Source organism: Micromonospora sp. NPDC048898, from assembly GCF_043198035.1.
GTDB lineage: Bacteria > Actinomycetota > Actinomycetes > Mycobacteriales > Micromonosporaceae > Micromonospora.
The window spans coordinates 1-94,818 of record NZ_JBICUF010000021.1; the positions used below are offsets into that span (position 1 = coordinate 1).

Genomic DNA, 94,818 nt, shown 5'->3' on the forward strand with positions numbered 1-94,818 from the left:
CGACTCCTACCAGGCCACACTCGACCTCGCCGAAACCCTCGACTGGCTCCGCGCCGTACCCGACCAAACCCCATGATCCGCCAAGTACGCCCTAGAGCCAGCCGTTGTCCCGGGCGGCGCGGATCGCCGCGGCCCGGTCGGCCGCGCCGAGCTTCTGCACGGCGGCGGACAGGTGGTTGCGGACGGTGCCGGTGGACAGGTGCACCCGGCGGGCGATCACCGCGACCGGGGCGCCGAACTCGGCCAGCCGCAACGTCTCCAGCTCACGGGGCGTCAACGGGCACGCGGGCAGGGTCAACGCGTCGGCGGCCAGCGACGGGTCGACGTACCGGCCGCCGGCGTGCACCCGGCGGATCACGTCGGCGAGCGCACCACCGGGCGAGCCCTTGGGCAGGAACCCGCGGGCACCGGCGGTCAGCGCCTGCCGCAGGTGCCCCGGGCGGCCGTGCCCGGTCAGCACGACCACCGCGCACTCGGGGCGAACCCGGGTCAGCTCGGCGGCCACCGCGATGCCGTCCAGACCGGGCATCTCCAGGTCCACCACCGCCACATCCGGGCGGTGCGCGAGCGTCGCGGTCACCGCCGTGGGTCCGTCGGCGGCCTGGGCCACCACGTCGATGTCCGGTTCGAGGCCGAGCAGCGCGGCGACCGCGACCCGCATCAGGTCCTCGTCGTCGGCGAGCAGGACGCGGATCACGACGCCACCGGCACTGTGGCCTCAAGGGTGAACACGCTGTCCTCCCGGCGGACCCGCAGCTCTCCCCCGGCTGCGGCCAGCCGGTCGGCCAGGCCGCGCAGACCGTGGCTGTGCTCGTCCGGGCCGCTGTCGTCGGCACCGTCGTTGGCGATGGTCATCCTGGCCCCGTTCTCGTCCCGGTCGATGTGGATCCGGCACCAGTCGGCCCGGCTGTGCCGCAGCACGTTCGTGCTCGCCTCGCGCAGCACCGCCGCCAGTTCGGTGGCGGCCGACTGGGGCAGGTCGGCAGGCGGCGGCGACACCGTGCAGCGCACCCCGCAGGACCGCAGAACCTCCGCCACGGCGGCCAACTGCTCACCGAGGTCGACCGCCCGGTAGCCGTGCACGGTCTCGCGGACCTCGGTCAGCGCGGACGCGGCGAGCCGTTGCACCTCGGCGGCTTCCCGACCGGCCCGTTCCGGGTCGACCGGCGCGAGCCGGGCGGCGAGTTCGGCCTTCAGCGCGATCACCGTGAGGTGGTGCCCCAGCACGTCGTGCACGTCGCGGGCGAAGCGCAGCCGCTCCTCGGCGGCGGCCAGCCGCACCTGCGCGGCCTGGCCCTGCCGGGCGTCCACGAGCAGGCCCCAGAACCAGATCTGCAACCCGTTGACGGCCGCCACGGCGGCCCCGATCCCGCCGGTCACGGCCAGGTGACGCGCGATGGACCCTCCGGTCCACACGGCGACCGCCACCGCCACCAGCAGGACGCCGGTGGCCATCGCGAGCGCGGCGCGCAGTCGCAGCAGCAACGGCGCCATGCCGATCAGTGCCGCACCCAGCCAGGCCCAGGTCGGCCACCTGCCGGCCGCCACCGGGCCCACCAGCGGAACCGTCAGCACCGCCGTCCCCGCCAGGCTCACCTGAGCGCGGCGTCGCCAGCGCGAGTCGAGCCACGGCGTCACGGCCGCGTACAGCACGACGGTCTGGGCGGTCACGAAGGCGAGAATGCCGACCGCGCCGAGCACCACCCGCCCCGGGGCTGGCTCGTGGGTCAGACCGACCGCCGGGAGCAGGACGCTCACCCAGACGCCGGTGACCAACGACAACAGCGTCGCCTGCCGGGCCCGGTGCAGCCGGCGGTCCGACCGGGAAGTCACCGCCTCGCTCGCCACCCGTCGATCCTAGGACCGCCCGACACCCGGCCCACCCCCGCGACCGTCACGGTTGAACCGTGCGTCCCGCACGGTTTTCCGATGACGAACGGTTCTGCCCACCGCGCCGCGACGCCGGCAGGGTCAGGGCATGGAAAAGACAGAGTTGTACGCGGACACCGCCGGCGCCGTACCCCCGGCCGCGACGGCGCCCACCGCCCAGCCGGCGGCCTCGGACGCGGCGCTCCCGGACGCGGCGCCGGCCGCCGGTGCGCGGCGGCTGCTGTGGCATCTCGGCGAGATGGCGCTGGCGATGCTGGCCGGGATGCTGCTGCTCGACGCACTGTGGGACGCGGCCGGCGCCGTGTCGGGTCTCGCCGGAGGGCTGCGCCGGCCGGACGTCGCCGCGCTGGTGATGGCGACGAACATGACAGTCGGGATGACGGTGTGGATGCGCTACCGGGCGCACCACTGGCGCTCGGTCGGCGAGATGGCCGCCGCGATGTACGTCCCGTTCCTGCTGCTGATCGTGCCGTTTCGGGCCGGCCTGGTCGACGGCGACGCGCTGCTGCTCGGCGGTCACCTGCTGATGATTCCCGCGATGGTGCTGGTGGCGGTCCGACACCGACACGAGGCACCGGCACCGGTACGCCGAAACCGGGTCGTGGTGGCGCTCGCCCACCGCTGGCCGGCCGGGTTGGCGCTGCTGCTGACCGTGGACATGTGGGTCGACCCGGGCGTGCTCAGCCCGTGGACGATGCTGGTGCTGCCCGGCGGCTACCTGGTGATCGGCATGGCCCGCCGCACACTGGGCGGGCGGGGCGTGCTCACCACCCAACTCGCCGGTCTGGCCGTCTGGGTCGCCCTGATCCTGATCGCGGTGACGGTCGGCGGGCGGACCGCCGACTGGCTGGTGGCGATCGGCTGGTTGGTGCACGCCGGCTGGGACGTGGCGCACCACCGCAACCGACGGGTGGTGCCGCGCGGCTACGCGGAGTTCTGCGCGGTGCTCGACGTGGCCGTCGCCGCGGTGGTGGTGCTGGCCATCCTGACCACCGACGCCTGACCGCCCCGCCCCGCCCCGCCCCGCCCCGCCCCGCCCGCTCATGATCCACACACGCGCTCGCGGGGTTGTGCCGGTCGGCGCAGCGGCCCGGACGGCGTAATGAAAGGCTTGGCACATGAGTTCCGCACCTGCACAGCACGACGCACCGACCGACGCACCGATTGACGCCAGCCCCGGCGGCACCGACGAGGTGAGCGCCTTCACCGATCTCGGGCTGCGCGCCGAGTTGCTGGGCGCGCTCGCCGCCCTCGGGTACGAGGAGCCGACCCCCATCCAGCGGGAGGCGATCCCGCCGCTGCTGGAAGGGCGCGACCTGCTGGGTCAGGCGGCCACCGGCACCGGCAAGACGGCGGCGTTCGCGCTGCCGCTGCTGAACCTCATGACGCCCCACCGCCGCGACGGCGACCCGGTGGCGCTGGTGCTGGTGCCGACCCGGGAGTTGGCGGTGCAGGTCTCCGAGGCGTTCCACCGCTACGGCAAGGACCTCGGCGCGCGGGTGCTGCCCATCTACGGTGGGCAGCCGATCGGGCGGCAGTTGCGGGCACTGGACAGCGGCGTCGACGTCGTGGTGGCCACCCCGGGGCGGGCGCTCGACCACATCGCCCGGGGCACCCTGCGTCTGGGCGGGCTGGCCACGGTGGTGCTCGACGAGGCCGACGAGATGCTCGACATGGGCTTCGCCGAGGACATCGAGGCGATCCTGGAGCACGCTCCGGCGCAGCGTCAGACTGTGCTGTTCTCGGCCACCATGCCGTCGCGCATCGACGGGATGGCCCGCCAGCACCTGCGGGAACCGGTCCGCATCGAGATCGGCCGGGAGCAGACCGTCGCGGGTGAGGCGCCCCGGGTGCGGCAGAGCGCGTACATCGTGACGCGGGCCCACAAACCGGCCGCATTGGGCCGGGTGCTGGACGTGGAGTCGCCCACCGCCGCGATCGTGTTCTGCCGCAGCCGCGAGGAGGTGGACCGGCTGACCGAGACGATGAACGGCCGGGGCTACCGCTCCGAGGCCCTGCACGGCGGGATGAGCCAGGAGCAGCGCGACCGGGTGATGGGCCGGCTGCGGGCGGGCACCGCCGACCTGCTGGTGGCCACCGACGTGGCGGCCCGTGGGCTGGACGTCGAGCAGCTCACCCACGTGGTCAACTACGACGTGCCGTCCGCGCCGGAGTCGTACGTGCACCGGATCGGCCGGGTCGGGCGGGCCGGCCGCGAGGGGGTGGCGATCACCCTCGCCGAGCCGCGTGAGCACCGGATGCTCAAGACCATCGAGCGGGTGACCGGCCAACGGATCACCATCGACAAGATCCCCACCGTGGCCGACATGCGCACCCGCCGGTTGGAGCTGACCCAGGCGGCGCTGCGGGAGAGCCTGCTGGAGGACGACCTCGACCCGTTCCGGGTGATCGTGGAGACGCTGACCGACGAGTTCGACCTGATGGAGGTCGCCCTCGCCGCCGTGAAGCTCGCGCACGAGGTGACCTCGCCGGGCGCCGACGACGAGGAGGAGATCCCGCAGGTGCCGGTGCGGGCTCCCCGCGAGGGTCGACCGGAGACCGGCGGCCGGGGCGGCGACCGGCGAGGCGGGGGCCGGCCGCGCTCGGGCGGCGGCAACACCGTGCAGGTCTTCGTCGGCCTGGGTCGACGGGCCGGGGTGCGTCCGCAGGATCTGGTGGGTGCGATCACCGGGGAGACCGGGATCCGTGGCCGCGACATCGGCTCGATCGAGATCGCCGACCGGTTCTCGCTGGTGGAGGTGCCGCAGGGGGTGGCCGACGAGGTGATCTCCGGGTTGCGGCAGAGCACGATCAAGGGCCGCAAGGCCACCGTGCGCCGCGACCGGGGAGGCGACGAGCGCTGAGCACGCCGCCGGCGACCGCCGGCCCGATCCACGCCGCCGGCGACCGCCGGCCTGAGCACGCCGCCGGCGACCGCCGGCCTGAGCACGCCGCCGGCGACCGCCGGCCTGAGCACGCCGCCGGCGACCGCCGGGGTACGACGGTCGCCGGCGCGGGTGGATCAGAAGGAGTACGGGCCGAAGCGGCCCCAGGCCACCACGGCGGCGAGCACGAGCAGCACCGCGCAGGTGATCGCGCCCTGGATCTCCGTGCGACGCTCGGCCGCCGTGTCGCGCTGCTTCCGGTCGCGCAGGTGCACGGAGATGCCGCCGATCATGACGACGACCAGCCCGACGGCGGCGAGCGGGGTGAGCACGGTGGCGATGCCGGTGAGCGCGGGCAGCACCAGCCCGACGGCGGCCAGCAGCTCGACCGTCCCGAGTGCCTTGACCTGGGTCGGTGGGACCGGGTCCACCCACCGCATCAGCTCACGCAGTTTGTCCTTGGGTTGGGTCAGTTTGGCGAAGCCGGCGCCGGCGAAGACGGCGGCGAGCAGGATCTGGATGATCCAGAGCACCAGGTTCACGGGGTTCCTCCGGGGGACCGCCTCGCGGCGGAGAGGCAGTTGGGGGTTCACGCGGGACAGTAGCCCCCTTTCCGCGTACCGAAGGACCCCCGCCGTCTCCGATGACGGCGGGGGTCCTTTGGGGTTGCGGCGTCAGACCGTGAAGAGCGCCGGACCGTCCAGCGTCTCGACCTCGGCCGGACGCAGCGCCAGGGCGAGCACGTCGGCCACGTCGGCCAGGGTGTGCACGGTCAGCGCCTCGCGCACCTCGGTCGGCAGGTCGTCCAGGTCGGGCTCGTTGCGAGCCGGGATGATCACCTCGGTGAGGCCGGCCCGGTGTGCGGCGAGCAGCTTCTGCTTCACCCCACCGATCGGCAGCACCCGACCGGAGAGCGTCACCTCGCCGGTCATCCCGAACTCGGGGCGGACCGGGCGGCCGGTGACCAGCGACGCCAGGGCCGTGACCATGGTGATGCCGGCGCTCGGGCCGTCCTTGGGCACCGCGCCCGCCGGGACGTGCAGGTGGATCCGCCGTCCCGCCAGGGCGTTCGGGTCGATGCCGAGCCGGCGCCCGTTGGAGCGCAGGTACGACAGCGCGATGTGCGCCGACTCCTTCATCACGTCGCCGAGCTGGCCGGTCAGGGTCAGCCCCGGCTCGCCCTCCATGCTCGTCGCCTCGATGAAGAGCACGTCCCCACCGGCACCGGTGACGGCGAGGCCGGTCGCCACACCGGGCACCGCCGTGCGCTCGGCCGACTCCGGGGTGAACTTCGGTCGGCCCAGGTAGCCGGTGAGGTTGTCGGTGTCGACGCGTACCGGGGTCGGGTCGGTCGCCAGCGTCACCGCCACCTTGCGCAGGATCTTGGCCAGGGCACGCTCGAGCTGCCGGACACCGGCCTCCCGGGTGTACTCCCCCGCGATCAGCGCGAGCGCCTCGTCGGCGACGCCGACCTCGTCGGCGGTCAGCCCGGCCCGGTCCCGCTGCCGGGGCAGCAGGTGGTCGCGGGCGATGGCGACCTTCTCGTCCTCGGTGTACCCGTCCAGGGTGACCAGCTCCATCCGGTCCAGCAGCGGGCCGGGGATGGACTCCACCACGTTGGCGGTGGCCAGGAACAGCACGTCGGACAGGTCCAGGTCGACCTCCAGGTAGTGGTCCCGGAAGGTGTGGTTCTGCGCCGGGTCGAGCACCTCCAGCAGGGCGGCGGCCGGGTCGCCGGCGTAGCCGGCGGAGACCTTGTCCACCTCGTCGAGGAGCACGACCGGGTTCATCGAGCCGGCCTCGCGCAGCGCGCGGACGATCCGGCCGGGCAGCGCACCCACGTAGGTGCGCCGGTGACCGCGGATCTCCGCCTCGTCGCGGACGCCGCCGAGCGAGACCCGGACGAAGTTGCGTCCGAGTGCCCGCGCCACGGACTCGCCGAGGCTGGTCTTGCCCACTCCGGGCGGACCGGCGAGGGCGAGCACCGCGCCCGAGCCGCGACCGCCGACGACGCCGAGGTTGCGCTCGGCCCGCCGGTTGCGCACGGCCAGGTACTCCAGGATGCGGTCCTTCACGTCGGCCAGGCCGGCGTGGTCGGCGTCGAGCACCGCCCGGGCCGCGGCCAGGTCGGTGTTGTCCTCGGTACGCGTGCCCCACGGCATCTCCAGCACCGTGTCGAGCCAGGTGCGGATCCAGCCCGCCTCCGGTGAGGCGTCACTGGCCCGCTCCAGCTTGCCGACCTCGCGCATGGCCGCCTCGCGGACCTTCTCCGGCAGCTCGGCGGACTCGACGCGGGAGCGGTAGTCGGCGGAGCCGTCCGGCTCGTCCTCGCCCAGCTCCTTGCGGATCGCGGCGAGCTGCTGACGGAGCAGGAACTCCCGCTGGGACTTCTCCAGCCCCTCCCGGACGTCACTGTTGATCTGCTCGGTGACCTCCTGCTCGGCCAGGTAGTCCTTCACCCAGCCGACAAGCAACTCCAACCGGGCGGTGACGTCCGCCGCGGCGAGCAGTTCGTTCTTCTGCTCCAGGGTCAACCAGGGTGCGTAACCGGCCGAGTCGGCCAGCTCGGACAGGTCGGTCATCCGCTCCACCGCGTCGATGACCTGCCAGGCGCCCCGCTGCTGGAGCACGGAGGTCACCAGGGCGCGGTACTCGCGGGCGAGTTCCCGGGCGCGGCCGGCGGGAGCGGGTTCGTCGAGTTCGGTCGCCTCGACCCAGAGTGCGGCGCCGGGGCCGGGCACGCCGGAGCCGATCCGGGCCCGGGACAGGCCGCGGATGACGGCGGCGGGCTCACCCTCGGGCAGCCGGCCGACCTTCTCGATGGTGGCGACGACGCCGACCGGGCCGTACTCGCCGTCGATGCGCGGCACGGCCAGCAGCTTGCGGTCGCCGGTCGCCCGCGCCGCGTCGATCGCGGCCTGGGTGGTGGGGTCGAGGGTCACCGGGATGACCATGCCGGGCAGCAGCACGGCGTCGGTCAGGGGAAGTACCGGAAGAGTTGCCATCGAACACCTGCTATCGCGTTGAGTTGAGCGTGTCTCACTCAAGTAACAAAGCGTTCCCCTTGTTCCGGCTTGTGACCCAGGCCACTCCGACGAAGGGATCTCCCCCACTCCCTTGCTGCGGGCCGACGCCGAGGGGTTCCTGCCGAAGACCAGCGAACCGAAACAACTGCTGCGGGCGATCGCCGCCGGCCGCAAGACCGTCGACAGCGCCGAAGAAACTGCACGTCTCGGAACGGACGGTGAAACGGTTGACGGCCGCGTTGCCGCGCCGGCTGCGGGTGTCCAACCGGGCCGAGGCGGCCGCCCTGGCCGGGCACACCGGCCTCCTCGACGATTGCGACCCCCACCGATTCGCGGTTTTTCTCGGTAACGAACGCAATCACGACGCGCCGAATGGGACGCATATTGTTGCGGATTACCGGGCTGATAGGTCAGACTTTGAACACATCCCGCCGCACACAGGGAGTAATCGGCAATGGCGAGAAAAGTAATCACGGTCCTGACCGACGACCTGGACGGCGGCAAGGCCGACCGGACGGTCGAGTTCAGTCTCGACGGCGTGGCCTACACGATCGACGTCTCGGACGAAAATGCCGGCGTCTTGCGCAAGACGCTTGATCCGTACATCAATGCGGGTCGGCGGATCGGGCGCGGCCCGGTGGAGAGCGCCCGATCGATCCGGAGGCCGGGGCGACCCACCGGTGCCGGAATGGATCGGGAGCAGAACCGGGCCATCCGGGAATGGGCCGTCAAGAACGGCTACAAAATTTCCGAGCGGGGCCGGATCCCGGTTGAGGTCGTCGAGGCGTACAAGGCGCGCTGACGCGCGGGTTGCCGACAGGGTTGCGCCGGACACGGCGAGGCCCCGCCGGATTGTCTCGGCACGACATGACGGTGGCCGGTCACCCAGGGTTTGTCGCCCCGGGTGACCGGCCGCCGTCGGTCGTGCTGGGTCAGTTGACGTCGATGCGTACCGAGTCGAACGCGGGGGTCTGGTTGGCCCGCTCCATCATCGGCAGCCGGTGTGAACCGTCACCGGCCCAGACGGAGCACTGCGCGGTGCCCGACTCCGGCAGGCCCGGAATCTGGATCGTCACCTCGTCGGGCTGGGCACCACCGCGGCCGTCCTCGGTCGCGACGAAGAAGGCGGGCACCTCCTGCGGCTCCGGCGGGGCGGTCAGACTGTCCAGCATCCGACACGCGGTATGGAAGTGGCCCCGGACCAGGCCCTGGGCGTTGAGCAGCGAACTCTCCACGTAGTAGCCACCCTGACCGGCGGCCAGGAAGCGGTCGCGGACCAGGTTGCGCGTGCTCACCCGCAGGGTGAACGCCTGGTTGCGGCCGATCTGCTCGGGGAACTGGGTGATCAACAAAGACGGGTTGTTCGCGGCGGCGCCGACCTCACCGAACTCGGTGCTGACGCAGCGGTTGCCAATCTGGAAACCGTCGTGCGGCTGGAGTCGGCTCTCGTCGCAGTCGTTGGCCAGCACGCCGAGCCCGGCGCCGGGGGCATTGCCACCGCCGTTGTTGTTGCCGCCGCCGTTGTTACCACCGTTGTTGCCGCCACCGTTGTTGTTGCCGCCGCCGCTATTCCCGCCGCCGTTGTTGCCGCCCGTGTTGCCGGTCGGCTGCACCTGGCAGTCGGCGAGCTGCGCCAGGCCCTGCGGCCGAGGCCCGACCCGGTCGATAGCGGTCGTGATCCGGTCCAGCACCGCGCGCCGTTTGCCGGCCAGCGGCTGCAGGATCGCGTTGCGGATGAAGGCCTCACCCTTGTTCCCCTCGGCGGCCAACCGGCGGTCCGCCTCGGCGATCTGGGCCTGCAACTGGGCGAGACTGCGATCCACCTCGGCCCGTGCCTGGGCCGGCACCTGCGGCAGCTTCGCCGCCACGTCCGGACAGGCGATGGCCGTGCCGGTGCCCACCGTGCCGTCCTTGCCGTCCTCACACTCGGGGACCGACTGCTGCCCGTCACCCCAGTGGTTACGCACCCAGCGGCCGTTCTGCCAGGTCCGGCTGGTCGAGGCGCCGCCAGCCGGCGCGGTCGAACCGGGACTCGGCTCCACGCACTGCCCAGCAACCGGACGGGGCTTATTTGTCCGCCGGTCCTGGGCCGACGAAATCTGGGTCACGGCGACGACTCCGCCGAAGACCACGAGCGTGCCGACAACGGCCAGCAGACGCTTGCTCCGCGCGTTGCCGGATGACCGGCGCGCCCGTGTGGACCTGCGCATCGAATTGCTCTCCTTCTCGATCCGGTAGTGGATTCCTGCCCTCGGCGGACCGACGGATGTGAGATCGCACGCCACGGTGGTGAGCACCGCGACCTACCCGGTAATGCGTCGATGGCCGACGATGCCCTTTCCGCACCGTCTCCCGCGCCCGTGGACGCGGTTGGGGAGATCCTGTTCATTCGCGCAGGAGTACGGGCCGGTGACCGGGAAGGTTCAACCGTCGCGAAGGAAATTGCCGGGACCGGAGGCGGAGCCGATCCGGGGCAGGAATCAGCAGGTGGAACGGGCGCCGGTCAGTCGGCGCAGAGGTGGTCGAAGGCGAATCCGCCGACGAGTTCGTGGCGGCGCCGACTCAGCGCGGCGATCCGCGCCGTCAGTTCGGCACGCGGCAGCAGGTCCGTGCCGGCGTCCGCCCGCAGCCGCTCCCCCACCGCGACGGTGGCGAGATCCTCGGCCAGTCGGGCCGCGTCGATGCCGCACGAGAAACGCTGCTCGGTCACCGAGACCTCCTCGACGAGGCAGGCGTCGGGGCGGACCTGCACCCAACTCCACCCCTGCGCCGGCCCGTCGGCCCAGCGCACGTGCAGCCCGCGCACGATCGGGTCGGCCACCCGGCCCGCCACGTACGCCTCGACCGCCGCCGCCCTGGTCAGCGCGCCGAGGTCGTTGACCGGCCCGGTACGGCCGTCCGGCAGCCGACCGAGGATGTCCCGGAAACCCACCGGGGCCGGGTCGTCGCCACCGGCGGTCACCCCGGCGGCGCCGGCCGCCCAGGCGCGCGCGTCGATCACGTACTCCACGAGGCGCCGGCCGTGCTCGGCGGCGCGCAACGTCGAGGATCCGATCCGCAGCACGGGCAGCCCGACGGCCGCGCTCACCGCGTCCGTGAGCCGTTCGAGCCGCTGCTGCGCGGAGCCGGCGGACGCCACCGGGCCGATCTCCACGGCGACGACCGCTCGGCCGGTGTCGGCGGCGCAGACAACGAAGTCGAAGCTGGCACGGCTGGCCGAACTCCACTGACTGCCGGTGACCCCGGGCGGGCGACCCTGGACCAGGTCGCTGAGCCGGCGGGCCGGATGGACCCGGAGGCCGGCGCGGCTGAGCGTCGTCTCGCGCCCACCGTCGGCGGGCAGCGCCCGCAGCCAGCCGCGGTCGTCGCTGCCGATGCTCGTCATCTGCCTGATCCATCCGCCGGTCGGTCGAGCCGGGCCGAGTCTAGGTGGTCGATCATCGGACACCGACTTCAGATGTGACCGGGATCACAGGCGAGTGACGTTCCAGGGGCGGCCGGCGGGTGTATCCAGCGACCGCCGGTACCGGACCGGCCGGAGGTGACCATGTCGCGTCAGCAGTTCGGCTTCCTCGCCGGGTTTCTCGCCGTGGCGCTCTGGGCACTCGCCGGCGTCGGCGTGACAGCCGTCGCCGTGCTCGCCGGCCTGCTCGGCTGGCTGGTGGTCCGGGTGCTCGACGGAGACCTCTCCGTGACCGGCCTCGGCGACCGCCGCACCGAGCCACGGCGACGCCGATGACCGGCCGCCCGTCCGACGCCGCGGACGTCGCGCGGATCGCGGTCCAGGCCGCCGGCCTGGTGCCGGGCGTCTCCGTCGTCCGTCCGGCGGCGGTCCGCCTCGACGACCGGTCCGTCGGACTCGACCTGCACCTGATCACCTGGTACGGACACAGCGTGCCCGCCATCGCCGAGGCGGTCCGGGCGGTGGTCGCCGACCGGGTGGGCGTCACCACCGGCCTCAGCGTGGCGGCGGTGACGGTCACCGTGGACGACCTGCTCGTCCCGGGCGTGGACGTCTCCGCGACCCCCGCGACCGTCGCACCCGGGGGCCGCTGAGATGCGCACCGCCAACCGGGTCGCCTCGCTGCTGCTGGCCACCGCCCTGCTCGTCGGCGGGGCCCTGGCAGCCGTCCAGGCACTCCTGCTCGCCCTGGACCGACCGGTGCCGCTGGACACCACCGGCTGGTTCGACGCCCTGCGCGGCACCCGGTGGCGTGACCCGACGGTCCGGGCGGTGGCCGGCGGCACCGTCCTGCTGGGCCTGGTCATCCTGGTCGCCCAACTGCGCCCCTGGACACCGGTGCGGTTGCGCACCGACGACCACGACGGCTGGCACCTGCACCGTCGCAGTGTGGAGCGGCGGCTGGCCGACGCGGCCAGCGCGGTGCCGGGCGTACGCCGCGCCCGGGTCCGCGTTCGACGCCGTGGCGGCCAGTGGCGCCCCCGGGTGCGCGCGACAGGTGACCCGGCGGCCCGGGCGGAGATCGAGTACGCCGTGCACCAGGAACTGCACCGCCTCACCGCGCCCCGCCCCGGACGCATCGACATCCGGCTACAGCCCCGTCGGCGCCCGGCATGACCAACGCCGGCCACCGCCTCCTGTGGACGATCGTCGCGCTGCTGCTGGTGGCGGGCGGCGCGGCGGCGCTGGCGGCCGGCAACGGCACCCTGCCCGGCGCTGATCCACAGGCGGTGTTGCTCAGCGCCGGGCTGCTGGACCGGTGGCGGACGGCCACACCGTGGAGCACCCTGGCCGCGGCGGTCGGCGGGGCACTACTCGCCCTGGCCGGGCAGCGTCTCCTGGCCCGGGAGGTGCGGCGCCCCGCCGGTACGCTGCGCGGCACCCTGAGCCACCCCGGGCGACGACCGGGTCGCACCCGGCTGGCCACCGACGTCCTCACCGACGCGCTGGTCCGCGACCTGACCACCAACCCCGAGGTACGCCGAGCCCGCGTGGTGCTCACCGGCGAACCGCCGCACCCCGACGTGTGGATCCGGGTGGACCTGACGGCCGACGCGGCGACCGCCGGTGTACGCGAACACGTCCGCGCCGCGGTCCGCCGGTTCGCGGCGACGACCGACTGCCAGCCGGCACACCTCGACGTGACCGCCCACATCGAGCCAGGCCGACCCTGACCCGCGCCGGGCCGACGGCGGCGTACCGTGCGCCCTGCTCTCCGGCCGGCACCTCACCTGGTACGGCCCGTCCCTGGCCGAGGCGCCCGCGCTCCTGGCCGAGCAGCTGTCCCGGCCGGTGCGGGGCGACTGACGCGGGCGGCACCGGCGGGTCAGTTGCCGACGTCGGATCGGCGCGCGGCCACGACGCTGGCCCCGATGGAGAGCACCAGGGTCAGCACCACCACCGCCAGGGTCGACCAGACCGGCAGCTTGCCCACCGGCGTCTCGGCCAGGATGAGCTTCAGCCCGGCGAAGGCGAGCAGCAGCGCCAGCCCGTAGCGCAGGTAGCCGAACTGTCGCAGCAGGCCGGCGAGGCAGAAGTAGAGGCTGCGCAACCCCAGTACGGCGAACGCGGTCGCCGTCCAGACCAGGAAGGTGTTGGTGGTGATGGCGAGGATCGCCGCCACCGAGTCGATGGCGAAGACCACGTCGGTGGCCTCGATGGCGACGAGTGCCACCAACAGCAGGGTGGCCACCCGCCGGCCGGAGACCCGGGCGGTGAACCGGTCGCCGTGGTAGCGGGCGTCGGTGGGCACCAGCTTTCGGAACAGCCGGACCACGACGTTGCGTTCCGGGTCGACGTCCGGCTTTCCGCGTACGGCCAGCCGCCAGCCGGTCCAGACCAGGAACGCGCCCAGCACGAACCCGGCCCAGGTGAGCCGGTCCAGCAGCTCGGCGCCGGCGAAGATGAACAGCAGGCGGAAGACGAGCGCCCCGACGACACCCCAGAACAGCACCTTGTGTTGATAGCCCGACGGCACCTGGAAGTAGCCGAAGAGCAGGGCGAAGACGAACACGTTGTCCACCGAGAGCGCCTTCTCCAACAGGTAGCCGGAGAAGTACGCGATGGCCGGATCGCCGCCGAGGCCCCACCACAGGACCAACCCGAACAGCAGGCCCGCGCCGACCCAGACGGCGCTCCACAGCAGCGCCTCGCGCAGCCCGATGACGTGGTTGTCCCGGTGCAGGAGCACGTCCACGGCGAGCAGTACGGCGATCACCGCGCCCACAGCCGCCCAGGCCCACAGCGGCACCGCGACCGTCGCCTCAGCCACCGACGCCCTCCGCATCGACCGCCCGCCACCTACCCCACGGGCCGCTTCCGAGCCTAAGCGAGCGCCCCCGCCCGCACCCGGGCTCCGCGGAAGTCGGTCCCCGCCCGCCGATCTTGCACTTTCCGCCGCCACAAAAGGCGTCGATCAGGTGGATATCGGCGACCGGAAAGTGCAAGATCGACGCAGGGTTGGGGGTGGGGTGGTGGGTCTGCCGGACATTGGTGGGGGGTGATCCGGCAGGATCGAGGGTGACCGGACACATCAATCGACACGGCAGGAGATCCCCGCATGAACCAGGCAGCAGGCGCCCGATCCGGCAAGCCCGAGGTGGGTCCGATCGAGGGTGCGCCGCCGGCCGACCTCGTGATCGAGGACATCACCGTGGGCGAGGGGCCGCAGGCCGAGCCGGGCCAGTTGGCCAGCGTGCACTACGTCGGCGTGTCGCACTCCACCGGTGCCGAGTTCGACTCGTCCTGGAACCGGGGCGAGGCGTTCGAGTTTCCGCTCGGCGGCGGTCAGGTCATCGCCGGCTGGGACCGGGGCGTCGTCGGCATGCGCGTCGGCGGCCGTCGCCGTCTCACCATCCCGCCACACCTGGGGTACGGCGACCGCGGTGCGGGTGGCGTCATCAAGCCGGGCGAGACGCTCGTCTTCGTCGTCGACCTGATCGACGTGCGCTGACCGACCCTCGGGGGGTCGTCGACGCGCGCCGGCGGCCCCCGGAGCGGCCCTCGAACAGCGACGGCGGTTCAGTCAGGGTCGTCGGCACGCGCTGGCAGCAGCCCGTGAACAGCGACAGGGCTCAGAGATCGCCAGCGCGCGCCGGCAACGGCCCTCGAACAGCGACAGGGGCTCGTGGTCAGGCGGCCAGTTGCAGGTTGGCCGGCTCGACCGCCGGGCGACCGGCGGCGTCGACGACCCGGGCCGGCTCCAGGATCGGCATCACCCGGTGCAGGCCGGTGGCGCGCAGCACCCGGGCCACGACCGGGCTCGGGTCGACCAGGACCAGCTCACCACCACACGCCCGGACCCGCAGGTGCGCGGCGAGCAGCGTGCGGACACCGGCGGCGGAGAGCAGCCGCAACTCGGACAGCTCCACCTGGATCACCGGACGGGCCGGCACGGACCACAGCGCGGACCGGAACGCGGCCACCGTGGCGATGTCGACCTCACCGGCCACCCGCACGAGGACCACCTGGTCACCCACGCTGACCTGCACGTCGATCCGTTCTCCCATGCCGAGAAATCTAGCCTCCCCCACCGACAGTTTCGGCCTGCGCGGGAGTGATTCCGGGTACGCCCAGGGTCTTACCCCGAGGTGCCCCTCGTCCCCCTCGGGGTAGAGGCCGGGGCCCGGCTCCGCACCGTGCCCCCGACCGCCGGGCCGTGCGTTGATCGACTCCAGCTTCAGGAAACCGGGGCATCCGCAGCGGCGGAACACCGCGACACCACGGATACCCTGTCGATCATGGGTGGCGGTCGGCGCCGGCGGTGGAGAATGGGCCGATGCTGCTCCCTCGGCCCCGGCCGCCACGGTTGATCCGGCCCGTCCGCGAGCCGGCCACGGTGCCTCCGCCGCTGTCCGGGGCCTGGGCTCCGACGGACCGCCGACTCGACCGAGTCGAGGTACTGCCCCTCCCCGACGGCGCCGTCGGCCCGGAGGACGTGCTCGTCGACGAGGCTGGCCGGGTGGTCAGTGGCGACGAGGACGGCCGGCTCTGGTGCTGGCCTGTCGACGCGCCGGTCGGCACCCGCCCCCGACTGCTGGCCGAGACCGGTGGCCGACCGCTCGGCATCGAGGTGGACGCGTCGGGTGAGGCTCTCATCGTCTGCGACGCGTACCGCGGGTTGCTGCGGGTGACACCCGACGGCGCGGTACGCGACCTGACCGGGACCGCGCCCCTGGTGCACCTGGCCAACAACGCGACGGTGGCGCGCGACGGCACCATCTACTTCACCGACTCCTCCGACCGGTTCCCGGTCTCGCACTGGAAGCGGGACCTGCTGGAGCACCGACCCAACGGTCGGGTGCTGGCCCATCATCCGGGCAGTGGCCGCACCGACGTGGTGGCCGACGGGCTGTACTTCCCCAACGGGATCGCGCTGACCCCGGACGAGTCGGCGCTGATGCTCGTGGAGACCAGCACCCACCGCCTGCTCCGCGTCGAACTGGGCGGTGGCGTCCGGGTGCTCGCCGACCTGCCCGCGTACCCGGACAATCTCTGCGCCGTCGGCGACGGGACGTACTGGATCGCGTTGCCCAGCCCGCGGGTGCCGATCGCCGAGCGGCTGCTGCCGCACCCGCGACTGCGTCAGATCGCCGCGTTGCTGCCCGACGCGTTGCAACCGCAGCCGCGCCGCTACGGGCTGGTCGCGCTCGTCGACGGCGCGGGCGCGGTCCGCCGGACGCTGCACGGTCCGACCGGGCACTACCGAATGATCACCGGGGTACGCCAGCACGGCGAGCACCTCTGGTTGGGCAGCCTGGTCGGGCCTGGGGTGGCCCGCGTACCCCTGGGTTGACCGCCGGGGCCGACCCGACGTGGTGGCGGGCCGACCCCGGGGTGTCGGTGCCGGTGTCTCAGCGGCCGCTGACCGAGGGCGCCGGGGCGGGCGAACCGCCGGCCACCGCGCCCGGGTGCGCCGGGGCGACCGGCGCGGGCTTGAGCCCGGGCGGCACCGGCAGGGCGCTGCCCCGGACGAACTCGTCCCAGCTCACGTTCCACGCCGTCCAGCCGTTGCCCGGCTGCAGGTCCACCTCGGTGCCCTTGACGGTGATCAGGTCGCCGACCTGCGTCACCCCCATCAACCAGTCGGCCGCGGTGGCGGAGACGTTGGCGCAGCCGTGCGAGACGTTGGTGTTGCCCTGGTCCCCCTCCGACCATGGCGCGGAGTGGATGAACTCGCCACCCCAGGTGTAGCGCTGGGCGTCGTCGACGTCGACCACGTAGCCGCCGTTCGGCTCACCCCGGGTGTCGAAGGTGGTCCGCTCGTGCTTTTCCATGATCACCATCTTGCCGCTGGAACTCGGTGTGCTCGGTTTGCCCAGGCTGACCGGGATCCGGCGGATCTGCTTGCCGTCGCGCAGCACCGTCATCTGCTTGGTGGCGTTGTCGATCTCCAGCGCCACCTGTCGTCCGATCTTGGAGGTCGCGGTCCGCTCGGCGTCGCCGACCCGGTCCTTGCCGATCGGCAGGCCCTCCAGGCCGGCCCGCACACTGATCGAGGTCCCCGGTTTCCAGAAGTCGGGCGCCCGGTAATAGACCTGACTTCCGTCCTGGAGCCACGACCAGGTGCCCGGCTGCGGAGGATTCGTCTTCACGAACAACCGTCGCTGGACATCCGCTCTGGCCTCTTTCGGAATTGCCGGGTCGAACGCGACGGTTACCGGCATCGCCGTGCCGTACGTCCGATTACCCACAAAATAGAGGGTGCTGGTGATCTGCGGTTTGGTTGATTTGGCCATGGTGGTGAACGTGGTGGTGCGGGTGGTGGTGGCACCGGAGTCCCCGGTCGCGGTCACCTCGGCGGTGTACGTCCGTCGTGGCTGCAGCGGCCCCTTCGGCACCCACCCCGAGCCGTCCTCGCGCGGCTCGGCGTCGACCAGCTTGCCCTTGTCGTCGGTGAGGCGTACGCCGGTGACCCGTCCACCCTTGACCACGGTGCCCACCTCGGCGCTGACCGGAACGTCCCGGGCCTTGTCCCCCGGTGTCACGGCGAGTTCCGGCCCGGCGACGTGGTGCTTGGTCGAACCATTCGCCGTCTCCCGGTCGGCGGTGCACCCACCCAGGACGAGCGGTGCGGCTGCGATGGTTACCGCCAACAGCGTCAATCGCCGCCTAGACGTCATGTTCAGTCCCCCCGTTTTCGGCTTCCCTCCGCCACATTCTCGCCCGCTCGACAGGAGCGTCCACGGCATTCGGAAATAATCGGCAGCGCATTTACCGACGCATTTTCCGGCAATGTTCCGCTTGTTGGAACAGCGGCTCTGGCGACCCCTGTCGGGCCCTTTGCTCTGCTTGCGCGACCCCGGACCGGCTGTCCGGATGACGGCGTCTGCGGGGGATGCGACGCGAACGGGGCGTGCGACCGGTCGCACCCGGCCCGGTGACATGGGGTCATCGGGACATCACGGAGACGAATCAGGCCTGTGGCGCTCCGTCCACCTGGCCCGGCCGGCGCGGGAAGTAGGAGGTGACGGCGGGTGACGCACGTCGAGGGCGGACTTTTGTCGCCTGCAGTGAAACTTCTGCCGAACGCGACGAAGCTTTGCCTTCGTCCGGGGCCAAGGGTAAGGTCACTTTCCAGATAGAGGGTTGCCCATCAGTCGATCAGCTTGCCGCCACCCTGCCGGGTTCGCTGTGTTCCGCTCCCAACGGGGGCTGGGCCGCACCGGCGCACCGTCCTCACCGTCCAGCCGGAGCCCGCCTCCGGCCGGTTCGGCGTGCCCGGGTGACGGCAGTCGGGGTCGACCGCCGCCGACGGCGTACCTGCCGTCAGGAAGGGACCACCACCATGGATCAACAGCTCAACCGTCCGATATCGGCGTCCGAGTCGATCAGCCGGCGCGGAGTGCTGCGTGCCGCGACCGTCTCCGCCGCCGCCGTCGGCGCCGCCGGTCTGCTCGCCAGCCCGGCCACCGCCGCGCCCGCCGGGCAGTCCCAGGGCCGACGTCGGGTGCCTGTCGACCGGATCAGCATCCAGCTCTACACGCTGCGCGACCAGCTCGCCGCCGATCTGCCCGGCACCCTGGACGCGCTGCGCCGGATCGGCTACCGGCGGGTGGAGCACGCCGGGTTCGTCGGACGCACCGCCGCGCAGTTCCGGGCGGCGCTCGACGAGGCCGGGTTGCGGTCCACCTCCGGGCACACCGGCATCCCGCAGCCCTTCGATGCCGCCACCTGGGAGCAGGCCCTCGCCGACGCCAACGTCGTGGGCTGCAAGAAGATCGTCCACCCGTACTTCGGTCGGGACGCCAACGGTCAGGCGATCCGGGACCCCAACGTCTACCGGGCCCTGGCGCGCGACCTGAACAAGGCCGGCCGGTTGGCCGAACGCGCCGGGCTCGACTTCGGCTACCACAACCACCAGCTGGAGTTCACGCCGCTGACCGACGGCTCGACCGGCTTCGAGATCCTCACCGGGCAGACCGACCCGCGCCTGGTCCACTTCGAGCTCGACCTCTACTGGACCTGGCGGGGCGCGCACGACCCGGTCGACGTGATCCGGGCCAACCGCGGCCGGATCCGCCAGGTGCACGTCAAGGACCTCGACGTCGAGGGCGGTTTCGCCGACCTCGGCGACGGCCTCATCGACTTCGGCCGCATCTTCGCCCACGAGCGGGAGGCCGGCATCGAGGAGTACATCGTGGAGCGCGACGACGCCGGCACCGCGCCACGCTCCCCCGCCGACGCCCTGGACACCGCTCGCGTCGGCTTCGACTATCTCGCCTCACTTCGGTACTGAAACACCTCGGGGGACAATTGATGAACAGGACAGCATTCGTGTCCGCCCTGCTGCTGGTGACGGCCGGTCTGGCCGTACCACCGTCGGCAGCGGCCGCGGCGCCGGCCGCACCGCCGGACAGCAGCTTCCAGAAAGTGACACTCAACGACTTCCCGGGCGAGCCGATGAGCCTCGCCGTCCTGCCCGACCTGCGGGTGCTGCACACCTCCCGCACCGGCGAGGTCCGCATCCACGACCCGCGCACCGGGCTGAACACCCTCGCCGCCGACATCCCGGTGTACGAGCACGACGAGGAGGGGTTGCAGGGGGTCGCCATCGACCCGAACTTCGCCCAGAACAAGTGGGTCTACCTCTACTACTCGCCGCCGATGGACACGCCGGTGGACGACCCGGCGACCCCCGGCGTCAACGAGGGCGACGCGCCGGAGACCGGCACCGAGGCCGACTGGCAGCCGTACAAGGGCGCGCTGCGGCTGTCCCGCTTCAAGCTGGACGGGATGAAGCTCAACCTCGCCAGCGAGCAGCAGATCATCGACGTGCCGACCGACCGGGGCATCTGCTGCCACGTCGGCGGCCAGATCGACTTCGACAGCAAGGGCAACCTGTACCTGTCGACGGGTGACGACACCAACCCGTTCGCCTCCGACGGCTACATCCCGATCGACGAGCGGGCCGACCGGCACCCGGCGTTCGACGCCCAGCGCAGCTCGGCCAACACCAACGACCTGCGCGGCAAGCTGCTGCGCATCAAGGTGAAGAACGGTGGCGGTTACACCGTGCCGGCCGGCAACCTGTTCAAGCCGGGCACGGCGCAGACCCGCCCGGAGATCTACGCGATGGGGCTGCGCAACGCGTTCCGGTTCTCCGTCGACAGGCGTACCGACAACGTGTACGTGGGCGACTACTCCCCGGACGCGTCCAACCCGGACCCGGAGCGTGGCCCGGCCGGGCACGGTCGGTGGATGGTCATCGACAAGCCGGCGAACTACGGCTGGCCGTACTGCGTGACGCCGACGATCGCCTACCGCGACTACGACTTCGCCACCGGGCAGTCCGGCGCCAAGTTCAACTGCACGCGCCCGGTCAACGACTCACCGCACAACACCGGCAAGCGCGTGCTGCCGCCGGTCGAGCAGCCGCAGGTCTGGTACGCGGCAGCCCCGTCCGCCGAGTTCCCGCAGTTGGGCACCGGCGGCATCTCGCCGATGGGCGGCCCGGCGTACGACTACGACGGGACCAGCACGTCACGGACCCGCTGGCCGGCGTACTACGACGGGGTGCCGCTGTTCTACGAGTGGTCCCGCGACTACATCAAGGAGTTCCGCCTCGACTCCGACGGTGACGTGACGGACATCCTGCCGGTGGCGCCGTCACTGGTGGTGGACAACCCGATGGACATGGAGTTCGGCCCGGACGGCGCGCTCTACGTGCTGGAGTACGGTGACGGCTACTTCGCCGAGAACCCGGACGCCCAGCTGTCCCGGATCGACTTCGTCCGCGGCAACCGGACGCCGATCCCGAAGATCAGTGGTACGCCGACCGTCGGGCAGGCCCCGCTGACCGTCGCGTTCTCCAGCGCCGGCACCACCGACCCGGACGGTGACAAGCTCAGCTACGCGTGGGACTTCAACGCCGACGGTTCGGTGGACAGCACCGCTCCGAACGCGACCTGGACGTTCCCGGAGAACGGCTCGTACACGCCGACGCTGAAGGTGACCGACCGCACCGGACGGTCCGCCTCGGCGAGCCTGCCGCTGGTGGTCGGACCGACCGCGCCGGTCGTCGAGTTCGTCACCCCGGAGGCCGGGCAGCCCTTCCAGTTCGGGCAGACCGTCGCGTACGAGGTGAAGGTCACCGACGACCTGCCGGTGGACTGTTCCAAGGTGAAGGTCACCTACGTGCTCGGGCACGACGAGCACGGGCACCCGCTCTCCACCTCGACGGGTTGCTCCGGGTCCATTCCCACCTTCCTCGACAGTGGGCACAGCGGTGCGGACAACCTGACCGCCGTGTTCGTCGCGGAGTACACCGACGCGGGCAACCCCGCGCAGTCGGGCTCGGCCACGGTCGTGCTGGACCCGACCCCGGTGGCCGGTCTGGCCGGCTGACCACCGCACGATGACAGCGGCGGCGACCGGAGCACTCCGGTCGCCGCCGTTCGTCGTCTCTGCTCCGCGCGGCGTGAAAGCGAACACCGCGTACACCGCGAGCGGCCGTCCGGTCGCCGCTCAGCTCCAGTCGCTGTCCACGTGGTTGTCCCGCCAGCGTCCGCCCACCGGCGGGGTGTCCAGCAGCATCCCGTCGCCGGCGTTGCCGGCCAGGTCGTTGTCCTCGACCCGGCAGTCCACACAACTGCCCCGCTCGGTGATCCACAGCCCGTGCGTCTGGGTCTGGTCGTCGTGGTTGTCCCAGATCCGGTTGCCGCGAACGGTGGCCGAGTCGAACGCCGCGTCGATCGTGATCCCGGCCCGCCGCCGCGGTGCGGGAGACAGTTCGTAGGCGCAGCCGGGCGGCGGCACGTCCCCGCTCCACGCGGTGAACCCGTCGGGGCGTACCGGGGCGAGGGTGAGTTCGTCGCCGGTGTTGGAGGCGACCACGGCCACGGCGCGTCCGACCCGCAGGACCTTGCCCCGGTGCCCGTCGTGCGGCCAGTTGGCCGACCGGTCCACCAGGCACCGTTCGCTGTAGCGGACCCCGTCGCCCGCGCCGCCGGTGCCCTCGCCGCACTGCCGCCCGTTGTTGCGGATCCGGTTGTTGAGCAGCACCGCGTCGGTCATCTGGTGGTCGATCCGGATCGCGTCGAGGCCGTTGCCCCAGAACTCGTTGCTCTCGATGACCACGTCCCGGACCGAGCCCCGGTAGCCGCGTCCGAGGTCGTGCGCGTGGTAGCCGTGTCGCCCGTTGCCGCTGATCCGGTTGCCCCGCACCGTGTACGGGCCGGGGCTGTTGCCGAGGCTGACCCCGTCGCACATGTTGCCGTCGATGACGCAGTCGGTGAGCAGCCCACCCCGCCCAGCCACCGACGAGGTTCCCTGCGCCGACACGTCGAACCCGGTTTCCAGGTTGCCGGTCATGGTGCAGGCCGAGACGATCAGACCGTCAGCACCCCAGTCGGAGATGCCGAACCGGTTGCCCTGGCTGTGACAGCCGATGATGCGGTAGCCACGCGGTGGCACCCAGTACTCCTTCTGCAACTCCAGGAAGATTCCGTTGGTGCCGTTGGCGAGCGTGGTGCAGTTGGCGATGGTCAGCCGCTCCACCGTGCCCCAGCCGCCGATGCCGACCCCGATGCCGGCGCCGCCCATCTGCTCGCCGTTGTCCAGTCGGCCACACCCGACCACCACCACGCCGTCGATCAGCGAGTCCTGGAGGAAGTCGCAGCCCAGCCCGGTCGCCGCGGTGTGGTGGATGTAGAGGTTGCGGAACACCCCCCGCACCACGTACTGGAGACCGAGGCCCTTGGCCAGGTAGTTGTACTCGGCCATCGCCACGCCGGAGCCGTCGATCTGGAAGTCGGAGAAGGTGCAGTCGGCGATGTGCCGGTCCCGGTCGGCACCGTGCTGCACGGTGGTCCAGAAGGCCAACGGCGTCGGATCGGCCCGGTTGCCCTCGTTGCTGAGCATGAACCGGGTCGCCGCCGGGCCGGCCCCCACCAGCGACACTCCGCTGCGCCACACCGTGCCCGCGTCCCGGATCGAGTAGATGCCCGGCGGGCAGTAGATGACCCGGGCGCGCCCGTCCGAGGCGTAGCCGGCGCCCAGCCGGTCCACGAGGGCGGCCAGCGCCGGCTGGTCGTTCGTCGCGCCGTCGCCGGTCAGCCCGTACTCCAGCGCGTCGCAGTAGAGGGGTGCGCCGGCCGAGGCGGGCCGCCGTACCCGGACCGAGTTCAGTAGCAGCTCGTTCGCCACGGCCACAGGTCGGCTCCCTTCGACGCGTTCGGCGCGCTTCGGCGGGGCCGACTTCCCGATCGCACCGCCGGGAAACCCCGGCACGACGGCACCGCCGGGAAACCCCCGGCACGATCGCACCGCCGGGAAACCCCCGGCACGACGGCACCGCCGGGAACCCCGGCACGATCGCACCGCCGGGAGAGCCGGGACGCACTCCGGCCCCGGCGGGCCGCAGGGGGCAGCGCCGGGGCCGGGGTACGCGCTCAGACGGCGGCGATCAGCAGCGCGGGGCGCTCCACGCAGTCAGCGACGTGCCGCAGGAAGCCACCGGCCACCCCGCCGTCACAGACCCGGTGGTCGAAGGTGAGGCTGAGCTGGGTCACCTTGCGAACCGCGAGTTGCCCGTCGACCACCCACGGCTTGTCCACGATCCGCCCGATCCCGAGCAGCGCCGCCTCGGGGTGGTTGATGATCGGTGTGGAGCCGTCGACGCCGAACACCCCGTAGTTGTTGAGGGTGAACGTGCCGCCGGTCAGCCGGGCCGGCGGCAGGCTGCCCGCCCGGGCTGCGGCGGTGGTGGCCGCCAGTTCGGCGGCCAGCTCGGCGGTGGTGAGTCGCTGGGCGTCGCGCAGCACCGGCACCAGCAGACCCCGGTCGGTCTGCGCGGCGATGCCGAGGTGCACCCCGGCGGACTGGACGATCCGCTGCGCCTCGGTGTCGACGCGGGCGTTGAGCTGCGGGAACCGGCGCAGCCCGCTGAGGCAGATCCGGGCCAGCAGGGCCAGGATGCTCACCGGCGCGTCGGGCGTCGCCGCGTTGATCGCGGCCCGGGTCTCCAGCAGCCCGGTGGCGTCCACGTCGACCCAGATGGTCACCTCGGGGATCTCCCGCCGGCTGCGGGAGAGCTTGTCGGCGATGACCTTGCGGACACCGGTGAGCGGGACGATCACGTCGCCGTCGGAGGTCGGCACCGGCGCGACGGGCGCGTCCGGCACGGCGGCGAGCCGGGCGGCGGGCACGGTCAGCGCCGCCTCCACGTCGGCACGGCGGATCACCCCGCCGGGCCCGGAGCCCCGCACCGCGTTGAGGTCGACGCCACGCTCCCGGGCCAGCCGCCGCACGATCGGCGAGATGACCAGGGCGGTCGGCCGTACGGGGTGACCGGGCGCGTCGCCCGCCGCCGGAGAGCCGCCGGCAGCCGGGCGGGCCCCACCGGTCGGGGCAACGCCACCGGTCGGAGCAGCACCACCCGTCGGAGCAGCACCACCCGTCGCGGCAGCACCATCGGTCGGCGCGGTGTCGGCCGGTTCGGGGGCGAGCGTCAGCCGAGGTCGGCGCCGACGGCGGGTGGCGCCGCCGTGGCCGGTGCCGTAGCCGATCAACACGTTGCCGGAGCCGGCCCGCTCCTCCTCGCGGTAGGTGGCGTGCCCGGCGGGCTCGTCGCCGCCGTCCAGCGGCGCGATGGTGATCAGCGGCTGGCCGACCGGGCGTACCTCACCGGCCGCGCCGTGCAGGGTGACGACCCGGCCGGCGTACGGGCAGGGCACGTCCACGACCGCCTTCGCGGTCTCCACCTCGACCACGCTCTGGTCGACGGTGACCACGTCGCCCACGGCGACCCGCCACTCGACGATCTCGGCCTCGCTCAGCCCCTCGCCCAGATCGGGCAGGAGGAAGACCTGCGTCCGTTCGACGGTGGTCATGCCGCCGCCCAACGCGCGTCCGGCTGGTCGTCCCACTGGAGTCGGGCCACCGCGTCGAGCACCCGGTCCACGCCGGGCAGGTGGGTGTGCTCCAGCATCGGCGCCGGGTACGGGATGTCCAGGCCGGCGACCCGCAGCACCGGGGCGTGCAGCGCGTGGAAGCAGCGCTCCTGCACCCGGGCGGCGATCTCCGCGCCGACCCCGGCGAAGCCCTGCGCCTCCTGGATCACCACGCAGCGGCCGGTGCGGCGGACCGAGGCGGCGATGGTCTCGTCGTCGAACGGCACGATGGTGCGCACGTCCACCACCTCCAGGTCCCAGCCCTCCTCGCGGGCGGCCTCGGCGGCCTCCAACGCGACAGGCACGGCCGGCCCGTACGCCACCAGGGTGGCGTCGCGTCCCGGACGGCGCACGACGGCCCGGCCGAACGGCTCGGTACGGGTCGGCAGGGCCGCGTCGGCACTGCCGAAGTAGAGCTTCTTGGGCTCCATGAAGACCACCGGGTCGGGGTCGTCGATCGCCTCACGCAGCAGCGAGTACGCGTCCTCGACGGTCGCCGGGGTGACCACCTTCAGGCCGGGGGTGTGCGCGTAGTACGCCTCGGACGAGTCGCAGTGGTGCTCGACCCCGCCGATGCCGCCCGCGTACGGCACCCGGATCACGATCGGCACGCTCAGCGCGCCCCGGGTGCGGTTGCGCAGCTTCGCCACGTGCGACGCGATCTGCTCGAACGCCGGGTAGGCGAACGCGTCGAACTGCATCTCGACCACCGGCCGCAGACCGGACATGGCCAGGCCGACGGCGAACCCGACGATGCCGGCCTCGGCGAGCGGGGTGTCGAAGCAGCGGTCCTCACCGAAGCGGGCCTGCAGGCCGTCGGTGATCCGGAAGACGCCACCGAGCGCGCCGACGTCCTCACCGAAGACGACGACCCGGTCGTCGGCGGCGAGCGCGTCGGCGAGCGCGGTGTTGAGTGCCTTCGCCATGGTGGTGGCCATCAGGCGTCCCCCTCCTCGTCGCGAGCGGCGGCCAGCTCGGCGCGGACCAGCTCACGCTGTTCGACGAGTTGCGGGGTGGGCTCGGCGTAGACGTGCTCGAACAGGCTCAACGGGTCGACGCTGGGCTGCTCGTTCATCCGGGTCCGCAGGTCCGCCGCGTACGCCTCGGCCTGCTCGGCGACCTCGGCGATCGCCGCGTCGTCGAGCACGCCGCGGGCCCGCAGGTAGGTCTCCAGCCGGGCGATCGGGTCGCGGTCGCGCCAGGCGTCGACCTCGGCACCGTCGCGGTAGCGGCTGGCGTCGTCGGCGTTGGTGTGCGGCTCCATCCGGTACGTGTGCGCCTCGACGAGGAACGGCCCGTTGCCGGCGCGGGCGTGCGCGACCGCGCGGGTGAGCACGGCGAGCACCGCCACCGGGTCGTTGCCGTCGACCTGCTCGCTGGGCACGCCGTAGCCGACGCCCTTGTAGGCCAGCGACGGCGCGGCGGTCTGCCGGGACAGCGGGACGCTGATGGCGTAGCGGTTGTTCTGGACGAAGTAGACGACCGGCGCCTTGAACACGGCGGCGAAGTTCATTCCCTCGTGGAAGTCGCCCTCGCTGGTGGCGCCGTCGCCGATGAAGGCCAGCGCCACGGTGTCGCGCCCCTGGTACGCCTCGCCGTGCGCCAGACCGGCCGCGTGCACGCACTGGGTGGCGAGCGGGGTGCACTGCGGCGCGGTGCGTACCTCGGTCGGGTCGTAGCCGCAGTGCCAGTCGCCGCGCAGCAGGGTGAGCACCTCGACCGGGTCGATGCCCCGGGCAACCAGCGCCATCGACTCACGGTAGGTGGGGAAGACCCAGTCGGTGTCGCGGACCGCGAGCGTCGCGCCGACCTGGCACGCCTCCTGGCCCCGCGAGGACGGGTAGACGGCCAGCCGGCCCTGCTTGGTCAGGGCGGTCGCCTGGGTGTCGAACCGGCGGCCGAGCACCATCCGGCGGTACAACTCGCGCAGCAGCTCGACGGGTGGTTCCGGGTAGTCGCCGCGGGCGGGCAGCGGCGTGCCGGTCGGGTCGAGCAGGCGGACGGGTTCGGTGTTCGGCAGCAGCGGGCGCGCCGGGTCGGGCGGGGTGACCGCTCGACGCGTACGCGGGGATGCCCTGCGGACCGCCTGGGGAGTGGTCGTCACGGCGGAACCTCCTGGGACGTGTGGTGAGCCTATGCTTCCGCCTGTCGGATGATTGACTCAAGATCCACGCAGAAGGCGGGACGGTTGGCATGCGGAGGGACCATCAGTGAGCCAGGAGACCGGCGACGACGCAGACCGGGCGGCGGGATCGGGACGATCGGTACGAGCCCTCGACGACGTGGACCGGCGGATCCTCGACGAGCTGGTCCGCGACGGGCGGACGTCGGTGCGTACCCTCGCCGAACGGATCCACATCTCCCGCACCAACGCGTACGCGCGGGTGGAGCGGTTGCTGCGCGACGGGGTGATCACCGGGTTCCACGCCCAGGTGGCGCCCGAGGCGGCCGGGTTGGGCACCTCGGCGTACATGGCGTTGACGATCGAGCAGAACACCTGGCGCGAGGTGTCGGCCGAGCTGGCCCGGGTCCGCTATGTCGAGCACGTGGCGTTGCTCAGCGGCGAGCACGACGTGCTGGCCCTGGTCCGGGCGCCGGACAACGCCGCCCTGCGGGACGTGGTGCTGGACCGGGTGCAGCGCATCGCCGGGGTGTTGTCGACGCGGTCCTGGCTCGTCTTCGAGGAGTTCGGCGGAACGAAGAGCCCCTGGCAGTAGGCCATAACACGAATTCATTAGCACGATCCTGAAATAGCCGAATTACCGCACAACGCCGCTACTATCCGCGACGTGGCTATATCGAATGAGTTGTGGGCGCAGGCCAGGGTAGCCGCCCCGCCACCGACCAGACCGACGTCGACCAGGCCGACGTCGGCCGGCGCGCGGTCCTTCCGCGGCGACATCGAGGGCCTGCGGGCGGTGGCTGTGCTGCTGGTGCTCCTCGGGCACGCCGGAGTGCCGTACCTGCCCGGCGGTTTCGTCGGTGTGGACGTGTTCTTCGTGATCTCCGGCTTCCTCATCACCGGCCTGCTGCTCGAAGAACTCGACAAGTACGGACGGCTCTCGCTCACCGACTTCTACGCCCGACGAGCGAAGCGTCTGCTCCCGGCCGCCGCGACAGTCCTCCTCGCGACCCTGGTGCTCACCTACTTCTTCCTGCCCCGTGGCCGCTGGTCGTCCACCGCCTGGGACGTCATCGCCAGCGCCTGCTACGCCATGAACTGGCGGTTGGCCGAGCAGTCCGCCGACTACGTGGCCGCCAACGACGCCGCGAGCATCGCCCAGCACTTCTGGTCCCTCGCCGTCGAGGAGCAGTTCTACCTGGTGTGGCCGCTGCTGCTGATCGCCCTCGGCTGGTTCGCCCGCCGCCGGGGGCATGGGGGCCGCGGCCTCTACCTGCTCGGGTTGGCGCTGATCGCGGTCCCCTCGTTCGCCTGGGCGCTGTACGTCTCGCCGACCGAGCCATCGGCGTACTTCGTCACCACCACCCGGATGTGGGAGCTGGCCCTCGGCGGCGCCGTCGCCGTCACGGCGATCTGGTTGCGCCGGTCGCCGCGCCTGGTGGCCGTGCCGCTGGCCTGGGCCGGGCTGATCGCCGTCGGCGCCTCGGCCGCGCTGATCACCACCGAGGCCGGCTTCCCCGGTTACGCCGCGCTCGGCCCCACCCTCGGCACCGCCGTGGTGATCGCGTTCGGGCCGGCCGCCGGCCGCGCCGGGCCGGTCCTGCTGCTGGGCCAACAGCCGCTGCGCTACGTCGGCGGCATCTCCTACTCGCTGTACCTGTGGCACTGGCCGGTGCTGATCGCCGCGCAGGCGCACTTCGGTGACCTCGGCGTCGGCCCGGCGCTCGCCGTCGTGGCCGCCTCGGCGATCCCCGCCGCGCTCACGTACCACTTCGTCGAGAACCCGGTGCGCCGGTCACCGACCCTCGCCGACCGGCCAACCTCCGCCCTGCGCATCGGGGCCGTCTGCACCGGTGCGGCGGCGCTCGCCGGCCTGACCTTCCAACTGGCCATTCCGTCGACGGCGGGTACGACGCCACAGGCGTCGGTCATCATGGGCCAGGTGCCCGGCAGCTCCGCGCAGCCGACGCCACCGGCGGCGCCGGGAGCCGCGGCGCTCGGCGGATCCCCCCGCACCAGCCGGGCCGGGGCGCCCGTCGACAAGGTCGACTCGATCACCCCCGAGCCGGCGCGCGCGGCCCAGGACGCGCCGCTGTTGCAGGCCACGAAGAGTTGCCACGTGTCGCTGGAGTCCGCGACGCCGGAGGTCTGTGTCTACGGGAAGATGAACTCGGCGACCACGATCGCGCTCGCCGGCGACTCCCACGCCGACCAGTGGGTCCCGGCCATGCGGCTGGCGGCGGAGACCAACGGGTGGCGCCTCGCCACCTACACCAAGGGCGGCTGCCCGTTCCTGACGGCGGAGATCTCCCTGAACGACAGGCCCTACTCCTCCTGCACGCAGTGGAACAGGAAGGTGCGGGAGACGTTGCTCGGCGCGGGTCGCCCCGACCTGCTGGTCGTGACCAACGCCGAGTACCCGGTCCACGGCGAGCCGCGCTCGGAATGGCGGTCCGCGCTGGTCCGCGAACTGCGCAAGACGTGGAGCGGCATGATCGCGGAGAAGGTGCCGGTGGTGGTCCTGCGGGACACGCCGCTGCACGTGAAGGACATCGCCGAGTGCGTGTCGAAGAACCCGAACCGCCTGACGAAGTGCGCCGACAGCCGGGACGAGGTCCTGGGTCGCGGGGGCGGTCCGGCCCAGGAAGAAGCGGCCGACGGACTGTCCGGCGTCCACCTGGTCGACCTGAACGACTGGATCTGCCCCGCGGACCGGTGCGCCCCCGTCATCGGCGGCGTGCTCGTCTGGCGCGACGCGCACCACCTGAGCGCCACCTACTCGACGACCCTCGCACCCCAGGTGGGCGCCGCCCTCAAGCCCGTGCTCGCCGACCTGTGACCCGCCGGGCTGGGCCGGGCCTCATCGTTCGGGCGGGGCCTCCAGCCCCTCCCGGTCGGCCAACTCCAGCAGCGGCTCCAACGAGTGCCGGTCGCCGTCCAGGCCGGCGTGCGGGTCGCCGCGCTCGGCGAAGCGGGCCGGCATGCTGAGCACGTCGAAGTCCTCCGGGCGGGCGTCGTCCAGCTCCGCCCACTCCAGCGGCGCCGACACCAGGGCCTGCGGAGTCGGCCGGATCGAGTACGCCGACGTCACCGTGTGGTCGCGGGCCATCTGGTTGTAGTCGACGAAGACCGGCCGGTCGCGTTGCTCCCGCCACCACGTGGTGGTGACCAGCTCCGGCAGCCGGCGCTGCATCTCCCGGCCCAACGCGAGCACCGCCCGCCGGCACTCACCGAAGCTCCACCGCGGCTCGATCGACAGGTAGACGTGCAGGCCCCGCCCCCCGGTGGTCTTCGGGTAGCCGGTCATCCCCAGCTCGGCCAGGAACGCGTTGACCTCGCGGGCCACCGGCACCACCTGGTCGAAACCGACGCCGGGCATCGGGTCGAGGTCGATGCGCAACTGGTCGGGGCGTTCCACGTCGGCGGCGGTGACCGGCCAGGGGTGAAACCGCAGGGTGCCCAGGTTGGCCGCCCAGATCACCACGGCCAACTCGCTGGGCGCGACCTCGTCGGCGGTCCGGCCACTGGGGAAGGTGATGTGCGCGGTGCGCACCCAGTCGGGCGCGCCCGCCGGCAGCCGCTTCTGGTAGAACGCGTCACCCCGGTTGGTCTGCCGGGTGGCGATCGTCGCGCCCTCGAAGACGCCACGCGGCCACCGTTCCAGCATCGTCGGCCGGTCCCGCAACGCGCGCAGGACCCCGTCACCCACCGAGAGGAAATAGCGGACCACGTCCAACTTGGTGAGCCCGAGCTCCGGGAAGTAGGGCTTGTCGGGACTGGAGACGCGGACCAGCCGCTCCCCCACCCGGATCTCCTCCGCCGCCGTGGCCACGCCCCCGAGCGTACGGCTCGGGGGCGGGCACGTAGGCCCTACCGGCCGGGGACCAGCGTGGCGGATTGTTGGGGCAGCTCCTCGGTCGGACCGCCGACCTGCACCGGCGGCGTCGCGGGCGGCTCCTCGGCCACCGCGGTCTGCTGTTCGACGGGCACCCGCTGCGAGGACCGGCGGGCCACGAAGCCCGGCGTCCAGTCCTTCAACCGCAGCGCCGGCTGCTCGACAAGCTTCCAGGACAGGAACGCGGCGACGAAGGCGACCGCGACCGACATGGCCGCGAACGGCACGTAACCCCAACGGTTCCAGCCGAGGCTGGCCATCAACTGCTGGAAGATGAACCCGTAGATGTAGATGCCGTACGAGTAGTCGTTCTTGCGGCCCACCCAGTGCACCTGGCGCGGCAGCCGCACCGACAGCCACACCAGCAGGTACGCGAACGCGGGCAGCCCAATGACGAAGAACCCGCCGACGAGCAGGGACAACCCGAGCGCCACCGCCGCGCCGATGCCCAGCACGTCGCTGATCGGCACCCGCTCCCGGTAGAGGTCGAAGGTCGCGCCGAGGGCGAAGAGGAAGCCCAGGTAGACGATGTAGTGGAAGCTCATCGGGCCGACCAGTGGCGCATCGAAGGTCCAGCCCGCCGTCGATGCCGGGCCGCTGAGCTGCCCGGTGGCCACCCAGTCCTGCAGGATGCTCAGGTAGAGCGCGACGGTCAGGACCAGCACGAACCGGCGGGCGTGGCGCAGCACGGCGGTCGCCGCCAGCACGCCCACCACGACGTAGCAGAACATCTCGTACTTCAGCGACCACAGCGCGCCGTTGAAGACGCTGGTGCTGGTCTTGCGACCCCACGGGGTGGACTGGATGAGCAGATCGTGGATGCCGTACTGCTCGACACCGGTCCACCAGTTGCCGCGCAGGTAGGCCAGCGGGCCGCCCGGCTCCCCGGGATTGTCGAAGTAGCCGGCGGTGGTGCCGTGCTCGCGCAACGCGACAAGCGGGGCGATCACCAACGCGGTGATCAGCAGGCAGACCCAGAGACCGGGCAGGATCCGCAGGGCCCGGTGCCAGGCGTAGCGAATCACGCCGGTACGCCGGGCGCTGCGGGTGATCAGCAGGCCGGAGAGCACGAAGAAGCCGTACACGGCCATGGTGCCGACGTTGGTCTGCCGACCGGTCAGGCTGTAGCCGAGGTCGGCGGCACCGAAGCCGAGCGGCTTGGAGTGCGACAGGACGACGCCGACGGCGAGGCAGAGCCGGATCAGCCCGATGCCGTTGCTCCGGCCGGACAGCAGGTCGGCCAACGTGCCACGGGACCGAATGAGGGCGGGGGTTGTCATACGGTCTGGAAACCTCTCGGCATCAGGCGGGCACCTCGGCGCCGGCGTGCTCCCACAATTGCTTCATCTCGGTGTGCAGGTCGTCGCTCGGCGCCCAGCCGAGCACCTCGGCGGCCAATCCGACCTCCAGTCGCTGCCAGCTGGTCTCGGCGGGGCCGGTCTGCTCGGCCTCGACCAGATCGGTCGGCACCTCACTCACGTCGATGAGGAGCCGGACCATATCACGCGCGCTGGCCGCCACCCCCCGACCAATGTTGATCACGCGGCCGGGCGCGTCGGGGCGGGTCGCGGCCAGCAGTACGGCGGCGACCACGTCGCTGAGGCCGATGAAGTCACGCCGGGAGCCGAGCGGAGCGAGCTCCAGTCGGGCCCGCGTACCGGCCCGTTGGGCGTCGCGCAGCCGGCCCGCGACGACCCCGAGCAGGCTGTGCCCGGGCTGCCCGGCGCCGATGACGTTGCCGACCCGCAGCGTGACGCCCTCGATCAGGCCCTGCCGGTCCGCCTCGGTGATCGCCTCGGTGCAGCGCAGCTTGAACTCGCCGTACGGCATCACCGGCGCGGGGGTCAGCTGCTCGGGCATCGACGTGTCTACCGGGACCAGCCCGTACTCGTGCACGCTGCCCATCTGGACCACCCGGACCCGCCCGGGCAGTCGGCCCGCGGCCTGCACCAGCCGCTCGACCAGTGTGACGTTGACCGCGAGCATCTGGGCCTCGGACAGGCCCCACATCCCGCCCGCCGCGTTGATCACCACGGCCGGGTCGAGGTCACGCAACACCGCGGTGATCTCGTCGACGTCGGCGGCGGCCAGGTCCAGTGCACGGACCTCGACACCCGGGCCGATCGTCTTCGGGGTACGCGCGACGGCGACCACGGCGTGGCCCTGGTCGGCCAGCGCGCGGCAGATCGGGCGGCCGAGGAAGCCGGTGCCGCCGAGCACCACCACCCGCATCGGCTGCCGTACCGCGTCCTCCGCCGGAGGTCGTGGTCTGACGGTCATGGCGTCTCCCTGGCTGTCGTCGGTCATCGGCCCGGCCCGAACGCGTGCCGGGACAGGCTGCGCACGCCGGCCATCTTGCCCGAGAGGACAGCCGCCGGCAGCAGGGTGATGGCGTGGAGGCGGGACGAGGTGTAGCTGCGGGCCGCGCGGGCAGCCCGGGGCCAACCCTGCTCGTCCATCCGGCGGGCGACATCGACGAAGAACGCCCGCGCCTCGGTGAACCGGGAGCCGTTGGCCGCGTCGGCGGCGGACTTGCTGACCGCGTGCCGCCGGTACTGGAAGCAGAGGGTGTTGTCGACGGCCATCTGCTCACCGCGCTGGATCAGGTCGATCACCAGGGCCAGGTCCTGGATGACCTGGAACTCCTCGCGGAAGTCGACGGCCTTGAGCGCGTCCGTCCGCCAGCAGATCGACGGGAAGTAGAACCAGCAGCCCCGCAGCAGGCTGGCCGCCAGGTCCTCGCCGCCCATCAGCTCGCGGGAGTCGATCCGGGGGGCGTAGATCCGCCGCTTCGCCTCGTCGACGATGGTGTTGACCACCGTGCCGTCGGCGTCGATGATCTCGACCCCCGGCTGGACCATGCCGACGCCCGGGTACTGCTCGATCACCGACCGCACGGTGGCGACGTAGTTGGGGTGCATGATGTCGTCCGTGCCCATCATCACCAGGTACTCGTGCTCGGCGAGACCGACGCACTTGCGGTAGTTGGCGGTGATCCCGAGATTGCGCTCGTTGCGCTGGTAGCGGACCCGCTCGTCGTCGATGCCCGCGAACCACTCCGGCACGCCCGGCTCGGTGCCGTCGTCGACCACGGTCAGACGCCAACCCGGGTCACTCTGCGCCATCACGCTGCGTACCGCCGCCTGCATGAGGGGCACGCTTCCGTAGTACGGCAGCATAATGTCGACAATCATTCGGTCGGTTGGCCTCACTGTGCGTGGTGGAAATGCTCGACGGGCGCGGCCACATTATCAGGCCCGTCCCCGCGATCGGCCATCGCCGAACCGAGCGGGCGCGCACCCGGATCGGGCCGATCACGCGCGGGGGCCGGCGCTCGTGGGCGCTATCATCGGCGCGCCCCGTAACCCGCCCCCCGATCGGACGCCGATGTCGAACCGCGCCGTTGCCACGGACGCGCAGCCCGCGCAGACCGATGCGGGGAGTCCTCCCCCGCCCACCGGGCCGGACCGCCGACCGGTCCCGCTCGCCCGCCGGCTGGCGCTCAGCGTCTGGTTCTGGCCGACGGCGTTCGCCGCGGTCGCCGTCGGGTGGCGGCTCGGCAGCCCGGAGATGTGGCACGACGAGCTGGTCACCATCGACGTGGCGACCCGCTCCACCGGGCAGATCCGGGGCATGCTGGCCAGCGTGGACGCCGTGCACGGGGCCTACTACCTGTTCATGCACGCCTGGACGACGCTGTTCGGCACCAGCCCGATCGCGGTACGCCTGCCGTCGGCGCTGGCGATGACCCTGGCCACCGCCTGCGTGGCGCTGGCGGGGCGGAGGCTCTTCGACCACCGGACGGGTGTCGCCGCCGGGTTCGTCTTCGCCCTGGTGCCCACGGTCACCCGGTTCGGGCAGGAAACCCGCTCGTACGCCTTCGTCGTCCTCGCCGCGGCGGCGGCCACCCTGTTCCTGCTCCGCGCGCTGGAGCGGCCCGGGTGGCTGCGCTGGGGGGCGTACACCCTCGCGGTGGCCGGCATCGGCCTGGTCAACGTGGTGGCGCTGACCCTGCTGGTCGGGCACGGCACCGCCGTTCTGCTCCACTGCTGGCGCAAGCGCGCCTGGTGGTCGCTGGCCTGGTTCCCGCTCGCCGCCCTCGGCGGGGTGGCGCTCGCCGCGCCGGTGATCCTGCGGGGGATGAAACAGGCGGGGCGGCAGATCAGCTGGATCCCGGACAGCTCACCCTGGACGGTCTGGGAGCAGGCGTACGGCTCGACGCTGCTCGCCGCCGCGGTGACCGCGCTGGCCGCGATCGGTCTGCTGACCCACCTGCGCCGCGACGCCGTGGCCCGGACGGTGAGCGCGACGCTTGTCGCCGTGCTGCCGGTGCCGGTCATCCTGGTGGCCTCGACCGGCGAGATCAACTACTTCTTCTCCAAGTACCTGCTGTTCCTGCTGCCGGCCTGGGCGGTCCTGGCCGGCTCGGGGCTCGCCGTGCTGCGCCGTACCCCGCTGGTGGCGGCCGGGCTGGTGGTCGTGGCCGCGCTGTCCGTACCGGGTCAGCTCGCGATGCGCGGGGAGTACTCGCACAGCTGGTACACCTACCCCCAGGCGCGGGCCTTCGAGCCACTGTCCTACTCCCAGGCGGCACGGGTCATCGAGGCGGGCTACCAGCCCGGTGACGGCCTCGTCGTGGGCGACGTCTGGTGGTGGCTGACGGAGCCCGGAGTCCGGTACTACCTCCCGGCGGACATCTCCCCGCGCAACGTGTTCCAGGCGCGGACCGCGGCCCAGCGCAACGAGCTGTTCGCCGCGGACTGCGCCGACCCGGCGAGCTGCCTGCGCGACGAGCCACGGCTGTGGCTGGTGCAGCCGACGGTCACCGACACACCGATGACCGGGCTGTCGAAAAAGGCGGCCGCCGTCCTCGGCGAGCGGTACCAGCTGGCCCAGCTGACCCACGTGACCGGGATGACCGTCGCCCTGCTGCAACGGCGCGGCTGAGCGGGCGCGATTACCGCCGCCGGCACCCGGGTAGGGGGTCGGCATGGCGGAACTGGCAACGCTCTGGATCATCCGGCACGGTGAGAGCACCGCGAACGTGGCGGCGACGCACGCCGAGGCGTCCGGCGAGGAGCTGATCGGGCTCAGTCACCGCGACGCCGACGTGCCGCTGTCCCCCACCGGCGAGGAGCAGGCCCGGGCCACCGGGCGCTGGCTGGCCGGGCTGCCCGCGGACCGCCGGCCGGACGTCGCGGTGGTCTCGCCGTACCTGCGGGCGGTCTGCACCGCCGAGTTGGCGCTGCACGGCACCGGGGTGCCGGTGAGCCGCGACGAGCGGCTGCGCGACCGGGAGCTGGGCATCCTCGACGGCCTGACCGGGCACGGGGTCCGCCGACGCTACCCCGACGAGGCCGAGCGGCGGGCCCGGCTCGGCAAGTTCTACTACCGCCCGCCCGGCGGGGAGTCCTGGACCGACGTGGCGCTGCGGCTGCGCACGCTCCTGGGTGACCTGCGCCGAGACCACGAGGGCCAGCGGGTCCTGCTCTTCGGCCACGACGCGCTCGTCTTTCTGCTGCGTTATCTGGTGGAGGGGCTGACCGAGGCGGACCTGATGGCGCTGACCCGCGAACACGTGATCGCCAACTGCTCGATCACCGACTGGTCCGCCGACGCGCGGGATCGGCTGGTCCTGGGCGGGTTCAACGAGGTCGGCCACCTGCACCGGCAGGGCGCCCAGCCGACCAGGGAGGACGAGATCCATGCCGAACCGGTCTGAGGTGAAGGTGATCACGCCGGCGTTGCTGCGGGACTGGGCACTACCGGTGCCGGTCGGTGGCAAGGAGAGCCGGGGCACCGTATTGGTCGTCGGCGGGTCCCGCTTCACCCCCGGTGCGGTGCTGCTCGCCGGGGTGGCCGCGCTGCGCGCCGGCGCCGGGGTGCTCCAGCTCGCCGCCGCCGAGTCCACCGCCGCCACGCTGAGCATCCAGGTGCCCGAGGCGCTGGTGGTCGGGCTGCCGGAGACCTCCGACGGTGCGGTCGCCGCCGACCGGGACGGGCAGCTCGACGAGCTGGTCGCCCAGGCCGACGTGGTGGCCGTCGGGCCGGGGCTGAAGGCGATCGACGAGACCAACCGGTTGCTGAGTCTGGTCCTGGAGGCCGCCCGGCCGCAGACGTCGCTGGTGCTCGACGCGTACGCCCTCGGTGCGCTCAGTCACGCACCGGACCTGCTGGTCGGCTCGGGCCGGCCGGTGGTGCTCACCCCGAACCTCACCGAGGCCAGGCACCTGCTCGGGCGGGACCCGGGCGACGACCTGGACGCCGAGGCGGCCGAGTTGGCCGGCCGGTACGAGGCGGTCGTCTCGCTCTACGGGCACGTGGCCGCACCGGACGGCCGAGGGTGGCGCGAGGAGAGCGGCGACGCGGGGTTGGGCACCTCCGGCAGCGGGGACGTGCTCGCCGGGCTGCTGGCGGGGCTGCTGTCCCGGGGCGCCGACCCGGCCCAGGCCGCCTGCTGGGGCTCGTTCGCGCACGCGGTGAGCGGCCAACGGCTGATCCCCCGGTACGGCCGGATCGGCTTCCTCGCCCGGGAGCTGCTCGAGGAGATCCCCCGCACGTTGGCGATGGTCTGATCAGCCGTTATCCGCTGTTTCCGCATTTGACCTGCTGGGTACCGGAATCACACCAGACGAGTTCCAGGGAGGTCATACCCGTGTCGACAGATGCCATCGTCCTGCTCAAAGAGGACCACAAGGAGATGCGCCGCCTGTTCAAGGCCTTCCAGGATGCCGAGGAGGGCCCGGCGAGCCAGCGGCAGAAGCTGGTGCAGAAAATCCTGGAGGCCCTCACCGTGCACACGTACCTCGAGAACGAGGTGATGTACCCGGAAGTCCGCCGCCTGCTGCCCGACCTGGAGGACGACATCCTCGAGTCGTACGAGGAGCACCACGTCGCCGACGTGCTCTGCGCCGAGCTGGCCGCCATGGACGCGGACCACGAGCACTTCAACGCCAAGACGACGGTGCTGATCGAGAACGTGACGCACCACGTCGAGGAGGAAGAAGAAGAGTGGTTCCCCAAGGTCCGCGAGGCCCTGGGTCGTAAGCAGCTGCAGGAGATCGGCGAGCGGATGATCGCGCTGCGGGCGGACGCCCCTCGTACGCCCAGTGACCCGAAGGCGATCAAGAAGGCGATCGACGCGGTGACCGCCTGAGGCGCCTGCTCACACCGAAGGGCCCGGCACGATGCCGGGCCCTTCGTCGTGCACCCGGGGTCAGTCCGCTGGACGCTCCGGTCACCACGGCGAGCGGCCGTTCGGAGGTCGGTGTGGTCATGATGGGGGAACTCCTCTCCTGCCGGTGGCGGTGCTACCTCCCCCACCCTGTGCCCCGACATCGGCCGCCCAACCCTTCCGACGCGTGCGGTACGGAGGTCGCCCCGGGACGGCCCCGGACGGCCCGGTAGGATCGGCGCGGGCCGTTACTGGCGCGTGGGGATGGACAACCATCGGGGAGCGGCCCCGTCACGAGGACGTTTGCCGAGCGCCTGGGCCTTCCCGCACGTCTGTTGGAGGTCGCATGTCGCACAACGCCGAGTCCACCGCATTCCGGAGCGCCCTCGAGGTGATCCGAGCTGTCGAGCCGCGGGTGGCCGACGCCATCGGCGCCGAGCTGACCGACCAGCGGGAGTCGCTCAAGCTCATCGCCAGTGAAAACTACGCCTCCCCGGCGACGCTGCTGGCCATGGGCAACTGGTTCAGTGACAAGTACGCCGAGGGCACCGTCGGCCGCCGTTTCTACGCCGGCTGCCAGAACGTCGACACCGTCGAGGCGCTCGCCGCCGAGCACGCCCGGGAGCTGTTCGACGCCCCACACGCCTACGTGCAGCCGCACTCGGGCATCGACGCCAACCTGGTCGCGTTCTGGGCGGTGCTGGCCGACCGGGTGGAGTCCCCCGCGCTGAAGAAGGCGCAGGTCCGCCAGGTCAACGACCTCACCGAGGCCGACTGGTTCGCGCTGCGCCGCGAGCTGGGCAACCAGCGGATGCTCGGCATGTCGCTGGACGCGGGCGGCCACCTCACCCACGGCTTCCGGCCGAACATCTCCGGCAAGATGTTCGACCAGCGCAGCTACGGCACCGACCCGGCGACCGGCCTGATCGACTACGACCGGGTCGCCGAGGCGGCCCGCGAGTTCAAGCCGCTGATCCTGGTCGGTGGCTACTCGGCGTACCCCCGGAAAGTGAACTTCCGGATCCTGCGGGAGATCGCCGACTCGGTCGGCGCCACCTTCATGGTCGACATGGCGCACTTCGCGGGCCTGGTGGCCGGCAAGGTGTTCACCGGCGACTTCGACCCGGTGCCGCACGCGCACATCGTCACCACCACTACCCACAAGTCGCTGCGCGGCCCGCGCGGCGGCATGGTGCTCTGCCAGCCGGAGCTGGCCGACCAGGTGGACCGCGGCTGCCCGATGGTGCTCGGTGGCCCGCTGCCGCACGTGATGGCCGCCAAGGCCGTCGCCCTCGCCGAGGCCCGCCGCCCCGACTTCGCCGACTACGCCCAGCGGATCGTGGACAACGCGCAGGCTCTCGCCGAGGGGCTGCTGCGCCGGGGCGCCAAGCTGGTCACCGGCGGCACCGACAACCACCTGGTGCTGATCGACGTGTCCGGCTACGGGCTCACCGGCCGGCAGGCCGAGCAGGCTCTGCTGGACTCGGGCATCGTCACCAACCGCAACTCGGTCCCGCAGGACCCGAACGGGGCCTGGTACACGTCCGGCATCCGGATCGGCACCCCGGCGCTGACCACCCGCGGCCTCGGCACCGCCGAGATGGACCAGACCGCGGAGCTGATCCACACCGTGCTGGCCCAGACCACGGCCGGCGCCAACGCCGACGGCACCCCGTCCAAGGCGAAGTACAACCTCGACGCCGAACTGGCCGACAAGATCGCCCAGCAGGCGACCGACCTGCTGGCCCCGCACCCCCTCTACCCGGCCATCGACCTGAGCTAGCCTCCGCTCCCGTCGATCATGGAGTTGTGGTGCCCGATCCGGGCTGGTGCGCGACTTTCGTCCACCACCACAACTCCATGATCGACGCGAGGGTGGCCGGTCACTCCAGGGGGCGCTTCAGGTGGTAGCGGTGCACTTCGGTGCTGCCCTGGACGTTGTTCACGTCTTCGGCCGCGGAGACCAACTCCCACCCCTCCCGGCCGGCGCGGTTGAGGTGCGCGATGGCGGTGTCACCGAAGGCGGTGATGTCCTTGCGGGACCCGTCCGGGGCGTACCAGACGAACGAGACATGAAAATTGCGGCCCTGTCCCTGATAACGGCGGACGAGCAGGGCGTACTCCCAGGCAACCATGCGGCCCATTATGACCGTCCACCCAGGACGACTGTACGCCGGCCGTCGCGCATTGCCATCCGGTGAACGCGGTGTGTCAGCCCGCTCGACGGGCCAACTCGTCGGTGATCAGCCCCGCGAGGCGATCCAGCCCGACGTCGATCTGCTCGGGTGTCACCGCGCTGACCGACAACCGCAACGCGCGCACCGGCGCGGTGTCGTCGTAGAAGTGCGCCATCGGCGTCCACAGCACCCCGTAGTCGCGCGCCGAGCGGTCCAGCAACGCGTCGTCGACCGGGAACGGCACCGTCACCACCACGAAGAATCCTCCGGCCGGCACCGTCCAGCGCACCGCCGCCGGCCGGTCCGGCTGGTCGGGCACGGCCGGAAAGCGCCGGGTCAGGCCGGCCACCAGGTGACGCAGGTTCCGGGTGTACGCGGCCCGTTCCCGAATGTTCGCGGCCACCAGGCTGCATCCGTGCTCCAGCAGCCGGCCGCCGATCACCGCCTGCGCGATCGGCGACGTGTTGACCGTGACCATGCTCTTGATCATGGCGAGCTGGTCGGCGAGCGGGCCGACCCGTCCGCCCACACCGGCCACCCGCTGGTCGGCGACCACGTACCCGACCCGCGCGCCGGGGAGCACGGTCTTGGCGAACGAGCCGAGGTAGACGACCCGCCGTCCGGTGTCCAACGCCTTGAGGGTGGGCGGGCGTGGCCCGTCGTCGAGGTGGAAGAGCCCGTACGGATTGTCCTCCAACAGCAGCAGGTCCTCCTCGGCGGCCAGGTCCAGCAGCCGCCGCCGGTGAGCGGTGTCGATGCTGACCCCGGAGGGGTTGGCGAAGTCCGGCACCAGGTAGCAGGCGCGCGGCCGCAGCCCGGCCGCCCGTGCGCGGCGTGCCTGGGCGGCGAGGTCGGCCAGATCGACCCCGGACGACCCACCGGCGACCGGCCACACCGGCAGGTCCACCAGCCGGGCCGCCCCGGTCAGCCCGACGTAGGTCGGTGCGACCGCGAGGAGCACATCCATCGGCCCGGCCCGCAACGCCCGCAGCACCAGGAACATCGCCTCCTGGCAGCCGACCGTCACCACGACGTCCTCCGGGTCGACGGTGATCCCCTCGTCGACGGCGAGGTTGCGGGCGATCAGGTGGTGCACGATGCCCTTGGTCCGGCCGTACTGCAGCAGCAGTCGCCTGGCCTGCTCCGGTCGGTGCCCGAGGTCGTCGACGAGGTGCCGGTGGAAGGTGTCCAGGTGCCGGTGCACCGCCGCCAGGTCGAAGTACTCCTCGTACGGCCGGCCGGCCGCGAGGGACACCGCCGCCGGGTAGCGCTCGGACACCTCGTTGAGGAAGTTCATCGACGTCAACGCCGGATCGCCCAGCGCCGGGTGCAGGTCGGCGACGGTCAGGTCGACCGGTTCGGCGGCGGTCACCTCTCAGCCCACCCCGAGGGTGCGCAGCTCGCCGGCTGCCGCCACGTCGGCACAGCCGGCCAGGGTGAGCGCGTCGGTCAGCTCGGTGGCCAGCAGCGCCAACGCGTGCCGGGCGGCCGGTTCGCCACCGGCTGCGAGGGCCCAGAGCAGTGGCCTGCCGACCAGCACCCCGGCCGCGCCCAATGCCAGCGCCCGCAGCACGTCGGTGCCGCCCCGGATGCCGCTGTCCAACAGCACCTGGCAGCTGTCCCCGACCGCGTCGACGACCTCCGGCAGCATGGTGACGCTCGCCGGCGAGCCGTCCAGTTGCCGCCCGCCGTGGTTGGACACGACCATCGCGTCCGCGCCGATCCGTACCGCCTCGATCGCATCGCGCGGGTCCAACAGCCCCTTGACCACCAGCGGCAGGTCGACCTGCTCGCGCAGCCACGCCAGGTCCGCCCAGCGCAGCGCCGGCGCGAACGACGACGCGGTGTGCGCGGCGGTCGCGGACACCCCGGGCGCGCCGGAGTGCGCCAGCGCGTCCCGACCGTCGGGGAGGTTCGCGGCGACCACCTCGGCCGGCAGCCGGAACGCATTGCGCAGGTCCCGGGGACGCCTGCCGAGCACCGGAACGTCCACGGTGACCACCAGCGCCCGACACCCGGCCGTGACGACCCGGTCCAGCAGGTCCCGGACGAGAGTCCGGTCGCGAAGCCAGTAGAGCTGGAACCAGACGTCCACGCCCGTCCCGGTGACCTGTTCGATGGGTGTGCTGCCCAGCGTGCTCGCCAAGTACGGGATCCCGGCCGCACCGGCCGCCGCGGCCAGACCCAGCTCCCCGTCCGGGTGCAGCAGCCGCTGGTACGCCATCGGCGCCACCCCGACCGGCATGGCGTACCGACGACCGAGCAGGTGGGTGCCGAGGTCGACGGTGTCCACCCCGCGCAGCACCCGGGGCAGCACCGCGACCCGGTCCAGCGCGCGACGGTTCGCGGCGAGGGTCACCTCGGACGCGCTGCCGCCGGCCACGTAGTCCCACACGTCCGGTGGCAGCACGGCCCGGGCCCGCTCGGCGTAGTCGGCGAGCGACACGGCCGACAGGTCGGTCTGCGCGTACCGCGGCGGGGCGCCGGCCGCGGCACGGGCCGCCCGGTACGCGGCCACCTCCGGAGGTAGGGCCATGTCGCTCCTATCCTCCGGTGCTGACCAGCAGCTTGTCGATGCCGCGCAGGAACAGGCTGCCGCTGTACGTCGGCGTCTCGGTGACGGTCAGGGCGGGGAACCGGGCGAACAGCCGGGGCAGCGCGAGGCGTCCCTCCAACCGCGCCACCGCCGCGCCGAGGCAGAAGTGCAGACCCGCCCCGAAGGCCAGCGACGGAGGGCCGGGACGGGTCGGGTCGAAGGTGTCCGGGGCCGGGAAGCGGGACGGGTCCCGGTTGGCCGCCCCGATCAGGATCAGCACGTTGTCGTCCTCGGCGATCGGCACGCCGTCCAGCACGGTGTCGGCCGGCGCGGCTCGGGCCAGGAAGTGCACCGGGCTCGCCAACCGCAGCACCTCGTCCACGCAGCCCTGGGCCAGCGTGGCGTCGGTGGGCAGCGCCGCGACCGTCTCCGGCTGGGCCAACAGCAACGGCAACCCGTTGCCGAACATGTAGACGGTGGTGACGAAGCTGGCGTTGAACAGCACGATCAGGTTGCTGACCAGCTCGTCCTCGGTCAGCGCCACCTCACCGGAGTCGAGCGCCTCGACCAGCGCGCTGAGTAGGTCGTCCCCGGGCACCCGGCGGCGGTGCCCGAGCAGATCCCGGTAGAAGACCCGCAGATCCCGGGCGGCGGTGTTGGCCGCGGCCAACCGCTGCGGGGTCTTCCCCGCCACATCCAGGAACTCGTCGATCCACTCCACCCGCTCGCGGTACCACGGCAACTCCGCGGCCGGGATGCCGATGAACTCGGCCATCACCAGGGCCGGAATCGGGTACGCGAAGTCGGCCACGAAGTCGACCACGCCGTCGGCGGCGTCCGCCATCCGGTCCAGCAGCTCGTCGACCACCCGCAGGATCACCGGTTCCAGCGCGCCGAGCCGGCGCGGCGTGAAGGTGCGGGAGAAGACGTGCCGCATCCGGGTGTGATCGGGCGGGTTGACGAACATCATCGAGGTCTGGAAGGTCCGCAGGATCTCCTGCTCCTCCCACCCTGGCGGCGGCTGTTTCGTCCACTCCGGATCGCGCAGCAACCCGTCGACGAGGTCGTAGCCGACCGCGACCGCGGCCACCGTCCGGTGCTCGGCGCGCGCCGGCACCGCGCTGATCGGGCCGAGCCGGTGCAGGTCGGCGTACCACGGGTAGGGATCCTGTCTGCCCTGTTCGCTGTACAGGCCGGTGAGTATCTCCTCCACGTCCACGGCCAACTCCTTCCCGCCGATGTCGGTGGCCGGGGACAGCGGGGACGACCCGCCGCCCCCGGCCCGGGTCACAGATCGAGCAACCGCAGCGGCACGGCGTTGGCCAGCGCCTGGTTGCCGGCGTCGTTCGGGTGGATGTGGTCGCCCGAGTCGTACGCGGGCAGCAGTTGGCTGGGTCGCGCCGGGTCGCGCACCACGCTGTCGAAGTCGAGCAGCCCGTCGAACTCCCGGCTGCCGCGCAGGTACGCGTTCACCGCCTGGCGGGTGGCCTCCTTCTGCGGTGTCCACACGCCCGGGGCGCCGTGCCCCTCGTACGGCGTCAGCGTGGCCACCAGGCTGGTCAGTCCGCGCTGCTGGAGCTGCTGGTTGATCTGCCGCAGGGTGCCGATGATCGCCTCGGGTGTGTCGTTCGACATCCAGATGTCGTTGATGCCCAGGTGGGTGACAACGGTACGCACCCCGGTCTGGCCGAAGACGTCCTCGTTGAGCCGGGCCGCCGCGTTCGGGCCGAGCTGGTAGTAGCCGGGGTAGTTGCCGTCGCCCGGCTCGGTACCCTCGTGGTTGAGCCGGTTGCCGGCCAGGCTCAGGTTGAGCACGCCCGGGGTGCGCCGGTCCGGGCGGTCGGCGAGCAGCCGGTCGGAGAGCAGGTCGGGCCAGCGCCGGTTGGCGTTGACGGTGCTGCCGTTGCCGTCACCGATGGAGTCGCTGAGCACGACGAGCGCGCCGGGACTGCCCCTGCGCTGCACGTCGATGCCGGAGAGGAAGAACCAGCAGCAGGTGGGACGGGTGGTGAACCCGGTGCCCTCGGCCGCCCCGGTCAGATCCCCCGCGCCGATGAAGTTGGCCTGCTGGGACTGCCCGTGGAACGTGGTCGGGCCGGTCGGCGTCGGGAAGTGCAGGGTGACCACCAGGTCACTGTCGTCCGCGACCGGGAAGGCCAGCGGATCGCTGAGGAGTTCGGCGCCCCGGTTCATGGTCGCCGTGGTGGCGCCGGTGAAGGTCAGCGGGCGCACCGACGTCGCGTCGATGTCGGAGAGGTCGTCGGGGGTCGCGGTGTTCGGCCGGGCGACGGTGGCGCGGCCAACCTTGACCGCCTGCTCGCCGTACAGGTTGCTGAGGCGTACCCGCAGCGCCGGTCCGCCCACCGACACGTGCACGATCATCCGGACGCTCTGGTCGTTGAGGCCGGTGTTGGTCAGTCCGACCGAGTTGCCCCGGGTGACCGCGGTGGCCCAACCGCCCGCCCACTCGGCGCGGTCGGGTCGGCCGGCGGCGGTGCCGGACGGACCGGCGCTGGCGACGACGGCGGGTGCGCCGACGACCAACAGCGCGGCCGCGGCGGCGATGACCGGCCATCTCTTCGGGGTTGCCGTTGCCATGGAACCTCCATCGTGTGGCAGCCCAGGGCCGTCCGCTGACGGCGCCCGCCTGGACGATGGTCCAGAAACCTAGCCGCCGCCGCTGACGGGCGTCAATCAACCTGATCGACGCCATCAAATGGCCGGCGGGCCCGTCGGATCGCCCGTCGGCACGGTTCCGACCAGCCGTTTCGCGCCTAGGCTTCCAGGCGGCGGCGGTGCGGTCGCCCGAGCGCGCCACCGTCGCGTCGTCACCGGGAGCTGCCCGGGGACCGCCGCTTTCTGGGATGGGGGCTGCCGGATGACTGACGGACCCGGGCACGACACGACCTACGTGCACAGGGTGTTGGACCTCTTCGCCGAGTTCGGCGACCGGGAGGCGCTTGTCGGCGCCGGCCGCCGCCTCACCTACACCGACGCCGCCGCACGGGTCCGGGCGATGGCCGCGACGTTGACCCGGCACGGCGTACGGCCCGGGTCGGCGGTGCTGGTGACCGTCGCGAACGCGGTGGAGGGTCCGCTGCTCCAGCTCGCCCTGCACCTGCTCGGCTGCCGGACGATGTGGGTCGCCCCGGTGACCGCGCGCCGGGAGATCGACGAGTTCATCCGATCGGCCCGCCCGGACGCCCTGGTCTACGACGCCCGGGACCGGGCCAGTCTGGGCCCGGAGCTGGCCGCCGCGCTGCCCGGCACACCGGTGTGCTGTCTCGGCGCGGGCGGCACCGGCCCCGACCTCACCGTCGACACCGACGCCGACCTGACGAACCTGCCGGCGGTCGTGCCGACGCCCGAGTCGTTCCTGCAGACCAGCGGCACCACCGGCAGCCCCAAGCTGGTGCACCACCGGGACAGCTTCTACGCCCAGATCCTCACCCTGGCCGCCGACTTCCGGGCCGCCGGGTTCCCGCTGCTGCGGCATCTGTCGCACTCACCGATGTGGCTGGCCAGCGGGCAGATCACCACACTGTTCAACCTGTTCACCGGCGGGGTGCTGTTCCTGCGCGACGACTGGGACCCGGTGGCCTTCGCGGACACCGTGCGGCGCGAGCGGATCAACTCGACATTCGTCACCCCGCCGATGCTCTACGAGGTGTTGGACCATCCGGCGCTCGTCGGCGCGGACTTCTCCGCCATGTTCATGTTCAACGTGGGCGCCGGGCCCGCCGCGCCCGCCCGGCTGCGCCAGGCCATCGCGCGGTTCGGCCCGGTGCTGCGCATCGTGTACGGCCTCAGCGAGGCCGTCGTGATCACCGCGCTGCCCGGCCTGACCGACGATCCGGAGCACCCGGAGCGGTTGGGCTCCTGCGGTCGGCCCTACGGCGACGTCCGCATCGAGATCCGCGACGACGACGGCACCGTGCTGCCGACCGGCCGCGACGGCGTGGTGTGGGTGCACACCCGGCTGCGCTTCGCCGGCTACCATGGCCAGCCGGAGCTGACCGCGCAGACGCTCGTGGACGGCTGGGTGCGGACCCGCGACATCGGTCACCTCGACGACGACGGCTACCTCTACCTGGTCGACCGGGCAGACGACGCGATCCTCACGCAACGACGGAGCTGGCCGATCTTCTGCCGCCCCATCGAGGACGTGCTGGCCGGGCATCCGCGGGTACGGGCCGCCGCCGTGATCGGCGTACCGGACGAGACGGCCGGTGAGGTCCCGTACGCGTACGTGGTGCTCGCCCCGGGGGTGACGGTCGCCGGGGCGGAGCTGATCGACCTGGTCACCGCCGAGCTGAACGAGATGTGGGCGCCGGCCGCTGTGGAGTTCGTCGACCGGCTGCCGGTGAACCGGTCGATGAAGGTGGACAAGCGGGCCCTGCGCGCGCGGTACGCGGCACGTCGGGCGGCGGCGGTCGGGGCGTGACTCCCCGCCGGCAACTGGTCGTCCTGGTCAGCGCGGACCTGATCTCCAACCTGGGCACCCGCATCTCGGTGGTGACCATCCCGTGGCTGGTGCTCGTCACCACCGGCAGCCCCACCAAGATGGGCCTCGTCGCGTTCGCCGAGACCCTTCCGTACCTCCTGTCCAGCGCGTTGGGCACACCCTGGGCGGACCGGATCGGCCTGCGCCGTACCTCGATCCTCTGCGACGCGGGCAGCGCCGTGGCGATGGTCGTCGTCGCGCTGACCCCGTGGTTGGGCTTCGCCCCGCTGGTGGCGCTCGTCGCGGTGGCCGGCGCACTGCGGGGCATCGGGGACCGGGTGAAGCACGTGATGTTCCGCCCGGTCGCGGAGGCCGCCGGAGTGCCGCTGATCCGGCTGACCTCCGCGTACGACGGGCTCGGCCGGGTGGTGACCCTGTTCGGCGCCGCCGTCGGCGGCCTGCTGATCGCCGTCTTCGGGGTGACCGAGGCGATCCTCGTCGACGCGGCCAGCTTCGGGGTCTGCGCGCTGCTCATCGGCGTCCTGGTCCGCCCGTCGGTCGTCCCGACGCAACCCGCCCAGCCGGAAAGTTACCTGCGCGCCCTGCGGGGCGGTTTCAGTTACCTGGGCCGGGATCGGCCGCTGCTCGGCATGCTCGCCGTCATCTCGGCGCTGAACATGGTGGCCAACGCCAGCGTGGCCGTCTACATCCCGGTCTGGGTCGCCCGGGAGCTGCCCGGCCCGAGTGGCCTCGGTCTGGTGCTGGCGGCGTTCTCGGCGGGCGCGTTGCTGGGCAACCTGGTGTTCACCATGCTCGGGCCCCGGCTGCCCCGGCGGCTGACGTTCCTGCTCGGCGCGCTGGTCGCCGGCACACCCCGGCTGGTGGCGCTGGCGATCAGCGACGAGCTGCCGGTGGTGCTGGTGGTGACGTTCCTGTCCGGAATCGGCATCGCGGCGATCAACCCGCTGCTCGGGGTGGCGCTCTACGAGCGGGTGCCGCCGGAGTTGCAGACCCGGGTGATCGGCATCGCCGGTTCGTTGGCCTTCGTCGGGTTGCCGGTCGGCGCGCTGCTCGGCGGCTGGTCGGTGGACGCTCTGGGGCTTACCCCGGCCCTGCTGACCATGGCGGCGGCGTGCCTGGTGGTCACCGCGTACCCGCTGCTGACCAGGGCGTCCGGCCCGGAGACACCGGCGCGGCCCACCCCCGTCACCACACAGTGACCGGCCCCAGCCTGCCTCGCGAGGTCCTACCGCACCGCTGCCCGCTCTGCCCGACGGGCCCGGCACTCGGGGTCGTTGCGGTGGGCGTCGGCTGCCGGCCGGGTCACTCCGGGCGGCATGCGCGTCCACTCGTCCACGTAAGCGCACCGGATGTTCCAATCCAGGAGCAGTCTCGCCCGCTCGATCTTTGCCTCGGTCAGGTCGACGCCGAGCAGGTCGACGCCGAACAGGTCCGCGCCCGTCAGGTCCGCGCCGGTCAGGTCCGCGTCGGTCAGGTCCGCGTCGGTCAGGTCGGTGGCGGTCAGGTCCGCGTCGGTCAGCACGGCAAAACGCAGGCTCGCCGCGACCAGGCTCGACCCGGTGAAGGTGGCGTGGTCCAGTCGCGCCCGGTCCATCTGCACGTCCTGCAGGTCCACCTCGCTGAGGTTGGCGCCGCGCAACTTCGTGCCGATCAATTCGACGTCGGTAAGGTTGGCGCCGGCCAGGTCTGCGTCGGTCAGGTCGGCGGCGGAGAGGTTCGCCCCTTCCAGATTCGCCAGGCCCAGGTCCATTCCGACCAGGTCCATCCCGCGCAGGTCGGTGCGGGACAGGTCGACGCGGGTCAGATCCGGCCGGCCGCCGATCGAGTCACTGTCGCCCAGCGCGGCCAGAGCGGCCTGGATGTCCACCGGGGGCAGTGCCAAGGTGTCCTCGACGGCGGCCGCCCCCGTGGCCTTGTCGCTGCGGGCCGGGGTGGGAGCGGCCGTCCCGCCGACGGAGTGGACGCGGACGAACGCCGACAGGATCTCCACCACGGCAGGACGATCGGCCGCAGAATCACGCATGATCCGTCGCAGGGCGTGGATGGCGCCCAGGCGCACGTCCACCTTGTCGGCGCCGGGCTGCCCCAACTGTTCGATCGACGCGGTGAAGCGGTCGGTGATCTGCCCCTGCGCGGTGAGGCGTTGCTGCTCGCGGTTGGCCTCCTGTTGCGCACGGTTGGCGGCGTTGGTGACGTACAGCCCGACCGCGAGGACGATCACCGACAGGATGCTCCCCAGGCCGAGTAACCGTTGCCAGGGGTCCGGTTTGAGTTCCAGGGGGGCGCCCGGAGCCAGCTCCAACCGGGTTGTCGACGGTCGGCCAGGGCGTAGGGCGCGCGACGCGACGATAGTCGGCCGAGGCCGCCCTCCGCGCGTCGGGCGGCCGGGGGCCGCGGTGGGGGTACCGGCGCGCCAGGCGGCGCGGACGGCGGCTAGTCGAGCGCGGATGGTCGCCACGACCTCCATTTGACCCCACCTCCGCCACCCCTGCTGTCAGCCCACCTCCTCCGCCACCGGCCCAGGGCCGCACGGTGCGGACGGCCCACCGCCCATCGTGAGCGGTGGGTGCCAACTCCCCGCCCCAGCGCCGGGGCACGCCTGCACGACGGCGAGGTCCGCACCGCGACCTGCGTCGTCGACCCGGACCGGGGCGAGCTGTCCGAGCTGGTCGCGCTGCCGTCCGGCGGCGACACCAGCTACCCCGGCCTGGTCTGGCACGACGACCTGCTGTGGGTCAGCTACTACTCCTCCCACGAGGGACAGACCCACGTCTACCTGGCCGAGGTCAGGCTGACCGTCTGAGCCTGGCCGGGGCGCCCGCCGGTCGGTTAGCGTGCCCGCATGCCATCGGCGCTCACCGAATCGACGGACCCGTACTGTCTGCGCCCCGGCGAGGCCGCCGAGCTGCTGCACGGGCACCCGTGGCGGCGGTTCGTGGCGCTCGGCGACAGCGTCGTGGAGGGAATGTGTGAGCCGACGCCGGGCTACCCGGACGTGCAGTGGGTCGACCGGGTCGCCGCCGAGCTGACCGCGGCGTGCCCCGAGTTGGCGTACCGGAACCTGGGTCGACGCGGGCTGCGCGCGCACCAGGTGCGGGCCACCCAGCTCGCCCCGGCGCTGGCCTTCGCACCGGACCTGGCGCTTGTCGTCTGCGGGGGCAACGACGCCTTCCACCCGGCGTACGACGCGGAGGCGGTGGACGCCGAACTGACCGCGATGATCACCGCGCTACGCGCCGCGGGGGCCGACGTGATCACCGTGGGGATGTTCGACGTCTCGCACAGCCCCGCGGTGCCCGAGCACCTCCGGCCCGGCCTGGGCGAACGAATGCGCCGCCTGTCGGCACACACGGCCAGCCTGGCCGAACGTCTGCACACGCTCCACGTGCACCTGACCGACCACCCGATGACGGCCGACCCCTCCCTCTACAGCACCGACGGCCGCCACGGCAGCGCCCGCAGCGACGCCATAGCAACAGCCCAAACCCTGCGCACCCTCTCCCACCCCCCACCCCGGCAGACCCCCGTTGATCATGAGGTTATTGCCGCGACACGCCGCGAGGGGCAATAACTCCATGATCAACGAGCGCAGGGCGGGGTTGGGGCGCGGGCGTCGGTCAGTCCTTTAGGAGGAGTCCGGTTAGGAGGACGCCGTGGGCCAGGTTGAGGACTCCGTCGCAGCCGGGGTAGCCGACTCTCGCCAGGCCGCCGGAGGCGTGGCGGCCGAAGAGGTACGGGGCCAGCGAGAACGGGACGTCGGCGGTGACCGTCTCGCCGGTCTCGATCTGGACGAAGTCCATCGACACCCGGTCGGTCGGCAGGTACTCCTGCAGGATCGCGCCGCCCCGATCGACGGCAGCCCGCACACCCTCGGCCCAGTCCGCCGCACTCAGCTCCGGGCCGAGCAGCACGCCGTGACCGGCGGAGCCGTCGGCCGGTTTCGCCACCAGCTCGGCCTGTTCGGCGATGGCCCGGTCGAGCACCGCAGCGGTCAACGGCACCGTGTACGGCACGTGCCGGCGGATCAGCGACTGGTCGTCGGCGGGTAGCCCGTCCACGTCCTCCCACAGCCAGGCGAAGGTGGTCTTGTTGCCGAGCAGCCACGCCGCCGCCGACACGAACATCGGGAGGGTGCCGGCGGCGAGGGCCCCGGCCACCGCGTCCAGACCGGCGGTCGGGGTGACCCGGTTGGGCACGAACAACCGGAACAGCGCGTCGACCGGCGCGCCATTGACCACCAACCGCGCGGAGGCGTCCAGGGTGGCGCTGGACACCGGGGCGATGACCAGGTCGATGCCGAAGTCCCGGGCCCGTACGGCGAGGGGGTCGAGGATCCGGATGAACGTCTGCGGGTCGTCGAGGCCCGGGTAGTCGGCGTCGAAGTCCATCAGCAGCGCCACCCGGGCGCCCTCGGGCAGCCGCAACTCCTCACGGATCGCCACGAACCGCTGGTCGAGCAGCGACGGCGCGGCCCGCACCGGCAGGTCGTCGAGGATGCCCCGCTCCCGGTACAGGCGCGCGAACCGCTGGATGACGGTGTCGGCGTCGAACCCGCCGCCGAGGCTGCTGTCGATGTTGTACTCGACGAACTTCGGCACCCCGGCGGAGAAGATCACATCTGGGCGGTACGCGGCCAGCAGCGCCTCGGTCAGCGGCTCGGCCTCGTCCAACAGGCGGGTCTCCCCCGCCGGTACGCCGAGCAGCCGGCGCAGCTCACCGGCGGTGCCGGTCCGCCGACGGCAGGCGTCGAGGATGAGCTGGGCGAGCCGGTCGCAGACCTCGTTGAGCTCCCGCCAGGCGTCGGCGGTGAGCACCGGGGGGCGGGCCAACCGCCACTGCTTGTTGTAGCTGGCCCGGCCGTGGAAGACCTGCTCCCAGGCTGCCGCCCCACCGGCCACCATGGCCGAACGGGCCGGCTCCGGCAGGTCGGTCCAGGCCCGGTCGGCCGCCGGCCACGCATAGTTCGGGTCGATCATGATCCGTCCTTCATGGTCAGGTGGATGGCGGTGGCGAGCTGGTCCCGGCCGGGCTGGACGGCCCGGTCCAGTGCCGGGGCGAACGGGAGCACCGACCCGTCCGGTCGGGTGACCCGGCGGGGTGGGGCGAGCAGCCGGACCCGTTCCACCACCGAGGCGATGATCTCGGCGGCCATGCCGCAGGAGCGGTTGGCGTCGTCGAACACCACGAGTCGCCCGGTGCGGGCGACCGACTCGGTGAGGCCGTCGATGTCGAACGGGTACAGGGTGCGGGGGTCGAACACCTCCACCGAGACCTGGTCGGCCAGCTCCTCGGCGACGGCGAGCGCGTCGTGCACCAGATGCCCGATCGCGACCACCGTCACGTCGTCGCCGGAGCGGTGGATCCGGCCCCGGCCCAGCGGCACCGGGGCCGGGTCCTCGACGTCGTCGCGCACGTCCATCGCGGCGGCCGGCGCGAACACCACCACCGGGTCGTCGTGGCGGATCGCGGTGACCAGCAGCCCGTACGCGTCGGTCGGGGTGGCCGGCACGACGGTGACCACGCCGACGTGGGCGAAGAGGCTGTACGGGTGGTCGGAGTGCTGCCCGGCCCACCCGGTACGCGAGCCGGAGCCGGGCACCAGGTAGGTGACCGGGACGCTGCACTGCCCGCCGGTCATCAGCGGGAACTTGTGCGCGTGGTTGACGATCTGCTCGAAGACCAGGAACAGCAGCGACGGGATCTGGAACTCGATCACCGGCCGCAGCCCGGCCAGCGCCGCCCCGGTGGCGAAGCTGGTGAACGCCTGCTCCGACAGGGGGGTGTCGCGGACCCGATCGGTGCCGAACCGTTTGGCCAGCCCGGTGGTCACCAGCGACGCCCCGACCTGGACGTCCTCACCGAGCAGGAACACCGCCTCGTCGCGGGCCAACTCGTCGGAGAGGGCCCGGGTCAGCGCCCGGCGGTACGACAGTCGGGGCACCTCAACCACCTCCGGTGCATACGGTCATTCAGCCACCTCCGGTGCGGGCGGTCAGGCCGCTGGCGTACAGGTACGCCAGGGCGTCGGCCGGGTCGGGTTGCGGGCTGTGCAGGGCGAACCGCACGGCCGCGTCGAGGGTTTCGTCGACCTCGGCGTCCACCGCGGCACGGTCGGCGTCGGAGAGGCGTTCGCCCTGGATGCGGACCGGGTCCCGGGCCCGACCCCGGGTCACCTCGTCGGGTGGGCGGTAGTCGAGGCGTACCGCGTGTTCGAAGGTGTGATGGGCGTCGAAGCGGTAGGTCCGGGCCTCGATCAGCTCGGGGCCGCCGCCGGAGCGCATCCGGTCGACGGCGGCGGCCGCCGCCACGCGTACCGTCTCGGGGTCCTGGCCGTCGACCTGGACGGCCGGGATGCCGAACGCGGCGGCCCGGCCGGCGATGCTGCCGGCCACCGCGGCGGCGACCGGCATGGTGGTGGCGTAGCCGTTGTTCTCGCAGACGAACAGCACCGGCACCCGCCAGAGCGCGGCCAGGTTGAACGCCTCCAGCAGCATCCCCTCGTTGACCGCGCCGTCGCCGAAGAAGCTCACCCCGACGGTGTCGCGGCCCCGGCGGCGGTGCGCCCAGACCGCGCCGGTGATGATCGCCCCGGAGGCGCCGACGATCGCGTTCGCGCCGAGCACGCCGATGCTCAGGTCGGCGGCGTGCATCGAACCGCCCCGGCCGGCGTTGAGGCCGGTGACCCGGCCACACAGCTCGGCCATCATTCGCGCCGGATCGGCGCCCCGGGCCAGGACGTGCCCGTGTCCACGGTGGGTGCCGGCGAGCACGTCGTCGGCACCCAGCGCCGCGCAGACGCCGGCGGCGATCCCCTCCTGGCCGAGGTACGGATGGATGCCGCCGACGATCTGCCCGCCGTGGACCAACTCCACCGCCCGTTGTTCGAATCGGCGGATCAGCCGGACCGTGCGGTAGAGCCCGACCGGGTCGGCGGCGGTCACGCGGGCGCCTTGAAGTAGCGGGCCGCCTGTCGGGCGTCCCCCACCTGGAGTTCGATGTGGTCGATACCGCGGATGCCCATGTCCCCTGAAGCCCCTTCCCACCCGGTTCCCACCCGTGCTGCCGTCCGGACGCGCCCCGCCCGGGATACCGCGTCGATCACCCCCTCGGCTCGGCAACCCGCGCCAGCAGCAGGCTCACGTTCTGGCCGCCGAAACCGAACGAGTTGGTGACCGCGTACTCCGGGTCGGCCTTGCGGGGCGCGCCCCGGATGTGGTCCGCCGGGCAGGCCGGATCCGGATCGTCGAGGTGGTACGTCGGCGGCAGCAGCCCCCGACCGAGCGCCAACGCGGTGACCGCCGCCTCCAGCACCCCGGAGGCGCCGAGCAGGTGACCGGTGAGCGCCTTGGTGGAGCTGACCGGCACACCGCCGACGCCGAAGACGTCGGCCAGGGCGGTGGTCTCCGCGATGTCACCGAGTTTCGTGCTGGTGCCGTGCGCGTTGACGTAACCGACCGCCGCCGCCGGGACACCGGCGCTGCGCAGCGCCCGGCGGATGCACGCCGCCGCGCCGGCGCCGTCCGGGCGGGGGGCGGTCAGGTGGTACGCGTCCGTCGTCGCACCGTGCCCGGCCACCTCGGCGTATCCGGCGACGCCCCGCGCCGCGGCGTGCTCGGCGTTCTCCAGGACCAGCAACGCGGCACCCTCGGACAGGACGAACCCGGTCCGGGAGGTGTCGAACGGCCGACTCGCCCGGCTCGGGTCGGTGCCGGCGCGCGCCAACGCCCGCGCGTTGCCGAAGGTGTCGGCGAAGGTCGGGAAGAGCGGCGCCTCGCTGGCCCCGCAGAGCACCACGTCGGCCTCCCCGGTCGCGATGAGCCGGACGCCGTCGGCGACCGCCTGCGCGCCGGAGGCGCAGGCGGTGCCGACCGACGAGCTGTAACCCCGGATGCCGTACGCGATGGCGATCCGCGCCGCCGGCATGTTCGGCAGGATCCCGGTGAGCAGGTACGGGCTGACCGCCGCCCGACCCCGGGCCGCCCGGGCCAGCACCTGTGACTCCAGGGTGGCCATCCCCCCGACCCCACCGACGATCACACCGATCCGGTCGGGGTCGACGTCGCGGCCCACCTCGATGCCGGCGTCGGCGAGGGCGTCGGCGGCGGTGAGGAGGGCGAGCACGACGATCCGGTCCAGCACCCGGGTCTCCGGCCCGGACGCGACGGTACGCGGGTCGATGTCGGGCAGCAGGCCGGCGACGTGCAGCGACCCGCTCGCCGGGTGCCCCTGGGGTGGACGGGTCAGCCCGGACCGGCCGGTGGTCAGCGCGTCGAAGGTCTCCTCGACGCCCCGCCCGACCGGGGTGAACAGCCCCATCCCGGTGATCAGGGCGGTCACGCCACCACTCCGCTTCGCTCCGCGCCGGCGGTTCGCCGGCTCACGACGACGCCTCGGTTCGCCGGGCTCACGACGACGCCTCGGTGAGGTAGCGCTCGCGCAGGACCACCTTGCGGACCTTCCCGGTCACGGTGACCGGGATGTCGGCGGAGGCCACCGGCACCACCCGGCGCAGCGTGGCGCCGACGTCCGGGCCGAGGGCGGCACGGACCCGCTCGGTGCGGTCCTCTGCCACGTCGGCGCCGGCGGCCAACTCCAGCAGCACGTCGGTGACCACCCCGCCGGCCTTGGCGACGATCACCACCGTGCAGTCGGTGACGTCCGGGCAGGCGGCGAGGATCCGCTCCTCGGACAGGGCGGTGTAGAAGCGCCGCCCGTCACCGGCGTCGACCGAGTCCACCGCCCGGTCCACGTGGTAGTAGCGGCCGTCGGCATCGACACGCACCAGGTCACCGGTCAGGTACCAGCCGCGCTGGCGGAAGCGGTAGGTGGTGATCGAGTCGTTCCAGTAACCCCGGAACAGCGACGGCGAGTCGATGCCCAGGAAACCCACCTCGCCGACCGGCACCGGCTCGCCGTCGGCGTCGAGCACCGCGACCCTGGTGAACTGGTACGGGCGGCCGATGCAGCGGCCGTACCGGTCGGTGTCGGCGCGATGGGTGATGTGGAACATCGAGTGCCCCATCTCGCTGGAACCCAGCCCGTCGATGAAGACCGAGCCGGGCACCCTCGCCACCCCGTCGCGGGTGACCATGTCGCGCCAGCCGACCGCGACGAGGCGGCGGATGTGCGGCTCGTGCGAGGCGTCGCCGGTGTTGAACCACAACCGCACCGAGTCCAGGTCGTACCCGGACAGGTCGAAGCGGGCCAGCTCCGCCCAGGTGACCGAGAAACCGAACACCCCGTCGGGGCGCCAGCGTTGGATCGCGTCCAGCACCCGTTCGCCGTCCTGCTCCGACAGCAGGAACATCTGGGCACGGTTGCCCAGCACCTGGTTGACCATCAGCACCGTGGCGGTGTGCGGGGCGGGCAGCGCGTTGAGGATCCGGCTGGTGCCCTGCGCCTGCGGCATGGTGAGCAGGTGCCGGGTGGCCGCGAAGAGGCTGGCGTGCGAGTGCAGCACCGCCTTGGGCACCCCGGTCGTTCCGGAGGTGTGCGTGATCACGATCGGGTCGTCCGGGTGGTGCCGGTAGTGCGCCGGGGCCGCCGCCGGGTCGCCCGCGCCGGTCCGCGCGAGGGTGCCAAGCAGCGGTACGCCCAGGTCGTGCCCGGCCAGCAGGGCGGTGTGCGCGTCGTCGGCGAGCACACCGACGCCTCGCAGGCGGCGGATGTACTCGGCGGCGATCTCCGGGCGGAGTTTGCCGTTCATCAGCGCCGGGATCGCCCCGAGCCGGGTCAGTGCCAGGAAGCTGAGCACCATGTCGGCGGCGGCGGTGGCCCAGACGGCGACCGGGTCGCGGGGGCGTACCCCGCGCTCGTGCAGCCAGGCGGCGCGGGCGGCGACCCGCTCGTCGAGCTGCCCCAGCGTCAGGGGTGTCTCGGCGGGGTGCCCGTCGACTGCGGTGTCGAAGGTGAGGCCCGGCCCGTCCGGGTCCGCGCCGTGCGCCAGTACCCGGGCCAGGACATTGCCCGCACCCACCTCGGTGTCGGCGGCCAGTGCGCCGCGCAGTCCCCGTGTCCTCATGGTCGTGCTCCTCCCCCCAGTAGCACCGCGACCGCCTCGGTCGGCCTGTCGGGTGCCTGTTCGATCAGGATCAGCAACACCTCGTCGGCGTCGCCGTCGTCGCGCAGCAGGTCCGCCTCGGCGACCCCGTCGGCATACGGGTCACCGGTCGGGCTGAGACAGACCACCGGGCCGCGCAGGTCCCAGCGGGCCGCGATGTGTCCGGCGACGCTGTTCGGCACGGACTGGAAGAAGAACAGCGGACCGATCCGCCCGCCGGCCTCGACTGTCGCCCGTACGTGCTCGGCGCTGGCGAGATCGCCACTGGCGCTGACCAGCACGATCCCCGTCCGCACCCCGGCGGGCGCCCCCGCCGACCCGTATCCCCGCCGCAGACACCGCTCCGCGACGGCCACCATCACCGGCGCGAAGTCCGAGTGCACGAACCCCGGCACCCCCGCCGCGCTGCCCCCGACGTCCCCAGCCTCGGGCCAGAGAGCCCGAGCCCTCTCCCCCGGCGATCTTGCGGTCGCCGTCCTGGGTGCCTGGTCGGACTCGTCGGGACAGAACGTGCAAGACCGCGGGAGGTTGGGGGTGGTCATCCGACGCCGACCAGGAGAGCGGTGTTGGCGCCGCCGAAGGCGGCGTTGAGGGTCAGGGCGTGGGTGGCCTCCGTCTTTTCGGGACGGTCCGTGATCACGTTGAGGGGGCAGGCCTCGTCGGGGGCCAGCCAGCCGGCGTTGACCGGTAGCTCGCCGTGTCGCAGCGCGAGCGCGGTGACCACCAGTTCGAGCAACCCGGACGCCTCCAACGCGTGCCCGTGCACCGACTTGGTGGAGCTGACCGGGACGCGCGTGCCGTGCGCGCCGAGGGCCCGACGCAGCGCCGCCGCTTCGGCGGCGTCGCTCCGCGTGGTGCCTGTGGCGTTGGCGTTGACGTAGCCGACAGCCCGTGCGGGCAGCCCGGCCCGGCGCAGCGCGGCGTCGACCGCGCGGGCCAGCCCGGTGCCGCCGGGCTCCGGCTGACAGGGATGGAACGCGTCACCGGCCCGTCCCCAACCGGCCACGGTGGCCACCGGATCGACGCCGCGCCGCCGGCCGGTGCTCGATTCCAGCACGACCGCGGCCACGCCGTCGCCCAGCAGCAGCCCCCGGCGGCCGGCGCTGAACGGGCGCACCGCCCCGTCGACCGCGAGGGCGCGACCGGCGTCGAAGAGCGCGAACTGGTCCGACTCCACCAGGTAGCCGGCCGCGACCACCACCCGATCGACGTCACCGCGGGTGATCCGGGCGGCGGCGTCGGCCACCGCCGTGCTCGCCGACACGCAGGCGCTGGTGTAGACCCGGGTGTGGCCGGACAGTCCACAGCGGGCGGCGAGTTGGCCGGCGAGTACGGCCGGCGGCGGGCCGGCATCGAGGGCCGGCCCGCCGTGCACGGCGAGCAGCAACGCGCACCCCGTGCGCCGCACCCGGTCCAGGCCGGCCGCCCGGCAGGCCGCGTCGATCGCGGCGGCCAACTCGTCGGGGAGCGTGCCGACCTCGGGCCGGGTGGCCGCCACGGTGACCCGGCGGGCGGCGGTGTCGAACCGGTCCACCGGCCCGAACGCCGGCACCCCGGCCAGCGCACCGGCGAGCTGCGCGTCGGCGTCCCGTCCCAGGGCGCTGAGCGCGTACACGCCGGTGAGCTGTGCGACGCGCGCCTCAACCATCTGCGGAGGCGGTCAGCGACGCCCGGAACACCACCAGGGCGTCGTCGACGGTACGGATACCGGCCAGTTCGTCGTCGGTGAGGTCGAGCCGGCACTCGTAGCGCTGCTCGACGAGGTGCACCAGCCAGGCAAGCTCCATCGAGCCGATCCGGTCGGACACCTCGGCAGCCGGTTTCGCGGTGAGTTCGGCGAGCATGGTCATCAGGTCAGCTCGCCCCAGATCGGGCTGACCGCTCATCAGGCTTTGTCGCTCGTCGCCTCGGTGACGCGACTGGCGACCATGGTGGTGAACTCACCGACCGTCATCAGGGCCAGTTGCTCCGACTCGTCGTCGGCGAACGTCAGGCCGTACCGGTCCTCGACCCGGCTGGACAGGTCGGCCAGGGCGAGAGATTCCAGGTCGACGCCGGACGGGCCGAGCGTGGTGTCGTCGTCGAGCCCCTCGATGTCGTAGTTCATGTCGACGAGCTGCTCGACGACGAAGGCGCGGACCTCGGCTCTCATGGATACCCTCTCTGCGTGGGTCAGCTGACGGTGCCCGGTCCGGACACCGCCTACGTGTGGGTCGGCCGGGACACCGGCGGTCAGCCGAATCCGGCCGCTGTGCTGCCGCGGCGGGCGGGTGCCCTGCTGCTTGGTCCCCGTCACGGGGTGACCGCCGAGCGCAGTGCGTCGGTCGCGCGGACCAGCTTGCCGGTGGTGGTGCGGGGCAACTGATCGACCAGGTGCAGGACGCGCGGCCGCTTGTAGCCGGCCAACCGCTCGGCGAGGAGCTTGTCCAGCGTCTCCTCCGACAGCGGGCCGTCCGGCTGGACGTACGCGGTGATGCCGCCGTCCCAGACCACCACGGCCGCGGCCACCCCGGTCAGCTCGGCGACGGTGGCCTCCACCTCGGTCAGGTCGACCTTCAGCCCGCCGACGGAGACCTGCGAGTCGAGTCGACCGCGCACCGTGACCAGGCCGGTGTCCTCATCGACGGTGCCGGCGTCGCGGGTGTGCAGCCAGCCGTCGGACCAGCGGGTCGGGTCGCTCAGTCCGACGTACGGCGACGCCGGGCAGGACACCCACAGCTCACCGCCGGTCTCGCGGACCTCGATGCCGGGGGCCGGGGCGATCGACGGCCGGTGTACGCCGTGCAGGTCGGTGCCGATCACCCCGACCTCGGTCATCCCGTACATGTTGCCCAGCGGCACCCCGTACCGGTCGGTGAAGGCCCGGGCGACGGCGGCCGGCACCAGCTCGCCGCCGGTGGTCATCCGCCGCAGCTGGGGCAGCGGCCCAGCCGGTCGGGTGGAGGCCAGCAGTCCGATGTGGAACGGAACACCCAGCACGGTGGCCGGCGTGGTGCCGGCGGCGATCGCGGCCAGCACGGCGTCGCCGCTGAGCCGCTCCGGTGGCACCAACTCGACCCCGGCGTGCAGCCCGTAGAGCAGGCCGCCGACCAGACCGAGCACGTGCACCATCGAGGGCAGCAGGATGATCCGCTCGCCGGGCAGCGCCACCCCGTCGATGTGGGTGTAGCGGTGCACCTCGGCGACCAGGTCCGCCGCGGTGCGACCGATCACCTTCGACGGGCCGGTGGAGCCGGAGCTGAGCTGGATCACGGCGTGGCCGCTGACCGCCGGACCGTCGGCGTAGCGCGTGACGCCCTCGGTGACGTCGACGAAGATCTTCAGCGCGCCGCCACCGGTCCGCACCGGGGCGATGACCACCTGCGGGGTCAGCCGGACCAGCGCCCGGCCCACCTCGTGGTCGGTGAGCCGGTGGTCGAGCAGGATCGCCTGCGCCCCGGCCCGCCAGGTCGCCAGCAGGTTCACCACGTACGCCAGCGACGGCGGCAGCCGCAGCGCCGCGGCGCCACCGGGGCGCAGTCCGGCGGCGGTGAGCCGCTCCTGCGCGGCGGTCACCAGCCGGTGCAGGGCGGCCCGGTCGATCGGCTCGGGCAGACGGAGACAAACGTCGGTCGGACGTCCGGCGAACAGGACTTCGTCCACCCATCCGGGGTCTGTCGCCGTAGGATCTTCTGCCGCCACTGCCGATCACCGCCCAGCATCAAAGAGGGCAAATCTGCCCATCGCGTACGCTTGTCGGGGTGCTGCGGGGAACCATACGACGCACACAGGACCATTGCTAGATGCGAATGGATGGACCAAAAGAAGCGGCCAGCCGGATTGCCGACAGCCCGTTCGGCCGGCAGGATCGGGTAGGCGATACGGCGGAACGTCACCGAGGCATGACGCCTCGTACAACCGTCGCGCGGCCCCACCCGGACGGCCGATGGCGTCCCGATCACCGGGTGAGCCCGACGAGGGTGGCGAGTCGCGCCACGCCCGCGGCCGCCCGGCCACTGTGCGCGAGCTCGGCGACGAGGGTACGAGCAGCAGGCCGGTAGCGGACCTCGTCGGGCGCGATGGTGTCGGCGTCGGCCAGGGCGTGCCCGGCGGCGGCGAGGTCGCCGGTCTGGAGGTAGGCGCGGGCGGCGTCGACGAGGTGGGCCGCGCGATGCTCGGCGGGTAGTCGACGCCAGGCGTCGTCGCCAATGACCTTCTCGTGGCGGTATACGGCCTGGGCGGCGTCGCCGAGGTACAGGGCGCTGACAGAGCGAGCCAGTCGCACGGTGGTAGGACCGAACGCGGTGTGGTGCGGGTCGTCGGTACCCCTGCACCTGTCGGCCAATGCGGCGGCGTGGTCGATCAGGTCATCAGCACGGCGACCGTCGCCACAGCCGGCAGCGGCCATGGCGGCCTGAAGCAGCAGGGTTCCGCGTACCCCATCGTCGGCGGCCGTGCCCACGGCAGCGACGGCCGCGGTGAGGGCGAGGCGGTCACAGCCCAGGGCGCGCAGCGCCTGCGCCACGGCGATCGTGGCGGTGCCGGTGCGGATGGGGTCACCCGCAGCGGCGGCGACGGCCCGGTCCGCGGCCAGCCAGGCCAGGTTGGGCTCGCCGACCTTGACAAGCACCGAAGCGGTGATCCGGTACGCGGGCACCAGCAGGCCCGCCGTGGTGTGCACGGCGTCGAGCAGGGCGGGCAACGCCCTCAGGAGGTGGGCGTAGTGGGCGTGCTGGTAGCTGAGCCAGGCGTGCGTGACGTGCCGGCCCACCTCGTCGGCGGGCACGGTGCGGGCAGGTCGTTGGTGGTAATGGGCCAGGGCGGCGCGGACCGCGTCGATGCCGTCCAGGGCGGGGACCGTCGATGGTGGTCTGCGGGGGTCGAGGAGCACCGCCGGGTCGAGGCGTAGGACCTCGGCGATCTCCTGGACGACGGAGTAGCGGTCCAGGTTGCGCACGCCGCGCTCGACCTTGTCGACCCAGCTCTTCGACTTGCCGAGCCGGTCGGCAAGCATCTGCTGGGTCATCCGGCGACGGACCCGCCACCGTGCCACCCGCCGTCCGACCGGCTCATCGCGCTCCGGCATTGGCCGGGTCACCGGTCTCGCACCTGCGGCAGCGCCCGGGTGGGCTGCCCACAGTGGGGACACCACCTCGACTTGACCCGGAATGCCAGCAACCCGAGCAGAAACCCCGGCACGAGCCCACCAAAGACCGCCGCCACCACCACTTCGGAAATCATGTGCACTCCACCTACCCGGCTCGCTCGTCATGACGTGTCCAGTGGACTCCGTGCAAGGAACTGCCGAGGCAGGTGCGCTTGGTGCCTAACAGTGCCCGCGAGTGCCGCAGCCACCCGATGTCCGACCAAATCGCTACTGTTCGCATGGCGGTCGTTACAGATGAGGAGGCTCGCGGGTGGCACCCAGCGGAGAGGCGTTGACGCGGTTGTTGGCGGAAGTGGGCTGGCAGCCTGAGCAGTTCGCTCGACGTCTCAACGAGTGCGCAGAGCGGCACGGGCGGGCAGAACGGCTGCATCTGAAGACGCCGTACAAGTGGAAGAAGGGTGACACTCCCCGGACGCCGTGGCCGTCGTTGACCACGGCGCTGCTGTCCGAGCAGCTACAGCGGACGGTTGGTCTCGATGAGCTGGGTTGGCCAAGCGATGGGTTCGAGGCCGTTCCCGCCTCAGCCGGTCTTGATCTGCCCTGGTCCGCAGGCGGGGCCTTGCGGGCGGGCGAGGTGGTGAACGAACCTGAGGGGATGACGCACCGACGGATGTTCCTCACTCTGCTCGGTTCCGCACTGACATCACCGGCGCACGAGTGGCTGATCGCCCAACCACCGCAGGACCTCGCATCGACCGCCGGCCGCCCCGTGTCCGGCGACGTCGTAGATCACCTAGACGCGGTGACCGCCAGTCTGCGACGGATGGACGACCACCTCGGGAGCGGCCAGACTCTGGGTCTGGTCCGCCAACACCTGAGCACGGTGGTCGAGGTGCTGCGCGAACGCAGCTATACCGACACAGTCGGCCGACGCCTACACGGCACCGCCGGCGAGCTGTTACGCCTCGCCGGTTGGCTCTCCTTCGACGACGGCCACCACACCCAGGCGCAACGGTTCTGGATCGCGGGCCTCTATCAGGCCAACGCAGCCGGTGATCGCGGGCTCGGCGCGAACATCCTCGGCTTCATGTCCTGCCAGGCCAAAGATCTCGGTCAGCTCCGTCAGGCCGTGACCCTCGCGGAGACCGCGCGAGCCAGCTACCCGGCTACGAGCCCCAAGGTGGGGACGATCCTCGACCTGCGGGCCGCCGAGGCGTATGCCAACAACCGGTCGGTAACCGACACCCGCCGGGCGCTCGACAAGGCATTCGGCAAGTTCACCGACAGCCGGCCGGAGCACGGGGACCCCGACTGGTCCTACTGGATCAACGAGGCGCAGGCCCACGCTCAAGCCGGCTACTGTTTCGTCAAGCTCGAAGACTGGCCGCGCGCTCGCGACCACCTGCGGGCAGCGCTGCGGCTACAGAGCAACGAGTACACCCGCGAGGGCGCACTGCGTAACGCGTTGCTTGCCACCACGTACGTCCAACAGGAGCACCCCGAGTTGGACAAGGCGCTCGCCCTCGGCGACCAGGCCGTGCAGACCCTGACCGGGCAGGTCACCTCCACCAGATGCATCAAGCACGTCCGCAACCTGGTTGGGGCGCTGACTCCGTACAGGCGCACTCCCGCTGTCCGCCGCTTCTGTCAGGACGCCCGAGACCTCATCGCCTCCTGAGCAGCGGCTCGGGCCTTGAGCGGTTCGCGCGCGCTAGCTGGGTTTGATGCCGGCGAGCTGAACGAGTAGCTGAATCAGCCGGTACGCCTCGGCGATGTCGGCGGCGTGGAAGGCGACCGTACGGCCGCCACCGACACGGGTCACACCCGGCACCAGGACTGCCAGGTCGACCATGTACGGACCGTACAGGTCGACCTCGACGTCCACCGGCCCGGCCACCTTCGCCGGGCGAATCGAGGCACGCCGGGCGATGGCGTCGGCGGCAGCGTGGCGCAGCCGCTCCCGTGCCTTCTGCGGATGCAGAGTGACCGCGGCGGCCTGGCCCAGGGTCTGCTTGACGGCGACGGTGACTGCCGAAGACACCAGCTCACTGAATTCCGCGCAGGCGGTGTCGTCCCCGCTGAGCAGGACGACGGGCACGTCCAGGTGCCCGGCCATGGCGACGTTGAGGCCGATCTCGCCCGATCCCACGTCGGGCATTGGATCGCCGGAGTGAAGCCCGGGGAGAGAACCTCCCGCTATCTGGCTGAGGCCATCTCTCGAAGGCTCGGCCGGGTGGTCAGAGCAACCGATCTCGGGCTTGTCGGCGGCGGTAGCCTGGAGGTTGACCTAGACGGCCTGGATTGGTGGAAGCGCGACCCGGCTACCGATCTCCTGACGCTCGGGAGAGCCGACTTGGAGCGACGGGCGTTCCACCTATCCGCCCTGTACTCGCTGGCCGCGCTAGCTGTCCCCCTCGACTCCTGGCAGGACATCGCCGATCGGGGCCGGCAGGCGCGGGGCGGGGGCGCCGCGGTGGGCCGCCGCGAGATCGATGCTGTGCGGGACATACTCGCCGTGTTCAGCAAGGCCGACGAGCGGTTTGGAGGAGGCCATGCACGGCTCGCCGTGGTCCAGTACCTCACCTCCGACGTGGCGGGCTACCTCCAAGGACGCTTCACCTCGGAGCACGACCGCCAAGCGATGTTCAGCGCTGCGGCCGAACTGACCTACCTCGCTGGTTGGAAGGCGTTCGATTCATCCCTGCACGGGCTGGCTCAGCGCTACTACCTCCAGTCGCTGCGACTGGCGAACGAGGCAGATGATCGCGCCCTCGCCGGCTTCACGTTGCGCGCGATGGCCCACCAGGCCGTTGACCTCGGCCACGGGCAGGAAGCCCTGCAACTCGCCAATTCGTCCCTCGAATGGTCGAAGGGGACGGCGTCCCCAGCGGCGACCGCGCTGTTCACCATCCTCACCGCACGCGGGTACGCCGCGACGGGAGACGCGGCCCGCACGTCGGCGGCGATCGCCGCGGCCGAAGTCCACCTCGCGAACGCCGCCCCGGGCGATGAGCCGAGCTGGATTCGAACAAGTGGCTTCACCGAGACCTCCCTCGCCAGTCAGGCCGGCCAGGCCCTTCGGGATCTAGGCGACCTTCCCGCCGCGGAGACCGAACTTCGCCGGTCGATTACCACCCGCAACACCGAGGCATACCGGCGCATCCACACCCTCACGCTGGCCAATCTCGCCGATGTCCAGTGCGCCCGTGGGCGGCTCCGCGAGGCGAGCGAGAACTGGAATCACGCCCTGGACGCGATGACCGGCGTCCAGTCCGGCCGGGCCGTCCTGGCCGTGCGGAACATGCGAAGTCGCCTCAGCAGCTTCGGCCCTCGGCTGCCTACGTTCGCCCAGCAACTCGACCGACGGGCTGCGGCCTTCCTGCGCTCCGAGAACCCTGTCCATCTCGGGTGAACTCCTCGGCGGTCACCGGCCACTGGGGTCGTAGCCGCGCCCACCCGGCTGGGTTTCCCGCCACTCTTCCACGATCAGCGCGCCGAAGACCGCCACCGGCGCGATCGAACTACCGACGATCAGCACGAATCCGAGTACGGCATTCACCCACGCCCGCCCAATGGTGGGTTGCCTACCGGCGCGCAGCCACAACCACGCCGCAACGGGGTAAGCGATCAGCGTCGGCGCGCCGATCGCGAGGCTGGTGCCAAGGTCTGAGCCTCCGACGGTGCCAGTCAGCACGAACAGTGCTGCGGACGGCAGGGCGCAGGTGCCGAGCAGGCACATGGCAACGATCAGCAGCATGCTGGGCAGTCGCGATGGCCGGGCACCGTCCATCCGCGGACCGTACCGATTGGATGCACGCTTGAATAGCGTTATCACCGCCATCGCCGTCCGGCGTCGGCACCCGCTCACCTGGTCATGCGCTGGCCCACACGTTCGCGGAGTCGGTCAGCCTGGTGCGCGGGCGGCAGTCTGTGTCGGCGACGCTTCGCTGGTCATGCTTGTGCTGGGGCAGCTCCATGCCAGCCTGCTGATCACGTTCATGGAAGCGCGCATGCCGCTGGTCTGCACCTACGACAGTGCCGCTGATGCCGCGTACGTCCATCTCCCACACCCCGTCGCGTCTGGAGCCTCAGAGCGGACGGCGATGTTCGACCCCGACCGTCTCGGTGGGATGCACGATCCCCGCGCGGCGCAGCCAAGGCGCCGTCCCGCCACGCCGATCTTGCACTTTCGGTCGTCGAGATGCGTGAAGTGCCCCCGATTTCGCGACAGTAAGTGCAAGATCGCGGGGAGGGTCCGTCGATCATGGAGTTGTGGTGCCTAGCTTGGTGCCATTCGGGCACTTTGTCGCCCACCACAACTCCATGATCGACAGGGGCCAGGGGCCAGGGGCCAGGGGGTAGGGGGCAGGGTGGGGTGGGGTGGGCCTCAGGCCAGGGCTTGGGTTTGGGCGTGGATGTGGAAGCGCAGCGAGCGGGCGTCGGTGAAGCACTCCCGCATCGGGCGCACCAGATCCCGGTGCTCCGGGGTGCGTTCCCAGTCTTCGAAGTCGGCCAGGCTCGCCCACTCGCTGGTGATCAACCACTGTTCCGGGTCGGTCGACGAGCGGCACACCTGGTCGACCAGGTGCCCCGGCACCCCACCGGCGACCAGGTGCCGCACGTCCTCGTAGGCGGCGAGGAAATCCTCGGTGCGCCCCACCGGCACCCGCACCAGGAACACCACCCGCGCCCGCTGTTCGCTCACGGCGTCTCTCCCCTCATCGGCACCGCCCCGCGCAGGACCAGTGCGCTGTTGAACCCGTCGAACCCCCGCGCGCAGACCAACGCGAGCCTGCTGCGCGGCTGGCGGTGTTCGCGCAGGAAGTCCAGCTCGCACCCCTCGGCGACCTCCTGCGGGCCGGCCGACGCGGGCAGTGTGTCGTGCGCGAAGGCGAGCAGCGCGGTGGCCACGTCCAACGCCGAGCCGCCCTGGTACGCCCGCCCGGTCAACGGTTTCTGCGTCGTCACCGGGACCGGCCGGTCGACGAACACGGCGCGCAGCGCCTCGGCCTCGCTGCGATCGTAACGGCGCACGCCGAGGGCGTCGGGCAGCACCACGTCGATCCCGGCCGCCGTGACGCCGGCCCGGTCCAGGGCCAGCCGCATCGCCCGCGCGTACTGGATCGGGTCACCGGCGCTGTCCGCCGTGGTGTGCGCGGCGTCGTGGGTGGAGCCCCACCCGCTCACCTCGCCGTAGACCCGGGCGCCCCGGGCGAGGGCGTGCCCCAGCTCCTCCACCACGAACACCGCACCCCCCTCGGCCGGCAGGTAGCCGCTGGCCGAGGCGTCGAACGGCCGGTACGCCCGCTGCGGGTCGGAGACGTCGCTGAGCAGCCCGGAGCGCAGCTGGCAGGCCAGCGCGTACGGACTCAGGGGGCACTCGGTGGCCCCGGCGATCACCACGGGGGTGCCCCGGCGTACCGCGCGGGCGGCGTGCGCGAGGCTGTCCAGCCCGCCGGCCGCCTCCGCGACGAGCACCCCGCTCGGGCCCTTGAACTGGTGGTGGATGGAGAGCTGCCCGACGCTTGCCGCGTAGAACCAGGCGATCGACTGGTACGCCCCGACCGTGCGCGACGTGCCGCCCCACAACCGTTGCAGCTCCCGCTGGCCGAACAGGTTGCCCCCGGACGAGCTGGCCAGGGTCACCGCGTAGCCGTACGGGTCGGGGGCCCGGTCGGGCAGGCCGGCATCGGCCAACGCCAGCCGCGTCGCGGCGAAGCCGAGGTGCGTCCACCTGTCGGTCTGCACCACCTGTCGACTGTCGGCGTAGGAGTCGGCGGTGAAGCCGGGCACCTCCCCGCCGAGGCGGGTCGGATAGCCCGCCGGGTCGAACAGGGTGATCGGCCCGGTCCGGCGGGTGCCAGCCAGCACCGTCCGCCAGTGCGCGTCCGCGCCGATGCCACTGGGCGCGACCACACCGATGCCGGTCACCACCGCCCGAGCGGCACCGGGCCGGGCGGCGCTCACGCCGCCACCGGGCCCGCCGCCGCCGGGCCGCGCAGCCGACGGAACACCATCGCCGACTGGAAACCGCCGAACCCGCTGCCCACCGACAGCGCCACGTCCACCGGCACCTCCCGCGCCTCATTGGGTACGTAGTCCAGGTCGCACTCCGGGTCCCGGGTGCTCCAGTTGGCCGTCGGTGGCACCACGCCGAACTCGATCGCGAGGGCACACGCCGCCATCTCGATCGACCCGATCGCGCCGAGCGAGTGCCCGACCATCGACTTGATCGAGCTGATCGGCACCCGGTACGCGGCCTGACCCAACGCCCGTTTGAACGCGGCCGTCTCGTGCCTGTCGTTCTGCTTGGTACCCGAGCCGTGGGCGCTGATGTAGGACACCTGCTCGGGGAGGATCCGCCCCTGCTTCAACGCGTCGGTGACGGCGAGACTCATCTCCAGGCCGTCCGGACGCAGCCCGGTCATGTGGTAACCATTGCTGCGGCTGGCATAACCGGCCACCTCGCAGTAGATGTGCGCACCCCGCCGGCGGGCATGCTCGACCTCCTCCAACACCAGCACCGCCGCACCCTCGGCCAGCACGAACCCGTGCCGGTCGGCGTCGAACGGACGGGAGGCGTGCGCCGGGTCGTCGTTGTCCGGACTGGTCGCCTTGATCGCGTCGAACGAGGCGACGGTGACCGGCGAGATCGGCGAGTCCGCCGCGCCGGCCAGCATCACGTCCGCCTCACCGTCCACGATCATCTGGTGGGCGTAGCCGATGGCGTCGATGCCGGAGGTGCACCCGGTGGACACCACCTGCGCCGGGCCGTGCAGCCCGTGCCGGCAGGCCACGTCGGCGGCGAGGCTGCTGGGCACCAACGCCTGATAGAGGTACGGGCCACCGCGCGTCGCGTCGACGAGCCAGCGCTGGCCGTGCTCGCTGACGGTGACGTACTCCTGTTCCAGCGCCATCGTGCCCCCCACGGCGGTGCCGAGCACCACCCCGGCCCGGTTCCGCTCGGCGTCGGTGAGCACCAACCCGGCATCGGCGACGGCCTCCGCGGAGCAGGCCAGCGCGAACTGCACGTACCGGTCGGCCCGGCGTCGTTCGGCATCGGTGAGCCCCGCGGCGACGGGATCGAAGTCGCACTCGGCGGCGATCTGCGACCGGAACGCCGACGGGTCGAAGAAGCTGATCCGCCGGGTGGCGGTCCGCCCCTCGGTGATGGTCTTCCAGAACCGGTCCCGACTGGCACCCCCGGGGGCGACCACCCCGATCCCGGTCACCACCGTGCGACGTCCGCTCACGACGCCACCTCGGTTCGCGACTGCGGGGCTCGCAACCCCGGCTCACTCCTCACGCTCACGACGCCACCTCGGTTCGCGACTGCGGGGCTCGCAACCCCGGCTCACTCCTCACGCTCACGACCCACCGCGCCGTTCGGCCAACTCGGTGTCGACGTGCCCCAGCTCCGGGCGGGGGGCGAGCGGGCCCAGGTGGAAGACCACCTCGGCCGGTTCGACACCGGTGTTGCGCAGTCGGTGGCGCACGTTCACCGGGACGAACAGCGCCTCACCGGCGGCCAGGAGTGTCGGCTGGTCGTCCAGGTCGACGGTGATCGCGCCGCGCACCACGTACAGGAATTCCTCGCTGTACGGGTGGTAGTGCTCGGCGATCCGCTCGCCCGGCGCGAGGGCGGCGACCCCGAGGAAGCCCGAGGTGCTGCCGACGGTGCGGGGCCCGAGCAACACCCGCAGCTCACCGCCGCGTCGCCGGTCGGCGGGTACGTCCCCGGCGGCGATCGGCCGGGTGCTCAGGTCACTCATCGTCGGCCTCCGTCGGGTCGGCGCTGGCCGCCGGGGCGTCCTGGTCGGCGCGCTGCCGGGCGATCCGCTCCACCCGGTCCTTGATCACCGCGAGTTGGATGACGCTGTTGGTGTTGATCCGCTCGGTCATCCCGGCGTTGTCCACCGGCGCGGTCGGCTTCATCGCGAAGTCCTGCGTCCAGGTCATCCGGGTGCCGCCGGCCTCCTCGGTGTAGCGCCAGTGGATCCGCATGTACTCGAACGGCCCGGTCTCCACCCGGTGCGCCCTGACCTGCCTGCTCACCGGATCGGAGGTGCGCTCGCTGACCCAGCTCCAGGCCACCCCGTTCTCGTCGGGATACATGGTGAGTCGGAACCGCACGGTGTACCCCTCGCGGTGCAGGATCTCCACCACGGCGTACTCGGTGAACAGTTCGGTCCAGTTCGCCACGTCGTTGGTGACGTCCCAGACCAGCGGGAGCGGCGCGTCGAGGAGCACGCTGTTCTCGGTGTGCCCGGGTGGATCGGCGCGGCGGGCGATCAGGTCGGCCACCGCCGGGATGCTCAGCTCGCTGGCCTGCTCGGGGATGCTCACCTGCCACCGGTCGGCGACGACCGCGGAGAGTTCCAGCAGGGCGAGGGAGTCCATCCCCAGCTCTTCCAGCGACGCGGCGGGTGACCGGGCCGCCGCGTCGGCGTCCAGCCCGCAGTGCGCCACCAGGATGTCGGTGATCTCGGCGGTCATTCCTCGACCATGGGTGACGGTCATCGGGTCCTCCTGAGGGTGATGTCGGGCTCCGCGGCGGACGCGGGGCGCGGTGCGGGGGTGGCCGTGGGCCGCTGCGCGGACGCGCCGAGCAGACGGTCGACCAGGCCGGTGGTGTAGCGGCCCTTGCGGAATGCGGCGTCGTCGAGCACCCGCCGGACGAACGGGATGGTGGTGTGCACGCCCGGCCCGGCGATGTCGAACTCGTCCAGGGCCCGCTCCAGCCGGTTGAGGGCCAGCTCCCGGTCCGGCGCCCAGACGATCACCTTGGCCAGGAGCGAGTCGTACCAGGGGCCGACCAGGTAGCCGGCGCTGGCGTGGGTGTCGACCCGGGTGAACGGGCCGCCGGGTGGGGTGAAACGCGCCAACCGGCCGGGGGTCGGTGCGAAGTCCCGCTCGGGGTCCTCGGTGTTGACCCGGCACTCGATCGCGACGCCGTGCAGGCGGATCTCCTCCTGCCGCCAGCGCAGCGGCACCCCGGCGGCGATGTGCAGTTGCTCGTGCACCAGGTCGATCCCGGTGACCATCTCGGTGACCGGATGCTCCACCTGGATCCGGCAGTTGATTTCCAGGAAGTGGAACTGTTCCTCGGCGTCTACCAGGAACTCCAGCGTGCCGGCGCCGACGAAACCGACACGCAGCGCGCCGCGCAGGGCGGCCTCGGCGATGGTGTCGAGGACGGCGGCGGACAGCGCCGGGGCGGGTGCCTCCTCGACGAGCTTCTGGTGCCGGCGCTGCACCGAGCAGTCCCGGGTGCCCAGGTGCACCCCGTTTCCGTGGGAGTCGCAGAGCACCTGCACCTCGACGTGGCGCGCCTCGGTGAGGTAGCGCTCGACGTACACCCGGTCGTCGCCGAAGGCGGCCTGCGCGGCGGCCCGGGTGCGGGCGTACGCCCGGTGCAGCTCGCCCGGGGTGTGCACCACCGTCATCCCCCGGCCCCCTCCCCCGGCGGCGGCCTTCACGATCACCGGGTAGCCGACGGCCTCGGCCACCTCGGCCGCCGCGGCGGCGGTCGGCACCGGCGCGACGCTGCCCGGCGACAGGGGCAGGCCGGCGCGGCTCAGCAGCGCCCGCGCCGAGGACTTGTCGGCCAGCGCGGCCATCACCGCTGGTGGCGGGCCGATGAAGGTCAGCCCGTTGTCCGCACAGATCTCGGCGAAGTCGGCGTCCTCGGAGAGGAATCCGTAACCGGGGTGGACGGCCTGTGCGCCCACCTGTCGGGCCGCCTCCACGATCGCGGCGGCGTTGAGGTAGCTGCGCCGGCTCGACGCCGGCCCGATCCGGACGGCCTGGTCGGCGAGGCGGACCACCGGCGAGTCGGCGTCCGCGGCGGAGTAGACCACCGCGGTACGCACGCCCAACTCCTTGCAGGCGCGCAGCACCCGCAGCGCGATCTCGCCCCGATTGGCGATCAGCACGGTCTCGAACATGGTCAACCACCCTGCGCGGTCATGCCGGGTCCAGCTCGACGAGCGGCTGGTCGTACTCCACCGGGTGGCCGTCCTCGACGAGGATCGCGACCACCCGGCCGGCCCGGTCGGCGGTCACCTCGTTCATCAGCTTCATCGCCTCGACGATGGCGACCGGCTGGCCCGGGCGGACCAGGTCGCCCACCGCGACGAAGGGCTTGGCACCGGGCTCCGACGCCCGGTAGAAGGTGCCGACCAGCGGTGCCCGCACCGCGGCGGTCACCGGCGGCCGGTTCGGTGCCGTGAACCGGCCGGCGGCCGGCGGCGCCGAACCGGCAACCCCCGCGGGTACGTCGGCACGGGTCGGCTCCTCCGGGTGCCACTCGACCTCCAGCACCGCCGGGCCGCTGCGCAGCCGGATCCGGCGCACCGGCCCGGCCAGTTCGGCGATCAGGTGGTGCGCCTGCCGGCGCAGCCCGGCCAGCGCCTCCTCGTCACCCGTCCCGGCGTCGTGGGGCGTCTCGACTGTCGACACCGCCGCCTCACCGGCGGTCACCGCGCACCCGCCCGGGCACCGGCACGGGTCGTGCCGAAGCGTCGGAAGCGCTGTCGGCGCAGGCGCACCAGCATGGCGGGCGGCACGTCCAGCAACGGCAGCAGATTGGTCAGCAGGGCGGCACGCAGCCGGCGGGCGGTCTCCGCCGGGTCGTCGTGGGCGGCGCCGGCCGGCTCCGGTACGACCTCGTCGACAACCCCGAGCCGGCACAGGTCCGGCGCGGTCAGTCGGAGCGCGCGGGCGGCCTGCGGTGCGGCGGACCGGTCCGGCCAGAGGATCGCGGCACAGCCCTCCGGGCTGATCACCGAGTAGACGGCGTTCTCCAGCATCAGCACCCGGTCGGCGACGGCGAGGGCCAGGGCACCACCGCTGCCACCCTCTCCGGTGATCACCGCGAGCACGGGGGTGGGCAGCACGGTGAGGGTGAGGATGTTCTCCGCGATGGCCGCCGCCTGGCCCTGTTCCTCGGCGCTCACCCCGGGGTCGGCGCCGGGGGTGTCCACGAGCGTGACCACGGGCAGGCCGAGGCGGGCCGCGAGGCGCATCAGCCGCAGCGCCTTGCGGTGCCCGGCCGGGCTGGCCATGCCGAAGTTGCGGGCCACCAGCTCGGCGGTGGTGTGCCCCTTCTGGTGGCCGATGACCATCACGTGCCGGTCGGCCAGCCGCGCCACCCCACCCACGATGGCCGGGCAGTCCGCGCCCAGCCGATCGCCGTGCAGCTCCAGGAACCCGTCGAAGACCGAGTCGAGGTAGTCCAGTGTGGTGGGTCGCCCGGGGTGCCGGGCCATCCGGACGGTGTCCCACGCGTCGCGTACCGCCGGGTTGGTCGGCGCGACCCCGACTGCCGTCGGGTCGGCCGGACGCGCGGGCGGCGCGCCGGTCTCGGCGAGGCGCTCGCGACGCGGCGCCGGCTCCTGCCGGGGTACGGGTGGACGACTCGGGCGGGTGGCGCGGGTGGCGGCGAGCAGCGCCGCCAGCCGAGGGCGCAGGGAACGGCGCTGCACCACCATGTCGACCTGCCCGTGCCGGAGCAGGACGTCGGCGGTCTGGAACCCTTCCGGCAGCGCCCGGCCGGTCACCTGGCGGATCACCCGGGGACCGGCGAAGCCCATCCGCGCGCCGCTCTCCGCGAGCACCAGGTCGGTGTTGGTGGCGAACGACGCGGCCACCCCGCCGTAGGTCGGGTCGGTGAGGACGCTCACGGTGAGCAGGCCCGCCTCGCGCAGCGCGGCGATCGCCTGGCTGACGGTGGCCATCTGCATCAACGACAGCACGCCCTCCTGCATCCGTGCCCCGCCGGAGGCGGTGACCAGGATGAGGGGGATCCGGTCGTCCAGCGCCCGTTCGGCGGCCCGGGTGATCAGCTCGCCCACCGCGCAGCCCAGGCTGCCGCCGAGGAAGCGGAAGTCCATCACCGCCAGCACGGCCGGGTGACCGCCGATGGTGGCGGTGGCGCAGACCACCGCCTCGGCAAGGCCGGTGCTGGCGCGGGCGGCGCTGAGCCGGTGCGGGTACGGCAGCACGTCGACGAAGTCGATCGGGTCCGCCTCGGGAAGCTGGTCGGGCAGCAGGCGCAGCGAGCCGGGGTCGACGAGTTGGCGCAGGCGTTCCGGAGCGCCGAGGCGGGCGTGCTCGCCACACTCCGGGCAGACGTCCAGGTTGCGGCGCAACCGTTTGCGGTAGAGCAGGCTGGCGCAGCCGGCGCAGCGGGACCAGAGCTGCTCCTCGCGGGGTGCGGTGGCGGTCACGGCCGCCGCCGGGTGTCCGGGGCGTCGAACCGGTAGAAGCACCGCGCCATCGCGTCGCGCGGTGAGCGCCAGGTGGACAGGTACGGCGACACGTACGGGCGCAGACGGTCGCTGACCCGGATGAACTCCGGGTGGCCCCGGGCACCCTCCACCGCGCTCTGGGCCGGCTGCTCGGTTTCGAGCAGGTGCACGTAGAGGTCGTGCAGCCGGTACAGCGAGCGGTGCCGGACACCGACCAGACGCGGCAGTTCCGTCGCGTCCGACTCGGCGAAGATCTCGGCCACCCGCTCCTCGGCGGTCGGATCCACCTTCGCGACGATCAGCGATCGGTCCATGCTGGGCCTCCCCCCACGGCGTCCGGCCGGCGACGGGTCGCCCCCGGACGCGCTGGACGACTGCCGACACGATGCGGCAGTCCTCGTCACGGCGGCGTCACCGGGCCACACCGGCCAGCAACGCCCATTGGTGACGCTGCGTTGACGCAACCTGTGTATCAGCTATGCGAGCGTTGTATCCCCTCGCAGCGTTTGCGCAGTTCGGAAGCGATCTCAGGTTGACTGCCACCAATAGAAGGCCCACTGCGGCGTTGACTCAACGTGACTGTTATTGATAATCTTCACCGTGGTCAGCCCGGCAGCCTCGGCGGGCGGGGCCGCGCCCGGCAGCCGAGGGCCGCGCCTGCACCGGTGGGGCCGACAGTGGCGTCACGGGCAACCGATCCGGGCCACAGCAGACAGTCGGGACGAGCGTTCCGCAGGGGGTGCCGCCGTGACCGCTGACCCGTCCGTGCCGACCGCCGGGGGCCCACCCGGAGAGGGCGTCGCACTCCACCTGCTCGGCGGTTTCCGGCTGTTGCGCGAGGCGGTGCCGGTCGTGGTGCCCCGCGGGCTGCAACGGGTGATCGCGCTGATCGGGCTGCGCCCGGGCGCCACCCGCAGCCAACTCGCCGGCCTGCTCTGGCCCGACGCCTCGGAGGAACGGGCGCTGTCCTCGCTGCGCACCGCGCTGTGGCGACTCCGGCAGGACCCGTGCTGCCCGATGACCGTGGCCAGCGACACCGTACGGCTCGACCCGACGGTCCGGCTCGACGTGGACGACCTGGTCGGCACCGCGGCCCGGGTCCGCGACGGCGACGACCCGCGCATCGCCGCGGGAGCACTCGCCGCCGGCCGGCACGACCTCCTGCCCGGCTGGTACGACGACTGGGTGCTGCTGGACCGGGAGAGACTGCGCCAACTCCGCCTGCACATGCTGGAACAGGTCGCCGGGCAGCACCTCACCGCAGGGCGGCACGGCGAGGCCCTGGACGCCGCACTGGAGGCGATGGCCGCCGAGCCGCTACGGGAGACACCGCACCGGCTGGTGGTCCGCATCCACCTGGCCGAGGGCAACGCCTTCGAGGCCGTCCACGCCTTCTACGTCTACCGGGACCTGCTGCGCAGGGAGCTGAGTCTGGAGCCGAGCCCCGCGATGAGCGCCCTGCTCGACGACACGCTCGCCCCGATCCGGCAGGCCACCCGCGACGCCGTCACCGACCGCCCGTCACCGGCGGGCCGGCGTACGTGACGGAGATGTGACAGACGCTGCGGCACGGTAGGCGCACAGAGCACGTGGCGCCGATCCGAGGGTCGGGAGGCCACCGGCGGAAGGGGTCCCATGAGTCGTCTACTGATCGTCAGCCGGATCATCCCGGGCGCGGAGGGGCGGGTCGCGCAGATCTTCGCCGAATCCGACGCCACCGACCTGCCCGGTCTGACCGGCGTCACGCACCGGTCCCTGTACTGCCTGCACGACCTGTGCGTACACCTGCTGGAGACCTCGGACGACGTCGACCCGGACGCCCTCGCGGCGGCCCGCAACCACCCGCTCTTCCAACAGGTCAACGAACGGCTCTCCGCGCACACGTCGCCGTACCTGCCGACGTGGCGCTCCCCCCGGGACGCGATCGCCGGCTGCTTCTACCGGTGGGACGCACGCCCGGCCGGCACCGACGTGCCGGCGGCGCGCCCGATCGGTACCGACGGGCCGGCGGCGCGCCCGGCCGGCACCGACCTACCCGCGGCACGCCCGGCCGGCACCGACCTACCCGCGGCACGCCCGGCCGGCACCGACCTACCCGCGGCACGCCCGGCCGGTACCGACGCGCCCGCGGCGCGACCGGCCGGTTGAGATGTCCGCCGCACCGCCGCACGTCCTGGTCATCGGCGCCGGCACCGGCGGGTTGTGCCTGGCGCACGGCCTGCGCCGCGCCGGGATCAGCGTCGCCGTCTACGAGCGGCACCGCGACCGCGCCGACGGTCTGCTCGGCTACCGGGTCGGCATCGGCCCCACCGGTAGCCGGGCGCTGCGGGAGTGCCTGCCCCCGGAACTGTTCGCCACCTTCCTGGCCACCTGCGCGCGGCCGCCGCACTACTTCAACGTGGTCACCCAGGGGCTCCGCCAGACCGCGTCCTTCCCCCTGCGACCGAGCGCCGACCCGGTGCACACCGAACATTCGGTGGCCCGGATGGTGCTGCGCCAGGTGCTGCTGACCGGCCTGGACGACGTGGTGCACTTCGACAGGACCTTCACCCGCTACGAGCAGCGCGACGACGGCACGGTCACCGCGTACTTCGCCGACGGCACCAGCGCCACCGGCAACCTGCTGGTGGCGGCGGACGGCACCCACTCGGCGGTACGCCGGCAGTACCTGCCGCACGCCGTCACCCGCGACGCCGGCACCATCAACATCGCCACCCGCATTCCGCTCACCGCGCACACCCGCAGCCTCGTCCCGGACCGGGTCCGCCAGGGCATCTCGCTGATCTTCGGCGTCGGCGGGATGATGGGCGTACTGCACGTCATGGAGTTCAAGTGGGACGCCCGCCGGGCGATCAAACCCGGCGTCAGCGACGCCGACGCCGCGCTGCTGCGCAACTGGCCCGGCCTGGCCCACGACACCACCACCGACAACATCAACCTGATCATCTGGAGCACGGGTCGCCGATTCCCGGCCGACGTCATGGAACGTCGCGGCGAGGACCTGGTACGCGTCGCCCTGGACCTCACCTCGAACTGGCACTCGAACCTGCGGGAGTTGCTGACCCGGGCGGACCCGTCCAGTGCCCTACCGATCCGAGTGTCCACGTCCGAGCCGGTGCCGCCCTGGAAGAGCAGCACCGTCACCATGCTCGGCGACGCCATCCACACCATGACCCCGGGTCGCGGGGTGGGCGCGAACACCGCGCTGCGCGACGCCCGCCTGCTCTGCGAACAACTCGGCCGCGCCGCCACCGGCGACAAGACGCTGGTCCAGGCGGTCGCCGACTACGAGGCGGCGATGGTGCCGTACGGCTTCGCGCGGGTCGCCGAATCGCTCAACCGCAGCGGCACCAGCGGCGACGACCGGATGTACCGGCCGGTGGTGGGTCGGCTCGCGCTGCTCGGCGCGCGCGGCTACTTCGGAGTGACAAGTCGGGTACCCCGGCTGCGGCGCCGGTTCGTCGACGACTTCCACACCTACGAGGGCGACCAGGACTGAGTCAGACATCGGCCCGGGTTCGGCGTCCCCCCGCCGGGCCCGGGTCTCGTCGTGCCGGGTCTCGTCGTGTCGGGTCTCGTCGTGCCGGGTCTTCGTGTCGTCCTGGTGCGACGCTGCTTGTCTGGTGGCGACGCCGCTCTGGTGGCGACGCCGCCTGTTCGGTGCGACGCTGCGTCACTCGGCGGGCACCGCCTGAGGTGGCCACCCCACCCGGGACGCCTGCAGCCGATCCTCTCACTTGCCGGCAACACGCGTGTGCGAAGCTGCGGCGAGTTTTTCTCGTGCCTTTTCCAACGAGTTGAGAGGGAGGTTCGCCGTGGCGTGGTCTATCGGACACTCGCTGATAGTGGTACTGGCACTGTTGCTGGGCCTGGCCGCCGGGTGGCTGCTGCGCGGCCGGCGGGGCGTGCAGGGCAATTCGATAGTGGACGGAGATCCGGTAGCCGGTCTGGCGGTGATCGCCACGCCGACGCCGCCGGCCACCACCGACGAGGCCCGGCCCGCGGCCACCGTCGACCCGACCCCCGTCGCGGTCGCCGACGAACCGGTGCCGGTGGACACGGTCAGCGCGCCCGCCGCCGTCACCGGACCGGGCAGTGGGCCGACACCGGTGGAGGTCCCGGCAGACGCCCCGAGCACCGTCGACCCGGCCGACATGGCGCTGACCGAGGCCCCACCGTCGGCACCTTCCGACGCGCCTGACCTGCCGTCGGAGCCCGTCGTGGAGTCGGCCCCCGAGCCGGTCACCGTCGAGGAGCAGCCCGCCCCGGCGGCCGTGATCGCCCCCCGTCAGCCCGCGGACGACCTTCCGCTCGACACCGCGCCACTCGACACCACCCCGGCCGACGAGCCGGTCACGACCGAGCCGGTCGACGATGCGGCGACCAAGGTCAGCCCGGCCGACGAGCCGACCGCGGTCACCCCGGTCAACGAGCCGACCGCGACCGACGTGGCCGACGAGCCGACCGCGACCAGCCCGGCCGACGACGTGGCGACCGAGGCCGCGGTGCCGGTGAACGCCGACGCGCGGAACACCGACCCGACGGACGCCAACGGCGTGGAAGCAGCACCGACGGACGCGGACGCCGAGCCGGAGTCGGTGCCGTCGGCGGTCGCCGTGCCTGCGGTCGTACCGGCCGTGGCCGCGACCCCTCCGGTCGTGACGACCGCTGCCAACGGCACGGATGCCGACCCCACGGGCCCGGTCGACGACTTCCGCCGGATCCAGGGGATCGGGCCGAAGATGGCGGCGGCGTTGCAGGACGCAGGTGTACGCACGTACGCCCAGCTCGGTGCGCTGGACGAGGCGGCACTGCGCGACCTGATCCGGGCCGCCGGCCTGCGCGGCGCACCCGGGCTGGCCACCTGGCCGCAGCAGGCCCGCGTGCTCGCCGGTGCCGGCGACGAGATGGCCGCCGTGCTGCCGGGCGGCAACCCGTCCTGACGTGCGACATCGAGCCCCCGGTCCACCGCCCACGCGGCGGTGGGCCGGGGGTTCGGCCGTCGAGGCCGCACCATCCACGGCCCCGACCGACTGGGTGATCGACTCGCGTTTCAGGAAACCGGGCCATCCGACCAGCCGGGACACCCCGACATTCAGAAAGCCGAGTCGATCACCTCGGTTGGGGGAAGGCACGGCGAATTCGCGGCCGGGCGGTCGACCGATCGTTACCGTTCGTGCAGGTGGACCGGCGGGTCCGTCAAGTCGACCGGTTCCGCAGGAGTAGCCCGTGCACCTCGCCGCGCCGGAGCCCGGGTCCCCACGGGCCCGTCGTCCGCCGGTACGCGACCAGGAGGCCCCGCGCCGGGTGACGCTCCTCGAACTCTTCTTCGACCTGGTGTACGTGGTCGCCCTGGCGCTCATCTCCCGGGGAATGGTCGACCACCTCGACTGGCACCGGGCCGGCCAGGCGCTGATCATTCTGGCCGCCGTCTGGTGGACCTGGGTGATCACCACCCTGGTCACCGACCTGTACAACCCGGAACGCACCGAGATAAAGCTGCTGATCAGCGCCGTGATGTTCGGCGCGCTGCTGATGACCACGGCGATCCCGGAGGCGTTCGGCGACCGCGGGATCGCCTTCGCCGGCACCTACGTGGCGATCCACCTCGGGCGCGGACTGTTCCTGATGCCGGCCGTCCGCCGCGAACCACAGACCCAGCGCCGCGCGGCACGCATCTTCATCTGGTTCGCGGTGTCCGCGATTCCGTGGATCATCGGCGCGTTCGTCAGCGCGGACGCCCGCCTGGCGTGCTGGGCCGTCGCGCTCGTCATCGACTACGTCGGTTTCCGGCTCGCGTACCCGGTGCCGGGGCTCGGGGTGGTGCCCGAACCCCAGCGCAACGTCACCGCGGAGCATCTCTCCGAGCGCTACCAGCAGTTCTTCATCATCGCCCTCGGCGACGCCATCCTGACCATCGGCACCATGTTCAGCACGGCGCACAGCGAGGCGCAGAACATCGGCGGGTTCGCGGTGGCGTTCCTGACCACCCTGCTGCTCTGGCGGATCTACGTGCACAAGTCCGGTCAGCTGCTACCGATGGCCATCAAGGGGTCGGGGTCACCGAGCAAGTTCCTGTTCACCGCGCCGTACACCCATCTGCTGATGGTCGCCGGGGTGGTGACCACGGCGGCCGGCTTCGACCTCGTGTTGCACGAGCCGACCGGGCGGACTCCGCCGGCCTGGGCGGCGGTGATCCTCGGCGGCCCGGCACTCTTCCTGGCCGGCCGGGCCTCCTTCGAGTACGAGGTGTTCAGCCGGGTGTCGGTGTCGCGCCCCGGCGGTGTGCTGGCACTGCTGACCATCGCGCCCGCCGTGCTGTTCCTGCCGCCGGTGTTCGCCTCGCTCGGTGCACTCCTGGTGCTGGTCGGGGTGGCCTACGCGGACTTCCGACGCAGCTACGGCAAACCGGCGGAGGCCCCGTCCCCACCGCACTGACCCGATCGGCCGCCCGGCTCAGACCCCGGCGAGCAGCCGGCCGGCGTCCGGCACGTACGGATCGACGCCCAGCGTGGTGAGCAGCTGGTGCACGGTGGCGGTGGCCGCGGTGAGCACCGGGCGGCCGAGTCGGGCCTCCACCCACGGCACCGCCGCCAACGACGGCAGCTGTACGCAGGCGGAGAGGACCACCGCGTCCACGCCGGTCACGTCCAGTCGCTGTGCCAGCTCGGTCAGGCGGGACGTGGGGATGCGCCCCACCGCCACGTTGTCCGGCTCGCTCAGGCTCACCGCCTCGGTCACCCGCACGCCGTGCGCGGCGAGGTAGGCGGCGACGGTCGCGGTCAGCGGCGGCAGGTAGGGCGCGATCAGGACCACCCGGCGGGCGTCCAGCGCCCGCAGCCCGGCGACCAGCGCACCCGCACTCGTCACCACCGGCATGTCGTGCCCGGCGCGACCCGACGCCCGACCCAACCGCCGCTCGGCCCGCTCGTGCGCGCCCGCGCCCTCGCACATCACCGCCACCAGGCAGGCGTAGGCGAGCACGTCGCAGCGGGCGTCGGCCAACTCGGCGGCACACCGCAGGGCGGAGCGGTTCATCCGGGCCAACTCGTCGGGGGTCACCTGGCGCAGACGTACCCGGCTGGCGTGCGTGGTGAAGCGGACCGTCGCGTCGACGCTCTCGCGGCGGCGCAGCATCGCCGGGATCTCCGTCTCCATGGTGGTGTTCGAACTGGGCACCACCAGGCCGATGCGATAGTCGCTCACACCAGCGCCCCGGCGTACGCCCGGGCCTGCAGCCGCTGCGCGGCGGTGCCGCCCAGGCGCACCTGGAGGCCGAGCGGCGCGGCGGCGCGGCGGACGTCGTCCAGGTGCAGCGAGCCGTGCCGGTCCACGGTCAGCACGGGAGGCTCCTCCAGCTCACCCTCCGGGGCGTGGAACGAGAGCAGGGTGACCGAGGTGGTGAGGTAGCCCGGGTACGCGGCGCGGGCCGCCGCCTCGTCCCGGTGGGCCAGCACCACCAGGTCGTCGAGGTGGGCGAAGTCGGCGGCGAGGGCACCGATCTTCCAGTGCGCCGGTTCCTCGGCCGCCCCGGTGAGGTGCCGGGACCGGTTCGCCGAGGTGATGTAGAGGTGGTCCGAGCCGGTCTCGGCGAGCGCCCGCTCGAAGAAGGCGTTGGACGGGCAGGTCAGGCCGGGTGCGATCACCTGGGTGGTCCGCAGCCCCTGGTCGACCTGGGTGAGGTGCTCGGGGAGCCGCTCCGCCGCCGGCCCCCGGAAGCCGAACGGCCCGGCACCGTAGAGGGCGTCCATCAGTGCCCGCACCCGGCCGACCGGCAACCGTGGTGAGACCCGCGTCCAGTCGAACATGCCCGGGATCCGGCCGACCGCTGTGGTGATGCTGCCGACCTGCTGCGCGGGACGACCCTTGGCCAGGTTGAGCTGGCGTACGGTGGCCGCGTCGGGACGGGTGACGAGGACGTAGAAGTTGGCGAACGCCGCCGCGACGACCGCGCCGCCGGCCAGCGCGCGGGCCGCGACCGCGACGTCCTCGGGACGGTCGATGTAGAGGGGCGGTGTCGGGGCGTCCATGAGTCCTCCTCGGCGGGCCGTGAGGCAGTTCTACGTCCGCCGAAGCGTGCGGCGGCCGGGTCGGTCGCCGATCCGATAGCCGACACGCGTTACCCGGTGCGGGCGGCCGATCCCGGGCGGTACGCAACGGCGAACGGCATCGGCCGGACGGAGGATCCAGTGGTCCGGAGCCGGTATCCGTTAGCCGCACGACCCGATTGGGTACAACGGCTGCACCTCAGCTCCACCACATATCCTCAGGAGGCAGCGATGCGCGGCACCTCGATACTCGGAGTCATCGTCGTGATCTGGCTGCTGATCGGCGCGATCGCCGCCGGCCAGCGTGGCTACTACAGCGGCGACGACACCAACTGCGCCGAGGCCGGCACCATCCTGGTCACCATCGTGGCCGGTCCGTTGAACTACATCGGTGCCAACCCCAAGGTCGACTGCAAGCTGCCCGAGCCGTCCAAGTAGGACCTGACGCCGCCGGCCCGCGTCCCCTACCCCCGGGGCGCGGGCCGTTCGCTGTCCGCTTCCGGTCACCCCACACCCCGCATGGCGTCCTAGGAGGCTGGTTTGCGTTCGTCGGCGACCTCTCCGGCCGCCTCCGCGCGATGGGCTGAAGGGCACGGTCCGCTCGCCGACGAACAGGCTAGGAGACTGCTCTGGAGCATTCGCCGCCGCGCCATCACCGCGTGGCCGTCAGCCACACCCAGGGGGCACAACCGGAGCACCCGGCCCACCGGCGATCGACTGATCGCTGCGGCGGGTCGGGTGCGTCCCGGAAACGGCGCCTGCCACCCCACGAACGGGTCAGCGGAAACAGTTGGGCACCGGTGCCGTGCTGTCCAGGCAGTTGCTGGGCTCGTTGCCGCTGACCTCGGTTTCGTCATCGACGTTGGCCTGGGCCTTGTCCACGAAGAGGCCACCCGGCCGCCCGTCGGAGACATTGTCGGCCACCCGGCTCCTGAACAGCGAGACCTGACCCATGGCGACGAAGATGCCGCCCGCCTTGCTGTCGGCGTCGTTGCGGCTGACGTCGCTACGACGCACCAGCAGATTGGACTTCTCGGCGTGGATCCCGCCACCGTCGCCTTCGGAGGTGTTGTGCGTGATGGTGCTCTCGTCGAGCGGAAGAAGACCCTGGAAGGTGGAGATGCCACCACCCTTGACCGTCGCGGTGTTGTCGCGGATCGTCATCCCCCGCAGGTAGAGCACCGCATCCGAGTTGGCGATGCCTCCGCCGACCTCGGCGGTGTTGCCGATCACCCGAACGTCCGAGACCTTGCTGCGCGCCGAGAAACTGGCGAAGCCCCCGCCCTGCGCCGCCTCGTTGTCGGCGAACGTGCTCCGATGGACCTCGGCCGCTCCCCGGTAGTTGCCGAACCCACCGCCGTAGCTCTCGGCGGCGTTCTCGACGAACTTCGACCTGTCCAGGGTGAGCACACCACCGTTGAGCAGGCCCCCGCCTTTGCCCTCCTTGCCGATGGCCCGGTTGCCGACGAATGTGCTGTCGCTGATCACCATGTTGCCGTCGTTGAAGATTCCGCCACCGCCACCCTCCGCGGAGCGGGAGGTGCTTCCGATGATCGTCGTGCGCCGCACGGCGGCGGCGGCGCCGTGGACCACGTGGATGCTGCCCCCCTCAGCCGCCGACCGGCCGTTCTTCAGGACGACGTCACTCAGGTCCAGCTCGCCGCCGTCGCGGACGGTGAAGAACCGGAACTCGTCGGCGTTCGGGGCACGCCTGATGGTGGCACCCTCCCCCTGGATGGTGATGGGGTGGTAGATGACGGGCAGGCCGGCCTTGTCGTCCTTCGGATCGCGCGGGGGCGTCTCGGCGTCCCCGGGGTTCTCGGCGGTGTCGGCGGCCTCGCGGGCGTCCCGGATGCCGCCGTCGTAATCGTCGGGCTGCTGGAAGGCCTCGGTGAGGGTGTAGGTGCAGTTGCGCGCGAGCCGAAGCTCGCCGCCGCCCTCGGCGTTGGCACGGACGAGCGCCGCGATGAGTCGGTCGGAGTCGCAGGGCACCGTCACCCGGTCGGCCGCCGCGGCCGCCACGCCGGTCAGGCCCGTCGCCACCACCATGCCACCGGCCACCAGGCTCCCGGTCAGGAACCACCGGGACCGCCGCCTGGGCCGCGCTGGGCGACGACTTGCTCGGTACGTGAACATAGAACTTCCCTGCCCCTCGTGCATCTGACACGGCCGCACCAAACAGGCGCGGGGTGGCTAACGTTCCTAGCGCCACCGAAATGACGATACGACGGTCAAATGCGACAAGACCGGCGAACATGAATAACCTTGCGTTTACGCATCCGCGCCCCAGCCGCCACCGACCGGGCACAGCAGGGCCGAATGCCCGCGAAGCGGTAGCTCGGGGCGGCTCCTCAGCGCCAGGGCCGCGCCCATGGCGGCCGGGTGCCGGGCTCAGCCGCCGACGTGGATCCCGGGACGACGCAGCGGGTCCCGCTCGGTCCGCCGGATGATCTCGCGTACCACCGGCGGGGTGTCTCCCCGACCGAGGATGAGATAGCGCGCCAGGTGCGCGATCGGGCTCCCCTCCGACCACTCGAAGTGCGCGTGCGGGCGAACACCGGTGGCGTCGCGCAGGGCCAACAGGATCGCGGCGATCGCGTTCGGCGCGGCCGGGCTGCTGGCCCGCAACACCCGGAAGCCGCCCACCTCGATCCCGTGCACCCGCAGCACCTGACTGAACTCCGACGGGTCGACCACGTCGATCTCCAGGAACAGCACGTCCGCCGCCCCGGGCACCGGATTCATCCCCCGCTGCGCCCGCTCCTTGACCGTGTACTCCTTCACCGACCCGCTCTGCCTCTTGTTCGCGATCAGGTGCAGTTGCCCGTCGTGGGCCAGCGACTCGGTGACGAACCGACGGGCCGGCTCGTCGAACTCGATCCGCTCGGCGCGCAGCTCGGTGGTCCGGGTGACCCGGGAGACCAACGAGACCCCGATGATGCCGAGGATGAACAACGCGGAGATGGTGATCCCGTCCGGCTGCTCGATGACGTTCTCGAGCAACGCGTACAGCAGCACCAGGGTCAGCACGGTGAAGCCGACGGCGACGGCGCGCTGGCGGTGGCGGGCCGCGGAGATGGTCACCGCCACCGCGCCGGAGACCATCATCGCCAGGATGCCCGTCGCGTACGCGCCGGCCTGGGCGTTGACGTCGGCCCGGAAGGCGACGGTGATGGCGACGCTGACGACGGTGTAGACGATCACCACCGGGCGCACCGCCCGCGCCCACTCCGGCGCCATCCCGTACGAGGGCAGGTAGCGCGGGACGATGTTGATCAGCCCGGCCATCGCCGAGGCGCCGGCGAACCAGAGGATGAGCACGCTGCTCAGGTCGTAGACGGTGCCGAACACCTCGCCCAGTTGGGCGTGCGCCAGGAACGCCAGAGCCCGCCCGTTGGCGGCGCCTCCGGGCCGGAACTCCTCCTGCGGAACGAGCGCCGTGGTGACGAAGGTCGTCGAGACGAGGTACACCGACATGATCAGCGCGGCGGTGGTGAGCAGCCGGCGCGTGTTGCGGATCCGGGCGGCGAGTCGGGCCGCCCGGTCCGCCCCGTCGGCTTTGATCAGCGGCATCATGCTCACCCCGGTCTCGAAACCGGACAGCCCCAGCACCAGCAGCGGGAACGCCAGCACGGCGGTGAGCAGCACGCCGCCCGGCCCGCCGCCGGCCGTCGTCAGCGCGGCCGTCCAGTCCGACACGATGCCCGGGTCCCGCACGATCCGGGTCGCAGCGACCACGACGATCACCGCGTTGAGGGCCAGGAAGACGGCGACAAGCGGGATGGCCACCACCACCGCCTCGCGGAAGCCGAGCAGGAACACCCCGCCGAGGATGAGCAGCAGCACCACGGTCACCACGACCGGGACGGCGGAGCCGTGCAGCGCGTCGGGCAGGTACGGATTCTCCAGCAGGTGCACGGTGGCGTCCGCCGAGGAGAGGGTGATCGTGATGATCCAGGAGGTGGCCACGAAGCCGAGCAGCACGAGTACGAAGACCTTGCCCCGCCAGAACGGCAGCAGGCGCTCCAGCATCGCCACCGACCCCTGCCCGTGCGGGCTCTCCTGGGCCACCCGCCGGTACATCGGCAGCATGCCGAACAGGGTGAGCGCGACGATCAACAGGGTCGCCAGCGGGGAGAGCGCACCGGCCGCCACCACCGCGATGCCCGGCAGGTACGACAGCGTGGAGAAGTAGTCGACGCCGGTCAGGCACATCACCTGCCACCAGGCGTGCCGGCGGTTCTGCCCCTCCCCCGACTCCGGGCCGGGCGGCTGCACCTGGTGCTGGAAGAGCCACCGGCGCAGTGGGCTGGCCGGCGGTCCGGTCCGCGCCGCGGTCGCCACGCGTTCGGGCACCACGACACCGGGGCGACCGCCCCGGTGCGGGCGGGCCGGGTCTCGGGCCGCCCGCAGTGCCGGGTCCGGCCCGGTCGGCGCGTGGCGGCGTCCGTTCCAACGTCGTGGTTTCGCCCGGTGCTCGTCACCCATCGCCCGTCCCACCCTCACAGGTCCTGCTCCGACGGTAGGCGGAAGATCGGGGCCCGACCGGCGGAACCGGGCACGTGGCTGGCCGGCTCAGGACAGGTCCGATACGGCGAGCAGACGGGCCAGTGCGGGCGGATCGGCGATGGTCACCGTGGCCGCCGGGTGTCGTGGCCGCCCGCCCGGCACCACCGCCGGCACCGGGCTGCCGAAGCGCAGGCAGATCCCGCCGGCCGTGCTGCTGCCGAAGCTCGCACCCCCGTCGGCGAGCGACAGGTGCGGCCCGATCACCCGCCACCAGCGGTACGGGCCGCTCAGCTCGACGGCTGTCACGTTGTCCCGGTCGGTCCGCAGCCGCCACGGGCCGTACCGGATCATCAGCTCCCGGTCGGTGACGGCCACCCAGGCGGTCGCCGGGCGGACCCCCAGCAGCGCCAACACCGGGCGGAACAGCGGATCGAAACGGAACGCGAACCGCGTGGCGGCACCGGTCATCGCGCACCGGGTCGGGCGGTGGGTCGTGACACCGGGCCGCCCGGCCGCAGCGGGCCGGGCCGCGCGGGCCGGGGACGGGCGGCGGGGCGGCGCCGGGCCAGGACGGTCATGGCGCGGGCGTACCCGGTACGAGCCCGCCGACACCCCCGGATATCCGGCACCGACCAGACCAGCTGACCGCCCTCCCCCACCGTCGGCCGGCACCCCCCGGGCCGGCCGACGGTGGCAGACGGTCGACACCCCCCGGGGCCGACCGGCTGTTCCCCGCGGGCCGACCGGACGGCGGCCGGCCCCGCGGGTGGGCGGATCTGGTGGGACGCGTCCCCGCGCTCCGCCACCCCCCACGGGGCGGAGCGCGGGGACCCCCCGTCCCGGCTACTGCAGGAACGCCCCGAGGGGCGAGAGCAGTAGCCGGCCGAGCGCCGCGGCGTTGTCGTCCAACCGCGTGCGCTCACACTCGCGGGCGTCCGGATCGTGCCGGCACCGCCAGATCTTCTGTGCGTTGCGCCAGGCGACATCGCGGGTGTACTCGACCAGTTCCCCCTGGTACCAGTCGTCGATGTCGCCGTTGAGCATGTCGATGAGCAGCTGCCACCGCTCCAGATAGCCCCGGCGCAGGCCGGGGATCTTGTCCGCGAAGATCTTGTTGATCTCCAGGTAGTCGTGGTGCTGGTCAGTGCCGTCGACCGGCTCCGACTCCAGGTGGTCGAACGTCGTCACCAGCGCGAAGGGCAGGTCGAAGTTGATGTGCGCGTTGACGCCGGCCGCTGCCGACGGCAGGGGCCGGGCGTCCGGCCCCCGCATCCGCTCGAAGAGGCACGACCACGCCTTCGGAGTGCCCGGACTCGAGTCGGTCCACAGCCGCATGGCATCGAAGTAGCGCGCGGCGAACTCCACGTCGAGCCGGGAGAGGAAGGCCGGGTCGACGAAGCGGTCCTCGTACAACCCGTCCAACACGCTGCTGGTGATCGTCAGGTAGAGCCTGTTGAAGTCGGCGAGGGGGCAACTGGCCTCCAACGGAGGCAGCCGCACCAGCAGGTCCTGCAGCTTGGTGAGGTGATCGACCACGGCCGGCACGTCCGCGGGATGGTCGGCGAGCAGGTCGACGATGTCCCGGTGCACGGGCCCCCAGACCGGTTCGGTCATTTCTCCTCCATGGTGGTCGGCGGCATCCCCCGTGCCGTCGTCAACGCGGCCCAGCCTTTCAGCCGACACCCACCCGCCGGATCAGTAGAACGACGTATCCCGGCGCGCACACGCGCCAGTGGACGGTACGTCGAGTCAGCTTCGGATGTTGCGCAACTGGATCGCGCTGGCCTGCACGCGGGTGCGGACCTGGAGCTTGTCGAAGATGTGCGACACGTGCACCCCGATGGTCCGCTCGCTGATGAACAGCCGCTGCCCGATCTCCTTGTTGGTCAGCCCCTCCGCGACGAGCGCGAGCACCTCCCGCTCCCGTGCGGTGAGTGCCGCCAACTCGTCGTCGGACGCCTCGGCCGGTGCGCCGCGCGTGGCGGTGATGGCCTCGCGCTCCTCCAGCGACACCCGGGCCCGCCCGGCCAGCTCGCGGATCTCCGAGGTCAACGGTGCCGCGCCCAACCCCTGCGCCACCCGGTACGCCTCCCGCAGCAGCTTGCCGGCGGTGGCCAACCGGCTGCGGCGGGCCAGCAGCGCCTCGGCCTGCCGCAGCCGCGAGTACGCCGCCGGGTAGGGGTGGTGGCGCCGGTCCCACTCGGCGACCGACGCGGCCCACAGCTCCGGGTCGCTGCTGTCCAGGCGGCTCACCTCCGCGGCGCAGAGGGCCAGGAACCCCTCCACCACCGACCGCACCGGACGAGCCGCGCCGACGCTCTTGCGGGCCACCCGATCCGCCACGTCGCGCAGCCGGCGTACCACCGTCGGGTCCACCGCCACGGTGCGGCTGGCGTGCGCCTCGGCCTCGGCGCGCAGGCCGTGCCAGACCAGTGCCGACAGGATCGTCACGTCGTCGGAACGGCTCTCGGTGAGGCCCCGTTGCACCGCCAACCGCGCCACCTCGTGCCGGCCCTCCCACATCGCCAACCCGGCGCGCAGCGTGAGCAGCGGAATGACGTGCCGCGCCCCGCCACCGGCGAGCAGGGTCGCCACCGCGTCGAGGTCGCGGCTGGCGGCGTCGATGTCGCCGTAGCCCACCGAGAGCCGGCACCGGGCCAGCAGCAGCTCGACGGCGTCCGCACCGGACGGCCGGTGCCGCAGGGCGGCGGCGACCACCTTCTCCGCCTCGGCCCACTGGCCCACCCGGAACAACCCGTTGATGGCGACGGCGAGCAACCGGGTCTCCCAGGTGCGGCCCAGCCCCAGCTCGGCGACCCGCTCGGCACCACGCCGGGCCACCACCACACCCTCTTCGAGGATGTTGAGTGGCCCGGTCAGCAGCTCCGCCAGGTGCAGGTACGCGCAGGCCACGTCCTCGGGCTGGCCGGCGCGCTCGGCGGTGTCGAGGGCGTCGCGCATCACCGCGAGGCCGGCGTCCGGGTCCTCCAGGTAGGCGTCGCTGAAACCCAGCGCGGAGCTGGCCAGCACCACCTCGGTGGCGGAACCCTCCACGTCGGCGGCCAACGCCAGCGCCTCGCGGGCCCGCTGGCCGGCGTCGGCGTAGCGACCCAGATGCAGCAGCAGCTCGGCCAGGCGGGCGGCGGCGTTGGCCCGGTCGCGTGGGGAGCAGTCGGACGCCGTCAACGCCCGCTGGTATTCCTCCTCGGCCAACGCCGAGCGACCGGCGGCGGCCAGATAGCGGGCCCGCCGGATGTGCAGCGCGCAGCTCGGCTCGCCGCCGCGCAGCTCGGCCACGTCTTCCAGCAGGGCCAGGGCGCGGGCGTGCTCACCACTGTGGTGGGCCGCCTCGGCGGCGTTCTCCAGCAGCTCGACCCGGTCCACCGTCAGCGGGCCCGGGTCACCGGCCAGTTGCAACGCCGCCGACCAGTGCCGGTGCGCCTCGGCGTAACCGTGCAGCCGTTCGGCCTCCTGGGCGGCCGCCACCGCCGCCGGCAACGCGCGGGCCGGCTCACCGGCCAACCGCCAGTGGTGCGCCAGCCGGGCCTGGTGCAGCTCGCCCGGCGCGGCGGTCAGTGCCTCGGCGTAGCGGCGGTGCAACCCGGACCGCTCCGCCGGCAGCAGCTCGTGCGCGAGCACCTCGGCGACCAGGCGGTGCCGCAGCCGGTAGCCGTCGTCGGCACCGACCAGCAACCGGTGTGCCACCGCGGCGCGGGCCGCGTCGATCAGCTCGTCCTCGGGCATCCGCAGCACCTGCGCCAACAGCCAGTGCTGCACCGGTTCGACGCCGGCGGCCACCGCGTGCACCACCGCGTGTGCGTGCTGGGGCAGCGCGTCGACCCGGTCGAGGAAGATCTCCCGCAGCGTCTCGGACAGACCGTCACGGCCGTCGCGCAGGTCGCGGGCCAACTCCTCGATCACGAACGGGTTGCCACCGCTGCGCTGCCAGACCTGCTCGGTCGCGTCGGCGGGGAGCGTGCGGCCCACCACCGCGGCGGCGAGCTTCTCGGTGTCGGCCCGGTCCAGCGGTGCCAGGTCGAGCACCCGCACCGTCCGCAGCCGCCGCAGCTCGGTGAGCACCCGGCGCAGCGGGTGCGCGCCCTGCAACGACTCGGCGCGCACCGCCGCCAGCACGGAGAGCTGGAGGTCACCGAGGCCGGCCAACAGGTAGAGCAGCAACTGCCGGGTGCTGCGGTCGACCCACTGCAGGTCGTCGAGGATCAACACCAGGGGTCGGCCCTCGGCGATCAGGTGCAGCCCGCGGCTGACCCGCTCCAGCAGCGCGCCCGCGCCGTCCGGGCCGGCGGTCTCGTCGGCGAACATCTGCAGCAGCCCACGCACCGCCGAGGAGGTGCGCGCGTGTGTGCTGGCCACGTCGGCGTCGAAGCGGCGCAGCGCCTGCAACAGCGGGTGCAGCGGGGAGGCGTCGCCGATGTCCAGGCAGCTGCCGGTGAGCACCACGGCGCCCTGCTCACGCAGCCGCACCCCGATCTCACCCAACAGTCTGGTCTTGCCCACACCGCTCTCGCCGGTCAGGAAGACGCCGGCGGTCTGCCCGTGCGCGGCGTCACCGAGCAACGCGGACCGAACCGTCTGCACCAGCTCGGCCCGGCCCACGAGCGGTGCGGTGTCCACATCGCTGGCCATGGCACGCAGCCTAATCACAGGTCCCCGAACCGTTCTACGGCCAGCTGCCGCTTGTGGTACTCCTCGCGTCGACTTTGCGACTAAAGGTTGCGGGTGGCCGACATACGTCGTTCTGCAGATCCCCCGTCGGCCCAGGGATGCCAATCTCCGGAGGTCACCAGGCATCAGCAGGCAGAAGGGTTGGTGCGCGACCATGACCACCACCACCAGGATCTTCCTCGGCGACGGGCAGCGCGGCGTGACATCGCTCTGGCCGGTAGCGGAGGAGAGACGCACCGTCACCGTGCTCTTCGCCGACATCGTCGGCTCCACGGCACTGGTGGACCGACTCGACCCGGAGGACGTCCGCGCGTTGCAACGTGTCTACTTCGACACCGTCGCGGGCGTGCTGCACCGCTGGCAGGGAGTGGTCGAGAAGTACGTCGGCGACGCGGTGATGGCGCTGTTCGGTGCCCGGCACTCCGACGGCTTCGACGCGTACCGGGCGGTGCGCGCCGGACTCGAGATCCAGGCCGCGCTGGATCGCCGGCCGATGGTGGGGAACATCCGACTCCGGGTTCGCGTCGGTGTCGCCACCGGCGAGGTCGTGGTCGACCTGGGCGGCGCGGTCAGCGGCGGGCACGGCGTGGCCAGCGGCGCGGTGATCACCACCGCGGCCCGCCTGCAGGAGTACGCGCCACCGGGCGCCGTCGCACTCTGCGCGGCCACCGCACGAGCCACCGCCGGGCTGATCGCCCAGCGTCAGTTGACGCCGGTACCGGTCGCCGGCCGGGTGCCGCCGGTGCCGGTCTGGCACGCCGTCGGTCCGGTGCGTCCCGGCGCGGAACGGCACGACGGCCCGCTGATCGGCCGCCGCCGCGAGCTGGCCACCGTCCGCGACCAGTTGACGGTGGCGATCCGGGAGCAGAACCCGCGCTGGGTCTCCCTGGTCGGGCCCACCGGCAGTGGCCGCAGTCGGCTGCTGCACGAGTTGACCCGTGGGCTGACCACGGTGGACGGGGTGCCGGTGCGCTGGTGTGTGGCGACCTGCCAGCCGTACCCCGATCAGGTCCTGGCACCGGTCGCGGAGTTGCTCCGCGGTCTCGCCGGAGTGCGCCGCGGCGACGGCCCGGCGGCGGTCCACGACCGGCTCGTCGCCGCCCTGACCGCGCTGTTCCCCCCGGCGCGCGTCGCCGCGGCGGTCCCGGCCCTGCACCGGATGCTGACCACCCCGGACGGCTCGTCGGCGGCGTTGGCCGGCGCGGCGGCCTGCCAGGACATCCTGCTGCGCCTGGCCGACCAGGGGCCGCTGATCGTCGCCGTGGACGACGTGGACCGCGCGGCGCCCGCGGTGAGCAGATTCCTGCACGGGCTGTTCAGCGCGGCGACGGCACGTGGGCTGCCACTGGCCGTGGTGACCCTGCACCAACCACAGTGGGCCGACACCCGGCCCGGCCCGGCTCGCCGGGTCACGATCCGACCGCTGGCCACGGTGCAGTCCGGGCGGCTGCTGCGCCTTCTCCTGACCCGGGCCGGCCAGCCGGTGGCCCTGGTGGACCGCCTGCTGCCGCTGGTCGGCGGCCGGCCCGGGCACGCGGCGGCGTACGTCGCGTCGATCCTGGACGGGGCCGACCCGGTGGCGCTCCCGCTGCCCGAGGCGGTACGCCGAGCCGTCGGCGCCGAGCTGGACCACCTCGACGGTGAGCGGCGGGCGGTCCTGATGGCCGCCGGCGTCCTCGGCGGCGTGATCTCCGGTGCGGCTGTCGACCGGGCGCTCGGCTGGGCGCCCGGCCGGTCCGCACCGGCACTGCGCCGGCTGGTCGCCGCCGGGCTGCTGCTCCCCCACCACGCCGACGGGTACGCGTTCGCCGCGCCCGCGCTGCGCCAGGTCGCCGCCGAGCGGCTGCCCCGCGCGTTGCGGGCCGTCTTCGCCCGCCGGGCCGCCGGCGCGCCCCGCCACGACGCCCTGCACCGCGACGCCAACCTGCCCGAGCGCCGCGCTGCCATCGACCGCGCTGAAGCCGTCCGCGCTGGTGCGGTCAACGGCTCGACGGCGAGGAGCGCCGAGATCGTGCGCCTCGACACCGTCGGCGCCCGGGCCGGCCGCCTCGACACCGTCTTCGCGGCGCTGCCCCCGCCGGAGCCGGGCGGTGCCACCGGCCCGGCAGAGCCGCGGCGACGTAACCCCACCCCGACGATGGCCGCCCGTCCGGCCGTGTCGAGCCCCGGGACCAACCAGCTGGCCGACGCTCGTCGGCTGCGGGCCGTCACGTCGGCCGACGACGTACCGCCGGCCCAGACCACCGCGGCTTCCCTGTCTCCGAGCGGTGCGGGCGGCCACTCGCCCCGGCCGGCAAGGTCAACTGTGAACCGGGCGCCCGCCGACGCCTCGGCGGGCACGGTACGCGCGATACCCCTCCCGCCGTTGATCCGCCGACCGGACGACCTGCCCGCCTCCGCCTGATCGACCGCTTGGTGCACGTGGAGGCCGTCACCGCCGAGCTGGCAGTGACCCAGCCTCGTGAGATCGCCCTGTACGTCAGAGCGTTTGAGGGCCTGGCCGCCGAGGCGGTATACGGAGACGTTGCGGGTGAGCTGATCCGGCAGGCGTTGCGCACCCTCTAGGGCCTGTGTCGAAGTCGGTTACAGCCACTCGTTGATCGCGGCGATGTGAACGGTGGCTTCGTAGCGGACGGCGAGTTTGTCGAAGCGGGTG

At 72.5% G+C, this 94,818-nt stretch carries 83 protein-coding genes, 2 pseudogenes and 1 riboswitch; of the genes and pseudogenes, 33 read left to right on the plus strand and 52 right to left on the minus strand.

Annotation, left to right across the window (positions count from 1 at the left end; all coding sequences use genetic code 11):
- Window positions 1-91: 91 nt before the first annotated feature.
- Window positions 92-697: a response regulator transcription factor gene (locus ACGFIQ_RS32595; protein WP_357076756.1), complete on the minus strand. Its 606-nt coding sequence runs from the start codon at window positions 695-697 to the stop codon at window positions 92-94.
- Window positions 694-1,848: a sensor histidine kinase gene (locus ACGFIQ_RS32600; RefSeq protein ID WP_393249579.1), complete on the minus strand. Its 1,155-nt coding sequence runs from the start codon at window positions 1,846-1,848 to the stop codon at window positions 694-696. The genes ACGFIQ_RS32595 and ACGFIQ_RS32600 overlap by 4 nt, the downstream gene beginning before the upstream one ends.
- A gap of 130 nt (window positions 1,849-1,978) precedes the next feature.
- Here ACGFIQ_RS32600 and ACGFIQ_RS32605 point away from each other — a divergent pair, with 130 nt between their 5' ends.
- Together ACGFIQ_RS32605 and ACGFIQ_RS32610 are read left to right on the plus strand one after the other, a co-directional pair.
- Window positions 1,979-2,893, plus strand: a complete 915-nt coding sequence (locus ACGFIQ_RS32605) for a hypothetical protein (protein ID WP_393249581.1) — start codon at window positions 1,979-1,981, stop codon at window positions 2,891-2,893.
- Window positions 2,894-3,008: 115 nt separating this feature from the next.
- Window positions 3,009-4,754 carry a DEAD/DEAH box helicase gene (locus tag ACGFIQ_RS32610; protein WP_393249583.1) on the plus strand — a complete coding sequence of 582 codons (1,746 nt, stop codon included), beginning with the start codon at window positions 3,009-3,011 and terminating at the stop codon, window positions 4,752-4,754.
- Between the two features lie 158 nt (window positions 4,755-4,912).
- Here the strand turns inward: ACGFIQ_RS32610 and ACGFIQ_RS32615 are convergent, their stop codons facing one another.
- Together ACGFIQ_RS32615 and lon are read right to left on the minus strand one after the other, a co-directional pair.
- Entirely contained in the window at window positions 4,913-5,317 is a 405-nt protein-coding gene (locus ACGFIQ_RS32615) for a DoxX family protein (protein WP_393249585.1), read from the minus strand.
- Between the two features lie 132 nt (window positions 5,318-5,449).
- Complete coding sequence (gene lon, locus ACGFIQ_RS32620) at window positions 5,450-7,780, minus strand: endopeptidase La (RefSeq protein ID WP_393249587.1); 2,331 nt, start codon at window positions 7,778-7,780, stop codon at window positions 5,450-5,452.
- Between the two features lie 475 nt (window positions 7,781-8,255).
- Here lon and ACGFIQ_RS32625 point away from each other — a divergent pair, with 475 nt between their 5' ends.
- Window positions 8,256-8,603 (plus strand): Lsr2 family protein, encoded by a 348-nt coding sequence (locus ACGFIQ_RS32625; protein WP_393249589.1) that lies wholly within the window; start codon window positions 8,256-8,258, stop codon window positions 8,601-8,603.
- 130 nt (window positions 8,604-8,733) lie between these two features.
- Here the strand turns inward: ACGFIQ_RS32625 and ACGFIQ_RS32630 are convergent, their stop codons facing one another.
- Window positions 8,734-10,011, minus strand: a complete 1,278-nt coding sequence (locus ACGFIQ_RS32630; RefSeq protein ID WP_393249591.1) for a hypothetical protein — start codon at window positions 10,009-10,011, stop codon at window positions 8,734-8,736.
- Between the two features lie 293 nt (window positions 10,012-10,304).
- On the minus strand, window positions 10,305-11,186 hold the full coding sequence (locus ACGFIQ_RS32635) for a DUF2726 domain-containing protein (protein ID WP_393249593.1): 882 nt from the start codon (window positions 11,184-11,186) through the stop codon (window positions 10,305-10,307).
- Between the two features lie 162 nt (window positions 11,187-11,348).
- Between ACGFIQ_RS32635 and ACGFIQ_RS32640 the strand changes: the two genes are divergently transcribed.
- From ACGFIQ_RS32640 to ACGFIQ_RS32660, 5 genes and pseudogenes are all read left to right on the plus strand, one after another.
- Window positions 11,349-11,540, plus strand: a complete 192-nt coding sequence (locus ACGFIQ_RS32640; RefSeq protein ID WP_393249595.1) for a hypothetical protein — start codon at window positions 11,349-11,351, stop codon at window positions 11,538-11,540.
- Complete coding sequence (locus ACGFIQ_RS32645; RefSeq protein ID WP_393249597.1) at window positions 11,537-11,857, plus strand: Asp23/Gls24 family envelope stress response protein; 321 nt, start codon at window positions 11,537-11,539, stop codon at window positions 11,855-11,857. The genes ACGFIQ_RS32640 and ACGFIQ_RS32645 overlap by 4 nt, the downstream gene beginning before the upstream one ends.
- A 1-nt stretch (window position 11,858) precedes the next feature.
- Window positions 11,859-12,380 (plus strand): DUF6286 domain-containing protein, encoded by a 522-nt coding sequence (locus ACGFIQ_RS32650; RefSeq protein ID WP_393249599.1) that lies wholly within the window; start codon window positions 11,859-11,861, stop codon window positions 12,378-12,380.
- Window positions 12,377-12,937 (plus strand): hypothetical protein, encoded by a 561-nt coding sequence (locus ACGFIQ_RS32655; RefSeq protein ID WP_393249601.1) that lies wholly within the window; start codon window positions 12,377-12,379, stop codon window positions 12,935-12,937. The genes ACGFIQ_RS32650 and ACGFIQ_RS32655 overlap by 4 nt, the downstream gene beginning before the upstream one ends.
- A gap of 19 nt (window positions 12,938-12,956) precedes the next feature.
- Window positions 12,957-13,070: pseudogene (locus ACGFIQ_RS32660) on the plus strand (cobalamin-binding protein); the annotation flags it as partial.
- Between the two features lie 19 nt (window positions 13,071-13,089).
- Here the strand turns inward: ACGFIQ_RS32660 and ACGFIQ_RS32665 are convergent.
- Window positions 13,090-14,034 (minus strand): TerC/Alx family metal homeostasis membrane protein, encoded by a 945-nt coding sequence (locus tag ACGFIQ_RS32665; protein ID WP_393249603.1) that lies wholly within the window; start codon window positions 14,032-14,034, stop codon window positions 13,090-13,092.
- A gap of 288 nt (window positions 14,035-14,322) precedes the next feature.
- On the opposite strand from ACGFIQ_RS32665, the gene ACGFIQ_RS32670 reads away from it, so the two are divergent.
- Entirely contained in the window at window positions 14,323-14,715 is a 393-nt protein-coding gene (locus tag ACGFIQ_RS32670) for an FKBP-type peptidyl-prolyl cis-trans isomerase (RefSeq protein WP_393249605.1), read from the plus strand.
- Window positions 14,716-14,893: 178 nt separating this feature from the next.
- Here the strand turns inward: ACGFIQ_RS32670 and ACGFIQ_RS32675 are convergent, their stop codons facing one another.
- On the minus strand, window positions 14,894-15,271 hold the full coding sequence (locus ACGFIQ_RS32675) for an STAS domain-containing protein (protein WP_393249607.1): 378 nt from the start codon (window positions 15,269-15,271) through the stop codon (window positions 14,894-14,896).
- 269 nt (window positions 15,272-15,540) lie between these two features.
- Here ACGFIQ_RS32675 and ACGFIQ_RS32680 point away from each other — a divergent pair, with 269 nt between their 5' ends.
- On the plus strand, window positions 15,541-16,557 hold the full coding sequence (locus ACGFIQ_RS32680; RefSeq protein ID WP_393249609.1) for an SMP-30/gluconolactonase/LRE family protein: 1,017 nt from the start codon (window positions 15,541-15,543) through the stop codon (window positions 16,555-16,557).
- A 58-nt stretch (window positions 16,558-16,615) separates the two neighbouring features.
- Here the strand turns inward: ACGFIQ_RS32680 and ACGFIQ_RS32685 are convergent, their stop codons facing one another.
- Window positions 16,616-17,884: an Ig-like domain-containing protein gene (locus ACGFIQ_RS32685; protein WP_393249611.1), complete on the minus strand. Its 1,269-nt coding sequence runs from the start codon at window positions 17,882-17,884 to the stop codon at window positions 16,616-16,618.
- Window positions 17,885-18,549: 665 nt separating this feature from the next.
- On the opposite strand from ACGFIQ_RS32685, the gene ACGFIQ_RS32690 reads away from it, so the two are divergent.
- Entirely contained in the window at window positions 18,550-19,500 is a 951-nt protein-coding gene (locus tag ACGFIQ_RS32690; protein WP_393249613.1) for a sugar phosphate isomerase/epimerase family protein, read from the plus strand.
- A gap of 20 nt (window positions 19,501-19,520) precedes the next feature.
- Entirely contained in the window at window positions 19,521-21,608 is a 2,088-nt protein-coding gene (locus ACGFIQ_RS32695) for a PQQ-dependent sugar dehydrogenase (RefSeq protein ID WP_393249615.1), read from the plus strand.
- Window positions 21,609-21,728: 120 nt separating this feature from the next.
- Here the strand turns inward: ACGFIQ_RS32695 and ACGFIQ_RS32700 are convergent, their stop codons facing one another.
- The 4 genes from ACGFIQ_RS32700 to pdhA all read right to left on the minus strand — a co-directional run bounded on the left by ACGFIQ_RS32700 (window position 21,729) and on the right by pdhA (window position 27,257).
- The gene (locus tag ACGFIQ_RS32700) at window positions 21,729-23,408 is read right to left on the minus strand and encodes a right-handed parallel beta-helix repeat-containing protein (RefSeq protein ID WP_393249729.1); all 1,680 of its coding nucleotides are present in this window, start codon (window positions 23,406-23,408) and stop codon (window positions 21,729-21,731) included.
- Between the two features lie 245 nt (window positions 23,409-23,653).
- Window positions 23,654-25,093, minus strand: a complete 1,440-nt coding sequence (locus ACGFIQ_RS32705) for a dihydrolipoamide acetyltransferase family protein (protein ID WP_393249617.1) — start codon at window positions 25,091-25,093, stop codon at window positions 23,654-23,656.
- The gene (locus ACGFIQ_RS32710; protein WP_393249731.1) at window positions 25,090-26,094 is read right to left on the minus strand and encodes an alpha-ketoacid dehydrogenase subunit beta; all 1,005 of its coding nucleotides are present in this window, start codon (window positions 26,092-26,094) and stop codon (window positions 25,090-25,092) included. Before ACGFIQ_RS32710 ends, ACGFIQ_RS32705 begins: the two co-directional genes overlap by 4 nt.
- Window positions 26,091-27,257, minus strand: coding sequence for a pyruvate dehydrogenase (acetyl-transferring) E1 component subunit alpha (gene pdhA, locus ACGFIQ_RS32715; protein ID WP_393249619.1), 1,167 nt, complete (start codon window positions 27,255-27,257; stop codon window positions 26,091-26,093). Before pdhA ends, ACGFIQ_RS32710 begins: the two co-directional genes overlap by 4 nt.
- 106 nt (window positions 27,258-27,363) lie before the next feature.
- Here pdhA and ACGFIQ_RS32720 point away from each other — a divergent pair, with 106 nt between their 5' ends.
- Window positions 27,364-27,870, plus strand: a complete 507-nt coding sequence (locus ACGFIQ_RS32720) for an Lrp/AsnC family transcriptional regulator (protein ID WP_393249621.1) — start codon at window positions 27,364-27,366, stop codon at window positions 27,868-27,870.
- A gap of 72 nt (window positions 27,871-27,942) precedes the next feature.
- On the plus strand, window positions 27,943-30,114 hold the full coding sequence (locus ACGFIQ_RS32725) for an acyltransferase family protein (protein WP_393249623.1): 2,172 nt from the start codon (window positions 27,943-27,945) through the stop codon (window positions 30,112-30,114).
- A gap of 21 nt (window positions 30,115-30,135) precedes the next feature.
- Here the strand turns inward: ACGFIQ_RS32725 and ACGFIQ_RS32730 are convergent, their stop codons facing one another.
- From ACGFIQ_RS32730 to ACGFIQ_RS32745, 4 genes are read right to left on the minus strand one after another with little or no spacing between them, the layout of a single operon-like run.
- The gene (locus ACGFIQ_RS32730) at window positions 30,136-31,107 is read right to left on the minus strand and encodes a DNA polymerase domain-containing protein (protein ID WP_393249625.1); all 972 of its coding nucleotides are present in this window, start codon (window positions 31,105-31,107) and stop codon (window positions 30,136-30,138) included.
- Window positions 31,108-31,145: 38 nt separating this feature from the next.
- Window positions 31,146-32,450 carry an acyltransferase family protein gene (locus ACGFIQ_RS32735; RefSeq protein WP_393249627.1) on the minus strand — a complete coding sequence of 435 codons (1,305 nt, stop codon included), beginning with the start codon at window positions 32,448-32,450 and terminating at the stop codon, window positions 31,146-31,148.
- A gap of 22 nt (window positions 32,451-32,472) precedes the next feature.
- The gene (locus ACGFIQ_RS32740) at window positions 32,473-33,450 is read right to left on the minus strand and encodes an NAD-dependent epimerase/dehydratase family protein (protein WP_393249629.1); all 978 of its coding nucleotides are present in this window, start codon (window positions 33,448-33,450) and stop codon (window positions 32,473-32,475) included.
- Between the two features lie 23 nt (window positions 33,451-33,473).
- Window positions 33,474-34,364 carry a glycosyltransferase family 2 protein gene (locus ACGFIQ_RS32745; RefSeq protein ID WP_393249631.1) on the minus strand — a complete coding sequence of 297 codons (891 nt, stop codon included), beginning with the start codon at window positions 34,362-34,364 and terminating at the stop codon, window positions 33,474-33,476.
- Window positions 34,365-34,557: 193 nt separating this feature from the next.
- Between ACGFIQ_RS32745 and ACGFIQ_RS32750 the strand changes: the two genes are divergently transcribed.
- From ACGFIQ_RS32750 to ACGFIQ_RS32770, 5 genes are all read left to right on the plus strand, one after another.
- Window positions 34,558-36,117 carry a glycosyltransferase family 39 protein gene (locus tag ACGFIQ_RS32750; RefSeq protein WP_393249633.1) on the plus strand — a complete coding sequence of 520 codons (1,560 nt, stop codon included), beginning with the start codon at window positions 34,558-34,560 and terminating at the stop codon, window positions 36,115-36,117.
- A gap of 43 nt (window positions 36,118-36,160) precedes the next feature.
- Window positions 36,161-36,892 (plus strand): histidine phosphatase family protein, encoded by a 732-nt coding sequence (locus ACGFIQ_RS32755; protein WP_393249635.1) that lies wholly within the window; start codon window positions 36,161-36,163, stop codon window positions 36,890-36,892.
- Window positions 36,876-37,745 carry an NAD(P)H-hydrate dehydratase gene (locus tag ACGFIQ_RS32760; RefSeq protein ID WP_393249637.1) on the plus strand — a complete coding sequence of 290 codons (870 nt, stop codon included), beginning with the start codon at window positions 36,876-36,878 and terminating at the stop codon, window positions 37,743-37,745. The genes ACGFIQ_RS32755 and ACGFIQ_RS32760 overlap by 17 nt, the downstream gene beginning before the upstream one ends.
- 80 nt (window positions 37,746-37,825) lie before the next feature.
- Entirely contained in the window at window positions 37,826-38,326 is a 501-nt protein-coding gene (locus tag ACGFIQ_RS32765) for a hemerythrin domain-containing protein (RefSeq protein ID WP_393249639.1), read from the plus strand.
- A 255-nt stretch (window positions 38,327-38,581) separates the two neighbouring features.
- Window positions 38,582-38,671, plus strand: a riboswitch (ZMP/ZTP riboswitch).
- 19 nt (window positions 38,672-38,690) lie between these two features.
- A complete protein-coding gene (locus tag ACGFIQ_RS32770) occupies window positions 38,691-40,127 on the plus strand; it encodes a glycine hydroxymethyltransferase (protein WP_393249641.1) in 1,437 nt (478 codons plus the stop codon).
- Window positions 40,128-40,227: 100 nt separating this feature from the next.
- Here the strand turns inward: ACGFIQ_RS32770 and ACGFIQ_RS32775 are convergent, their stop codons facing one another.
- The 5 genes from ACGFIQ_RS32775 to ACGFIQ_RS32795 all read right to left on the minus strand — a co-directional run bounded on the left by ACGFIQ_RS32775 (window position 40,228) and on the right by ACGFIQ_RS32795 (window position 45,622).
- The gene (locus ACGFIQ_RS32775; protein WP_393249643.1) at window positions 40,228-40,488 is read right to left on the minus strand and encodes a hypothetical protein; all 261 of its coding nucleotides are present in this window, start codon (window positions 40,486-40,488) and stop codon (window positions 40,228-40,230) included.
- 67 nt (window positions 40,489-40,555) lie between these two features.
- Window positions 40,556-41,893 (minus strand): aminotransferase class I/II-fold pyridoxal phosphate-dependent enzyme, encoded by a 1,338-nt coding sequence (locus tag ACGFIQ_RS32780; RefSeq protein WP_393249645.1) that lies wholly within the window; start codon window positions 41,891-41,893, stop codon window positions 40,556-40,558.
- A 3-nt stretch (window positions 41,894-41,896) separates the two neighbouring features.
- Window positions 41,897-43,057 carry an alpha-hydroxy acid oxidase gene (locus ACGFIQ_RS32785; protein ID WP_393249647.1) on the minus strand — a complete coding sequence of 387 codons (1,161 nt, stop codon included), beginning with the start codon at window positions 43,055-43,057 and terminating at the stop codon, window positions 41,897-41,899.
- 7 nt (window positions 43,058-43,064) lie between these two features.
- Window positions 43,065-44,276 carry a cytochrome P450 gene (locus ACGFIQ_RS32790; protein WP_393249733.1) on the minus strand — a complete coding sequence of 404 codons (1,212 nt, stop codon included), beginning with the start codon at window positions 44,274-44,276 and terminating at the stop codon, window positions 43,065-43,067.
- 68 nt (window positions 44,277-44,344) lie between these two features.
- Window positions 44,345-45,622, minus strand: coding sequence for an SGNH/GDSL hydrolase family protein (locus ACGFIQ_RS32795; protein WP_393249735.1), 1,278 nt, complete (start codon window positions 45,620-45,622; stop codon window positions 44,345-44,347).
- Between the two features lie 313 nt (window positions 45,623-45,935).
- On the opposite strand from ACGFIQ_RS32795, the gene ACGFIQ_RS32800 reads away from it, so the two are divergent.
- Window positions 45,936-47,501 carry an AMP-binding protein gene (locus ACGFIQ_RS32800; RefSeq protein WP_393249649.1) on the plus strand — a complete coding sequence of 522 codons (1,566 nt, stop codon included), beginning with the start codon at window positions 45,936-45,938 and terminating at the stop codon, window positions 47,499-47,501.
- On the plus strand, window positions 47,498-48,721 hold the full coding sequence (locus ACGFIQ_RS32805; RefSeq protein WP_393249651.1) for an MFS transporter: 1,224 nt from the start codon (window positions 47,498-47,500) through the stop codon (window positions 48,719-48,721). Before ACGFIQ_RS32800 ends, ACGFIQ_RS32805 begins: the two co-directional genes overlap by 4 nt.
- A 26-nt stretch (window positions 48,722-48,747) precedes the next feature.
- On the opposite strand, the gene ACGFIQ_RS32810 is transcribed toward ACGFIQ_RS32805, so the two are convergent.
- Complete coding sequence (locus ACGFIQ_RS32810) at window positions 48,748-49,743, minus strand: pentapeptide repeat-containing protein (RefSeq protein ID WP_393249653.1); 996 nt, start codon at window positions 49,741-49,743, stop codon at window positions 48,748-48,750.
- Window positions 49,744-50,088: 345 nt separating this feature from the next.
- Between ACGFIQ_RS32810 and ACGFIQ_RS32815 the strand changes: the two genes are divergently transcribed.
- Together ACGFIQ_RS32815 and ACGFIQ_RS32820 are read left to right on the plus strand one after the other, a co-directional pair.
- Entirely contained in the window at window positions 50,089-50,325 is a 237-nt protein-coding gene (locus ACGFIQ_RS32815) for a hypothetical protein (protein ID WP_393249655.1), read from the plus strand.
- A gap of 39 nt (window positions 50,326-50,364) precedes the next feature.
- The gene (locus ACGFIQ_RS32820; RefSeq protein ID WP_393249657.1) at window positions 50,365-51,093 is read left to right on the plus strand and encodes an SGNH/GDSL hydrolase family protein; all 729 of its coding nucleotides are present in this window, start codon (window positions 50,365-50,367) and stop codon (window positions 51,091-51,093) included.
- A 46-nt stretch (window positions 51,094-51,139) separates the two neighbouring features.
- Here the strand turns inward: ACGFIQ_RS32820 and ACGFIQ_RS32825 are convergent, their stop codons facing one another.
- The 11 genes from ACGFIQ_RS32825 to ACGFIQ_RS32875 all read right to left on the minus strand — a co-directional run bounded on the left by ACGFIQ_RS32825 (window position 51,140) and on the right by ACGFIQ_RS32875 (window position 62,659).
- Window positions 51,140-52,498 (minus strand): hypothetical protein, encoded by a 1,359-nt coding sequence (locus ACGFIQ_RS32825; protein WP_393249659.1) that lies wholly within the window; start codon window positions 52,496-52,498, stop codon window positions 51,140-51,142.
- Window positions 52,495-53,463, minus strand: coding sequence for an alpha-ketoacid dehydrogenase subunit beta (locus ACGFIQ_RS32830; protein WP_393249737.1), 969 nt, complete (start codon window positions 53,461-53,463; stop codon window positions 52,495-52,497). The genes ACGFIQ_RS32825 and ACGFIQ_RS32830 overlap by 4 nt, the downstream gene beginning before the upstream one ends.
- 28 nt (window positions 53,464-53,491) lie before the next feature.
- Window positions 53,492-54,463: a thiamine pyrophosphate-dependent dehydrogenase E1 component subunit alpha gene (locus ACGFIQ_RS32835; RefSeq protein ID WP_393249661.1), complete on the minus strand. Its 972-nt coding sequence runs from the start codon at window positions 54,461-54,463 to the stop codon at window positions 53,492-53,494.
- A gap of 157 nt (window positions 54,464-54,620) precedes the next feature.
- On the minus strand, window positions 54,621-55,859 hold the full coding sequence (locus ACGFIQ_RS32840; RefSeq protein WP_393249663.1) for a beta-ketoacyl-[acyl-carrier-protein] synthase family protein: 1,239 nt from the start codon (window positions 55,857-55,859) through the stop codon (window positions 54,621-54,623).
- A 67-nt stretch (window positions 55,860-55,926) separates the two neighbouring features.
- Window positions 55,927-57,543 carry a class I adenylate-forming enzyme family protein gene (locus ACGFIQ_RS32845; RefSeq protein WP_393249665.1) on the minus strand — a complete coding sequence of 539 codons (1,617 nt, stop codon included), beginning with the start codon at window positions 57,541-57,543 and terminating at the stop codon, window positions 55,927-55,929.
- Window positions 57,540-57,977, minus strand: a complete 438-nt coding sequence (locus ACGFIQ_RS32850) for a beta-ketoacyl synthase chain length factor (RefSeq protein WP_393249667.1) — start codon at window positions 57,975-57,977, stop codon at window positions 57,540-57,542. Before ACGFIQ_RS32850 ends, ACGFIQ_RS32845 begins: the two co-directional genes overlap by 4 nt.
- 143 nt (window positions 57,978-58,120) lie before the next feature.
- Window positions 58,121-59,230, minus strand: coding sequence for a beta-ketoacyl synthase N-terminal-like domain-containing protein (locus tag ACGFIQ_RS32855; RefSeq protein WP_393249669.1), 1,110 nt, complete (start codon window positions 59,228-59,230; stop codon window positions 58,121-58,123).
- The gene (locus ACGFIQ_RS32860; protein ID WP_210781760.1) at window positions 59,223-59,468 is read right to left on the minus strand and encodes an acyl carrier protein; all 246 of its coding nucleotides are present in this window, start codon (window positions 59,466-59,468) and stop codon (window positions 59,223-59,225) included. Before ACGFIQ_RS32860 ends, ACGFIQ_RS32855 begins: the two co-directional genes overlap by 8 nt.
- A complete protein-coding gene (locus ACGFIQ_RS32865) occupies window positions 59,468-59,734 on the minus strand; it encodes an acyl carrier protein (RefSeq protein ID WP_393249671.1) in 267 nt (88 codons plus the stop codon). Before ACGFIQ_RS32865 ends, ACGFIQ_RS32860 begins: the two co-directional genes overlap by 1 nt.
- 140 nt (window positions 59,735-59,874) lie before the next feature.
- A complete protein-coding gene (locus ACGFIQ_RS32870; protein WP_393249673.1) occupies window positions 59,875-61,224 on the minus strand; it encodes a class I adenylate-forming enzyme family protein in 1,350 nt (449 codons plus the stop codon).
- Window positions 61,225-61,519: 295 nt separating this feature from the next.
- Entirely contained in the window at window positions 61,520-62,659 is a 1,140-nt protein-coding gene (locus ACGFIQ_RS32875; protein WP_393249675.1) for a helix-turn-helix domain-containing protein, read from the minus strand.
- A 319-nt stretch (window positions 62,660-62,978) separates the two neighbouring features.
- On the opposite strand from ACGFIQ_RS32875, the gene ACGFIQ_RS32880 reads away from it, so the two are divergent.
- Window positions 62,979-64,346: a hypothetical protein gene (locus tag ACGFIQ_RS32880; RefSeq protein ID WP_393249677.1), complete on the plus strand. Its 1,368-nt coding sequence runs from the start codon at window positions 62,979-62,981 to the stop codon at window positions 64,344-64,346.
- Between the two features lie 33 nt (window positions 64,347-64,379).
- Here the strand turns inward: ACGFIQ_RS32880 and ACGFIQ_RS32885 are convergent, their stop codons facing one another.
- Window positions 64,380-64,817 carry a M55 family metallopeptidase gene (locus tag ACGFIQ_RS32885; protein WP_393249679.1) on the minus strand — a complete coding sequence of 146 codons (438 nt, stop codon included), beginning with the start codon at window positions 64,815-64,817 and terminating at the stop codon, window positions 64,380-64,382.
- Between the two features lie 21 nt (window positions 64,818-64,838).
- Between ACGFIQ_RS32885 and ACGFIQ_RS32890 the strand changes: the two genes are divergently transcribed.
- The gene (locus ACGFIQ_RS32890) at window positions 64,839-66,080 is read left to right on the plus strand and encodes a Tat pathway signal protein (RefSeq protein WP_393249681.1); all 1,242 of its coding nucleotides are present in this window, start codon (window positions 64,839-64,841) and stop codon (window positions 66,078-66,080) included.
- A 12-nt stretch (window positions 66,081-66,092) separates the two neighbouring features.
- Here the strand turns inward: ACGFIQ_RS32890 and ACGFIQ_RS32895 are convergent, their stop codons facing one another.
- The 10 genes from ACGFIQ_RS32895 to ACGFIQ_RS32940 all read right to left on the minus strand — a co-directional run bounded on the left by ACGFIQ_RS32895 (window position 66,093) and on the right by ACGFIQ_RS32940 (window position 75,233).
- On the minus strand, window positions 66,093-66,458 hold the full coding sequence (locus ACGFIQ_RS32895; RefSeq protein ID WP_393249683.1) for a hypothetical protein: 366 nt from the start codon (window positions 66,456-66,458) through the stop codon (window positions 66,093-66,095).
- A gap of 597 nt (window positions 66,459-67,055) precedes the next feature.
- Window positions 67,056-67,373, minus strand: a complete 318-nt coding sequence (locus ACGFIQ_RS32900) for an antibiotic biosynthesis monooxygenase family protein (RefSeq protein WP_393249685.1) — start codon at window positions 67,371-67,373, stop codon at window positions 67,056-67,058.
- Window positions 67,370-68,635, minus strand: coding sequence for a beta-ketoacyl synthase N-terminal-like domain-containing protein (locus tag ACGFIQ_RS32905; protein ID WP_393249687.1), 1,266 nt, complete (start codon window positions 68,633-68,635; stop codon window positions 67,370-67,372). The genes ACGFIQ_RS32900 and ACGFIQ_RS32905 overlap by 4 nt, the downstream gene beginning before the upstream one ends.
- The gene (locus ACGFIQ_RS32910; protein WP_393249689.1) at window positions 68,632-69,921 is read right to left on the minus strand and encodes a beta-ketoacyl-[acyl-carrier-protein] synthase family protein; all 1,290 of its coding nucleotides are present in this window, start codon (window positions 69,919-69,921) and stop codon (window positions 68,632-68,634) included. Before ACGFIQ_RS32910 ends, ACGFIQ_RS32905 begins: the two co-directional genes overlap by 4 nt.
- A gap of 114 nt (window positions 69,922-70,035) precedes the next feature.
- Window positions 70,036-70,440, minus strand: a complete 405-nt coding sequence (locus ACGFIQ_RS32915; protein ID WP_393249691.1) for a cupin domain-containing protein — start codon at window positions 70,438-70,440, stop codon at window positions 70,036-70,038.
- Complete coding sequence (locus ACGFIQ_RS32920) at window positions 70,433-71,188, minus strand: SRPBCC family protein (RefSeq protein WP_393249693.1); 756 nt, start codon at window positions 71,186-71,188, stop codon at window positions 70,433-70,435. The genes ACGFIQ_RS32915 and ACGFIQ_RS32920 overlap by 8 nt, the downstream gene beginning before the upstream one ends.
- Window positions 71,185-72,615, minus strand: a complete 1,431-nt coding sequence (locus tag ACGFIQ_RS32925) for an acetyl/propionyl/methylcrotonyl-CoA carboxylase subunit alpha (protein ID WP_393249695.1) — start codon at window positions 72,613-72,615, stop codon at window positions 71,185-71,187. Before ACGFIQ_RS32925 ends, ACGFIQ_RS32920 begins: the two co-directional genes overlap by 4 nt.
- A gap of 19 nt (window positions 72,616-72,634) precedes the next feature.
- Window positions 72,635-73,150, minus strand: coding sequence for an acetyl-CoA carboxylase biotin carboxyl carrier protein (gene accB / locus ACGFIQ_RS32930; protein WP_393249697.1), 516 nt, complete (start codon window positions 73,148-73,150; stop codon window positions 72,635-72,637).
- Window positions 73,147-74,898 carry an acetyl-CoA carboxylase carboxyltransferase subunit alpha gene (locus ACGFIQ_RS32935; RefSeq protein ID WP_393249699.1) on the minus strand — a complete coding sequence of 584 codons (1,752 nt, stop codon included), beginning with the start codon at window positions 74,896-74,898 and terminating at the stop codon, window positions 73,147-73,149. Before ACGFIQ_RS32935 ends, accB begins: the two co-directional genes overlap by 4 nt.
- Complete coding sequence (locus ACGFIQ_RS32940) at window positions 74,895-75,233, minus strand: TcmI family type II polyketide cyclase (protein ID WP_393249701.1); 339 nt, start codon at window positions 75,231-75,233, stop codon at window positions 74,895-74,897. Before ACGFIQ_RS32940 ends, ACGFIQ_RS32935 begins: the two co-directional genes overlap by 4 nt.
- Window positions 75,234-75,666: 433 nt before the next feature.
- Here ACGFIQ_RS32940 and ACGFIQ_RS32945 point away from each other — a divergent pair, with 433 nt between their 5' ends.
- From ACGFIQ_RS32945 to ACGFIQ_RS32965, 5 genes and pseudogenes are all read left to right on the plus strand, one after another.
- Window positions 75,667-76,464 (plus strand): BTAD domain-containing putative transcriptional regulator, encoded by a 798-nt coding sequence (locus ACGFIQ_RS32945; RefSeq protein ID WP_393249703.1) that lies wholly within the window; start codon window positions 75,667-75,669, stop codon window positions 76,462-76,464.
- 90 nt (window positions 76,465-76,554) lie between these two features.
- Window positions 76,555-76,881: pseudogene (locus tag ACGFIQ_RS32950) on the plus strand (TcmI family type II polyketide cyclase); the annotation flags it as partial.
- Between the two features lie 187 nt (window positions 76,882-77,068).
- On the plus strand, window positions 77,069-78,418 hold the full coding sequence (locus ACGFIQ_RS32955) for an FAD-dependent oxidoreductase (protein ID WP_393249705.1): 1,350 nt from the start codon (window positions 77,069-77,071) through the stop codon (window positions 78,416-78,418).
- Between the two features lie 346 nt (window positions 78,419-78,764).
- Complete coding sequence (locus ACGFIQ_RS32960; protein ID WP_393249707.1) at window positions 78,765-79,862, plus strand: hypothetical protein; 1,098 nt, start codon at window positions 78,765-78,767, stop codon at window positions 79,860-79,862.
- Window positions 79,863-80,148: 286 nt separating this feature from the next.
- On the plus strand, window positions 80,149-81,357 hold the full coding sequence (locus ACGFIQ_RS32965; protein ID WP_393249709.1) for a low temperature requirement protein A: 1,209 nt from the start codon (window positions 80,149-80,151) through the stop codon (window positions 81,355-81,357).
- An 18-nt stretch (window positions 81,358-81,375) separates the two neighbouring features.
- Here the strand turns inward: ACGFIQ_RS32965 and ACGFIQ_RS32970 are convergent, their stop codons facing one another.
- Window positions 81,376-82,125: an Asp/Glu racemase gene (locus tag ACGFIQ_RS32970; protein WP_393249711.1), complete on the minus strand. Its 750-nt coding sequence runs from the start codon at window positions 82,123-82,125 to the stop codon at window positions 81,376-81,378.
- The gene (locus ACGFIQ_RS32975) at window positions 82,122-82,949 is read right to left on the minus strand and encodes a hypothetical protein (protein WP_393249713.1); all 828 of its coding nucleotides are present in this window, start codon (window positions 82,947-82,949) and stop codon (window positions 82,122-82,124) included. The genes ACGFIQ_RS32970 and ACGFIQ_RS32975 overlap by 4 nt, the downstream gene beginning before the upstream one ends.
- A 249-nt stretch (window positions 82,950-83,198) precedes the next feature.
- Here ACGFIQ_RS32975 and ACGFIQ_RS32980 point away from each other — a divergent pair, with 249 nt between their 5' ends.
- Window positions 83,199-83,405, plus strand: a complete 207-nt coding sequence (locus tag ACGFIQ_RS32980) for a hypothetical protein (protein WP_110566517.1) — start codon at window positions 83,199-83,201, stop codon at window positions 83,403-83,405.
- 339 nt (window positions 83,406-83,744) lie between these two features.
- Here ACGFIQ_RS32980 and ACGFIQ_RS32985 read toward each other — a convergent pair whose 3' ends face one another.
- The 5 genes from ACGFIQ_RS32985 to ACGFIQ_RS33005 all read right to left on the minus strand — a co-directional run bounded on the left by ACGFIQ_RS32985 (window position 83,745) and on the right by ACGFIQ_RS33005 (window position 92,123).
- Window positions 83,745-85,103: a hypothetical protein gene (locus ACGFIQ_RS32985; RefSeq protein ID WP_393249715.1), complete on the minus strand. Its 1,359-nt coding sequence runs from the start codon at window positions 85,101-85,103 to the stop codon at window positions 83,745-83,747.
- A 255-nt stretch (window positions 85,104-85,358) separates the two neighbouring features.
- Window positions 85,359-87,455 (minus strand): amino acid transporter, encoded by a 2,097-nt coding sequence (locus ACGFIQ_RS32990; protein ID WP_393249717.1) that lies wholly within the window; start codon window positions 87,453-87,455, stop codon window positions 85,359-85,361.
- A gap of 87 nt (window positions 87,456-87,542) precedes the next feature.
- The gene (locus ACGFIQ_RS32995; RefSeq protein WP_393249719.1) at window positions 87,543-87,944 is read right to left on the minus strand and encodes a hypothetical protein; all 402 of its coding nucleotides are present in this window, start codon (window positions 87,942-87,944) and stop codon (window positions 87,543-87,545) included.
- Window positions 87,945-88,319: 375 nt separating this feature from the next.
- Window positions 88,320-89,090 (minus strand): DUF5995 family protein, encoded by a 771-nt coding sequence (locus ACGFIQ_RS33000; protein ID WP_393249721.1) that lies wholly within the window; start codon window positions 89,088-89,090, stop codon window positions 88,320-88,322.
- Between the two features lie 135 nt (window positions 89,091-89,225).
- Window positions 89,226-92,123: an AAA family ATPase gene (locus ACGFIQ_RS33005; protein WP_393249723.1), complete on the minus strand. Its 2,898-nt coding sequence runs from the start codon at window positions 92,121-92,123 to the stop codon at window positions 89,226-89,228.
- 193 nt (window positions 92,124-92,316) lie between these two features.
- Between ACGFIQ_RS33005 and ACGFIQ_RS33010 the strand changes: the two genes are divergently transcribed.
- Together ACGFIQ_RS33010 and ACGFIQ_RS33015 are read left to right on the plus strand one after the other, a co-directional pair.
- Window positions 92,317-94,566 carry an AAA family ATPase gene (locus tag ACGFIQ_RS33010; protein WP_393249725.1) on the plus strand — a complete coding sequence of 750 codons (2,250 nt, stop codon included), beginning with the start codon at window positions 92,317-92,319 and terminating at the stop codon, window positions 94,564-94,566.
- Between the two features lie 8 nt (window positions 94,567-94,574).
- On the plus strand, window positions 94,575-94,727 hold the full coding sequence (locus tag ACGFIQ_RS33015; RefSeq protein WP_393249727.1) for a hypothetical protein: 153 nt from the start codon (window positions 94,575-94,577) through the stop codon (window positions 94,725-94,727).
- The last annotated feature ends 91 nt before the right edge of the window (window positions 94,728-94,818 follow it).

What these genes read in the sequence shown, in the direction of transcription:
- ACGFIQ_RS32690 (WP_393249613.1), top strand. Translation starts at nt 18,550, where the DNA reads ATGGATCAACAGCTCAACCGTCCGATATCGGCGTCCGAGTCGATCAGC.
- ACGFIQ_RS32610 (WP_393249583.1), top strand. Translation starts at nt 3,009, where the DNA reads ATGAGTTCCGCACCTGCACAGCACGACGCACCGACCGACGCACCGATT.
- ACGFIQ_RS32770 (WP_393249641.1), top strand. Translation starts at nt 38,691, where the DNA reads ATGTCGCACAACGCCGAGTCCACCGCATTCCGGAGCGCCCTCGAGGTG.
- ACGFIQ_RS32755 (WP_393249635.1), top strand. Translation starts at nt 36,161, where the DNA reads ATGGCGGAACTGGCAACGCTCTGGATCATCCGGCACGGTGAGAGCACC.
- ACGFIQ_RS32825 (WP_393249659.1), bottom strand. Translation starts at nt 52,498, where the DNA reads ATGATCGACCCGAACTATGCGTGGCCGGCGGCCGACCGGGCCTGGACC.
- ACGFIQ_RS32735 (WP_393249627.1), bottom strand. Translation starts at nt 32,450, where the DNA reads ATGACAACCCCCGCCCTCATTCGGTCCCGTGGCACGTTGGCCGACCTG.
- ACGFIQ_RS32800 (WP_393249649.1), top strand. Translation starts at nt 45,936, where the DNA reads ATGACTGACGGACCCGGGCACGACACGACCTACGTGCACAGGGTGTTG.
- ACGFIQ_RS32760 (WP_393249637.1), top strand. Translation starts at nt 36,876, where the DNA reads ATGCCGAACCGGTCTGAGGTGAAGGTGATCACGCCGGCGTTGCTGCGG.
- ACGFIQ_RS32775 (WP_393249643.1), bottom strand. Translation starts at nt 40,488, where the DNA reads ATGGGCCGCATGGTTGCCTGGGAGTACGCCCTGCTCGTCCGCCGTTAT.
- ACGFIQ_RS32940 (WP_393249701.1), bottom strand. Translation starts at nt 75,233, where the DNA reads ATGGACCGATCGCTGATCGTCGCGAAGGTGGATCCGACCGCCGAGGAG.
- ACGFIQ_RS32695 (WP_393249615.1), top strand. Translation starts at nt 19,521, where the DNA reads ATGAACAGGACAGCATTCGTGTCCGCCCTGCTGCTGGTGACGGCCGGT.
- ACGFIQ_RS32995 (WP_393249719.1), bottom strand. Translation starts at nt 87,944, where the DNA reads ATGACCGGTGCCGCCACGCGGTTCGCGTTCCGTTTCGATCCGCTGTTC.
- ACGFIQ_RS32925 (WP_393249695.1), bottom strand. Translation starts at nt 72,615, where the DNA reads ATGTTCGAGACCGTGCTGATCGCCAATCGGGGCGAGATCGCGCTGCGG.
- ACGFIQ_RS32845 (WP_393249665.1), bottom strand. Translation starts at nt 57,543, where the DNA reads ATGAGGACACGGGGACTGCGCGGCGCACTGGCCGCCGACACCGAGGTG.
- ACGFIQ_RS32980 (WP_110566517.1), top strand. Translation starts at nt 83,199, where the DNA reads ATGCGCGGCACCTCGATACTCGGAGTCATCGTCGTGATCTGGCTGCTG.
- ACGFIQ_RS32740 (WP_393249629.1), bottom strand. Translation starts at nt 33,450, where the DNA reads ATGACCGTCAGACCACGACCTCCGGCGGAGGACGCGGTACGGCAGCCG.
- ACGFIQ_RS32820 (WP_393249657.1), top strand. Translation starts at nt 50,365, where the DNA reads ATGCCATCGGCGCTCACCGAATCGACGGACCCGTACTGTCTGCGCCCC.
- ACGFIQ_RS32705 (WP_393249617.1), bottom strand. Translation starts at nt 25,093, where the DNA reads ATGACCACCGTCGAACGGACGCAGGTCTTCCTCCTGCCCGATCTGGGC.
- ACGFIQ_RS32915 (WP_393249691.1), bottom strand. Translation starts at nt 70,440, where the DNA reads ATGAGTGACCTGAGCACCCGGCCGATCGCCGCCGGGGACGTACCCGCC.
- ACGFIQ_RS32860 (WP_210781760.1), bottom strand. Translation starts at nt 59,468, where the DNA reads ATGAGCGGTCAGCCCGATCTGGGGCGAGCTGACCTGATGACCATGCTC.
- ACGFIQ_RS32675 (WP_393249607.1), bottom strand. Translation starts at nt 15,271, where the DNA reads ATGGGAGAACGGATCGACGTGCAGGTCAGCGTGGGTGACCAGGTGGTC.
- ACGFIQ_RS32990 (WP_393249717.1), bottom strand. Translation starts at nt 87,455, where the DNA reads ATGGGTGACGAGCACCGGGCGAAACCACGACGTTGGAACGGACGCCGC.
- ACGFIQ_RS32670 (WP_393249605.1), top strand. Translation starts at nt 14,323, where the DNA reads ATGAACCAGGCAGCAGGCGCCCGATCCGGCAAGCCCGAGGTGGGTCCG.
- ACGFIQ_RS32655 (WP_393249601.1), top strand. Translation starts at nt 12,377, where the DNA reads ATGACCAACGCCGGCCACCGCCTCCTGTGGACGATCGTCGCGCTGCTG.
- ACGFIQ_RS33000 (WP_393249721.1), bottom strand. Translation starts at nt 89,090, where the DNA reads ATGACCGAACCGGTCTGGGGGCCCGTGCACCGGGACATCGTCGACCTG.
- ACGFIQ_RS32685 (WP_393249611.1), bottom strand. Translation starts at nt 17,884, where the DNA reads ATGACGTCTAGGCGGCGATTGACGCTGTTGGCGGTAACCATCGCAGCC.
- ACGFIQ_RS32650 (WP_393249599.1), top strand. Translation starts at nt 11,859, where the DNA reads ATGCGCACCGCCAACCGGGTCGCCTCGCTGCTGCTGGCCACCGCCCTG.
- ACGFIQ_RS32745 (WP_393249631.1), bottom strand. Translation starts at nt 34,364, where the DNA reads ATGATTGTCGACATTATGCTGCCGTACTACGGAAGCGTGCCCCTCATG.
- ACGFIQ_RS32985 (WP_393249715.1), bottom strand. Translation starts at nt 85,103, where the DNA reads ATGTTCACGTACCGAGCAAGTCGTCGCCCAGCGCGGCCCAGGCGGCGG.
- ACGFIQ_RS32645 (WP_393249597.1), top strand. Translation starts at nt 11,537, where the DNA reads ATGACCGGCCGCCCGTCCGACGCCGCGGACGTCGCGCGGATCGCGGTC.
- ACGFIQ_RS33005 (WP_393249723.1), bottom strand. Translation starts at nt 92,123, where the DNA reads ATGGCCAGCGATGTGGACACCGCACCGCTCGTGGGCCGGGCCGAGCTG.
- lon (WP_393249587.1), bottom strand. Translation starts at nt 7,780, where the DNA reads ATGGCAACTCTTCCGGTACTTCCCCTGACCGACGCCGTGCTGCTGCCC.
- ACGFIQ_RS32975 (WP_393249713.1), bottom strand. Translation starts at nt 82,949, where the DNA reads ATGGACGCCCCGACACCGCCCCTCTACATCGACCGTCCCGAGGACGTC.
- ACGFIQ_RS32920 (WP_393249693.1), bottom strand. Translation starts at nt 71,188, where the DNA reads ATGACCGTCACCCATGGTCGAGGAATGACCGCCGAGATCACCGACATC.
- ACGFIQ_RS32865 (WP_393249671.1), bottom strand. Translation starts at nt 59,734, where the DNA reads ATGAGAGCCGAGGTCCGCGCCTTCGTCGTCGAGCAGCTCGTCGACATG.
- ACGFIQ_RS32785 (WP_393249647.1), bottom strand. Translation starts at nt 43,057, where the DNA reads ATGGCCCTACCTCCGGAGGTGGCCGCGTACCGGGCGGCCCGTGCCGCG.
- ACGFIQ_RS32855 (WP_393249669.1), bottom strand. Translation starts at nt 59,230, where the DNA reads ATGGTTGAGGCGCGCGTCGCACAGCTCACCGGCGTGTACGCGCTCAGC.
- ACGFIQ_RS33010 (WP_393249725.1), top strand. Translation starts at nt 92,317, where the DNA reads ATGACCACCACCACCAGGATCTTCCTCGGCGACGGGCAGCGCGGCGTG.
- ACGFIQ_RS32680 (WP_393249609.1), top strand. Translation starts at nt 15,541, where the DNA reads ATGCTGCTCCCTCGGCCCCGGCCGCCACGGTTGATCCGGCCCGTCCGC.
- ACGFIQ_RS32630 (WP_393249591.1), bottom strand. Translation starts at nt 10,011, where the DNA reads ATGCGCAGGTCCACACGGGCGCGCCGGTCATCCGGCAACGCGCGGAGC.
- ACGFIQ_RS32640 (WP_393249595.1), top strand. Translation starts at nt 11,349, where the DNA reads ATGTCGCGTCAGCAGTTCGGCTTCCTCGCCGGGTTTCTCGCCGTGGCG.
- ACGFIQ_RS32635 (WP_393249593.1), bottom strand. Translation starts at nt 11,186, where the DNA reads ATGACGAGCATCGGCAGCGACGACCGCGGCTGGCTGCGGGCGCTGCCC.
- ACGFIQ_RS32605 (WP_393249581.1), top strand. Translation starts at nt 1,979, where the DNA reads ATGGAAAAGACAGAGTTGTACGCGGACACCGCCGGCGCCGTACCCCCG.
- ACGFIQ_RS32625 (WP_393249589.1), top strand. Translation starts at nt 8,256, where the DNA reads ATGGCGAGAAAAGTAATCACGGTCCTGACCGACGACCTGGACGGCGGC.
- ACGFIQ_RS32955 (WP_393249705.1), top strand. Translation starts at nt 77,069, where the DNA reads ATGTCCGCCGCACCGCCGCACGTCCTGGTCATCGGCGCCGGCACCGGC.
- ACGFIQ_RS32895 (WP_393249683.1), bottom strand. Translation starts at nt 66,458, where the DNA reads ATGGACGGTGCCCGGCCATCGCGACTGCCCAGCATGCTGCTGATCGTT.
- ACGFIQ_RS32750 (WP_393249633.1), top strand. Translation starts at nt 34,558, where the DNA reads ATGTCGAACCGCGCCGTTGCCACGGACGCGCAGCCCGCGCAGACCGAT.